This is a genomic window from Blastococcus sp. HT6-4 (assembly GCF_039679125.1).
GTDB lineage: Bacteria > Actinomycetota > Actinomycetes > Mycobacteriales > Geodermatophilaceae > Blastococcus > Blastococcus montanus.
In genome coordinates, this window is sequence record NZ_CP155551.1 from 1,758,792 (window position 1) to 1,872,748 (window position 113,957).

The 113,957-nt window shown below is 74.7% G+C and carries 105 protein-coding genes (2 of these 105 cut by a window edge); 68 read left to right on the forward strand and 37 right to left on the reverse strand.

Features of this window, described 5'->3' with window-relative positions:
* The 3 genes from ABDB74_RS08570 to ABDB74_RS08580 all read right to left on the reverse strand — a co-directional run.
* Window positions 1-201, reverse strand: partial view of a hypothetical protein gene (locus tag ABDB74_RS08570; protein WP_346623288.1) — the start only. 831 nt of this gene lie to the left of the window's left edge; 201 of the gene's 1,032 nt are visible here — the first part of the coding sequence; its start codon is at window positions 199-201; its stop codon lies off the left edge, out of view.
* Window positions 198-1,121 carry an ABC transporter ATP-binding protein gene (locus ABDB74_RS08575; protein ID WP_346623289.1) on the reverse strand — a complete coding sequence of 308 codons (924 nt, stop codon included), beginning with the start codon at window positions 1,119-1,121 and terminating at the stop codon, window positions 198-200. Before ABDB74_RS08575 ends, ABDB74_RS08570 begins: the two co-directional genes overlap by 4 nt.
* A gap of 152 nt (window positions 1,122-1,273) precedes the next feature.
* Window positions 1,274-1,831, reverse strand: a complete 558-nt coding sequence (locus ABDB74_RS08580) for a transcriptional regulator (RefSeq protein ID WP_346623291.1) — start codon at window positions 1,829-1,831, stop codon at window positions 1,274-1,276.
* 240 nt (window positions 1,832-2,071) lie between these two features.
* Here ABDB74_RS08580 and pyrR point away from each other — a divergent pair, with 240 nt between their 5' ends.
* From pyrR to ABDB74_RS08675, 19 genes are all read left to right on the forward strand, one after another.
* Entirely contained in the window at window positions 2,072-2,680 is a 609-nt protein-coding gene (gene pyrR / locus ABDB74_RS08585; protein ID WP_346623293.1) for a bifunctional pyr operon transcriptional regulator/uracil phosphoribosyltransferase PyrR, read from the forward strand.
* A complete protein-coding gene (locus tag ABDB74_RS08590) occupies window positions 2,677-3,597 on the forward strand; it encodes an aspartate carbamoyltransferase catalytic subunit (protein WP_346623295.1) in 921 nt (306 codons plus the stop codon). Before pyrR ends, ABDB74_RS08590 begins: the two co-directional genes overlap by 4 nt.
* Window positions 3,594-4,883, forward strand: a complete 1,290-nt coding sequence (locus ABDB74_RS08595; RefSeq protein ID WP_346623297.1) for a dihydroorotase — start codon at window positions 3,594-3,596, stop codon at window positions 4,881-4,883. Before ABDB74_RS08590 ends, ABDB74_RS08595 begins: the two co-directional genes overlap by 4 nt.
* Window positions 4,880-6,049 (forward strand): glutamine-hydrolyzing carbamoyl-phosphate synthase small subunit, encoded by a 1,170-nt coding sequence (gene carA, locus ABDB74_RS08600; RefSeq protein WP_346623299.1) that lies wholly within the window; start codon window positions 4,880-4,882, stop codon window positions 6,047-6,049. The genes ABDB74_RS08595 and carA overlap by 4 nt, the downstream gene beginning before the upstream one ends.
* Window positions 6,049-9,378 carry a carbamoyl-phosphate synthase large subunit gene (gene carB / locus ABDB74_RS08605; RefSeq protein ID WP_346623301.1) on the forward strand — a complete coding sequence of 1,110 codons (3,330 nt, stop codon included), beginning with the start codon at window positions 6,049-6,051 and terminating at the stop codon, window positions 9,376-9,378. Before carA ends, carB begins: the two co-directional genes overlap by 1 nt.
* Window positions 9,375-10,748 carry a dihydroorotate oxidase gene (locus ABDB74_RS08610; RefSeq protein ID WP_346623303.1) on the forward strand — a complete coding sequence of 458 codons (1,374 nt, stop codon included), beginning with the start codon at window positions 9,375-9,377 and terminating at the stop codon, window positions 10,746-10,748. Before carB ends, ABDB74_RS08610 begins: the two co-directional genes overlap by 4 nt.
* A complete protein-coding gene (gene pyrF / locus ABDB74_RS08615; RefSeq protein ID WP_346623305.1) occupies window positions 10,745-11,623 on the forward strand; it encodes an orotidine-5'-phosphate decarboxylase in 879 nt (292 codons plus the stop codon). Before ABDB74_RS08610 ends, pyrF begins: the two co-directional genes overlap by 4 nt.
* Before the next feature lie 91 nt (window positions 11,624-11,714).
* Window positions 11,715-12,878 carry an acyl-CoA dehydrogenase family protein gene (locus ABDB74_RS08620; protein WP_346623307.1) on the forward strand — a complete coding sequence of 388 codons (1,164 nt, stop codon included), beginning with the start codon at window positions 11,715-11,717 and terminating at the stop codon, window positions 12,876-12,878.
* Entirely contained in the window at window positions 12,875-14,971 is a 2,097-nt protein-coding gene (locus ABDB74_RS08625; RefSeq protein WP_346623308.1) for a GAF domain-containing SpoIIE family protein phosphatase, read from the forward strand. Before ABDB74_RS08620 ends, ABDB74_RS08625 begins: the two co-directional genes overlap by 4 nt.
* Window positions 14,972-15,306: 335 nt before the next feature.
* Complete coding sequence (mihF, locus tag ABDB74_RS08630) at window positions 15,307-15,663, forward strand: integration host factor, actinobacterial type (RefSeq protein ID WP_346623310.1); 357 nt, start codon at window positions 15,307-15,309, stop codon at window positions 15,661-15,663.
* Between the two features lie 42 nt (window positions 15,664-15,705).
* Window positions 15,706-16,305 (forward strand): guanylate kinase, encoded by a 600-nt coding sequence (gmk, locus tag ABDB74_RS08635; protein ID WP_346623312.1) that lies wholly within the window; start codon window positions 15,706-15,708, stop codon window positions 16,303-16,305.
* 58 nt (window positions 16,306-16,363) lie between these two features.
* On the forward strand, window positions 16,364-16,627 hold the full coding sequence (rpoZ, locus tag ABDB74_RS08640; protein WP_305999660.1) for a DNA-directed RNA polymerase subunit omega: 264 nt from the start codon (window positions 16,364-16,366) through the stop codon (window positions 16,625-16,627).
* A 99-nt stretch (window positions 16,628-16,726) separates the two neighbouring features.
* On the forward strand, window positions 16,727-17,953 hold the full coding sequence (gene coaBC / locus ABDB74_RS08645; protein WP_346623314.1) for a bifunctional phosphopantothenoylcysteine decarboxylase/phosphopantothenate--cysteine ligase CoaBC: 1,227 nt from the start codon (window positions 16,727-16,729) through the stop codon (window positions 17,951-17,953).
* Window positions 17,954-18,049: 96 nt separating this feature from the next.
* Window positions 18,050-19,246 carry a methionine adenosyltransferase gene (gene metK / locus ABDB74_RS08650; protein ID WP_346623316.1) on the forward strand — a complete coding sequence of 399 codons (1,197 nt, stop codon included), beginning with the start codon at window positions 18,050-18,052 and terminating at the stop codon, window positions 19,244-19,246.
* 83 nt (window positions 19,247-19,329) lie between these two features.
* On the forward strand, window positions 19,330-21,291 hold the full coding sequence (locus tag ABDB74_RS08655) for a primosomal protein N' (protein ID WP_346623318.1): 1,962 nt from the start codon (window positions 19,330-19,332) through the stop codon (window positions 21,289-21,291).
* Between the two features lie 65 nt (window positions 21,292-21,356).
* Window positions 21,357-21,890 carry a peptide deformylase gene (gene def / locus ABDB74_RS08660; RefSeq protein WP_346623320.1) on the forward strand — a complete coding sequence of 178 codons (534 nt, stop codon included), beginning with the start codon at window positions 21,357-21,359 and terminating at the stop codon, window positions 21,888-21,890.
* On the forward strand, window positions 21,839-22,819 hold the full coding sequence (fmt, locus tag ABDB74_RS08665; protein ID WP_346623321.1) for a methionyl-tRNA formyltransferase: 981 nt from the start codon (window positions 21,839-21,841) through the stop codon (window positions 22,817-22,819). The genes def and fmt overlap by 52 nt, the downstream gene beginning before the upstream one ends.
* Window positions 22,816-24,201: a transcription antitermination factor NusB gene (locus ABDB74_RS08670; RefSeq protein WP_346623323.1), complete on the forward strand. Its 1,386-nt coding sequence runs from the start codon at window positions 22,816-22,818 to the stop codon at window positions 24,199-24,201. Before fmt ends, ABDB74_RS08670 begins: the two co-directional genes overlap by 4 nt.
* A gap of 78 nt (window positions 24,202-24,279) precedes the next feature.
* Window positions 24,280-24,687 (forward strand): VOC family protein, encoded by a 408-nt coding sequence (locus tag ABDB74_RS08675; RefSeq protein ID WP_346623325.1) that lies wholly within the window; start codon window positions 24,280-24,282, stop codon window positions 24,685-24,687.
* A gap of 114 nt (window positions 24,688-24,801) precedes the next feature.
* Here the strand turns inward: ABDB74_RS08675 and ABDB74_RS08680 are convergent, their stop codons facing one another.
* The 3 genes from ABDB74_RS08680 to ABDB74_RS08690 all read right to left on the reverse strand — a co-directional run bounded on the left by ABDB74_RS08680 (window position 24,802) and on the right by ABDB74_RS08690 (window position 28,592).
* Window positions 24,802-26,211 (reverse strand): DUF222 domain-containing protein, encoded by a 1,410-nt coding sequence (locus tag ABDB74_RS08680; protein ID WP_346623326.1) that lies wholly within the window; start codon window positions 26,209-26,211, stop codon window positions 24,802-24,804.
* A 205-nt stretch (window positions 26,212-26,416) separates the two neighbouring features.
* Window positions 26,417-27,895, reverse strand: coding sequence for an aldehyde dehydrogenase family protein (locus tag ABDB74_RS08685; RefSeq protein WP_346623327.1), 1,479 nt, complete (start codon window positions 27,893-27,895; stop codon window positions 26,417-26,419).
* A 67-nt stretch (window positions 27,896-27,962) separates the two neighbouring features.
* Window positions 27,963-28,592 carry a universal stress protein gene (locus ABDB74_RS08690; protein ID WP_346623328.1) on the reverse strand — a complete coding sequence of 210 codons (630 nt, stop codon included), beginning with the start codon at window positions 28,590-28,592 and terminating at the stop codon, window positions 27,963-27,965.
* 106 nt (window positions 28,593-28,698) lie between these two features.
* Here ABDB74_RS08690 and rpe point away from each other — a divergent pair, with 106 nt between their 5' ends.
* From rpe to ABDB74_RS08730, 8 genes are read left to right on the forward strand one after another with little or no spacing between them, the layout of a single operon-like run.
* Window positions 28,699-29,370, forward strand: a complete 672-nt coding sequence (rpe, locus tag ABDB74_RS08695) for a ribulose-phosphate 3-epimerase (RefSeq protein WP_346623330.1) — start codon at window positions 28,699-28,701, stop codon at window positions 29,368-29,370.
* Window positions 29,367-30,443: a bifunctional diaminohydroxyphosphoribosylaminopyrimidine deaminase/5-amino-6-(5-phosphoribosylamino)uracil reductase RibD gene (gene ribD, locus ABDB74_RS08700; protein ID WP_346623332.1), complete on the forward strand. Its 1,077-nt coding sequence runs from the start codon at window positions 29,367-29,369 to the stop codon at window positions 30,441-30,443. Before rpe ends, ribD begins: the two co-directional genes overlap by 4 nt.
* Window position 30,444: 1 nt before the next feature.
* Window positions 30,445-31,068: a riboflavin synthase gene (locus tag ABDB74_RS08705; RefSeq protein ID WP_346623334.1), complete on the forward strand. Its 624-nt coding sequence runs from the start codon at window positions 30,445-30,447 to the stop codon at window positions 31,066-31,068.
* Entirely contained in the window at window positions 31,065-32,384 is a 1,320-nt protein-coding gene (locus ABDB74_RS08710) for a bifunctional 3,4-dihydroxy-2-butanone-4-phosphate synthase/GTP cyclohydrolase II (protein WP_346623336.1), read from the forward strand. Before ABDB74_RS08705 ends, ABDB74_RS08710 begins: the two co-directional genes overlap by 4 nt.
* Window positions 32,381-32,908, forward strand: a complete 528-nt coding sequence (gene ribH / locus ABDB74_RS08715) for a 6,7-dimethyl-8-ribityllumazine synthase (RefSeq protein ID WP_346623338.1) — start codon at window positions 32,381-32,383, stop codon at window positions 32,906-32,908. Before ABDB74_RS08710 ends, ribH begins: the two co-directional genes overlap by 4 nt.
* Complete coding sequence (locus tag ABDB74_RS08720) at window positions 32,905-33,168, forward strand: phosphoribosyl-ATP diphosphatase (protein WP_346623339.1); 264 nt, start codon at window positions 32,905-32,907, stop codon at window positions 33,166-33,168. Before ribH ends, ABDB74_RS08720 begins: the two co-directional genes overlap by 4 nt.
* Window positions 33,169-33,202: 34 nt before the next feature.
* Entirely contained in the window at window positions 33,203-34,069 is an 867-nt protein-coding gene (hisG, locus tag ABDB74_RS08725; protein WP_346623341.1) for an ATP phosphoribosyltransferase, read from the forward strand.
* Window positions 34,070-34,120: 51 nt separating this feature from the next.
* Window positions 34,121-34,606 (forward strand): SSI family serine proteinase inhibitor, encoded by a 486-nt coding sequence (locus ABDB74_RS08730; protein WP_346623342.1) that lies wholly within the window; start codon window positions 34,121-34,123, stop codon window positions 34,604-34,606.
* 33 nt (window positions 34,607-34,639) lie between these two features.
* Here ABDB74_RS08730 and ABDB74_RS08735 read toward each other — a convergent pair whose 3' ends face one another.
* Entirely contained in the window at window positions 34,640-35,647 is a 1,008-nt protein-coding gene (locus ABDB74_RS08735) for a DUF2877 domain-containing protein (protein ID WP_346623343.1), read from the reverse strand.
* Between the two features lie 393 nt (window positions 35,648-36,040).
* Between ABDB74_RS08735 and ABDB74_RS08740 the strand changes: the two genes are divergently transcribed.
* The 3 genes from ABDB74_RS08740 (at window position 36,041) to ABDB74_RS08750 (ending at window position 39,442) form a co-directional block, all read left to right on the forward strand.
* Window positions 36,041-37,855, forward strand: a complete 1,815-nt coding sequence (locus ABDB74_RS08740; protein ID WP_346623344.1) for a helix-turn-helix domain-containing protein — start codon at window positions 36,041-36,043, stop codon at window positions 37,853-37,855.
* Between the two features lie 4 nt (window positions 37,856-37,859).
* Window positions 37,860-38,597 (forward strand): DUF5995 family protein, encoded by a 738-nt coding sequence (locus ABDB74_RS08745; RefSeq protein WP_346623345.1) that lies wholly within the window; start codon window positions 37,860-37,862, stop codon window positions 38,595-38,597.
* A gap of 86 nt (window positions 38,598-38,683) precedes the next feature.
* The gene (locus ABDB74_RS08750) at window positions 38,684-39,442 is read left to right on the forward strand and encodes an SDR family NAD(P)-dependent oxidoreductase (protein ID WP_346623347.1); all 759 of its coding nucleotides are present in this window, start codon (window positions 38,684-38,686) and stop codon (window positions 39,440-39,442) included.
* Between the two features lie 19 nt (window positions 39,443-39,461).
* Here the strand turns inward: ABDB74_RS08750 and ABDB74_RS08755 are convergent, their stop codons facing one another.
* Window positions 39,462-41,012, reverse strand: coding sequence for a UDP-N-acetylglucosamine 1-carboxyvinyltransferase (locus ABDB74_RS08755; RefSeq protein WP_346623348.1), 1,551 nt, complete (start codon window positions 41,010-41,012; stop codon window positions 39,462-39,464).
* A 112-nt stretch (window positions 41,013-41,124) separates the two neighbouring features.
* On the opposite strand from ABDB74_RS08755, the gene ABDB74_RS08760 reads away from it, so the two are divergent.
* The 3 genes from ABDB74_RS08760 to ABDB74_RS08770 all read left to right on the forward strand — a co-directional run bounded on the left by ABDB74_RS08760 (window position 41,125) and on the right by ABDB74_RS08770 (window position 44,012).
* A complete protein-coding gene (locus tag ABDB74_RS08760; RefSeq protein WP_346623350.1) occupies window positions 41,125-41,871 on the forward strand; it encodes an NAD(P)H-binding protein in 747 nt (248 codons plus the stop codon).
* Window positions 41,872-41,975: 104 nt separating this feature from the next.
* On the forward strand, window positions 41,976-42,890 hold the full coding sequence (locus ABDB74_RS08765) for a DMT family transporter (protein ID WP_346623351.1): 915 nt from the start codon (window positions 41,976-41,978) through the stop codon (window positions 42,888-42,890).
* Between the two features lie 96 nt (window positions 42,891-42,986).
* Window positions 42,987-44,012 (forward strand): Acg family FMN-binding oxidoreductase, encoded by a 1,026-nt coding sequence (locus ABDB74_RS08770; protein ID WP_346623352.1) that lies wholly within the window; start codon window positions 42,987-42,989, stop codon window positions 44,010-44,012.
* 15 nt (window positions 44,013-44,027) lie between these two features.
* Here the strand turns inward: ABDB74_RS08770 and ABDB74_RS08775 are convergent, their stop codons facing one another.
* Window positions 44,028-44,801: a DUF998 domain-containing protein gene (locus tag ABDB74_RS08775; RefSeq protein WP_346623353.1), complete on the reverse strand. Its 774-nt coding sequence runs from the start codon at window positions 44,799-44,801 to the stop codon at window positions 44,028-44,030.
* 23 nt (window positions 44,802-44,824) lie between these two features.
* Between ABDB74_RS08775 and ABDB74_RS08780 the strand changes: the two genes are divergently transcribed.
* Window positions 44,825-45,298, forward strand: coding sequence for a DUF5313 family protein (locus ABDB74_RS08780; RefSeq protein ID WP_407062158.1), 474 nt, complete (start codon window positions 44,825-44,827; stop codon window positions 45,296-45,298).
* Between the two features lie 13 nt (window positions 45,299-45,311).
* Here ABDB74_RS08780 and ABDB74_RS08785 read toward each other — a convergent pair whose 3' ends face one another.
* Together ABDB74_RS08785 and ABDB74_RS08790 are read right to left on the reverse strand one after the other, a co-directional pair.
* Window positions 45,312-45,512 (reverse strand): hypothetical protein, encoded by a 201-nt coding sequence (locus ABDB74_RS08785; RefSeq protein WP_346623357.1) that lies wholly within the window; start codon window positions 45,510-45,512, stop codon window positions 45,312-45,314.
* Window positions 45,513-45,644: 132 nt separating this feature from the next.
* Complete coding sequence (locus ABDB74_RS08790) at window positions 45,645-45,932, reverse strand: hypothetical protein (RefSeq protein ID WP_346623358.1); 288 nt, start codon at window positions 45,930-45,932, stop codon at window positions 45,645-45,647.
* A gap of 375 nt (window positions 45,933-46,307) precedes the next feature.
* Between ABDB74_RS08790 and ABDB74_RS08795 the strand changes: the two genes are divergently transcribed.
* The gene (locus tag ABDB74_RS08795; protein WP_346623359.1) at window positions 46,308-50,576 is read left to right on the forward strand and encodes an ExeM/NucH family extracellular endonuclease; all 4,269 of its coding nucleotides are present in this window, start codon (window positions 46,308-46,310) and stop codon (window positions 50,574-50,576) included.
* Between the two features lie 75 nt (window positions 50,577-50,651).
* On the opposite strand, the gene malQ is transcribed toward ABDB74_RS08795, so the two are convergent.
* Window positions 50,652-52,484, reverse strand: coding sequence for a 4-alpha-glucanotransferase (gene malQ / locus ABDB74_RS08800; protein ID WP_346623361.1), 1,833 nt, complete (start codon window positions 52,482-52,484; stop codon window positions 50,652-50,654).
* A 37-nt stretch (window positions 52,485-52,521) separates the two neighbouring features.
* Window positions 52,522-55,008: an ATP-dependent helicase HrpB gene (gene hrpB / locus ABDB74_RS08805; RefSeq protein WP_346623362.1), complete on the reverse strand. Its 2,487-nt coding sequence runs from the start codon at window positions 55,006-55,008 to the stop codon at window positions 52,522-52,524.
* A 79-nt stretch (window positions 55,009-55,087) separates the two neighbouring features.
* Here hrpB and ABDB74_RS08810 point away from each other — a divergent pair, with 79 nt between their 5' ends.
* Window positions 55,088-55,495, forward strand: a complete 408-nt coding sequence (locus ABDB74_RS08810; protein ID WP_346623364.1) for a tautomerase family protein — start codon at window positions 55,088-55,090, stop codon at window positions 55,493-55,495.
* 75 nt (window positions 55,496-55,570) lie between these two features.
* Here the strand turns inward: ABDB74_RS08810 and ABDB74_RS08815 are convergent, their stop codons facing one another.
* On the reverse strand, window positions 55,571-56,746 hold the full coding sequence (locus ABDB74_RS08815; RefSeq protein WP_346623365.1) for a mandelate racemase/muconate lactonizing enzyme family protein: 1,176 nt from the start codon (window positions 56,744-56,746) through the stop codon (window positions 55,571-55,573).
* 199 nt (window positions 56,747-56,945) lie between these two features.
* On the opposite strand from ABDB74_RS08815, the gene ABDB74_RS08820 reads away from it, so the two are divergent.
* Together ABDB74_RS08820 and ABDB74_RS08825 are read left to right on the forward strand one after the other, a co-directional pair.
* Window positions 56,946-58,580 carry a sensor histidine kinase gene (locus ABDB74_RS08820; protein WP_346623367.1) on the forward strand — a complete coding sequence of 545 codons (1,635 nt, stop codon included), beginning with the start codon at window positions 56,946-56,948 and terminating at the stop codon, window positions 58,578-58,580.
* Window positions 58,577-59,245 carry a response regulator gene (locus ABDB74_RS08825; RefSeq protein WP_346623369.1) on the forward strand — a complete coding sequence of 223 codons (669 nt, stop codon included), beginning with the start codon at window positions 58,577-58,579 and terminating at the stop codon, window positions 59,243-59,245. The genes ABDB74_RS08820 and ABDB74_RS08825 overlap by 4 nt, the downstream gene beginning before the upstream one ends.
* Before the next feature lie 22 nt (window positions 59,246-59,267).
* On the opposite strand, the gene ABDB74_RS08830 is transcribed toward ABDB74_RS08825, so the two are convergent.
* A complete protein-coding gene (locus ABDB74_RS08830; protein ID WP_346623370.1) occupies window positions 59,268-60,494 on the reverse strand; it encodes an MFS transporter in 1,227 nt (408 codons plus the stop codon).
* Window positions 60,495-60,684: 190 nt separating this feature from the next.
* Here ABDB74_RS08830 and ABDB74_RS08835 point away from each other — a divergent pair, with 190 nt between their 5' ends.
* The 3 genes from ABDB74_RS08835 (at window position 60,685) to ABDB74_RS08845 (ending at window position 63,801) form a co-directional block, all read left to right on the forward strand.
* The gene (locus ABDB74_RS08835) at window positions 60,685-61,758 is read left to right on the forward strand and encodes a tripartite tricarboxylate transporter substrate-binding protein (protein ID WP_346623372.1); all 1,074 of its coding nucleotides are present in this window, start codon (window positions 60,685-60,687) and stop codon (window positions 61,756-61,758) included.
* Between the two features lie 74 nt (window positions 61,759-61,832).
* Window positions 61,833-62,288 (forward strand): tripartite tricarboxylate transporter TctB family protein, encoded by a 456-nt coding sequence (locus ABDB74_RS08840; protein ID WP_346623864.1) that lies wholly within the window; start codon window positions 61,833-61,835, stop codon window positions 62,286-62,288.
* A 7-nt stretch (window positions 62,289-62,295) separates the two neighbouring features.
* Window positions 62,296-63,801, forward strand: coding sequence for a tripartite tricarboxylate transporter permease (locus ABDB74_RS08845; protein ID WP_346623373.1), 1,506 nt, complete (start codon window positions 62,296-62,298; stop codon window positions 63,799-63,801).
* 19 nt (window positions 63,802-63,820) lie between these two features.
* Here ABDB74_RS08845 and ABDB74_RS08850 read toward each other — a convergent pair whose 3' ends face one another.
* Both ABDB74_RS08850 and ABDB74_RS08855 read right to left on the reverse strand, forming a co-directional pair.
* Window positions 63,821-64,738: an AEC family transporter gene (locus ABDB74_RS08850; protein WP_346623374.1), complete on the reverse strand. Its 918-nt coding sequence runs from the start codon at window positions 64,736-64,738 to the stop codon at window positions 63,821-63,823.
* Between the two features lie 65 nt (window positions 64,739-64,803).
* Complete coding sequence (locus ABDB74_RS08855) at window positions 64,804-65,580, reverse strand: sulfite exporter TauE/SafE family protein (protein ID WP_346623375.1); 777 nt, start codon at window positions 65,578-65,580, stop codon at window positions 64,804-64,806.
* 161 nt (window positions 65,581-65,741) lie between these two features.
* Between ABDB74_RS08855 and ABDB74_RS08860 the strand changes: the two genes are divergently transcribed.
* The 3 genes from ABDB74_RS08860 (at window position 65,742) to ABDB74_RS08870 (ending at window position 69,215) form a co-directional block, all read left to right on the forward strand.
* Window positions 65,742-66,785 (forward strand): TIGR03885 family FMN-dependent LLM class oxidoreductase, encoded by a 1,044-nt coding sequence (locus tag ABDB74_RS08860; RefSeq protein WP_346623376.1) that lies wholly within the window; start codon window positions 65,742-65,744, stop codon window positions 66,783-66,785.
* Window positions 66,782-68,449 (forward strand): alpha-amylase family protein, encoded by a 1,668-nt coding sequence (locus ABDB74_RS08865; RefSeq protein WP_346623378.1) that lies wholly within the window; start codon window positions 66,782-66,784, stop codon window positions 68,447-68,449. The genes ABDB74_RS08860 and ABDB74_RS08865 overlap by 4 nt, the downstream gene beginning before the upstream one ends.
* A gap of 178 nt (window positions 68,450-68,627) precedes the next feature.
* On the forward strand, window positions 68,628-69,215 hold the full coding sequence (locus ABDB74_RS08870) for a hypothetical protein (RefSeq protein ID WP_346623379.1): 588 nt from the start codon (window positions 68,628-68,630) through the stop codon (window positions 69,213-69,215).
* Between the two features lie 39 nt (window positions 69,216-69,254).
* On the opposite strand, the gene ABDB74_RS08875 is transcribed toward ABDB74_RS08870, so the two are convergent.
* The 5 genes from ABDB74_RS08875 to ABDB74_RS08895 all read right to left on the reverse strand — a co-directional run bounded on the left by ABDB74_RS08875 (window position 69,255) and on the right by ABDB74_RS08895 (window position 73,725).
* Window positions 69,255-70,028 carry a sulfite exporter TauE/SafE family protein gene (locus tag ABDB74_RS08875; RefSeq protein WP_346623380.1) on the reverse strand — a complete coding sequence of 258 codons (774 nt, stop codon included), beginning with the start codon at window positions 70,026-70,028 and terminating at the stop codon, window positions 69,255-69,257.
* Window positions 70,029-70,204: 176 nt separating this feature from the next.
* Window positions 70,205-70,594, reverse strand: coding sequence for a universal stress protein (locus tag ABDB74_RS08880; RefSeq protein WP_346623382.1), 390 nt, complete (start codon window positions 70,592-70,594; stop codon window positions 70,205-70,207).
* The gene (locus ABDB74_RS08885; protein WP_346623384.1) at window positions 70,591-72,108 is read right to left on the reverse strand and encodes a tripartite tricarboxylate transporter permease; all 1,518 of its coding nucleotides are present in this window, start codon (window positions 72,106-72,108) and stop codon (window positions 70,591-70,593) included. The genes ABDB74_RS08880 and ABDB74_RS08885 overlap by 4 nt, the downstream gene beginning before the upstream one ends.
* Window positions 72,109-72,118: 10 nt before the next feature.
* The gene (locus tag ABDB74_RS08890; RefSeq protein WP_346623386.1) at window positions 72,119-72,718 is read right to left on the reverse strand and encodes a tripartite tricarboxylate transporter TctB family protein; all 600 of its coding nucleotides are present in this window, start codon (window positions 72,716-72,718) and stop codon (window positions 72,119-72,121) included.
* Window positions 72,715-73,725, reverse strand: a complete 1,011-nt coding sequence (locus ABDB74_RS08895) for a tripartite tricarboxylate transporter substrate binding protein (RefSeq protein WP_346623387.1) — start codon at window positions 73,723-73,725, stop codon at window positions 72,715-72,717. The genes ABDB74_RS08890 and ABDB74_RS08895 overlap by 4 nt, the downstream gene beginning before the upstream one ends.
* A gap of 132 nt (window positions 73,726-73,857) precedes the next feature.
* Between ABDB74_RS08895 and ABDB74_RS08900 the strand changes: the two genes are divergently transcribed.
* From ABDB74_RS08900 to ABDB74_RS08940, 9 genes are all read left to right on the forward strand, one after another.
* A complete protein-coding gene (locus tag ABDB74_RS08900; protein WP_346623388.1) occupies window positions 73,858-74,751 on the forward strand; it encodes a LysR substrate-binding domain-containing protein in 894 nt (297 codons plus the stop codon).
* 147 nt (window positions 74,752-74,898) lie between these two features.
* Complete coding sequence (kdgD, locus tag ABDB74_RS08905; RefSeq protein ID WP_346623390.1) at window positions 74,899-75,813, forward strand: 5-dehydro-4-deoxyglucarate dehydratase; 915 nt, start codon at window positions 74,899-74,901, stop codon at window positions 75,811-75,813.
* Window positions 75,814-75,844: 31 nt separating this feature from the next.
* A complete protein-coding gene (locus tag ABDB74_RS08910; protein ID WP_346623391.1) occupies window positions 75,845-77,176 on the forward strand; it encodes an enolase C-terminal domain-like protein in 1,332 nt (443 codons plus the stop codon).
* Between the two features lie 22 nt (window positions 77,177-77,198).
* A complete protein-coding gene (locus tag ABDB74_RS08915) occupies window positions 77,199-78,365 on the forward strand; it encodes an L-talarate/galactarate dehydratase (protein WP_346623392.1) in 1,167 nt (388 codons plus the stop codon).
* 46 nt (window positions 78,366-78,411) lie between these two features.
* Window positions 78,412-79,926, forward strand: coding sequence for an aldehyde dehydrogenase (NADP(+)) (locus tag ABDB74_RS08920; protein ID WP_346623393.1), 1,515 nt, complete (start codon window positions 78,412-78,414; stop codon window positions 79,924-79,926).
* Entirely contained in the window at window positions 79,919-80,782 is an 864-nt protein-coding gene (locus tag ABDB74_RS08925) for a hypothetical protein (protein ID WP_346623395.1), read from the forward strand. Before ABDB74_RS08920 ends, ABDB74_RS08925 begins: the two co-directional genes overlap by 8 nt.
* Window positions 80,779-81,708, forward strand: coding sequence for an AEC family transporter (locus ABDB74_RS08930; RefSeq protein ID WP_346623397.1), 930 nt, complete (start codon window positions 80,779-80,781; stop codon window positions 81,706-81,708). Before ABDB74_RS08925 ends, ABDB74_RS08930 begins: the two co-directional genes overlap by 4 nt.
* The gene (gene mqo / locus ABDB74_RS08935) at window positions 81,705-83,216 is read left to right on the forward strand and encodes a malate dehydrogenase (quinone) (protein ID WP_346623398.1); all 1,512 of its coding nucleotides are present in this window, start codon (window positions 81,705-81,707) and stop codon (window positions 83,214-83,216) included. Before ABDB74_RS08930 ends, mqo begins: the two co-directional genes overlap by 4 nt.
* Entirely contained in the window at window positions 83,213-84,631 is a 1,419-nt protein-coding gene (locus ABDB74_RS08940) for an FAD-binding oxidoreductase (protein WP_346623399.1), read from the forward strand. The genes mqo and ABDB74_RS08940 overlap by 4 nt, the downstream gene beginning before the upstream one ends.
* 1 nt (window position 84,632) lies before the next feature.
* Here ABDB74_RS08940 and ABDB74_RS08945 read toward each other — a convergent pair whose 3' ends face one another.
* Window positions 84,633-87,179, reverse strand: a complete 2,547-nt coding sequence (locus ABDB74_RS08945) for a DUF3516 domain-containing protein (RefSeq protein WP_346623401.1) — start codon at window positions 87,177-87,179, stop codon at window positions 84,633-84,635.
* Window positions 87,180-87,346: 167 nt separating this feature from the next.
* Between ABDB74_RS08945 and ABDB74_RS08950 the strand changes: the two genes are divergently transcribed.
* Entirely contained in the window at window positions 87,347-87,496 is a 150-nt protein-coding gene (locus tag ABDB74_RS08950; RefSeq protein WP_346623403.1) for a hypothetical protein, read from the forward strand.
* Between the two features lie 101 nt (window positions 87,497-87,597).
* Complete coding sequence (locus ABDB74_RS08955) at window positions 87,598-88,455, forward strand: SDR family oxidoreductase (RefSeq protein WP_346623404.1); 858 nt, start codon at window positions 87,598-87,600, stop codon at window positions 88,453-88,455.
* Window positions 88,456-88,525: 70 nt separating this feature from the next.
* Here ABDB74_RS08955 and mmuM read toward each other — a convergent pair whose 3' ends face one another.
* Window positions 88,526-89,422 carry a homocysteine S-methyltransferase gene (gene mmuM / locus ABDB74_RS08960; protein ID WP_346623406.1) on the reverse strand — a complete coding sequence of 299 codons (897 nt, stop codon included), beginning with the start codon at window positions 89,420-89,422 and terminating at the stop codon, window positions 88,526-88,528.
* Between the two features lie 32 nt (window positions 89,423-89,454).
* Here mmuM and yidD point away from each other — a divergent pair, with 32 nt between their 5' ends.
* Together yidD and arfB are read left to right on the forward strand one after the other, a co-directional pair.
* Entirely contained in the window at window positions 89,455-89,964 is a 510-nt protein-coding gene (gene yidD / locus ABDB74_RS08965; protein WP_346623408.1) for a membrane protein insertion efficiency factor YidD, read from the forward strand.
* A gap of 34 nt (window positions 89,965-89,998) precedes the next feature.
* Window positions 89,999-90,439: an alternative ribosome rescue aminoacyl-tRNA hydrolase ArfB gene (arfB, locus tag ABDB74_RS08970; RefSeq protein WP_346623409.1), complete on the forward strand. Its 441-nt coding sequence runs from the start codon at window positions 89,999-90,001 to the stop codon at window positions 90,437-90,439.
* Between the two features lie 15 nt (window positions 90,440-90,454).
* Here arfB and ABDB74_RS08975 read toward each other — a convergent pair whose 3' ends face one another.
* The 5 genes from ABDB74_RS08975 to ABDB74_RS08995 form a co-directional block, all read right to left on the reverse strand.
* Window positions 90,455-90,739, reverse strand: a complete 285-nt coding sequence (locus ABDB74_RS08975; RefSeq protein ID WP_346623411.1) for a DUF1905 domain-containing protein — start codon at window positions 90,737-90,739, stop codon at window positions 90,455-90,457.
* Window positions 90,732-91,970, reverse strand: coding sequence for an RNA polymerase sigma factor (locus ABDB74_RS08980; RefSeq protein WP_346623412.1), 1,239 nt, complete (start codon window positions 91,968-91,970; stop codon window positions 90,732-90,734). Before ABDB74_RS08980 ends, ABDB74_RS08975 begins: the two co-directional genes overlap by 8 nt.
* A gap of 5 nt (window positions 91,971-91,975) precedes the next feature.
* Window positions 91,976-92,326, reverse strand: coding sequence for a YciI family protein (locus ABDB74_RS08985; protein ID WP_346623413.1), 351 nt, complete (start codon window positions 92,324-92,326; stop codon window positions 91,976-91,978).
* A 168-nt stretch (window positions 92,327-92,494) separates the two neighbouring features.
* Window positions 92,495-93,394 carry an alpha/beta hydrolase gene (locus ABDB74_RS08990; protein ID WP_346623414.1) on the reverse strand — a complete coding sequence of 300 codons (900 nt, stop codon included), beginning with the start codon at window positions 93,392-93,394 and terminating at the stop codon, window positions 92,495-92,497.
* Window positions 93,395-93,422: 28 nt separating this feature from the next.
* The gene (locus tag ABDB74_RS08995; protein WP_346623415.1) at window positions 93,423-94,082 is read right to left on the reverse strand and encodes an N-acetyltransferase; all 660 of its coding nucleotides are present in this window, start codon (window positions 94,080-94,082) and stop codon (window positions 93,423-93,425) included.
* A gap of 118 nt (window positions 94,083-94,200) precedes the next feature.
* Here ABDB74_RS08995 and ABDB74_RS09000 point away from each other — a divergent pair, with 118 nt between their 5' ends.
* Genes ABDB74_RS09000 through ABDB74_RS09010 form a run of 3 tightly spaced genes read left to right on the forward strand, consistent with a single transcriptional unit; the run spans window position 94,201 to window position 99,652 of the window.
* Window positions 94,201-96,801, forward strand: coding sequence for a molybdopterin oxidoreductase family protein (locus tag ABDB74_RS09000; RefSeq protein WP_346623417.1), 2,601 nt, complete (start codon window positions 94,201-94,203; stop codon window positions 96,799-96,801).
* The gene (gene nirB / locus ABDB74_RS09005) at window positions 96,801-99,329 is read left to right on the forward strand and encodes a nitrite reductase large subunit NirB (RefSeq protein ID WP_346623419.1); all 2,529 of its coding nucleotides are present in this window, start codon (window positions 96,801-96,803) and stop codon (window positions 99,327-99,329) included. Before ABDB74_RS09000 ends, nirB begins: the two co-directional genes overlap by 1 nt.
* The gene (locus tag ABDB74_RS09010; protein ID WP_346623421.1) at window positions 99,326-99,652 is read left to right on the forward strand and encodes a Rieske (2Fe-2S) protein; all 327 of its coding nucleotides are present in this window, start codon (window positions 99,326-99,328) and stop codon (window positions 99,650-99,652) included. The genes nirB and ABDB74_RS09010 overlap by 4 nt, the downstream gene beginning before the upstream one ends.
* On the opposite strand, the gene ABDB74_RS09015 is transcribed toward ABDB74_RS09010, so the two are convergent.
* Both ABDB74_RS09015 and ABDB74_RS09020 read right to left on the reverse strand, forming a co-directional pair.
* Entirely contained in the window at window positions 99,607-99,831 is a 225-nt protein-coding gene (locus tag ABDB74_RS09015; RefSeq protein WP_346623422.1) for a hypothetical protein, read from the reverse strand. The genes ABDB74_RS09010 and ABDB74_RS09015 overlap by 46 nt on opposite strands.
* Before the next feature lie 81 nt (window positions 99,832-99,912).
* Window positions 99,913-100,491, reverse strand: coding sequence for an XRE family transcriptional regulator (locus ABDB74_RS09020; protein WP_346623424.1), 579 nt, complete (start codon window positions 100,489-100,491; stop codon window positions 99,913-99,915).
* A gap of 67 nt (window positions 100,492-100,558) precedes the next feature.
* On the opposite strand from ABDB74_RS09020, the gene ABDB74_RS09025 reads away from it, so the two are divergent.
* Window positions 100,559-102,127, forward strand: a complete 1,569-nt coding sequence (locus tag ABDB74_RS09025; RefSeq protein ID WP_346623425.1) for a bifunctional NAD(P)/FAD-dependent oxidoreductase/class I SAM-dependent methyltransferase — start codon at window positions 100,559-100,561, stop codon at window positions 102,125-102,127.
* 189 nt (window positions 102,128-102,316) lie between these two features.
* On the opposite strand, the gene ABDB74_RS09030 is transcribed toward ABDB74_RS09025, so the two are convergent.
* Together ABDB74_RS09030 and ABDB74_RS09035 are read right to left on the reverse strand one after the other, a co-directional pair.
* Window positions 102,317-103,108 (reverse strand): hypothetical protein, encoded by a 792-nt coding sequence (locus ABDB74_RS09030; RefSeq protein ID WP_346623427.1) that lies wholly within the window; start codon window positions 103,106-103,108, stop codon window positions 102,317-102,319.
* Between the two features lie 127 nt (window positions 103,109-103,235).
* A complete protein-coding gene (locus tag ABDB74_RS09035) occupies window positions 103,236-104,678 on the reverse strand; it encodes an MFS transporter (protein WP_346623429.1) in 1,443 nt (480 codons plus the stop codon).
* A gap of 123 nt (window positions 104,679-104,801) precedes the next feature.
* On the opposite strand from ABDB74_RS09035, the gene ABDB74_RS09040 reads away from it, so the two are divergent.
* Window positions 104,802-105,374 (forward strand): GNAT family N-acetyltransferase, encoded by a 573-nt coding sequence (locus ABDB74_RS09040; protein WP_346623431.1) that lies wholly within the window; start codon window positions 104,802-104,804, stop codon window positions 105,372-105,374.
* 5 nt (window positions 105,375-105,379) lie between these two features.
* Here ABDB74_RS09040 and ABDB74_RS09045 read toward each other — a convergent pair whose 3' ends face one another.
* The 3 genes from ABDB74_RS09045 to ABDB74_RS09055 all read right to left on the reverse strand — a co-directional run bounded on the left by ABDB74_RS09045 (window position 105,380) and on the right by ABDB74_RS09055 (window position 108,181).
* Window positions 105,380-106,498 carry a uroporphyrinogen-III synthase gene (locus tag ABDB74_RS09045; RefSeq protein ID WP_346623433.1) on the reverse strand — a complete coding sequence of 373 codons (1,119 nt, stop codon included), beginning with the start codon at window positions 106,496-106,498 and terminating at the stop codon, window positions 105,380-105,382.
* A gap of 94 nt (window positions 106,499-106,592) precedes the next feature.
* Window positions 106,593-107,153, reverse strand: coding sequence for an ATP-binding protein (locus ABDB74_RS09050; RefSeq protein ID WP_346623434.1), 561 nt, complete (start codon window positions 107,151-107,153; stop codon window positions 106,593-106,595).
* Window positions 107,132-108,181, reverse strand: a complete 1,050-nt coding sequence (locus ABDB74_RS09055; RefSeq protein ID WP_346623436.1) for an MBL fold metallo-hydrolase — start codon at window positions 108,179-108,181, stop codon at window positions 107,132-107,134. The genes ABDB74_RS09050 and ABDB74_RS09055 overlap by 22 nt, the downstream gene beginning before the upstream one ends.
* Before the next feature lie 52 nt (window positions 108,182-108,233).
* On the opposite strand from ABDB74_RS09055, the gene ABDB74_RS09060 reads away from it, so the two are divergent.
* The 6 genes from ABDB74_RS09060 to ABDB74_RS09085 all read left to right on the forward strand — a co-directional run bounded on the left by ABDB74_RS09060 (window position 108,234) and on the right by ABDB74_RS09085 (window position 112,174).
* Window positions 108,234-108,725: a PH domain-containing protein gene (locus ABDB74_RS09060; protein ID WP_346623438.1), complete on the forward strand. Its 492-nt coding sequence runs from the start codon at window positions 108,234-108,236 to the stop codon at window positions 108,723-108,725.
* Between the two features lie 309 nt (window positions 108,726-109,034).
* A complete protein-coding gene (infC, locus tag ABDB74_RS09065; protein ID WP_346623439.1) occupies window positions 109,035-109,661 on the forward strand; it encodes a translation initiation factor IF-3 in 627 nt (208 codons plus the stop codon).
* 98 nt (window positions 109,662-109,759) lie between these two features.
* The gene (gene rpmI / locus ABDB74_RS09070) at window positions 109,760-109,954 is read left to right on the forward strand and encodes a 50S ribosomal protein L35 (RefSeq protein WP_137161133.1); all 195 of its coding nucleotides are present in this window, start codon (window positions 109,760-109,762) and stop codon (window positions 109,952-109,954) included.
* Between the two features lie 38 nt (window positions 109,955-109,992).
* Window positions 109,993-110,376 carry a 50S ribosomal protein L20 gene (gene rplT, locus ABDB74_RS09075; RefSeq protein ID WP_346623441.1) on the forward strand — a complete coding sequence of 128 codons (384 nt, stop codon included), beginning with the start codon at window positions 109,993-109,995 and terminating at the stop codon, window positions 110,374-110,376.
* A gap of 103 nt (window positions 110,377-110,479) precedes the next feature.
* Entirely contained in the window at window positions 110,480-111,274 is a 795-nt protein-coding gene (locus tag ABDB74_RS09080; RefSeq protein WP_346623443.1) for an RNA methyltransferase, read from the forward strand.
* A 240-nt stretch (window positions 111,275-111,514) separates the two neighbouring features.
* Window positions 111,515-112,174 (forward strand): TetR/AcrR family transcriptional regulator, encoded by a 660-nt coding sequence (locus ABDB74_RS09085; RefSeq protein WP_346623445.1) that lies wholly within the window; start codon window positions 111,515-111,517, stop codon window positions 112,172-112,174.
* An 18-nt stretch (window positions 112,175-112,192) separates the two neighbouring features.
* Here ABDB74_RS09085 and ABDB74_RS09090 read toward each other — a convergent pair whose 3' ends face one another.
* On the reverse strand, window positions 112,193-113,957 hold the 3' portion of the coding sequence (locus tag ABDB74_RS09090) for an EAL domain-containing protein (protein ID WP_346623447.1). Its footprint extends 488 nt past the window's final position; only the last 1,765 of its 2,253 coding nucleotides appear in the window; its start codon lies beyond the right edge, outside the window — the gene reads right to left on this strand; its stop codon occupies window positions 112,193-112,195.

The window sequence follows — 113,957 nt, forward strand, 5'->3', positions numbered from 1 at the left end:
GTAGTCGGCGTCGGTCGGCTCGCCGAAGTTGAGCAGCCCCAGGACGACGGCCGCCAGCCAGCCGAGCACGGCCAGGCCGAGCAGCACCTGGATGAACCGGCGGGCGGCGAAGCGGTGCACCTCGGCGCGGAACAGGCTCCCCGCCCGCCGGGCCGCCTCGGGCTCGGGCGTGGCCGTGGGCTGCTCGGCCAGCGCGCTCACGACTGCTCCCCGGTGATGGCGAGGAAGGCGCTCTCCAGGTCGGGGGTCACGCGGACCAGCTCCTCGAGGTAGTGACCGTGCTCGGCCAGCACCCGGGTGATCTCCCCGGTGGCGGGCGCGCCGTGGACCAGCACCTGGCCGTCGGGCGCCGGCGAGACGGAGAACCCGGCACCGGCCAGCACCGCCGCGGCGGCCGCCGGGTCGGGTACGGCCACGCGGACGTCGCCGGTGCCGGTCTGCGCCAGGACGGAGGACACCGGGCCCGAGGCGAGCCGGCGACCGCGGGCCAGGATCGTGACCGAGTCGCAGACCTGCTGGATCTCGGCCAGCAGGTGCGAGGAGACCAGCACCGTGGTGCGGCCGTCGGTGCCGAGCCGCCGGATGAGCTCGCGCACGTCACGGATGCCGGCCGGGTCGAGGCCGTTGCTGGGCTCGTCGAGGATGAGCAGGCGGGGGGACTTGAGCAGGGCGGCGGCGATGGCCAGGCGCTGCTTCATCCCCAGCGAGTAGCCCTTGAACCGGTCGTCGGCGCGGTCGCGCAGCTCCACGAGGTCCAGGCACTCCTCGACCCGGGCCCGGGGGACCCCGGCGGTCTCGGCCAGCAGCCGCAGGTTGCGGCGCCCGGAGAAGGTGGGGAAGAACAGCGGCGTCTCCACCAGCGCGCCGACGTCACCGATCACCCGGGGGAGCTCCGCGGGCACCGGCCGGTCCAGCAGCCGCATCCGGCCGGAACCCCCGTCGGTGCCGACCAGGCCCAGCAGCGCGCGGATCGACGTGGTCTTGCCCGAGCCGTTGGGCCCCAGGAGGCCGTGGACCCCGCCGGACTCCACGGTCATGCTCAGGTCGTCCAGGGCCTTGTGCGGCTGGCCCCCGCGTCCGCGGTAGGTCTTGGAGACCCCCACCATCTCCACCGCCGGCATCCGGACCTCCCTGGGTCCCGGGCGGAGTGCCCGGGTCGGCAGCACCCTGGCACATTCGCGCCGGCCTGGACAGCGTCAGCCGCGCGTGTCGAGACCGGCGCGGGCCGGAACCGACGAGGGGGCCCCGCCGGTTCGGCAGGGCCCCGTCGGGTTCAGCGCGGAGAGCGCCGGCGGTCGCCCCAGGCGGACTCGTCGACGTCCTCCTCGAGGTCGTCGTCGCCGTTGCTGACGATGCCGTCCATGCCGGGGGAGAGCACCCCCCACTCGATGAGCCGCGAGGTGAGCTCGTCGGGGCTCATGTCGTAGATGATCGCCAGCGACTTCAGGTCCTCGGCGCGGATGGAGAGGACCTTGCCGTTGTAGTCGTGCCGCTGGGCCTGGATGGTGGAGGCGTAGCGCGCCAGGGGGCCGGCCTCGTCGGCAGGCAGGGAGCCCAGCGACTCCAGGTTCAGCACGATCTTGTTCGTCGAGGTGACGGCGGAGCTCGGCCGCGGGTCGGGCAGCAGCTCGGACACCGGCACGCCGTAGAACACGGCCAGCTCGGAGAGACGCTGCACGGTGACCGCGCGGTCCCCGCGTTCGTAGGAGCCGACGACGACCGCCTTCCAGCGGCCGTGCGACTTGTCCTCCACTCCCTGCAGGGACAGGCCCTGCTGGTTGCGGATGGCGCGGAGCCGGGCGCCGAGGGCCCGCGAGTAGTCGGTGCTCATCGCTGTCTGCTCACTGTCCGTCGTCTCGGATCGGTGCTGGTCGTCACGCAGCGTACTTGTGAAGCGGGGATCACAACAGGCGGGTCGCCGCAGAATCGCAGGTGAGCGCGACGCCACCGCAACGCCACCGGACGTGGCTGCCGGGTGCCCCGCGGGTGACCGCCGGCGGTGCAGTACCGTCGTCGCCGGTCCTACCAACTCCTTTAACGACCCGTCCCGTGAGGCGGGGAAGGAGGCCTCATGGCCCGCACGTCCGAGCCTGCCCGGAGTCCGGTTCCCGGCAGCGCCCCCAGCACCCTGCTCGCCGCCGCCGACGTCGCCCGCGTCGTCGACCGCATGGCCCACCAGCTCATCGAGCGGGCGGCCACCGCCGATCCCGGCTCGGCCGACGGCGGCCTCCCCGACCTCGTGCTCGTCGGCATCCCGACCCGCGGCGCGCCGCTGGCCCGCCGGCTCGCCGCCCGCATCGAGGCGTTCACGGGTACCCGGGTGGACGTCGGCACCGCCGACATCACCCTCTACCGCGACGACCTCCGGCTGCGCGGCGTCCGCGCCCTCGAGCCGACCGTGCTGCCGGACGCCGGCATCGACGGCCGGCTCGTCGTCCTCGTCGACGACGTCCTCTTCTCGGGCCGCTCGGTCCGGGCGGCGCTGGACGCCCTGCGGGACCTCGGCCGCCCGCGGAGCGTGCAGCTGGCGGTCCTGGTCGACCGGGGCCACCGCGAGCTGCCGATCCGGGCGGACTTCGTCGGCAAGAACGTCCCCACCTCGCGCAGCCAGCAGGTCAAGGTCCACCTCGCGGAGATCGACGGTGTCGACGAGGTCGTCGTGCTGGACGGTGAGCCGTGAAGCGGCACCTGCTGGACGCCACCGACCTCGACCGGGCCGACGCGACGCTGGTGCTCGACACCGCGGCGCAGATCGAGCAGGCGCTGGCCGGCCGCGAGGTGAAGAAGCTCCCCACCCTGCGCGGCCGCACGGTGGTCAACCTCTTCTACGAGGACTCCACCCGCACCCGGATCTCCTTCGAGCTCGCCGCCAAGCGCCTGTCCGCCGACGTCATCAACTTCTCGGCCAAGGGCAGCAGCGTCTCCAAGGGCGAGAGCCTCAAGGACACCGCGCTGACGCTGGAGGCGATGGGCGCGGACGCGGTCGTCATCCGGCACGCCGCGTCCGGGGCGCCGCACCGGCTGGCGTCGTGGGTCAAGGGCAGCGTGGTCAACGCCGGCGACGGCACCCACGAGCACCCCACCCAGGCGCTGCTGGACGCCTACACGGTCCGGCAGCGGCTGGGCCGGCTCGAGGGCGTCCGGGTGACGATCGTCGGCGACGTGCTGCACAGCCGGGTCGCCCGGTCCAACGTCGGCCTGCTGCACACCCTCGGCGCGGAGGTCACGCTCGTCGCGCCGCCGACCCTGCTGCCGGTCGGCGTCGGCAGCTGGCCGGCCGAGGTGACCTACGACCTCGACGCGGTGCTGCCGAAGAGCGACGTGGTGATGATGCTGCGGGTGCAGGCCGAGCGGATGAACGCCTCGTTCTTCCCCAGCGCCCGGGAGTACAGCCGCCGCTACGGCCTCGACGGCCGGCGGATGGCGGCGCTGCCCGACGACGCCATCGTCATGCACCCGGGGCCGATGAACCGCGGCATGGAGATCGCGGCCGACGTCGCCGACTCCGTCCGCTCCACGATCGTCGAGCAGGTCGCCAACGGCGTCTCGACCCGCATGGCCGTCCTGTACCTGCTGCTCGGAGGGTCGCCAGCATGACGAACTACCTGGTCAAGGGCGCGAAGCCCTACGGCGGCGAGGCCGCCGACATCCTGATCAAGGACGGCCGGATCGCCGCGATCGGCGACTCGCTGCCCGTGACCGGCGCCGAGGTGATCGAGGCCGACGGCCTCATCGCCCTCCCCGGGCTGGTGGACCTGCACACCCACCTGCGCGAGCCCGGCCGCGAGGACGCCGAGACCGTGGAGACCGGCAGCCGCGCCGCGGCGCTCGGCGGGTTCACCGCGGTGCACGCCATGGCCAACACCGATCCGGTCGCCGACACCGCCGGCGTCGTCGAGCAGGTCTGGCGGCTGGGGCAGGAGGCCGGGTTGGTCGACGTCGTCCCGGTCGGGGCCGTCACCGTCGGGCTCGCGGGTGAGCGGCTGGCCGAGCTCGGGGCGATGGCCGACTCCGCCGCCCGCGTCCGGGTGTTCTCCGACGACGGGCACTGCGTGGCCGACCCCGCGCTCATGCGGCGGGCGCTGGAGTACGTCAAGGCCTTCGACGGCGTCGTCGCCCAGCACGCCGAGGAGCCGCGGCTCACCGTCGGCGCGCAGATGCACGAGGGCGACCGGTCGGCGCGGCTGGGTCTGACCGGCTGGCCGGCCGCCGCGGAGGAGGCGATCATCGCCCGCGACGTGCTGCTCGCCGAGCACGTCGGCGCCCGCCTGCACGTCTGCCACGTCTCGACGGCGGGGTCGGTGGAGATCCTGCGCTGGGCCAAGTCGCGCGGGGTCCGGGTGACCGCCGAGGTGACCCCGCACCACCTGCTGCTCACCGACGCGTGCGCCGAGAGCTACGACCCGGTGTTCAAGGTGAACCCGCCGCTGCGCACCGACGCCGACGTCGAGGCGCTACGGGCCGGGCTGGCCGACGGGACGATCGACGCCGTCGGCACCGACCACGCCCCCCACGCGGTGGAGGACAAGGAGAGCGAGTGGGCGCAGGCCCGGCCCGGCATGCTCGGGCTGGAGCAGGCGCTCTCGGTGGTCATCGAGACCATGGTCGAGCCCGGCCGCCTGGACTGGGCCGGCGTCGCCGACCGCATGTCGGTGCGTCCCGCGGCCATCGGCCGCCTCGGCGAGCACGGCCGGCCGATCACGGCCGGCGAGCCGGCCAACCTGGTGCTCGTCGACCCCACGGCCCGCGCCACGGTGGATCCCGCGGCGCTGGCCAGCCGCAGCCGCAACAGCCCCTATGCCGGCCGGGAGCTCCCCGGCCGGGTGGTCGCGACGTTCCTGCGGGGCGTCCCGACCGTTCTGGACGGAAAGGCACAGAAGTGAGTGAGGCACTGCTCGTCCTGGAGGACGGACGGACGTTCCGGGGCGAGGCCTACGGCGCGGTCGGGACGACGGTCGGCGAGGCGGTGTTCTCCACCGGGATGACCGGTTACCAGGAGACGCTGACCGACCCCAGCTACCACCGGCAGGTCGTCGTCATGACGGCCCCGCACATCGGCAACACCGGGGTCAACGACGAGGACGACGAGAGCCGGAAGATGTGGGTCGCCGGCTTCGTCGTCCGCGACCCCGCCCGCCGCCCGGCGAACTGGCGGGCCACCGGGACCCTCGACGACGAGCTCGTCGCGCAGGGGGTCGTCGGCATCAGCGGCATCGACACCCGCGCCCTGACCCGCCACCTGCGCGAGCGGGGGGCCATGCGGGCCGGGATCAGCAGCGAGATCACCGACCCCGGCCGGCTCCTCGCCCTGGTGCAGGAGTCCGAGACCATGACCGGGGCCGACCTGGCGCCGCAGGTGAGCACCGGCGAGGCCTACGTCGTCCCGGCGGTGGGGGAGAAGCGGTTCACCATCGCCGCGCTCGACCTGGGCATCAAGACCGCGACCCCGCGGCACCTGGCCGCCCTCGGCGTGGAGACACACGTGCTGCCGTCGACGGCGACCGCCGAGGAGCTGCTCGCGCACGGTCCCGACGGCGTCTTCCTCTCCAACGGCCCCGGCGACCCGGCCGCGGCCGACTACGCCGTCGAGGCGGTGCGCGGGGTGCTCGACGCCCGGCGGCCGCTGTTCGGCATCTGCTTCGGCAACCAGATCCTGGGGCGGGCCCTGGGCCTGGGCACCTACAAGCTCCGGTTCGGCCACCGCGGGCTGAACCAGCCGGTGCTCGACCGGGTCAGCGGCACCGTGCGGGTGACCAGCCACAACCACGGCTTCGCCGTCGACGCACCGCTGGACCGGCCCACGGACACGCCCTACGGGCAGGTCGAGGTCAGCCACGTCGGCCTCAACGACGACGTCGTCGAGGGGCTGCGCTGCCTGGAGGTGCCCGCGTTCAGCGTGCAGTTCCACCCGGAGTCGGCGGCCGGTCCGCACGACGCCGCGCCACTGTTCCAGCGCTTCGTCGACCTGATGGCCGAGGCCCGCACGCACGAGGTGCGCGCGGGTGGCCCCGCACCGGTCGTCGAGTCGAGCACCGGGGAGAAGAACTGATGCCCAAGCGCACCGATCTGAAGCACGTCCTGGTCATCGGCTCCGGGCCGATCCTCATCGGGCAGGCGGCGGAGTTCGACTACTCGGGCACGCAGGCCTGCCGGGTGCTCCGTGCCGAGGGGCTGCGGGTCAGCCTGGTCAACAGCAACCCGGCGACGATCATGACCGACCCCGAGGTCGCCGACGCCACCTACATCGAGCCGCTGACGCCGGAGTTCGTGGAGAAGGTCATCGCCAAGGAGCGCCCCGACGCGCTGCTGGCCACCCTCGGCGGCCAGACCGCGCTGAACATCGCGATCGGCCTGTACGAGAACGGGGTGCTGGAGAAGTACGGCGTCCAGCTGATCGGCGCCGACGTCGACGCGATCAACCGCGGCGAGGACCGGCAGCTCTTCAAGGACATCGTCCGGTCGATCGGCGCCGACGCCCCGCGCTCCACGGTGTGCGGGACCGTCGAGGAGGCCCTGGCCACCGCCGCCGACGTCGGCTACCCGGTGGTGATCCGGCCCAGCTTCACCATGGGCGGGCTCGGCTCGGGCATCGCCACCGACGAGCCGATGCTCCGCCGGATGGCCGCCCACGGGCTGGCCGACTCCCCGGTGCACACCGTCCTCATCGAGGAGTCGGTGCTCGGCTGGAAGGAGTACGAGCTGGAGCTGATGCGCGACCGCAGCGACAACGTGGTCGTCATCTGCTCGATCGAGAACATCGACGCGATGGGCGTGCACACCGGCGACTCGGTCACCGTCGCCCCGGCGATGACGCTGACCGACCGCGAGTACCAGCAGATGCGCGACGTCGGGATCGCCGTCCTGCGCGAGGTCGGCGTCGACACCGGTGGCTGCAACATCCAGTTCGCCGTGCACCCGGAGACCGGCCGGCTGGTGGTCATCGAGATGAACCCGCGGGTCTCCCGGTCGAGCGCGCTGGCGTCGAAGGCCACCGGGTTCCCGATCGCCAAGATCGCCGCCAAGCTCGCCATCGGCTACACGCTCGACGAGATCACCAACGACATCACCGGGGTCACCCCGGCGAGCTTCGAGCCGGCGCTGGACTACGTCGTCGTGAAGATCCCGCGGTTCGCCTTCGAGAAGTTCCCCGGCGCCGACCCGCGGCTGACCACGACGATGAAGAGCGTCGGCGAGGTCATGGCCATGGGCCGCAACTTCCCGGAGGCGCTGGGGAAGGCGATGCGGTCCACCGAGACCAAGGCCGCCGGCTTCTGGACGGGGGAGCCGGACCCGCGGTCGGCCGAGGAGCTGGTGGAGGCGCTGCGCACCCCCGTGGACGGGCGGCTGTACACCGCCGAGCAGGCGCTCGCCGCCGGCGCGACGGTCGAGGAGGTGGCGGCCGCGAGTGGTTTCGATCCGTGGTTCGTCGACCAGATCGACCTGGTGCGCGAGGTGGGGACCGCCGTCCGGGAGGCGCCGTCGCTCACCCCGGAGCTGCTCCGGCGGGCCAAGCGGCACGGCCTGAGCGACCGGCAGATCGCCGCGCTGCGGCCGGAGCTGGCCGGCGAGGACGGCGTCCGCGTGCTGCGCTGGCGGCTGGGCGTGCGGCCGGTCTACAAGACGGTCGACACCTGCGCCGCGGAGTTCGCCGCCCGCACCCCGTACCACTACTCGTCCTACGACGAGGAGACCGAGGTGCAGCCGCGCGAGAAGCCGGCGGTGCTGATCCTCGGCTCCGGGCCCAACCGGATCGGGCAGGGCATCGAGTTCGACTACTCCTGCGTGCACGCCGTCATGGCGTTGCAGGACGCCGGCTACGAGGCGGTGATGGTCAACTGCAACCCCGAGACCGTCTCCACCGACTACGACACCGCCGACCGGCTCTACTTCGAGCCGCTGACCTTCGAGGACGTCCTCGAGGTGGTCGAGGCCGAGCGCGCCGCCGGCCCGGTCGCCGGCGTCATCTGCACCCTCGGCGGCCAGACCCCGCTGGGCCTGGCCCAGCGGCTCAAGGACGCCGGGGTCCCGGTGCTGGGGACCTCGCCGGAGGCGATCGACGACGCCGAGCACCGCGGTGCGTTCTCCCGGGTGCTGGCCGACACCGGCCTGGTCGCCCCGAAGCACGGCACGGCGACGACGTTCACCGAGGCGCACGAGATCGCGGCGGGCATCGGCTACCCGGTGCTGGTCCGCCCGTCGTACGTCCTCGGCGGCCGCGGCATGGAGATCGTCTACGACGATGCCACGCTGGAGGCCTACATCGCCAAGGCCACCGACGTCAGCCCGGAGCACCCGGTGCTGGTCGACCGGTTCCTCGAGGACGCGGTCGAGATCGACGTCGACGCGCTCTACGACGGCACCGAGCTGTACCTGGGCGGCGTCATGGAGCACATCGAGGAGGCCGGCATCCACTCCGGCGACTCCGCCTGCGCCCTTCCGCCGATCACCCTGGGCTCGGCCGACCTGCGGGCCATCCGGGCCGCGACGGAGAAGCTGGCCGCCCGGATCGGCGTCCGCGGGCTGATGAACGTCCAGTACGCGATCAAGGACGACATCCTCTACGTCATCGAGGCCAACCCCCGGGCCAGCCGGACGGTGCCGTTCGTCTCGAAGGCCACCGCCGTCCAGCTGGCCAAGGCGGCGGCGCGGATCGCGGTCGGGGAGACCATCGCCGGGCTGCGATCCGCCGGGGTGCTGCCCGGGACCGGGGACGGCACCGACCTGCCCGAGCACGCCCCCATCGCGGTGAAGGAGGCCGTGCTGCCCTTCCACCGGTTCCGCACCGTCGAGGGCCACGGCGTGGACACCGTGCTCTCCCCGGAGATGAAGTCCACCGGCGAGGTGATGGGTCTCGACGCCGAGTTCGGCACCGCGTTCGCCAAGTCGCAGGCCGCCGCCTACGGCTCCCTGCCGACCGAGGGGACGGTCTTCGTCTCCCTGGCCAACCGGGACAAGCGCTCCGCGGTCTTCCCGATCAAGCGGCTCGCCGACCTGGGGTTCCGCCTGCTGGCCACCGCCGGCACCGCCCAGGTGCTGCGCCGCAACGGCGTCGCCGCGGAGGTGGTCGGCAAGTTCAGCGAGGGGCCGGACAACGTCGTCGAGCGGATCCTCGCCGGCGACGTCGACATGGTCGTGAACACGCCGTTCGGTGCGCCGGGCAACAGCGGGCCGCGGCTGGACGGCTACGAGATCCGCACCGCCGCGGTCTCCGCCGGGATCCCGTGCATCACGACCGTGCAGGGCCTGGGCGCCGCGGTGCAGGGCATCGAGGCGCTGCGCCAGGGCGGGATCGGCGTGCGGAGCCTGCAGGAGGTGCACGCAGCCCTGGCCGGGGGGACGCACGGCGGCCCGAGCACGTTCGCCGGGACGGGCGAGTGACCTCGGTGCCACCCGGCGCCGCGGGCCGGCTGCGGGACGACCTCGTCGCCCGCGGTCTGGTCGAGGGGCTGCCCGCGGCCTTCGCCGCGGGGGTCACGAGGTTCGGGCGGCCCCTGCGGGCGGAGCTGGATGCGCTGACCGGCGCGGCCGACGACCTGGCGGCCCGGCTGGCGACCGGCGCGGTCGGCGCCGGTGACCTGCCGCTGCTCACCCGCGTGCTGTTCTTCGCCGGGCACGCCGACGTCCTCGCCGGGGCCGGCCTGCCGGTGCCGGCGTACGACGTGCTGGGCGGCTTCCGGGAGAACCTGGCCCGCCCGCTCGGTCCCCGGCTCCCGGAGCGGCCCCGGGCGGGGAGCCGGCGCTGGCGGGTGCTCGGCCGGTCGGTGGGCTTCCCGATCGGGGTGCCGGCCTGCGTGCTCAACGGCAGCGAGGCATGGGTGCGGCACAACGTGGCCAACGGCTACAGCGTGCTCACCTACAAGACCGTCCGCGGTCGGGTGCACCCGCCCAACGAGCAGCCGAACTGGACGTTCGCCCCGCGGGCGACGGGCAGCCTGCCGCCGGGGGCGGCCGGCGACGTGGTCTCCGACCCGTGGGACTGGGTCGATCCCGGCTCTCCGGCGGTGAGCACGGTGAACTCCTTCGGCGTGCCCTCGCCGGCGCCGGAGGAGTGGATGGCCGACCTGGAGCGGTCGCTCGCCGCCGTCGGGGAGGACGCGCTGCTCCTGGTGAGCGTCATGGGGGAGGGGAACGGCACCGACCTGGTCGAGGACTTCGCCCGCACGGCGCGGCTGGCCGAGGAGGCCGGCGCGCCGGTCGTGGAGCTCAACCTCTCGTGCCCGAACACGCTGAGCGCCTCCGCGGCCGGCGTGAAGCCCCCGCTGTGCCTGGACCCGGACGCCACCGTGGCCGTGGTCGAGTCCGTCCGCCGCGCGCTGGACGACCGCACCGGGCTGGTCGCCAAGCTCTCCTGGCTCGACGAGCCGGCCCTGGCGGCGCTCGTGCCCCGGCTGGCCCCGCTGGTCGACGGGGTCGCCGGCATCAACACCCTGCAGAGCCGGGTCCGCCGCAGCGACGGGCAGCCCACCTTCCCCGGCCGGGAGCTGGCCGGGCTCTCCGGGATCGCGGTGCGCGACCCGGCGCTGGACTTCACCCGGCGGCTGGTGGCGCTGCGGGACGCCGGCGGCCGGCACTTCGACGTCCTGGCGATGGGCGGGGTCACCGACCCCGGCTCGTTCCAGGCACTGTTCGCCCTCGGCGCCGACGCGGTGCAGTCGGCCGCCGGGGCGTTCGCCGACCCGTTCCTCGCCCGGCGCTGCATCGCCGAGCTGGGGGAGATGCTGCCCCGGACCCTCGAGGAGGCCAGGTGACCGCGCCCTTCGGGCAGCGGCTGGCCGAGGCCGTCGCCGTGCGCGGCCCCCTCTGCGTGGGCATCGACCCGCACCCGCCGCTGCTGGCGTCCTGGGGGCTCGGTGACGACGCCGACGGGCTGGCGCGGTTCACCGACGCGGTCGTCGACGCGCTGGCCGGGTCGGTGGCCGTCCTCAAGCCGCAGATCGCCTTCTACGAGCGCCACGGCTCCCGCGGCCTCGCCGTGCTGGAGGACGGTGTGGCGCGGGCCCGGGCGGCGGGCGCGCTCGTGCTGCTGGACGCCAAGCGCGGGGACATCGGCTCGACCATGGACGCCTACGCCGACTACCTGCGGCCCGGCCACCCCCTCTCCGTGGACGCGATGACGGTGAGCCCCTACCTCGGGCCCGGCTCGCTGCAGCCGGCCGTCGACACCGCCCGGCAGCACGGCGGCGGGCTGTTCGTGCTGGCCCGGACCTCCAACCCCGACGCGGGCACCCTCCAGCACGCGCTGGCGGGGGAGCGGTCGACCGCGCAGGTCGTCGTCGACACCGTCCGTGGCTGGAACACCCCCGGCTGGGTGGTCGGGGACCCGCTCCCGGAGCTGGGATCGGTGCGGGACCTGGCCACCCGGTTCGGGCCGGCCACCGGATCGTTCGGCGTCGTGGTGGGCGCGACGCTGCGCGACCTGGACGTCGACCTGGCCGGCCTCGGCGGTCCCGTGCTGGCGCCCGGACTGGGTGCGCAGGGCGGGGCGGTGAGCGACCTGCGGCGGCTCTTCGGCGACGGGGTGGCCGTCGTCCCGACCGTCTCCCGGGACGTCCTCGGCGCCGGACCGGACCCGGCCGCCCTGCGGGCGGCCGCCGACCGCTGGGCCGAGGCCCTCTCGGCGTGAGCCGCGCCGATCGGGAGGAGGACCACGACCGGGTGACCACCGGCGGGCCGCATGGGAGATCCCCAGGGGTGCCGACCTATGCTCGGCGACCGTGACGGCGACCCCCACGAGCGTGGCCGAGGCGGTCGCCCGTGCCGACGAGGTCGCCCGTTCCGTCGCGCTGCCCCTGGTCGAGCGCACCGACTCCGGGATCTGGCCGGCCGAGGCGGTGCGTGCTCTCCAGGCCGCCGGGCTCGGCGGGCTGGCCGCACCCCGGGAGTTCGGTGGCGCCGGCCTGGGCCTGCGCGGGGTGGCCGCCGTCTGCGAAGCCCTCGGCCGGGTCTGCGCCTCCACCGCGCTCTGCTTCGGGATGCACTGCGTGGCGACCGCCGTGCTGGCCGCGCGGCCGAGCCCGCGGCAGCGCGCGGAGTTCCTCGACGCGATCGTGGCCGGCGAGCACCTCACCACCCTCGCCCTGTCCGAGCCGGGCACCGGCGCCCAGTTCTGGCTGCCGCAGACCCGCATGACGCGGGACGAGACCGGTCTGCTCGTCACGGGGCAGAAGTCCTTCGTCACCAACGGGTCGCAGGCCGACTCCTACGTGCTCAGCACCGTGGCCGCCGACCCCGACGCGCCGGCGGGGCAGTTCTCGTGCGTCCTCGTGCCCGCGGACGCCGAGGGGCTGACCTGGGGTGAGGAGTGGAGCGGCATCGGCATGCGCGGGAACTCCTCGCGCGGCCTGCGGCTCGACGACGTCCGGCTGGGCCCCGACCACCTCCTGGGCGACGAGGGCGACCAGATCTGGTACGTCTTCGAGGTCATCGCCCCGTCCTTCCTGATGGCCATGGCCGGCACCTACGTGGGCGTGGCGCAGGCGTCCCTGGACGAGGCGACGGCCCATCTCGGGCGGCGGGCGCACGCGCACACCGGCCGCCGGCTGGCCGCCGAGCCGCTCCTGCAGCACCGGCTGGGCGTGCTGTGGGCCCAGGTCGAGCGCACCCGCCGGCTGGTGCACTGGGCGGCCGAGGAGGCCGACGCCGGCGGACCGTCGGCTCTGCCCGGCCTGGCGTCGGCCAAGGCCGAGGTCGCCGGGTGCGCCGTCGAGGTCACCAACGCGGCGATGACCCTCGTCGGCGGCATCGGCTACCGCGACCGGTCACCGCTGGAGCGGCACCTGCGCGACGCGCGCGCGGCCGACGTCATGAGCCCCACCACCGACATCCTGCGCACCTGGACCGGCCGGGCCGCTCTGGGTCTGCCGCTGCTCGGCGAGTGACCGCGCCGGACCGGCCGGGGCGCTGCGTCCTCGTCGATCTCTCCGCCGCCGAGGCCGCGCTGCTGGAGGCGGTGCCGGGTCGCGACCGGATCTCCGCCGCGGAGCTGGACGCCCGGCTGACCACCCCGGCCGAGCCGGTCGACCTGGTCGTCCTCGGCTCCCTGACCGCCGCGCCGGTCGCCCTGGCGCAGCAGGTGCACCGGCTCCTGCCGGACGCGGCCGTCGTGGTGCTGACCGACGACGACGCCGAGATCCGCCGGCAGGCCTCCTACGCCCCGGGCGTGCCCCTGGACCTCCTCGTCGTCCCCGGCTCGGACCGGGGGCTGCTCGACGAGCTGGCCGGCCTGCGCCGGACCCGGGTCGACCGGCGGCGCCACGCGGCGGTGCTCGCTGCCGTGGCCCGGTCGGTCGCCGCGGTCGGGACGGCGCCCGCGGCGCCGGCGGCCATCGGCGCGCTGCTGGACCACGCGCCGATCGCCGTGCTCGTCGCCGGCCCGGCCGCGGAGCTGCTGGGCTGGAACCGCCGGGCGGAGGCCCTCCTCGACCTGCGGCAGGTCCGGGCCGGGCAGTCGGTGGACGACCTCCTCCCCGGTGTCGGAGCGCTCACGGCGCCGGTGCTGAGCGGCGACGGGGGCCGGCCCGACGCCGCGGTCACTCCTCTGCAGTTCCGCGTCGGGGGGCGGGCCGACGTCGAGGTGACGGCGGTGGGCAGCCAGACCGACGACGGCCGTCCGGTGGCGCTCCTCCTGCTCGCCGACGTGACCGCGCACCGGGAGGCCGAGCGGGAGCGCGACCGGCTGGCCGGCCAGGTGGAGCTGCTCGCACGGGTGTCCGAGTCGCTCATGCAGTCCCTGGATCTCGGCGAGTCGCTGTCCCGCCTCGCCGGCGCCCTGGTTCCCGCGCTGGCCGACTGGATCAGCGTGCAGGTGCGGGACGAACGCGACCAGCTCGCGGCCGTGACCGTCCGCCACCGCGACCCGCACCTCGCCGACGACGCCCGTGGGGTCGAGGACCTGGTGCGCCGGTACGGGGCCGGCAGCGAGCCGAGCCGGCGGGCGGCCGACGGGGAGGCGGTCCTGCTGCCCGCCGTCGACGAGGCCACGCTCACCGCCCAGGTACCCGACCCCGCGTTGCGCGCGCTGGTGACGCGGCTCGGGGTCGGCAGCGCGCTGGCGGTCCCCGTGGCGGGCCGGGGCGGGGTGCTGGGGGCCCTGCAACTGATCCGCGCGCCCGGCAGCGCGCCGTTCGGGCGGCGCGACCTGTCGCTGGCGACGGAGATCGGGCGCCGGGCGGGCATCGCGCTGGACAATGCCCGGCTCTACGCCGGGCAGCGGCACCTCGCGACCGAGCTGCAGCGCAGCCTGCTGACCGAGCCGCCCGTCCTCGACTTCGCCGACATCGCCGTCCGGTACGTGGCGGCCGCGAGCGAGGCCCAGGTCGGGGGCGACTGGTACGACGCCTTCCGACAGCGCGACGGCGACCTGACGGTCGTGATCGGCGACGTCGTCGGGCACGACACCCGGGCGGCGGCGGCGATGGGTCAGCTCCGCTCGCTGGTGCGCGGCATCGGCTTCACGACGGCGGGCACGCCGGGGGAGGTGCTCGCGGCGGTCGACGAGGCGATCGACGGGCTCGAGCTGACCACGATGGCGACCGCGGTGGTCGCGCAGCTGTCCCCCCGCGGCACCGACGGCGCGGACCTGCGCTGGGCCAACGCCGGCCACCCGCCGCCGGTCCTCCTGCAGCCCGACGGTCGGGCGCGGCTGCTCGACCACGCCACCGGGCGGGCCGACCTCCTGCTGGGCGTCCACCCCGGCAGCCCGAGGCGGACCGCGCGGGCGGTGGTCCCGCCCGGCGCGACCCTCCTCCTCTACACCGACGGGCTGATCGAGGGGCGGCAGCAGACGATCGACGACGGCATCGCGCTGCTGCTGGAGACGGTCGAGCGGCATGCCCGGGACGAGCCGGGCGCGCTCTGCGACGCCCTGCTCGCCCGCCTGGTGCCCGACGGCGGCGCGGACGACGTGGCCGTGGTCGCCGTCCGCCCGCGGGCCGGGGCGCCGGCGGGCGGCGCAGCCGGGCCCGGCGGATGACGACCGCGAGCGGGGCCGGCCCGCGTCTCGGCGTGTCGCGTCTGCGGCGTGTCGGACACGGCCGCCCCACCTGGGCAGCAAGGGCCGCAAGCGAAACGACTTCGTACGGAAACCCGCCCTGAACAGGACTGATCACGTTGGGTGACTGGCTGCGTGGAGTCCGTGCGGACGCCCTGTCGCGGCGTCCGCATCTTTTCTCGTGGGGCGTGCGTGACCTGCGGATTTGCCGGGCACATCCTGGACGGTGAGGCTCGGACACGAGGCGGATCCCGTCTCGACGAACCGAACGACCGCCGGTCGGATCGCGACCGGAGACGACACGATTGGGTTGCACCATGCCCCTGCCAGACTTGACCCCGGAACAGCGGGCGGCCGCCCTGGAGAAGGCGGCCGCCGCCCGCAAGGCGCGCGCTGAACTGCGCGAGCGACTCAAGAGCAAGGGCGCCACGGTCGGCGACGTCCTCAAGCAGGGCGAGACCGACGAAGTGATCGGCAAGATGCGCGTCTCCGCGGTGCTGGAGTCCCTGCCGGGAGTCGGCAAGGCGCGGGCTGCGAAGATCATGGAACGCCTGGAGATCTCCCCGACGCGCCGCGTGCGGGGTCTGGGCGCCAACCAGCGGCGGGCCCTGGAGTCCGAGTTCGGCGGCGACCGGGTCGACCCCGAGCAGGTTCCCGCCGACGGTTCCGTCTGAGGGGCCGTCGGCACCGCCGACGACCGTGGACGAGGACGACGAGTGGCAGCAGCGACACCGGCACGGCTGACCGTGCTCTCCGGGCCCTCCGGGGTCGGCAAGGGCACTGTGATCGCCGAGGTCCGGCGGCGGCATCCCGACGTGTGGGTGTCGGTGTCGGCCACCACTCGTCGTCCTCGCGCCGGTGAGGTCGACGGCGTCCACTACCACTTCGTCGACGACGCCGAGTTCGACCGGCTGATCGCCACCGAGGGGCTGCTGGAGTGGGCCGAGTACGCAGGGAACCGCTACGGCACCCCGGTCGCCCCCGTGCGCGAGCAGCTGGCCACCGGGCGGCCGGCGCTCCTGGAGATCGAGCTCCAGGGCGCCCGGCAGGTCCGGGCCCGTGCGCCGGAGGCCCAGCTGGTGTTCCTGGCGCCGCCGTCGTGGGCCGAGCTGGTCAGCCGACTGGCCGGCCGCGGGTCCGAGCCGGCCGCCGTCCAGGAGCGCCGGCTGGCCATCGCGCAGGCCGAGCTCGACTCCTCGGGGGAGTTCGACGTGGTGGTGGTCAACGACGACGTGGTCCGGGCCGCGGACGAGTTGGTAGGCTTGCTGACTGCGCCGTCACCCAGCCTCAGTCCGGGGGGCAGCGCCCACGAGTGAGCCCGCCGCCTGCCGGCCCGCCCACTCCCGCCGATCGATCGAGGAGACCCGCCCGCCCGTGTCCGGAGTCGCACCCGCCCCCGAGGGCATCACCAACCCGCCGATCGACGAGCTGCTCGAGCGCACGAGCAGCAAGTACGGCCTGGTGATCTTCGCCGCCAAGCGCGCGCGTCAGATCAACGCCTACTACAGCCAGCTCTCCGAGGGTCTCCTGGAGTACGTCGGCCCGCTGGTCGACACCGCCCCGCAGGAGAAGCCCCTGTCGATCGCGCTCCGCGAGATCAACGACGGCCTGCTCGCCCACACCGCCGGCGAGAACTGAGAGAGCGGCCCGTCCCCCCGCGACGGGCCACCCCAGAACTGATGACGACGCACCCGGCAGGCACTGCCGGGTGCGTCGTCGTATCGGGAGGATGACGTCATGAGCCGGATCGTCCTGGGCGTCAGCGGTGGCGTCGCCGCCTACAAGGCCGCGCTGCTGCTGCGCGCCCTGACCGAGGCCGGGCACGACGTCCGCGTCGTCCCCACCCCGGGGGCACTGCACTTCGTCGGCGCGGCCACGTTCGAGGCGCTGTCGGGCAACCCGGTGACCACCGACGTCTGGTCCGACGTCCCCGAGGTGGCGCACGTGCGGATCGGCCAGGAGGCCGACCTCGTCGTGGTCGCCCCCGCCACGGCCGACCTGCTCGCCCGGGCGGCCGCCGGCCGGGCCGACGACCTGCTGACCGCCACGCTGCTGACCGCGCACTGCCCGGTCGTCTTCGTGCCGGCGATGCACACCGAGATGTGGCTGCACCCGGCCACGCAGGACAACGTGGCCACGCTGCGCCGGCGCGGATCGGTCGTCCTGCCGCCCGCCGTGGGCCGGCTCACCGGGCCCGACTCCGGCCCCGGCCGGCTGCCCGAACCCGCCGACATCGCCGCGCTGGCCGCGGTCGTGCTCGCCGACGGGGCCGCCGCGCTGCCGCAGGACCTCACCGGCCGGCGCGTGGTCATCAGCGCCGGCGGTACCCGCGAACCCCTGGACCCGGTGCGCTACCTGGGCAACCGGTCCTCGGGCAAACAGGGCTGGGCCCTGGCGCGGATCGCCGCCGCCCGTGGTGCGGAGGTGGTCCTCGTCGCGGCGAACGTGGAGCTGCCGGCGCCCTTCGGGGTCCGCGTCGTGCCGGTCGGTACCGCCGAGGAGCTGCGCGCCGCCGTGATCGCGGAGTCGGCGGATGCCGACGTCGTGGTGATGGCCGCGGCGGTCGCCGACTTCCGGCCGGCCAGCCCCGCGCCCACCAAGCTGAAGAAGGGCGCGGCCAGCGAGCCGAGCGCCGTCGAGCTGGTGCGCACTCCCGACGTCCTCGCCGAGCTGGTCGCCAAGCGGCCGTCGGGGCAGCTGGTCGTCGGCTTCGCCGCCGAGACCGGCGACGCAGAGGGCGACGTGCTGGCCCACGCCCGCGCGAAGCTGGCGCGCAAGGGCTGCGACCTCCTGGTGGTCAACGACGTCTCCGCCGGTCAGGTGTTCGGCCGGCCCGACAACGCCGTCGTCGTGCTGGCTCCGGACGGTGCGTCCACCGAGGTGTCGCACGGCAGCAAGGACGCCGTCGCCGCCGGGATCTGGGCCGCCGTCGCGGCCCGGCTGAGCCCCCGCAGCGGGCACTGAGGGACGCCGTCGCTGCTGGCCCGGGGCCACGCCGGTAACGTGCCACCCGGTGCTCCGCACCGAACCGCCCACCGCCACCGTCTCAGGGAGTCCCGAGTGCCACGCCGCCTCTTCACGTCCGAGTCGGTGACCGAGGGCCACCCGGACAAGATCGCCGACCAGATCAGCGACGCGATCCTCGACGCGATGCTCACCGAGGACCCGCGCAGCCGGGTCGCGGTCGAGACCATGATCACGACCGGTCAGGTGCACATCGCCGGCGAGGTCACCACCGCCGGGTACGTCGACATCCCGGCGATCGTCCGCGAGACCGTGCTGGGCATCGGTTACGACTCCTCCCGCAAGGGCTTCGACGGCGCCTCCTGCGGCGTCAGCGTCTCGATCGGCGCGCAGTCGCCGGACATCGCCCAGGGCGTGGACACCGGGTACGAGGCCCGCACCTCCGGCTCCTCCGACGACGCCATCGAGCGGCAGGGCGCCGGCGACCAGGGGCTGATGTTCGGGTACGCCACCGACGAGACCCCCGAGCTGATGCCGCTGCCGATCGCCCTGGCCCACCGGCTGTCCCGGCGCCTGTCCGCGGTGCGCAAGGACGGCTCGGTGCCGTACCTGCGGCCCGACGGCAAGACCCAGGTCACCGTGGTCTACGAGGACGACCGGCCGGTCGCCGTCGACACGGTCGTCGTCTCCTCGCAGCACGCCGAGGACATCTCCATCGAGACGCTGCTGACGCCCGACATCGAAGAGCTCGTCGTCGAGCCGGAGCTCGCGGCGCTGGGCCTGCCCACCACCGGGCACCGGCTGCTGGTGAACCCGACGGGGAAGTTCGTGATCGGTGGCCCGATGGGCGACGCCGGCCTGACCGGCCGCAAGATCATCGTCGACACCTACGGCGGCATGGCCCGCCACGGCGGCGGGGCGTTCTCCGGCAAGGACCCGTCCAAGGTCGACCGCTCCGGCGCCTACGCGATGCGGTGGGTGGCCAAGAACGTCGTCGCCGCCGGGCTGGCCCGCCGCTGCGAGGTGCAGGTGGCCTACGCCATCGGCGCCGCCCACCCGGTCGGCCTGTTCGTCGACACGCACGGCACCGGCACCGTCGCCGACGACGTGCTGGAGAAGGCGATCGCCTCGGTGTTCGACCTGCGGCCCGGTGCGATCGTCCGCGACCTGGACCTGCTGCGGCCCATCTACCGGCCCACCGCCGCCTACGGGCACTTCGGCCGGCGCGACCTGGACCTCCCGTGGGAGCGGCTGGACCGCGTGGACGCCCTCCGCTCGGCCGTCGGGGTCTGACGGAGGACCCCGCCCACCGCGCCCCTCGCACGGCCGGGGCCGGGTGGGACAGCGCTGTCGGTACGGGCGGGGAGACTGGTCGGGTGCAGGTGGCCCGGGTCGTCGTCGATGTCCCGCTGGCCCACCTGGACCGGCCGTTCGACTACGCCGTCCCGGAGCGGTTCGCCGACACGGTTCAGGCCGGCTGCCGGGTGCGGGTGCGCTTCCGCGGCCGGCTGGTCGACGGCATCGTCTGGGAGCTGGGGGACACCACCGAGTTCGCGGGCACGCTGCAGCCGCTCTCGCACGTGCCGTCCGGGGAGCCGGTGCTCACCCCGCAGGTCGCGCGGCTGGTCCGCGCGGTCGCCGACCGGTACGCCGGCACGGCGAGCGACGTGCTGCGGCTGGCGCTGCCGCCGCGGCGGGCCGCCGCCGAGAAGCGGCCCACGCCCACCCCCGAGGAGCTACCCGGGCCGCCGGACCCGGCCGGCTTCGCCCGCTACCAGGCCGGTCCGGCGTTGCTCGGCGCGCTGGCCGAGGGGCGCCCGGCCCGGGCGGTCTGGACGGCGCTGCCGGGCGAGGACTGGCCCACCCGGCTGGTCGAGCTGTGCCGCGCGGCGCTCTCCGGCCGGCGGGGGGCGCTGGTGGTCGTCCCCGACGGCAGGGACCTCGACCGGCTCACCGCCGCGGCCGAGCGGTTGCTGCCCGCGCACTCCTTCACCGTGCTCCGCGCCGACGACTCGCCGGAGAAGCGCTACCGCCGGTTCCTGGCCGCCTCGCGGGGCGCCGCGCAGGTGGTGCTCGGCACGCGGGCCGCGATGTTCGCGCCGGTCCGGGACCTCGGGCTCGTGGTGGTCTGGGACGACGGCGACGACCTGCACTCCGACGAGCACGCGCCCTATCCGCACGCCCGCGACGTGCTCGTCCAGCGGGCGTGGCTGGATTCGTGCGCCGCGGTGGTCGCCGGCGCCTCCCGCACCGCCGAGGCCGCGCTGCTGGTCGAGTCCGGCTGGGCGCACGAGCTGGCCGCCGACCGGGCGGTGCTGCGCGCCGCGGCCCCGCGGGTGCAGGCGCTGGGCGACGACGTCGAGCTGGCCCGCGACCCCGCGGCCCGGACGGCCCGGCTGCCCTCGCTGGCCTACGAGGCGGCCCGCAAGGCGGTGGCCGCCGGCGCGCCGGTGCTCGTGCAGGTGCCCCGGCGCGGCTACGTGCCGTCGCTGTCCTGCGACCGCTGCCGGGCGCCGGCGCGCTGTCCGCACTGCGCCGGCCCACTGGGCATCTCGCCGCGACCGGGCTCGGGCGGCACCCGGATCCCGGCCTGCCGCTGGTGCGCCCGCCCGGCCGCCACCTTCGACTGCCCGCACTGCCACGGGACGAAGCTGCGCGCCGCCGTGGTGGGGGAGTCGCGCACAGCGGAGGAGCTCGCGCGTGCCTTCCCCGGCACCACCGTCCGCACCTCGGGCAGCACGTCCGGTGTGCTCGCCTCCGTGCCGGCGGGCCCCGCCCTGGTGGTGGCCACGCCGGGCGCCGAACCGGTCGCGGACGGGGGCTACGGCGCGGCGCTGCTGCTCGACTCGTGGGCGCTGCTGGGCCGGGCGGACCTCCGCGCGGGGGAGGAGACGCTGCGCCGGTGGGTCAACGCCGCGTCGCTGGTCCGCCCGGCGGCCGCCGGCGGCCTCGTGGTGGTGGCCGCCGACGCCGCTCACCCCGTCGTCCAGGCGCTGGTGCGCTGGGACCCGGCCTGGCTCGCCGAGCGCGAGCTGGCCGACCGGCGGGAGCTCGGGTTCCCGCCCGTCACCCGGATCGCGTCGCTCGCGGGGTCGCCGGCCGCGCTGGCCGAGTTCCTGGCGGCCGCCCGGCTGCCCGCCGACGCCGACCTCCTGGGCCCCGTCCCGGAGCGGCCCCGTCCCGGGCAGGAGGGGGAGCGGGAGCGGTACCTCGTGCGGGTCCCGCGCGCCGAGGGCGCCGCCCTGGCCTCCGCGCTGGCCGAGGTCCAGGGCGTCCGCAGCGCGAAGAAGGCGCCCGAGCACGTCCGCGTCCAGCTCGACCCGCTCGACCTGGTCTAGCGAGGCGCGGCCGTCCGCGCCGCGCTGGCGTCGGACGGCTCCGCGCCGCCACCTACGATCGTCGGGTGAGCGTCACCCCCATCCGGCTGTACGGCGACCCGGTGCTGCACCGGCCGGCCGCCCCGGTCGCCGACTTCGACGCGGAGCTCCGGCAGCTCGTCGCCGACCTGACCGACACCATGCAGGCCGCCGGGGGCGCGGGGCTCGCCGCGCCGCAGCTCGGCGTCGGCCTGCGGGTGTTCACCTGGTACGTGGACGGCGAGGTCGGCCACCTGGTGAACCCCGACGTCGCCGCCGTGGGCGAGGAGGTCCAGGACGGGCCGGAGGGCTGCCTGTCGATCCCCGACCTGCGCTACGACTGCCGGCGCCACCTGCACGTGGTCGCCTCCGGCTGGAACATGCACGGCGACCCGGTGCGGATCGAGGGCTCCGAGCTGCTGGCCCGCGCCATCCAGCACGAGACCGACCACCTCGACGGCGTCTTGTTCGTCGACCGGCTCGACGCCGCCGACCGCGCCGCCGCGCTGGCCGAGATCGAGGCCGCCGAGTGGGCCGGCTACGGCAGCTATCTGCCCGTCGTGAAGGTGAGCCCGCACTGAAGCTCCTGTTCGCCGGCACCCCGGCACCGGCCGTCCCGTCACTGGAGGCGCTGCTGGCCTCGGACCACGAGGTCGTCGCCGTCCTCACCCGGCCCGACGCCCGCTCCGGGCGCGGCCGGAAGGTGAGCCGCTCCCCGGTGGCCGAGCGCGCCGACGCGGCCGGGATCCCCGTCCTGCAGCCGCGCTCCCCGCGCGAGCCGGAGTTCCTGGGGCAGCTGGCCGACCTCGCCGTCGACTGCGCGCCGGTCGTCGCCTACGGCGCCCTCGTGCCGCAGGCCGCCCTCGACCTGCCGCGGCACGGGTGGATCAACCTGCACTTCTCCCTGCTGCCCGCCTGGCGGGGCGCGGCGCCGGTCCAGCACGCGATCATGGCCGGCGACGAGGTCACGGGGGCGTCGACCTTCCTGCTGGAGGCGGGCCTGGACACCGGTCCCGTGTACGGCACGCTGACCGAGGCCATCGGCCCGCGGGACACCGCCGGTGACCTGCTCGACCGGCTCGCGGTCAGCGGCGCCGGGCTGCTCGTCGCGACGCTGGACGGGATCGCCGCCGGTGCCCTGGAGCCCCGGCCGCAGCCGGGCGACGGGGTCAGCCTGGCCCCGAAGGTCGAGGCCGCCGACGCCCGGGTGGACTGGGCGCTGCCCGCCCACGTGGTCGACCGGCGGATCCGGGGCGTGACGCCGGCGCCCGGCGCGTGGACGACCTGGCGGGGGGAGCGCCTGCGGCTCGGCCCGGTGGAGCTCGTCGTGGACGGCCCCGCCCTCGAGCCCGGTGAGGTGCTCGTCACCTCGGGGGACGTCGTCGCGGGCACCGGCAACGGCGCCGTGCGGCTGGGCCAGGTGCAGCCCGCGGGCAAGCGGATGCTCCCGGCCGCCGACTGGGCCCGTGGCGCCCGCCCCGCCCCGGGGGAGCGGATGGGCGACGAGTGACCCGTCCCCCGCGCAAGGGAGCTCCCGGGCGGCGCCGGCACCCCGCGACCCGGCGGCCGGTGCTCGACGGCGCCCGGCTGACCGCCTACGACGTCCTGGATGCCGTCTCCTCCCGCGCGGCGTTCGCCAACCTGCTGCTGCCCCAGTTGCTGCGCGAGCGGCAGCTGGATCCGCGGGACGCCGGGTTCGCCACCCAGCTGGCCTACGGCACCCTGCGTGCCCAGGGCACCCTCGACGCGATCCTGACCGGGCTGGTCTCCCGTCCCCTGTCGGAGCTGGACCCGCGGGTGCTGGACCTGCTGCGCCTGGGGGCGTACCAGATCGTCGACCTCCGGGTGCCGTCGCACGCCGCCGTCGACACCACCGTCGACCTCACCCGCGCCATCGTGGGTACCGGGGCCTCCGGCCTGGTCAACGCGGTCCTGCGCAAGGTGGCCGCCGGGGGCGACCGGGCCGCCTGGCTCGACACCCTGGCGGCCGAGGGTGACGAGCGGCTGGCCCTGGCCACCGACCACCCCCGGTGGATCGTCGACGCGTGGCGGGACGCGCTGGACGACGACGGCGAGCTGGAGACGGCGCTCCTGGCCGACGACGCCGCGCCCGAGGTGCACCTGGTGGCCCGGCGGATGGACCGCACGGCGCTCGCCGAGGAGTCCGGTGGCGAGCCGGGACCGTGGTCGCCGCACGCGGTGCGCCTGGGCGGGGGAGACCCCGGCCGGCTGGCGTCGGTGCGCTCCGGTCGCGCGGCCGTGCAGGACGAGGGCAGCCAGCTGGCCGCGCTGCTGCTCACGCGGGCGCCGCTGGAGGGGCCGGAGACCGCGTGGCTGGACATGTGCGCCGGCCCCGGCGGCAAGGCCGGGCTGCTCGCCGTCCGCCGGCCCGACGGAGTGCGGCTGACGGCGGCCGACCGCGCGCCGCACCGGGCGGAGCTGGTCCGCCAGGCGCTGCGCGACGAGGACGACGTCGAGGTGCTGGCCGCCGACGGCACGCAGCCGCCGTGGGCGCCGGGCTCCTTCGACCGGGTGCTGCTGGATGCGCCGTGCACCGGGCTGGGTGCGCTGCGGCGCCGCCCGGAGGTGCGCTGGCGGCGGACCGCCGCCGACGTCGCCCCGCTGGCCGAGCTGCAGACCGATCTGCTGGACAGCGCACTGCGCGCGGTGCGGGTCGGGGGCGTGGTCGCCTACGTGACCTGCTCGCCGCACACCGACGAGACCGTCGCGGTGGCCGACGCGGCGGCGGGGCGGGACGACGTCGAGGTGCTGCCGGTGGCGCCGCTGTTCCCGGAGGTGCCGGGCATCGCGCGGGGCGAGTACGGGCAGCTGTGGCCGCATCGCCACGGCACCGACGCCATGTTCATGGCGCTGCTCCGCCGCACCCGCTGACCGCGTCGTGCGGTCGGCGGTAGCAGCCGCACCGCCGGGCCGGCTGTGGACGCCCGGGCACCGTGCCACCATCCGGGGATGGCGTCGTACGTGTCGCACACCAGCGTCGACTGCGCTGATGCCTACGCGCTGTCGCGCTGGTGGCAGGTCGTCCTCGACTACGTCGAGGACCCGGAAGACCCGAACGGGCCCGGCCGCGAGGAGTGCCTCATCAGGTCGCGCGACGGGCACCACCAGCTGCTCTTCATCGAGGTGCCCGATCCGAAGCGAGTCAAGAACCGGGTGCACGTGGACCTGCGTCCGCGCGAGGGCACGCGCGACGAGGAGCTCGCCCGCCTGTTGGCCCTCGGCGCGACGGCCGTCGACGACCGCCGCAACACCGACGGGACCGGCTGGGTGGTTCTCGCCGACCCCGAGGGCAACGAGTTCTGCATCCTGCGCAGCACCGCGGAAGTCGCCGCGTCGCGGGGGCGGGACGGCGCCTGAGCGCCGGTCAGAAGGGTGGTGGGTCGTCGGCCGGGTCGGGTGGTGGACCGGGTGGTTCGGTGAGGACGCGGTAGCCGGGTGGCCGGCTGGTGCGGGTGACGCCGGTGGGGGTGATCACGGTGAGTACGCCGTCGTCGTCGAGGGTGTGGGTCCAGCCGGGGGCGAAGGTCTTGAGCCGGTGGTGGCGGCGGCAGAGGCAGCACAGGTTGTGGCACGAGGTCTGGCCGCCGTGGGCGTGCGCGACGACGTGGTCGAGGTCGGCCCAGCCGGCCCGGACGGTGCAGCCGGGGTGCCGGCAGGTGCGGTCGCGGACCCGCAGGAACCGCTGCTGGGCGGGTGTGGGGCGGTAGCGGTCGACCGGGCCCGGCCGGGCCGGCAGGGGGCAGGCGCAGAGCGTGGCGGGGTGGTCGGGGCAGCCGCGGCGGGCCAGCCGCTCGAGTTCTGTGCGGCCGAGGACGGCCAGCAGCGCGCCGGCGGCGTCGGTGATCGCGAGGGGCCGACCGCGTCGAGCTGGGCGAGCAGTTCGCGCAGGTGGGCGGCGGTGATCGGCTCCCCGTCCACCTCCCCGACCGGCGCCGGCGCGTGGGTGAGGGCGGCGGGCAGCGGCGCGCCGGCGGCGAGGAAGCTGGCCGGGGTCAGCGCGGTCAGGGGTGCGACCACGGTGAGGTGCGCGGTCACCGGTGGCCGGGTGTCGTCCCAGGGGCGGAGCATCAGGTCGGCCGCCGCTCCGGCGCGGAGCATCCCGATCGGCCGGGTGTCGCCGGCCTCCTTGGCCGCGCGGGCGTGCCGGTCGGCGGCGTCCCGGCAGGCGCGGGCCTCGGGATGGGGCAGCAGAGCGCGGAACTCGCTCATCCCGTCCCCGACCGGACGCACCGTCACATCCGCCCCGCGCCGCCGCTGCTCCCGCCGCCGGTCGGCCGCCGCGGCGTCGCGCGCCAGCAGCTCGGCGCGCACGGCTTCCCGTAGCTTGCGCGCGCCCAGTTCGGCGGCGCGGGGCAGGACCGCGGTCTCCATGCCGGCGATCGCGGCCGGGTCGGTGTCGCGGCCGGTGGCGGCGACCTCCGCGGCCATGGCCCGCGCCCGCGCCCAGTCCAGCCGTCCCAGGCTGAGCTCCGCGTGCGTGGCCGGCAGCCGGGTGGTGAGGATCTCGGCGTGCTCGAGCTGGGTGACCGCCGCAGTGCGGCTGCAGTTCTGGATCAGCGCCAGTTCATCGGGCAGGAACTCGCTGACCCCCGGCGGCCCGACCTGCCCGGCCTGTTCCCCACCCGGTGACCGGCCGTCCGGCGCGGGACGGGCGGCCGCCAGGTCCATGACGAGCTCGGCGCGCAGCGCGGCCAGCTTCGCCTCGGCCACCACGATCTGCGCGAGCAACTCCGCGGTCTCCGCCGCGCTGCGGCGGGCCGGCAGCCACCCGCCGAGCGGTTCCTCCCGGTCGCAGAAGTCGGGATCGTCGATCTCCCACGGCGAGGGCGCCGTGTCCACCGACGTCACGGTCACCCCGACCGCGAACCCGACCACCGACATATCCGCAGGCTAAGCGGGGGGGGGTACGACAGTTCTCCGCGGCGCGACCCGGAAGCGGATCGGTTCATGACCCGGTGGGGAGCACGGCTGCCAGCACGCCGCGGACGTCGTCGCGCAGCACCGCGGTGACGGCGCAGGCCGGCGCGAGGATCCGATCGTGCGCGGCACGGCCGGACGGGCCGGGTGGCCGCCACCCGGCCTACCGTCAGAAGGGGAACTGCCGCCGGGTGTGCTGGACGCTGATCCAGTGGTCGGTGGTGAACTCCTCGATCGCCCACTCGCCGCCGAACCGGCCGAGCCCGGAGTCCTTCTCGCCACCGAACGCGGTGTTGTTCTCGTCGTTGAGCGGCGAGTCGTTGACGTGGGTCATGCCCGCCTCCACCTGCAGCGCGAAGTTCACCCCGCGCAGGGTGTCCCGGGTGAAGACGGCGCTGGACAGCCCGTACTCGGTGTCGTTGGCGATGCTCAGCGCCTCGGCCTCGTCCCGGGCCCGGATGATCGTCGCGACCGGGCCGAAGACCTCCTGCCGGGCGGTGGCGACGTCGTTCGTGCCCAGCAGCACGTGCGGCGGCAGCACCGAGCCGATCGGGCCGGTCGGGTCGCCGCCGAGCAGCTGCTGGGCGCCGTCGTCCCGCGCCTGGGCGACCTTCTCCTGGATGCCCTCGAGCTGCTTGGCGTTGATGATCGGGCCGATCACCGTGTCGGCCTCGGTGGGGTCGCCGGCCTTCAGCCCGCGCACCCGCTCCACGTAGCGGTCGACGAACTCGTCGTGCACCGCGGCGTCCACCACGATCCGGTTGGTGATCATGCACACCTGGCCCTGGTGGAAGAACTTCCCGAAGACGGCGGCGTCCACCGCGTACTCGAGGTCGGCGTCGTCGAGCACCACCAGCGGGCCGTTCCCGCCCAGCTCGAGCGAGAGCTTCTTCAGCCCGGCCTTCTCCGCGATGCCCTTGCCCACCGGCGTGGACCCGGTGAAGGACACGACCCGCGGGGTCGGGTGGCTGACGATCGCGTCGCCGATGTCGCGACCGGCGCCGATGACCACCGAGAGCAGGCCCGGCGGCAGGCCGGCCTCCTCGTAGACCTTGGCCAGCAGCAGGCCGCCGGTGACCGGGGTGTCACCGGCCGGCTTGAGGACGACGGCGTTGCCCAGCGCCAGCGCGGGAGCCACCGACCGGTTCGACAGGTGCATCGGCACGTTCCACGGGCTGATGACGGCCACGACGCCGACCGGGCGGCGGTAGACGCGGCTCTCCTTGCCCTCGATGTCGGCCGGGAGGATCCGGCCCTCCATCCGGTACGGGTAGGACGACGCCTCGTGGAAGTCGCGCAGCGTGATCGCGAACTCGAACTCGGCGGCCGGTGCGGCGGCGCCGCTCTCCTTGATGTGCCAGTCGACGATCTCGTCCTTCCGGGCCTCCATGATGCGGGCGGCCCGGCGCATCACGTCGGCGCGGTCGCTGGGCAGCCGGGCGGCCCACTCGCGCTGCGCCTCCTTGGCGGTCGCGTAGGCCTCGTCGAGATCGCCGGCGTCCGCGAGGGATATCTCGGTCAGCGTCGCGCCGGTGTAGGGGTCGGTGTCGGTGGCGGTCTTCCCGGCGTTGCCGGGGCGCCAGGTGCCGCCGATGGGCATCCGGTCGAAACCGTCGTACGGAGCGGGGGTCGAGGGGTCGGAAGCCATGGAGCGGGCCCTACCCGGTGGTCCGCAACGGACACCTGCCACCCGGGCCCCGGGACGGCCCGCCCGGTCATCTCCCGGCGACGGGCCCGGCGAGCAGCACGGGGGCGGGGGAGTGGCGGGTCACGTGCTCGGCGACGCTGCCGAGCATCCGGTGCGACAGGCCCCGGCCCCGCCGGCCCACGACGACGACGTCGGCGGACTCCTGCCGCGCCACCTCGAGCAGTGCGTGGCCCGGCCGGCCGCTGGCGATCTCCACCACCGGCGAGCTCCGGGGGAACCAGTCGGCGCGGTCGGCGAGCAGGCTCCGGCACCGGTCCCGCTCGGTGTCGTCGTGGAACTCCACCACGTCCGGGTCGATCGCCATGACCAGCACCACCCGGGTGCCTCCACCGCCGAACAGCCGGGCGGCGTCGCGCACGGACCGGTCGGACTCCTCCGACCCGTCGACGCCGACGACCACGGTGACCGTGCCGTCGGGACCGGCCGGCGTCGCGTCGGCCATCGGGGTCCGCTCGACCACGCGGTTCTGCTCCCGGCCGCGCTCCAGCGCGATCGGCACGAAGAGCGGGCCGAGCGCGGCCCCGATCAGGTACCACTTCCGGTCACGGTAGCCGCGGCGGCCGAGCCAGACCGCAGCTCCCAGGCCGATGGCCAGCCAGATGACGACGACCAGGGGTATCGAGACGTACAGCGGCACGACGGCTCCCTCCGGGGTTCCGGTGCGCGGTTGCGGCACCCACCTGGCCCGACGTCCGGCGATCGGGTCCGGTTCCCCGTCGGGCGCCCACCTAGACTCCGCGGACGTGTCCCGGGAACCGTTGATCGCGCCCAGCCTGCTGTCCGCGGACTTCGCCCGCCTCGCCGACGAGGTTGCCCGCGTCGCCGATGCCGACTGGCTGCACGTCGACGTCATGGACGCGCACTTCGTCCCGAACCTCACCCTCGGGCTCCCGGTCGTGCAGGCCATCCAGAAGGTCAGCCCGGTGCCGCTGGACTGCCACCTGATGATCGACCACCCGGAGCGCTGGGCGCCCGGGTACGCCGAGGCCGGCGCCCGCAACGTCACCGTGCACGCCGAGGCCTGCACCGATCCGCGCGCGGTCGCGCGGGACCTGAGGGCCGCCGGGGCGCTCGCCGGGCTGGCGATCAAGCCCGGGACGCCGCTGGAGGACTACCTCGCGGTGCTGACCGACTTCGACACGCTGCTGGTGATGAGCGTCGAGCCCGGGTTCGGCGGCCAGTCCTTCATCGCCGACGTGCTGCCCAAGGTGCGGCGCGCCCGCGAGCTGGTCGACGCCGGCGAGCTGACCCTGCTGGTCGAGATCGACGGCGGCATCAACGCCGACACCATCGAGCAGGCGGCGGAGGCCGGCGTCGACATGTTCGTCGCCGGATCCGCCGTCTACGGCGCCGACGACCCGGCGAAGGCGATCGCCGCGCTGCGCGCGCAGGCCGCCGCGGCGATGCCCGGGTGAGCGTCGGCCCGCTCGAACTGCGTGCCATGGCGCGCGCCCGGGCGCTGGGCGCGACGGCGCTGGGCACCACCAGCCCGAACCCGGCCGTCGGCGCCGTGGTGCTGGCCCCCGACGGCACCGTCGCGGGAGAGGGGGCGACCGCCCCGCCCGGCGGCCCGCACGCGGAGGTCGCCGCGCTCGCGCAGGCCGGGGAGCGGGCCCGGGGCGGCACCGCGGTGGTCACCCTCGAGCCGTGCGCGCACACCGGTCGCACCGGGCCCTGCGCCGACGCCCTCCTGGCGGCCGGGATCGCCCGGGTCGTCGTCGCCGTGCCCGAGCCGACCGAGCTGGCCGGCGGGGGAGCGGCGCGGCTCCGGGCCGCCGGCGTCGACGTCGTCCTGGGGTTCCAGCAGGAGGCCGCCGAGCGCGGCGCGCTCGCCGGCTGGCTCACCGGGGTCCGGGAGCACCGCCCGTACGTGATCTGGAAGGTCGCCGCCACGCTCGACGGGCGGGTCGCCGCCGCCGACGGCAGCAGTCGCTGGGTCACCGGGCCGGAGGCACGCGCGGAGGTGCACCGGCTGCGCGCCGGCTGCGACGCCGTCGTCGTCGGCTCGGGCACCGCGCTCACCGACGACCCGCAGCTGACCGTGCGGGACGCCGACGGCCGGGACGCTGCCCGGCAGCCCCTGCGGGTGGTCGTCGACCGCCGCGGCCGGCTGCCGGCCGGGGCCCGGGTGCTCGACGACGCGGCGCCCACGCTGGTGAGCCGGGCCACGGGCCCGGACGAGCTGCTGGCCGAGCTCTTCGCCCGCGACGTCCGCCGGCTGCTGCTCGAGGGCGGCCCCACGCTCGCCGCCGCCTTCCTGCGGGCGGGGCTGGTCGACGAGGCCGTCGTCCACCTGGCGCCGAAGCTGCTCGGGGCCGGCCCCTCCCTCGTCGGTGACCTGGGAATCACCGGGATCGGCGCGGCGCTGTCCTTCTCGCCGGCCGAACTCACCCCCCTGGGCGGGGACGTGCAGATCCGGCTGCACCCCACCCGGCACACTGGTGGGGGCACCCGCACCGGCGGGGACGGCCCGGACGGAGGGAGCTGAGGTGTTCACCGGCATCGTCGAAGAGGTGGGCACCCTGGCCGGACGGCAGGACCAGGGCGATTCCGCCGTCCTGAGCATCCGCGCCCGCACCGTCCTGCAGGACGTCTCGCTGGGCGACTCCATCGCGGTCAACGGCGTCTGCCTCACCGTCACCGGCGTGCGGCCCGACGCCGACGGCGGCGGTGTCTGGACCACCGACGTCATGGCCGAGACCCTGCGCCGCAGCAGCCTCGACTCGGTCACCGACGGAGCGCCGGTCAACCTCGAGCGCGCCGTCAGCCCGCACACCCGGCTCGGCGGGCACATGGTGCAGGGGCACGTCGACGGCGTCGGCCGGATCGCCTCCCGCACCCCGGCCGAGCACTGGGAGGTCGTGCGCATCGCCCTCCCGGCCGCGCTGGCCCACTACGTCGTCGAGAAGGGCTCCATCGCCGTCGACGGCGTCTCGCTGACCGTGAGCGCGGTCAGCGCCGTGGCCGACCCCGACCCCTGGTTCGAGGTCAGCCTCATCCCCACCACCCTCCGCGAGACCACGCTCGGCGCGCGCGCCACGGGGGACCCCATCAACCTGGAGGTCGACGTGATCGCCAAGTACGTGGAACGGCTGCTGGAGGCGCGTCGATGAGCGCGCCCGCCACCCGGCTGGACTCCATCGAGACCGCCCTCGCCGCGATCAAGAGCGGCAAGCCGGTCGTCGTCGTCGACGACGAGGACCGCGAGAACGAGGGCGACCTGATCTTCGCCGCCGAGCTCGCCACCCCGGAACTGGTCGCGTTCATGGTCCGGTACACCTCCGGCTACGTCTGCGTGGCCGTCACCGAGGCCGACGCCGACCGGCTGGACCTGCCGCCGATGCACCGGGTGAACCAGGACCGCCTGGGCACCGCCTACACCGTCACCGTGGACGCCCGAGAGGGCGTCACCACGGGCATCTCCGCGGCCGACCGCGCGCACACCATCCGCACGCTCGCCGCGGCGGACACCACGTCGGCCGACCTCGCCCGGCCCGGGCACGTCGTGCCGCTGCGGGCGCGCGACGGCGGCGTCCTGCGCCGGCCGGGCCACACCGAGGCCGCCGTCGACCTCGCGCTGCTGGCCGGGCTGCGCCCGTCGGGCGTGCTCTGCGAGATCGTGAGCGAGAAGGACCCGATCGGCATGGCCCGCAGCGAGGAGCTGCGGGTGTTCGCCGACGAGCACGACCTCTGCCTGATCTCCATCGCCGACCTGATCGCCTACCGCAAGCGGTTCGACAAGCTCGTGGAGCGGGTGGCGGAGGCGATCGTGCCGCTGGCCCCGGGCACCTTCACCGCCGTCGGGTACAGCAGCTCCTACGACGAGCGCGAGCACGTGGCCTTCGTCTACGGCGACATCGGTGACGGCGAGGACGTGCTGGTGCGCGTGCACTCCGAGTGCCTCACCGGCGACGTCTTCGGCTCGCTGCGCTGCGACTGCGGCCCCCAGCTGCAGGCCGCGCTGGCCGCCGTCGCCCAGGAGGGCCGCGGCGTCGTGCTCTACATCCGCGGGCACGAGGGCCGGGGGATCGGCCTGCTGCACAAGCTGCAGGCCTACCAGCTGCAGGACATGGGCGTCGACACCGTCGACGCCAACCTCGACCTCGGCCTGCCCGCCGACGCGCGCGACTACGGCACCGGTGCGCAGATCCTCGTCGACCTGGGCATCCACACCATGCGGCTGCTTACCAACAACCCGGCCAAGCGCGCCGGGCTGGAGGGCTACGGGCTGCGCGTGCTCGGCCGGGTGCCCCTGCCCAGCCACGTGACCGCGGAGAACCTGGGCTACCTGCGGACCAAGCGGGACCGCATGGGCCACCTGCTCGACATCATCGAGCCGGAGACCGAGTCGGGTCCGGCCGACGCACCGGGCGCGACCACGGTGCCGGGCACCGATGTGCCCCTCGGCCAGGACGAGCAGCCGGCATGAGCGGGGCGGGTGCGCCGCAGGTCGGCGCGGTGGACGCCGCCGGGCTGACACTGGGCATCGTCGCGACCACCTGGCACGCCGAGCTCACCGAGTCGCTGCTGGCCCGCGCCGTGGCGGCCGCGGAGGCCAGCGGCATCCCGGCGCCCACGGTCGTCCGCGCGCCGGGCGCGGTCGAGCTGCCCGTCGTCGCGCAGGCCCTGGCCGAGCGGCACGACGCGGTCGTCGCGCTCGGCGTCGTCGTCCGCGGTGGCACGCCGCACTTCGAGTACGTCTGCGACGCCGTGACGGCGGGGCTCACCCGGGTGTCGCTCGACGCCGGCAAGCCGGTCGGCAACGGCGTGCTCACCTGCGACACCGAGGAGCAGGCCCGCGACCGCGCCGGGCTCCCCGGATCGGCGGAGGACAAGGGCTGGGAGGCGGCGATCGCCGCCCTGGCCACCGCTCTCACGCTGCGCGAGATCCGGGGGACGCAGCGGCCGACCGGCTTCTCCGTGATCCCCGCCGGCCAGGAGGCCCGTCCGTGAAGACCTTCGACCAGCTGTTCGCCGAGCTCGCCGCCAAGGTGGCCGACGGCGATCCGGCCTCCGGCACCGTCACCGCCGTGCGCGACGGCGTCCACGCCGCTGGCAAGAAGGTCGTCGAGGAGGCCGCCGAGTCCTGGATGGCCGCCGAGCACGAGAGTGCCGACCGCACCGCGGAGGAGATCAGCCAGCTCCTCTACCGGGTGCAGGTGCTCATGCTGGCCCGGGGCCTGACGCTCGACGACGTCTACGCTCACCTCTGATCGTCCCGCCCCCCGAACCGAGGAGTCCCGCACCGTGCTGCGCATCGCCGTGCCCAACAAGGGCGTCCTGAGCGAGCCGGCGGCGGAGATGCTCGCCGAGAGCGGCTACCGCCAGCGCCGCAGCACCAAGGACCTCGCGGTCTTCGACCCGGAGAACGACACCGAGTTCTTCTACCTCCGGCCGCGGGACATCGCGGTGTACGTGGCCGCCGGCACGCTGGACGTCGGCATCACCGGTCGGGACATGCTCCTGGAGACCGCGCCGGCCGACGGCGAGGGGCCGGCCGCCGTCGAGGTCATGCCGCTGGGCTTCGGGCACTCGTCGTTCCGCTTCGCCAGCCCGGTGGAGTCGGGCATCGAGCGGGTCGACCAGCTGGCCGGCAAGCGCATCGCCACCGCCTACCCGGTGCTGCTGCAGCGCTTCCTGGACGACGCCGGCATCTCCGCGGGCGTGGTCAAGCTCGACGGCGCGGTGGAGACCGCCTGCCGGCTGGGCGTGGCCGACGCCGTCTGCGACGTCGTGGAGACCGGCACCACGCTGCGCGCCGCGGGGCTGCACATCATCGGCGACCCGGTGCTCAGCAGCGAGGCGGTGCTGGTCCGCCGGGAGGGCGCCGAGGAGATCCCGGCCGTCGCCCAGCTGCGCCGCCGGCTGCGCGGCGTCCTGGTGGCCCGGCAGTACGTGATGCTCGACTACGACTGCCCCAACGAGCTGCTGGAGAAGGCCACCGCGATGACCCCCGGCATCGAGGGCCCCACGGTCAGCCCGCTGCAGACCCCGGGGTGGTCGGCGGTGCGTGCGATGGTCTCCCGCACCGAGACCAACCGGGTGATGGACGAGCTCTGGGACCTGGGGGCCCGCGCCATCCTGGTCACGAGCATCCACGCCTCGCGGGTCTGATCGAGGGCCGCGGTGCGGCAACTTTCCCGGCGTCCCGTTCGTCGGACCGGTATGCGACGGTTGCTGCCCCTCGTCCTGCTGGCCCTGGTCGCCGCGCTCGGCGGGTGCGCGACGGGTGACGACGGCTGGCCGGCTCCGGGCGCGGTCGGCGGCTCCCCGACGACGCCGGCCGACGGCGGTGCGGGCTCCGGCGTCGCCCGGGCCGAGAACGACCTGCGGATCGAGGTGGACCTCGGCGACGGCTCCCCGCCGCAGACCTGGACGCTCACCTGCGACGGATCGGCCGAGGGGAGCCACCCGCAGGCGGAGGCCGCCTGCGAGCACCTGCGCGGGATGAGCGAACCGTTCGCGCCGGTGCCCGAGGACGCCGTGTGCACCCAGCAGTACGGCGGCCCGCAGACCGCGCGGATCACCGGGCAGTGGGCGGCCGAACCGGTGGACCTGGAACTGTCCCGCGAGAACGGCTGCACGATCGCCCAGTGGGACTCCCTCGGGCCGGTGCTCCCCGTGCCGGTGGGCATCCAGCCCCTGGCCTGACGGCGGAGCCCGGCAGGGGTCCGGGAGAGCGGCTCAGCGCGTCCGCGCGGTGCGGTCCACGAGGTCGATCGCCGTGCACAGCCCCAGTGCCATCGCCCGGCCGCTCGTGGCGCCGGTGGCCAGCAGCCGCTCGATCGCCGGTGCGAGCGGGCGTTCGCCGACCAGGCCGCGCAGCACCGCGGCGTACTCGCCGCTCACCCGGCCCGCGGCCGCGTGCCGGAGCAGGGCCCGGGACAGCTCGGTGGTGCGACCGGCGGCGAGGGAGCACACGCCCGCGGCGAACCGCTCCGCGGCGGGGTGCCCGAGCAGCACGAGCCCGGCCATCGTGCCGGCCATGACGTCGTCACCGGCCGGGGTGAGACCGGGGCCGAGGCCGACCAGCCGGGTGGCGGTGCGCAGCGCCGCCTCCAGATCGGCCCGGCGCACCGCCCCGCGCAGGGCCGCGAGCGGCCCCCCGGGACCGGTGGGCAGGCCGGGCAGGGTGAACGCGCTGTGCGGCATCCCCTCGCCGTAGAGCGTCGTGCGCAGCTGCCGGACGCCCTCGGGCAGCAGCGCGGGACGCCCACCGGGGAGGCGGGGGCGCGGGTCCCACCAGGCGGCCGCGCTGACCGCGAGGTCACCGACGACGATCCGCCCGCCGCCCACCTCGGCCGGTGCGCCGGGCGGCAACCCGACCAGCGGCCGGCCGTTGCTCGGACGGAAGAGGATGCATCCCAGCGGCAGCCGGGCGGCGTCGCTGGTCATGACACCGACGACGTCCCCGCCGCCGCGCTCACCGACCACCTGCACGTAGACGGCGGCGGGGCCGGAGAGCAGCACGCGGGCGGGGCGCACCGGGCCCCGCAGCAGATCGGCCACGCCGGTGCTGGCCGCGGCGGGGACGGCGGAGGCCGCCGTCGCGGGCCCGGCCGGGCGGGCCGCGGCGCGGACCGAGTCGCGGGGGAGCGGGATGGTCGACACGCCCGCGGGTGCTGCCCGGCCGCGCAGTGCTGCGCCGTCGCTCGGGCCGGTCCGGACTGTGGTGTCGTCGATCGCGCTCATGGTCGCCCTCCACCAGACGGGACGGCGGAGGCCGGGAGATCGGCGTTCCGCCGTGCGGTCCACCCCTCCCGCAGGGAGGGTGCACACGCTCCCGGGGGAGCGCCTACGATCCAGCGAGCGGGTGGCTCGAGGTCGAACCTATGCGGCGCGTCGCATGCCCTCTTATGGCGGATGTCGCCAAGAATGGCCTCCGGCGTCGAGGGACACCTGACAGCTTCCTGTGGTGTGGCACCCTGGATGAGGACTGAGAGGGGATGCCTCGTGACTCAGAGTGATGCACCGCTTCTGACCTCTACTTTCCGTAATGGAACCGCCCCGTTCCGTCGTAACTGGGCTGTCGACGAGTCGCCCCGGGACGAGCGCCGCGACGACCGGGGCAACTGGCAGCAGCGGATGGGGCTGACCGTCGAGGAGGCCCTCGGGCTGCCGGTCCTGGCCGGTGCCACGGTCACCGCCGGTGCCACAGGCCTGGGACGGGTCCTCCGCCACATGGTCGTCGACGACCCCGCCGAGCCGCTGGCCGCCGCGGGCCCGGACGTCCTCGTCGTGCTCGGTGCCCGGCTGCCGCCGGCCGACCCGGCCAGCTGCCGGGCCCTGGTCGACCGCCTCGACGCCGCGGGCACCGCCGCCCTGGCCTACCGGCGCTCCGACGGGCCGGCGCCGCTGCCCGCCGAGGTGCTCGCCGAGGCCGACCGCCGGGGGCTGCCCGTGCTGGCGCTGCCCCCCGGCGCCCGGCTCGACGAGATCGTCTCCGCGGTCCTGGGCGCCGTCGTCGCCAAGCAGGGCCAGGCGCTGGCGCTCTCCTCGCGCATGGACGACGAGTTCATCGGCGTGGCTCTCTCCGGCGGCGGGCTGGCCGAGGTCACCCAGCGCCTCGCGGTGATGCTCGAGGGCGCCGCCGTGCTCGGCCTGGGCCCCGACCGGGACGTGGTCACCAGCGCCGGCCCCGCCGACGACGTCGCGGAGATCAGCGACTGGCTCTGGCTGCTGGACGCGGCCGCCGACGACGCGCTGGCCGAGCTCGCGCCGTCGCGCCGGCTCTCCGGCGTCCGTGCCGACCAGACCGTCGTCACGCCGGCCGACGTGCTCGCCGACGCCGATCTCTCCCCGGCGGACGGCATCCTGCTCGTGCCCGGCCACCACGAGCTGCCCGGCGGGGTGGGGGAGTACGCGGTCGCCCCCATCATGGCCGGTGACCAGCGGCACGGGTGGCTGGTCGCGGTCCACCGCACGGGCGCCATGATGCTCGGCGCCGGCGGCGTGCTCGAGCGGGCCGCGGTCATCGCCGCGCTGTCGGTGATCCGGCTGCAGGCGGTCCACTCGGTGGAGCTCCGGTTCCAGGGCGACCTGGTCCGCCGGCTGGTCGGCGGCTCGGTCGGCCACACCCAGCGGACGCTGGCCTACACCCGTTCGTTCGGCTGGCGGCTCGACGGGCCGGTGGCGGTCCTGGTCACCGCCACCGAGACCGTCGCCGACGCCGCGGCCGACCCGACGAGGGCGCTGGACGTCCTCGACCGGCTCGCCGACGGCTGGCGGGCGGCGCTCGAGTCGGAGGTGGCGGGCGCCGCCGTCGCCGGCCTGGCCACCGAGATCGTCACGCTGCTGCCCCTCGACGGCCGGACACCGGAGGAGCTGTCGGCCCTCGTGTCGGCGGTGACGTCACGGGTCAACGGCCGGCTGCGCCGGGTGGGTCGCCTCCTCGGTACCGGGATCGGCCGTCCGGCGGACTCGCTGGCCGAGCTCGCCGAGGCGCACCGGCAGGCGCAGCGGGCGCTGGGCGTGGGGCAGGAGATCCACGGGCCCTCGGTGGTCACCCACTTCGACCAGCTCGGGGTCTTCCGGCTGCTGTCGCTGATCCCCGACAGCTCCGAGCTGCGTTCCTACGTCGACGAGGTGCTCGGCCCGCTGGCCGACGCGACCGACGCCGACTCCGCCGACCTGCGGGAGACGCTCCGGGTGCTGCTGGAGACGAACCTCAACGTCGCCGAGTCGGCCCGTCGGCTGCACTTCCACTACAACACCATGCGGTACCGCATCGGGAAGCTGGAGCGCCTCCTGGGGTCCTTCACCACCGACCCGACGTTGCGGCTGAACCTGCTGCTGGCCCTGCACGCCGCCCGCATGCGCGGCCTGGACCAGCCGCACCGGCCGCCGGCGGAGGGGGGGCTGGCGCTCCCGTCCGACGACGGGTTCGACGCGCTGGTCTGAGCCCGTGGCCGCGGACGTGGAGGCGCTCGTCGCGCGGATGGAGGACCTGGGCCGCACGCTCGCAGCCGGGCGCGACCCCGCCCGGCACTTCCTCGGCACCTACCTGCGCACCACTCGGGCGGTGGGCGTTGCCCTGGACGACGGGGTGTTCGAAGACGTCCCGTGGGTGACCGCGTGGGATGTGGACTTCGCCGGCCTGTACCTCGACGCGCTGGAGGCGCACCGGCGGGACCCGCGGTCGGCGCCCGCGCCGTGGCGGCTGGCCTTCGGGGCGGACCCGGCGCTGCCCCCGGAGGCGCACGTGCTGCTGGGGATGAACGCGCACATCAACTACGACCTGCCGCAGTCGCTGCTGCGGGCCATCCCGCCGGCGGACTTCCTCGATGCGGAGATCCTGGCCCGCCGGCACCGCGACCACGGGCGGATCGACGGCGTGCTGGCCGCGCGCGTGGCCGAGGAGGACCTCGCGCTCGAACGCTCCGGCGGCCGGCGCACCCGCCTGGACCGGGTGCTCGCACCGGTGAACCGCACCGCCAGCCGGCTCTTCCTGCGGGAGTCGCGGCGCACGGTGTGGCGGAACACCCGGGCGCTGCACGCCGCACGGCTGGACGGCGACGCCGCCTACGCCCACCGGCTGGCCGAACTGGAGCGAGCGAGCGCGGCCCGGGTCGGCGACCTGCTGCGGCCGGGGCCGGTGCTCGTCCGGCTCGCCGTCCACGGCTTCGGCGTCCCCCTTCGCTGACCCCTGCCCGCCCCGGGCGGCGGGTGGACCGGCGTGCGGGCAGGGTGAGGGGGTGCGCCGCACGGGGCGGCGCGGAGGAGGTCCGCATGACCCAGGCAGAACGTCCGCTCGCCGGCAAGGTGGCACTCGTGACCGGGGCGTCGTCGGGCATCGGGGAGGCGACGGCGATCGCCCTGGCCGAGGCCGGCGCGGCCGTCGCCGTCGGGGCCCGGCGCAAGGACCGGCTCGACGCCCTCACCGCCCGGATGCGGGACGGCGGGGCGACGGTGCTGCCGCTCGATCTCGACGTCACCGACGAGCGGGCGTGCGGCGACGCCGTGGCCCGCACCCGGCAGGAGCTGGGCGGCCTGGACGTCCTGGTCAACAACGCCGGCGTCATGCTGCTGGGCACGATCGCCGGTGCGGATCCCGAGGACTGGCGCCGGATGGTCCAGACCAACGTCATGGGCGTCATGTACATGACCCACGCCGCGATCGACGGCATGCTCGACCAGGGCTCCGGCGACGTCGTGAACATGTCGAGCGTGGCCGGCCGGACCGCGCGCAAGGGGGCCGGGGTCTACAACGCCAGCAAGTGGGCGGTGAACGCCTTCAGCGAGTCGCTGCGCCAGGAGGTGACCGGCCGGGGCGTGCGGATCTCGCTCGTCGAACCCGGAGCGGTCACCACCGAGCTGACCTCGCACATCACCCAGCCCGAGGCGAAGGCCGCCTCGGAGAGGATGCACGCGAGCATGCGGGCGCTGCACGCCGACGACATCGCCCGCGCCGTCGTCTACGTGGTCACCCAGCCGCCGCACGTGGCGGTCAACGAGGTCCTCGTCCGCCCCACGGACCAGGAGCGCTGACGGCCGGCGGGTCCTCCACTCAGTCGCGGAAGACCTCGATGTCGGCGCCCATCTCCACGAGCCGTTCGTAGAGCTGCTCGTAGCCGCGGGCGATGATGTCGACGTTGCGCAGCACCGAGGTCCCCTTGGCCGCCAGCATCGCGAGCAGGATGCACACGGCCGGCCGCAACGCCGGTGGGCACACCACCTCGGCGCTGGACCACCGGGTCGGGCCGCTGACCAGCACCCGGTGCGGGTCCAGCAGGCGCACGTCGGCCCCGAGCCGGGTGAGGTCGGAGAGGTGGATCGCCCGGTTGTCGTAGACCCAGTCGTGGATCAGCGTCGCCCCCTGGGCCTGGGCGGCGATCACGGCGAAGAAGGGAAGGTTGTCGATGTTGAGGCCGGGGAACGGCATCGGGTGGATCTTGTCGATCGGCGCCTTGAGGTCCGACGGGTGGATCGTGATGTCGGCCAGCCGGGTGTGGCCGTTGTCGGCCAGGTACTCCGGCGACAGCTCGTAGCGGAGCCCCATCTCGGCCAGCACCGCCAGCTCGACCTCGAGGAACTCCACCGGGGCGCGGGCCACGGTCAGCTCGGAGCAGGTGACGATCCCGGCGGTGAGCAGGCTCATCGCCTCGACCGGGTCCTCGCTGATCGTGTAGTCGACGTCGGCCTCCAGCACCGGGCGGCCGCGGACGACGAGGGTCGTCGTCCCGAGGCCCTCGACCTCGACGCCGAGCAGCTGCAGGTACAGGCAGAGGTCCTGCACCATGTAGTTGGAGCTGGCGTTGCGGATCGTCGTCGTGCCGTCGGCCCGTGCGGCGGCCAGCAGCGCGTTCTCGGTGACCGTGTCCCCCCGCTCGGTGAGCACGATCGTGCGGTGGGCGGCGGCGGGCCCCTCGACGGTGGCCTGGTACTCCCCGGCGTGCGCCTCGACCTCGAGGCCGAAGGGCCGCAGCGCGATCATGTGCGGCTGCACGGTCCGGGTGCCGAGGTCGCAGCCGCCGGCGTAGGGCAGCCGGAAGCTGCGGGCACGGTGCAGCAGCGGTCCCAGGAACATGATGATGCTGCGGGTGCGCCGCGCGGCGTCGGCGTCGATGCCACCGAGGTCCAGCTCGTCGGGGACGACGAGGGTGAGGTCGTGGCCGTGCTCGTCCCAGGTGGCCTCGACGCCGATGGAGCGCAGCACGTCGAGGATGCGTTCCACCTCCACGATCCGGGAGACGTTGCGCAGCGTGGTGCGGCCGCGGTTGAGCAGCGCGGCGCAGAGCAGGGCGACGGCGGCGTTCTTCGACGACTTCACCACGACCCGGCCGCGCAGCGGCCGCCCGCCGGTGACGCGCAGGTGCGCGGGGCCCGCGGGAGCCGGGCCGAGGCTGATCAGCTCGCTGTCCAGGGCCGCGGAGAGCCGGCCCAGGAACTCCAGCGTCAGGTTCTGGCTGCCCTGCTCGATGCGGGCGATCGCGCTCTGGCTGGTGCTGAGTCGCTCGGCGAGCTGCTGCTGGGTGAGCCCGCGGTGGCGGCGGGCGTCGCGGACGAGAGCTCCGATCCGGCGCATCGCATCATCGGTGGGCAGGTCGGTCAGCGTCACCGGGTCACGTTATCTCGCATGTGAGATGAAATCGGCAGGCGCACGGGTGGAGATCGGCCGGCCGGCGGGCGCCGGGCTGTCCGAGCCGGCCGCGGCGCGCCACACTGCCCCCGTGGACGTACTGGTCACCGGCGGGACGGGCCGGCTCGGACAGGACCTGGTGCCGCGGCTCCGCGAGGACGGACACCGGGTGCGGCAGATGTCGCGGCGGGGCACCGGCCCGGGGGGTGTCCGGGGCGACCTCGCCACCGGCCGCGACCTGGGCATCGCCCTGGCCGGCGCCGAGGTGGTGGTGCACGCCGCCAGCGATCCCCGCGGCGACCCGTGGGAGGTCGACGTCGCCGGTACCCGTCGCCTGGTGGAGGCGGTCGACCGCAGCCTCCTCCGCCACCTCGTGTACGTGTCGATCGTCGGCGTCGACCGGATCCCGCTGGGCTACTACCGGGCCAAGTACGCCGCGGAACAGGTGCTCCTGGCGTCCGGGCTGCCGGTGACCCTGGTCCGGGTGACCCAGTTCCACCACTTCGTCGACGGGTTGCTGGCAACGGCCCGCCGCGGGCCGCTGCTGCCGGTGCCGATGGGGTGGCGGGTCCGTCCCGTGGACGTGGCCGACGCCGCGGCGCACCTCGCCGGGCTGGCGACCGCCCCGGCGGCCGGCGCGGTGGTGGAGTTCGGCGGCCCCCAGGAGCACTCGGTGGCCGACCTGGCCCGGTCGTGGGCGGCCTTGCGGGCCCCGACGGCCCGGGTGGTCGCCACCCCGGTGCCGGGCCGCCTGGGCGCAGCGGTCCGGGACGGCGGCGCGCTCCCCGCCCGGGGTGGGCGTGGCGGCCGCACCTGGGAGGAGTACCTGCGCGGCTGAGGGAGCGCGGCTTTCCTGCCATGTGCCGGAGCGCGCCCGCCAGCTCCGGTACCGCGTCCGGAAAGCGCCGGAGAACGGTCGGTCCGCCGCCCTAGGGTCCGCTCGTGACCACCTCCGTCGTCGCCGTACCGGACGGCCGCACCCTGCTGGCCGTCGTCGTCACCGTGCTCGCGTGGGCGTCGGCCTTCGTGGGCATCCGCGCCGTGGGCCAGGACGTCTCGCCGGGGGCCCTGGCCCTCGGCCGGCTGCTCATCGGCGCGCTGGTGCTCGGCGCGCTCGTCGCCCGGCGGGGGTGGGTGCGGCCGACCGGTCGTGACTGGCGCCTGCTGGCCGTGTGCGGCGTCGGCTGGTTCGCCGTCTACAACGTGGCGCTCAACGCCGCCGAGCAGCACCTGGACGCGGGCACCACGGCGATGCTGGTCAACATCGGCCCCATCCTGATCGCGGTGTTCGCCGGGCTGTGGCTGGGCGAGGGGTTCCCGCGCTGGCTGGTCGTCGGCATGGCGGTCGCCTTCGGCGGGGTGCTGCTGATCGGGGCGGCCACCAGCGGCGCCGACGCCGACGTGGCCGGCGTGGCCCTGTGCGTCGTCGCCGCGCTGACGTACGCCGTCGGGGTGATCGCGCAGAAGCCGTTGCTGCGCCGGCTCCCGGGCCTGCAGGTCACCTTCGCCGCGTGCGTCATCGGCGCGCTCTGCTGCCTGCCGTGGGCCGGTGCGCTGGTCGCCGATCTGGAACGGGCCCCGACGAGCTCCGTCGCCGGACTGGTGTACCTCGGGGTCGTCCCGACCGCGCTGGCGTTCAGCACCTGGGCCTACGCCCTCTCCCGGATGGACGCCGGCCGGCTGGGCGTCACCACCTACCTGGTCCCGCCACTGGTCATCCTGCTGGGCTGGTGGCTGCTCGGGGAGGCCCCGCCGCCGCTGGCCCTCGTCGGCGGTGGCGTGTGCCTGGTGGGCGTCGCGCTGTCCCGCCGGCGCAGCCGCCGGCCGGTGGCGGCGGCCCCGGTGCCGGTGAGCTGAGCCGGCCCGCCCGGTGTGCAGGCGGCGGCGGTGATGGGGTAGGCACGGCACGGGGCGGCCGGTGGTGGCGGCCCGGGCAGACCCGTCGGGAGGTCCGTGGTGCAGGAGCAGGACTGGACGCAGGTGGTGGCGGCCGCCACGCGGGCGCCGTCGATCCACAACACCCAGCCGTGGCGGTTCGTGGCCGGCCCCGACCGGCTGGAGCTGCACCTCGATCCCGACCGCTCCCTGCCGGTGCTCGACCCGACCGGCCGCCAGCAGGTGATCAGCTGCGGCATCGCGGTGGAGTTCGCGGTCGTCGCGCTCGCCGCCCGGGGCCTGGCCACCGAGGTCGACCCGGTGCCGGACCCGGCCGACCCCGGTCATCTCGCCACCGTGCGGATCACCGGGTCCGTCGACGCCCCGGCGGACGACCGTGCGCTGGCCGCCGCGATCGAGCGGCGGCACACCGTCCGGGCGCCGTTCGAACCGCGCACGGTCCCCGACGACCTGGTGGAGCGGCTGCAGGCCGAGGCCGCGGGATACGGGGCATGGGTCAAGCCCATCGCGGGCGAGGACGAGGAGATCGCCACCGTGCTGCTCACCTCGCGGGCCGAGGAGATCGAGCAGGGCGACCCCGACTACCTCGCCGAGCTGGAGCGCTGGCTGCGCACCGACCCGGCGGCCGTGGACGGGGTGCCGACGGATGCGGTGCCCAGCGGCGATCCGCACGAGCGGGCGTCGAACTGGCTGGTCCGCGACTTCGTCGCCGGCCAGCGCGATCCGCACCGGTTCCGGGTCGCCGGCGACCCCGCCGCGCCGCCGCCGGAGGTGGAGCGGCCCGCCGTCGTCCTCATGGGGACGCACGGGGACGACCGGGTGGCCTGGGTGCTGGCGGGGCGTGCCGTGGGGCGGGTGCTGCTGCGGATCACCGCGGCGGGGCTGGCCGCCTCGCCGCTGACCCAGGCGCTGGACTGGCCGGCGACCCGCGTGCGCATGCGGGCGCAGCTTTCCCTCGTGGGGCATCCGCAGATGCTGCTCCGGCTGGGCTACCCGCGGCAGCCCGGGGAGGGGGAGCCGGCGCCGCCGGTCAGCGGCCGGCGGCCGGTGCAGGACGTGCTGAGCTTCGAGCCGACCGGCTGACCGGGCCGGGACGGCTCAGGAGCGCCGGCCGGCGGGGCCCCACGGGTCCTCCGGCTCCGCGTCGTCGGCGCTGCCGTTCCCGCGTGCGGCTGCCTCCAGCGCGGCGTCCCGCTCGCGGGCCAGCTCGGCGCGGCGGGCCCGGTCCCGGGCACGCTCGGCACGCATCGACGTCCCCTCGGGGGCCGCGTCGCCCCGCCGGGCGATCCACCACAGCGCGACCCCGGTGAGGGCCAGGCCGATCGGCAGCGGATAGGCCGCGGCCCGCTCCGTGCCGCCCTCGCCCAGGTAGCCGGTGACGCCGGCCAGGAAGAAGACCGTCGCCGCGGTCGCGAGCATGCCCAGCAGCACCACCGTCGTGCCCAGCGCCTCCGACCGGGGCCGTACAGCGTACGCCAGTGCCACGAGGCCGAGGCCACCTCCGAGCAGGTAGAGGACGGCGCCGACGGCGTGCAGGGTCGAGTTGGCGTCGGACGGGAACACGCCGACCAGTAGCACGCCCACCGCGGCGGCACCGAGCAGCGCCGGTACCGCGCGGCCCGCGCCGCCGTGCAGCATCGGGCGCAGCAGCAGGGCGCCACCCAGGATGAGGGCTCCCTGCACCACGAACGAGGCGTTCATGAGCTGCCGCGCCGCGGACTCCCCGGCGCCCAGGGCGCTGATCACGTCGTCCACCCGCGAGTACGGGCCGCCGTACCGGAGCTGCGCGATGGTCTCCACGACGAAGAACTGGAGGGTCAGCACCCAGGCGAGCGCACCCAGGCGGAGGCGGTGGGGAGTCACGGCTGCCATGGTCGCAGGCCTCCTGGGGCACCATGGGGAGCGTGCGGGGGGAGCAGGAGGGAGCCGGGAGCGCGGGAACCGACGGGCCGGTCCGTCGGCCGGGCCCGCTGCGCTGGCTCTGGTTCGCCCTCGGCGGGACGCTGCCGGCCCGCCACCACTCCTGGGTGCTGTTCGACGCGACCACGCGCACGTGGGCTCTCCGGCACCTCGCGCGGGCGGCCGTCCAGCTCGCCGTCCCCATCGCGGTCATCCTGCTGTTCCTGCCCGGCCCCTTCTGGATCCGCGGCATGGCCGCGCTGGGCGGCGTGCTGATCGGCCTGGTGTTCTCGCTGGCCTACATGCCCGAGACCGTGGAGCACCGCGCGGTGCGGGCCGGCTATCCGGCGGGCACGGCCGGGCGGCTGCGGCACCGGGCGGCCGAGGAGCGCGAAGCCACCGATTCGCAGCGGCGGCGGGCGGCGGCGGCCCGGCGCGCGGCGCGCTACCGGGCGCGGTCGGGCCGGTAGCGCGCCACCGCGGTCAGTCGGTGGCCGCGTGGAAGTCGGCTCCGGTGGGGTCCGCGTCGTCGGAGCCCACGGCCTGGCGCTCGTGCTCGGTGCGGTGCTCGAGCACCTCGTCGCTGGGGTGCGGGTCCTTGGCGTGCTGCGTGCGGTCGCGGGTCGGGTTCTCCTGCGGCTCCATGACGTCGTCGAGGGTGGGGCGGTCGTGGGATTCGGTCATCGTCGCGTCCTCCGGACGGATCGGGTGCGGTCGGAAAGAGCCATAGCCCGGGACCGGGCCCGGCTAACCGGGTGCGGCTGACCGGGTGCGGCTGACCGGGTGCGGCCGACCGGGTGCGGCCGACCGGACCGGTCACCTCGGCTCCAGGCCCGCCGCCGGGAGCCAGGCCTCGACCAGTGCCGGCCCGTGCGGCCCGGCGACGGTGTAGGCGACCCGCCCCTGCCAGGCGCCGGCCCGCTGGCGCCACTCGACGAGCAGACCGGGCCAGGTGCCGGGGGAGTCCGGCGGGTCGTGCACCCAGCAGTGCCGCCCCTCCCCGCCGGCACCTGCGGCCGGGTGCTCGCCGCGGGCCCGGTCCACCGACGCACCGGCGCCCGGCGCGGCCGCGCGACCGGGCCCGGTCACGTCCGCCGGAGCCACCCCGGACTCCGCTGCCCGCTCGCCCAGCGACCGCCCGCCGCGCCCCCGATTCATCCCGCCGGCCACCGGGACAGCATGGCACGGCCCGAACGTGTGTTCGACCGCGCCGCGGCATGGCGATCGCGAAGTGAACTCTGGGTGTCGTCAGCGTGTGATGTGCGTCATAGGATCCGCGGCGGGTGGCCCTCCCCGAGCACCTCGCTCCCGGTGTTGGCCACCGTGTCCTCACTAGGCGCAATTGCGGATAGACAGAGAGCGAGGCATGACATCGCCGCCGGTGCGGTGGGCGTGCGCATCGTCGACGCCGCGTCACCTGCCCGTCACCGAAGCGTCCTTAGCTGCCCGGCGTCCCACTTCTCCCCGGAAGGAACACGCGTGCCCGAACGTCCCGGCACCACGTCGCCCCGCACCACCGCTCGGGTGGTCGCGCGGCGTGCCGCCCTCGGCACCGCGGCTGCGTCCATCGCAGTCGTCGGCATGCCCGTCGTCGCCCTCGCGGCCCCGCCCACCACCCCCTTCATCTCCGAGATCCACTACGACAACGACGGCGCCGACAGCGGCGAGTTCATCGAGGTCGAACTGCCCCCCGCCGCCAGCTCCGCCGGCCTGGTGGTCGAGCTCTACAACGGCAAGGGCGGCGCCTCGTACGGCACCCTGCCGGTGCCGGAGGTGACGGCTCCCGCCGACGGCGCGGTCGCCGTGGTGGTCGACGCCCCGGATCTCCAGAACGGAGCACCGGACGGGCTCGCTCTCGTCGATGCCGCCGGGACGGTTCTCGAGTTTCTCTCCTACGAGGGCACGTTCACCGCGGTCGGTGGGTCCGCCGACGGCATGACCAGCACCGACATCGGCGTGGTGGAGAGCGGCTCGACGCCCGCCGGGCAGTCGCTGTCGCGCAGCTACGACGCCGGGGCCGACGCCCTGGTGTGGGCCGGACCGGCCGCAGCGACGCCGGGGGCGGTCAACGGTCCCGCCACCGGGGAGCCGGGGGAGCCCGGGGTGCCCGTCGGCTGCGAGACGGCGCCGACCCACGAGATCGGTGCCGTCCAGGGGGCAGGGGACGCCACCCCGCTCGCCGGCCAGCAGGTCAGCGTGCGAGGCGTCGTGGTGGGCGACCTGCCGGGCATGTCCGGGTTCTTCCTGCAGGACCCCGACGGTGACGGCGACGCCGCCACGTCGGACGGGATCTTCGTCTTCAGCCCCCTCGAGGTGGACCTCGGCGACACGGTGATCGCCGGCGGGACGGCCGAGGAGCGCTTCGGCCAGACCCAGATCGGCGCCGGCGCCGGCGCCGAGGTGTGCACCGACGGCACGGTCACCGACCTGCCCGCCGCCACCGTGCTGGACCTCCCCGCTGACGCCGCCGCACGCGAGCGGCTCGAGGGCATGCTGGTCGAGCCGGCCGACACCCTCACCGTCAGCGAGGTCTACGACCTCACGCGCTACGGCGACCTGACCCTCTCTGCGGGCGGTGTGCTCGTGCAGCCGACGGAGGTGGCCCGCCCCGGTCCCGCGGCCGAGGCGGTCGCGGCCGAGAACACGCTCCGCCGGATCGTCCTCGACGACGCCGTCAGCGGTCAGGTCACGCCGAGCACCGCGCCGTACCTGACGCCGGACCACCCGGTGCGGGTCGGCGACGAGCTCGACTTGACCGAGCCGCTGGTCCTGGGCTTCGGCTTCGACCAGTGGCGGCTCTTCCCGGCCGACGGCACGGCCGAGGGCGTCTTCGCGCCGCAGAACACCCGTCCGGCCGCCCCCGACGCGGTCGGCGGCGACATCCAGGTCGGCGCCTTCAACGTGCTGAACTACTTCCTCACCTTCGACCAGTCCATCGGCCGCGGTGCCGAGAGCCAGGCCGAGTTCGAGCTGCAGGCCGCCAAGATCGTCCCGGCCATCGACGCGCTGGACGCCGAGGTCGTGACGCTCATGGAGATCGAGGACACCGACTCCACCGGGTACACACCGGGCAACGCCGACACCGCGCTCGCGGACCTGGTCGCCCGGCTCAACACCTACGCCGGTGACGAGGACGCGTGGGCCTTCGTGCCCCTGCCGCGGGAGCTCTACGCGGTCGACCGGGACGTGATCCGCAACGCGGTCATCTACCGGCCGGCCGCCGTGGCGCCGGTCGGCGACCCGGTCGGCCTGGTCGACGAGGCCAACTTCGACAACGCCCGCGAGCCCCTCGCGCAGACCTTCGAGGCGGCCGGTGACACGTTCACCGTCGTCGCGAACCACCTGAAGTCCAAGAGCCCGGGCAGTCCGACCGGGGACAACGTGGACGCCGGCGACGGCCAGGGCGCGTGGAACGGTGACCGGGTGCGCCAGGCGCAGGCCCTGGCCGGCTTCGTCGAGGATCTCCGGGCGACCACCGGGGACGAGGACGTCCTCGTGCTCGGCGACCTCAACGCCTACAGCCAGGAGGACCCGATCCAGGTCCTCCGGGACGCCGGCCTGACCGACCTGGGCACGCAGTTCGACGAGGGTCGCTACAGCTACGTCTACGACGACATGTCCGGCTCGCTGGACCACGCGATGGCCACCCCCGAGCTCACGGCGAAGGTCACCGACGTCGCGCACTGGAACATCAACGCCGTCGAGTCCTACGCCTACCAGTACGGCGGCGACCCCGAGCTCTACGCGGCCGACCCGTACCGGTCCAGCGACCACGATCCGCTCGTCGTCGGCCTGGACCTGGCCGGGACGGGCACCGGCGACGGCACCACGGAGCTGCAGCTGCTCGCGATCAACGACTTCCACGGCCGGCTGGCCGACGCCGTCGCCCTCGCGGGCACGGTGGAGGAGCAGCGGGCCCGCGACGACGTCGACGCGACGCTGCTGCTGTCGGCGGGTGACAACATCGGCGCCTCGCCCTTCGTGTCCTCCGTCCAGCAGGACGCGCCGACGCTCGAGGTGCTCAACGAGATGGGCCTGCAGGCCTCGGCGGTGGGCAACCACGAGTTCGACCGCGGGTTCGCCGACCTGGTCGACCGCGTGGGGGTCGACGGCGAGAGCGGCCTGGCCGCCTTCGACTACCTGGGCGCCAACGTCTACCGGGACGGCGCCCCCGCGCTGCCGGAGTACGCGCTGCTCGACGCCGCCGGCGTGACGGTCGGGGTCATCGGCGTGGTCACCGAGGAGACCAGCTCGCTCGTCTCCCCGGCCGGGATCGAGGGCATCACCTTCGGCGACCCCGTCGAGGCCACCAACCGCGTGGTCGGCGAGCTCACCGACGGGGTCGGCGACGAGGCGGACGTGATCGTCCTGCTCGCCCACGAGGGCGCGCCGGGGAGCGACTCCCTGGAGGAGCAGCTCGCCCTCGACACCGCGTTCACCGCGATCGTCACCGGCGTGGACGCCGAGGTGGACGCCATCGTGACCGGCCACACGCACCAGAGCTACGCCTGGGCGGCGCCGGTCCCCGGTGAGGCCGACACCCGTCCGGTCATCCAGACCGGGTCCTACGCCGACGCGCTGGGCCGGATCGTGCTCACCTACGAGGAGGCCACCGACGAGGTGACCACCTTCACGGTGGAGAACATCGCGCCCACGGAGCGGCCGGCCGACGAGCTCGTCGCCGCGTACCCGCGCGTCGCCGAGGTCGCCGGGACCGTCGCGGCGGCGGAGGCCTACGCCGACGAGGTGGGCGGCCAGGTGATCGGTTCGGTGACGGACGACATCACGCGGGCGTTCACCGAGGCGGGGGCGGAGGACCGCGGGTCCTACTCGTCCCTCGGGGGTCTCGTCGCCGACACCTACGTGTACGGCTCCGAGCTCAGCCCGATCGAGCCGGCCGACCTCGGCCTGGTCAACCCCGGCGGCCTGCGGGCCGACCTGCTGTACGAGGAGGACGGGGAGATCACGCTGGCCGAGGCCAACGAGGTGACGCCGTTCGCCAACGACCTGGTCGTGGTCACCCTCACCGGCGCCCAGCTGGTGGAGGTGCTCGAGCAGCAGTGGCAGCCCGAGGGCAGCTCGCGGCCGTTCCTGGCGCTGGGCACGTCCGAGGAGCTGACGTGGTCCTACGACCCCGACGCGCCTGCGGGGGAGCGGATCATCGTCGACAGCATCCGGATCTCGGGTGAGCCGATCGACCTCGGTGCCACCTACCGGGTGGCCACCAACAGCTTCCTGGCCTCCGGCGGTGACAACTTCACGGTCTTCACCGAGGGAACCACGGAGCAGACGGGGCTGATCGACTTCGACGCCTTCCAGGCCTACCTGGAGGAGTTCTCGCCGCTGAGCCCGGAGGACTACACCGGCCGGGTCACCATCGGCGAGGCCGAGGAGCCGGCGCCGGACGCCGGGGTGACGGTGTCGCCGACGACGTTCGCCGCCCGTGACCGGATCACGGTCTCGGTCACCGGCTTCGCGCCGTCCGAGCGGGTCGAGCTGACCCTCGACGGCCGGCGGCTGAAGCCGATCCGGACCGACGCCGACGGCGCCGGCTCGGTGCAGCTGACGGTGCCCGGCCGGGTCGACGCGGGCCCGGCCGAGATCGTGGCCACCGGGACCGACTCCGGCCGCACCGCCACCGTGGGGGTGCAGATCACGGAGCCCGAGCGGCCGGGCAACGGCCAGGGCGGCTTCCTGGGCCGGCTCCTCGGCTGGCTGCAGTACATCTGGCAGCTGATCCGCGACTGACCCCGACACACGGCCGGAGGCCGGTCCCCACGTCGTGGGGGCCGGCCTCCGGTCCGTGCGGGGGTCGCCTGCCGGTCAGCGGTCGGTGCCGACGCCCTCGGCGAGCGTGTGCGCCACCGTCTGCAGCAGCGGGTGCGCGGGCAGGTCCTCGACCAGGACCGGCAGCGGCAGCGACCAGTTGGGGCGCTCGCCGGCCCCGGGCATGTTCGGGCGCCGCTGCTCGCCGACGGCGTCGTCCAGCGTGGCCGACAGCAGCAGCGACGGCGCCTGCGCCAGCAGCTCGTGCGCCCGCGCCACCGCCTGCTCGACGGTCGCGTCGTCGGACAGCCCGGGCAGGTGCGCCAGCAGCGAGTTCCGCCCGCGCTCCAGCTCCTCGTCGGTGCCGGTCCCGTGCTCCCGCTGCTCGTCGGCGTCGGCCTCGGTCCACAGCCCCGCGACCGTGGGCAGGTCGTGGGTGGTGATCGCGGCCATGGCCTCGGCCGGCCACTCCGCGGGGGCGTCCTCCTCGAACCAGAGCAGCCGGTAGGAGAGCACGCCGTGCTCGGCCATGGCCTCCCGCACGCCCTCCTCGACGGTGCCGAGGTCCTCACCCACCACGAGCGCCTGCGCGCGGTGGCTCTCCAGCGCGACGATGTCCAGCAGGTCCTCGGCCGGATAGCGGACGTAGGCGCCGTCGGCGGCGCTGCTGTCCGCCGGCACCCACCACAGCCGGAACAGGCCCATGACGTGGTCGATCCGCAGGCCGCCGGCGCCGGCCATCGTGGCGCGGATCGACTGGACGAACGGCTCGTAGTCGGCGTCGCGCAGCCGCCAGGGGATCAGCGGCGGGGCCCCCCAGTCCTGGCCGGCGGAGTTGAAGGCGTCCGGTGGCGCGCCGACGCTCACGCCGTCGGCCAGCACCTCCTGCCAGGCCCAGGCGTCGGCCCCGCCGCCGGCGAAACCGATCGGCAGGTCCTGGATGACGGTCATCCCCTCGGCGGCCGCCGTGAGCTGCAGGTCCAGCGCCCACTGCAGCCACGCGTGGAAGGCGACGACGGCACCGTGCTGCTCGGCGTAGGCGGCGACGGCGGGCGCGTCGGAGCGGCGCAGCTCCTCCGGCCAGGTGTGCCAGTCCGCGCCGTGCTCCTCGGTGATCGCCGCCCAGGTGGCCCAGGTCTGCAGCGTCGTGCCCTGCGCCTCGCGCCAGCGCACGAAGGCCTCGCCGCCGCCGTGGGCGAAGAAGATCCGCATGAGGACCTCCCGCTTGCGGGCCCACACGGCGTCCCGGTCGATCAACGGCCCCTCCGACAGCGCCCGCCCGGCGTCGGCCTCGAGGTCGACGGCGTCGGCGCCGGGCACCTCGTCGACCCGCAGGTACAGGGGGTTGCGGAACCGGCGGGTGGCCGGCAGGTACGGGCTGGCCTCCTGATCGGCGATGGGGGCGACGGCGTGCAGCGGGTTGACCAGCACGAAGCCGGCGCCCTGGTCGGCGGCCATGCGGCGGATGCTGCGCAGGTCGCCCAGGTCGCCGATGCCCCAGCTGTCGCGGCTGCGGGCCGCGTAGAGCTGCACCGCCCAGCCCCAGGCCCGGTCCTCGGGCAGCCAGCAGCGGCCGGGGGAGACGATCAGCCGGCGGCGCCGTCCCGCCGGCGACTGCAGCCAGTGGTAGCCCAGCGGGAAGTCGGCGGGCAGCTCGCCGTCGATGTGCCGGACCTCGCCGTCCTCGCAGACGACGTCGGCCTCGTCGACCTCCAGGGCGTCACCGGGACGGGCCACGATGGGCGCCCGCTCCTCGAGGTCGGCCGGTGGCTCACCGATCACCCCCCGCAGCTTCTCGATCGTCTCCCGGGCCACCTGGTGCTCCTCGTCGAGCGCGTCGAGCCAGCTCGCATCGATGCCCCACTCGTCGGTCGTCGGCTTCGTCGTCACCCCGCGATCCTCGCCGGGGCGGCGGCAGCCCGCAGTCTCAGTCCCGTGGTCGGGCCCGTGACGTCGCTCGCCTCGTGGCCGGTGCGGCCGCCGGGTCCTCCGGCCAGGGGTGCCGGGGATAGCGGCCGCGCAGCTCGCTGCGGACGGCGGGATAGCCGGTCACCCAGAAGCCGGCCAGGTCGGCCGTGGTCGCGACGACCCGCTGCGCGGGGGAGAGCAGCTGGAGCCGCAGCGGGCGGCCGGCGACCCGGGGTGCTTGTGCCCAGCCGAACACCTCCTGCACGCGGACGGAGAGGGTGGGGACGGCCGGATCGGTGTAGTCGACCCGGATGCGCGAGCCGGTGGGCACGGACACCTGGTCGGGCACGAGGGCGTCCAGGCTCCCCGCCACCTGCCAGGGCACCAGCCCCCGGAGCGCCGCCACGACGTCGAGACGGGTGAGGTCGGCGCGGCTGCGGGCACCCGAGACGTCGATCGCGGCGAGGAGGGCGTCGTCGTCGACGGCCGGCCACGGCTCGCCGAGCCCGGCGTGCGCGGCCGCCAGGCGGGCCCTGAGGCGGCGGGCCGCCGGTGTCCAGGCCAGCAGCCCGAGCCCCTCCAGCCGGAGCCCCTCGGCGACGGCGGCGCCCACCTCGGCCGGGTCCGGGTCGGGGAGCGGGCGCTCGGCCAGCACGATCGCGCCCAGCCGTTCCACCCGCGCGCCGCGGACGTCGCCGTCGCGCCAGGCCACCTCGTCGCCCTCGGCGTGCAGCGGCCCGCCGGCCTCCACGGCGGTGGCCTCGTCGATCGCGACCGCCGATCGCACGCGGGCGTCCCGACGTCCGGGCGAACGGTCGGCGACGGCGACCGCCAGCCACGGGGCACCGGTGAGGGCCGAGCCGGGCGCCAGCTCGGCGCCGGTGCCGGCGGCCATGAGGAAGGTGCCGGTGCTGCCCGGCCGGCGACGGGCGAGCCGCTCGGGATGGGCGAGGCCGACCACCAGCCCGGCCGCGGTGTCGTCGGGCAGCCGCGGTGCCCGGACGTCCTCGACCGCCCGCTCGAGGCGGGTGACCTCCTCCCGCCAGCGGCCGGCGGCGCCGCGGTCCGCCCCGGAGCGCAGGTCGCGCCAGGCCGCCGCCAGGTCGTCGCTGCGGAAGGAGAGGTCCGCCGACAGCAGGGCGACCACCTCGGCCGCCCGGCGACGGCCCACCAGCGGGGCGCCGTCCAGCAGCGCACGGGCCAGCCGCGGATGCACCCCGATCGCGCTCAGCGCTCGCCCCCGCGGGGTCACCCGGCCGTCGTCGTCCACCGCGCCGAGGGTGCGCAGCGTCTGCCCGGCGACGAGCAGGGCGGCCGGCGGGGGAGCGTCGAGCAGGCCGAGGCCCTGGCCGCCCGGCGCCCCCCAGCACGCCAGCTCCAGCGCGAAGGCGGTGAGGTCGGCGGTGACCACTTCCGGCTCCTCGTGCGCCGGGAGCCGGTCGTGCTCGGCGGCGGTCCAGCAGCGGTAGACCGCACCCGGCGCCTCGCGGCCGGCCCGGCCGGCGCGCTGGGTGACCGATGCCCGGGACGCCCGCACCGTGGCCAGCGAGCCCAGGCCGCGGGACAGGTCGGCCCGCGGCACGCGCGCGAGCCCGGCGTCGACGACGACGCGGACGCCGGGCACGGTCAGGCTGCTCTCCGCGAGCGCGGTGGCGAGGACGACCCGGCGGCGGGGCCCCTGCCGCAGCGCGGCGTCCTGCGCCGTGGCCGGCAGCCGGCCGTGCAGCGGCAGCACGTCGGCGTCCAGGCCGTGCAGCCGACCGGTCACCGCGCCGATCTCGGCGGCGCCGGGCAGGAAGACCAGGACGTCGCCGCTCCGCTCGGCGAGCGCCCGGCGGACGGTCGCGGCGACGTGGGCGAGCAGCCGCGGATCGACCCGCGGACCGTGCGGCGGCTCGACCGGGCCGGGCGGGGCCCAGACCACGTCGACGTCGTGCAGGGCCCCGCGCGCCTCGACGACCGGAGCCGGGCCGGCCTCCCCGCCCATGAGGGCGGCGAGCCGGTCGGCCTGGGCCGTCGCCGACATGGCGAGCAGGTGCAGGTCCGGGCGCAGCGCACCACGGACGTCGAGGCCGAAGGCGAGCGCCAGGTCGGTGTCCAGGTGCCGCTCGTGGCACTCGTCCAGGACCACCGCGTCCACGCCCGGCAGTTCCGGATCGGCCTGCAGGCGGCGGACGAGCAGGCCGGTGGTGACCACCTCGACCCGGGTGGCGGCGCTGCGCCGGCTGTCCCCGCGGACGCTGTAGCCCACCCGCCCGCCGACGGGCTCGCCCAGCAGCGCGGCCATCCGGCGGGCGGCGGCCCGGGCGGCCACGCGGCGCGGCTCGGCCACGACGACGCGCCCCGGGAGGGAACCGGCCAGTGCCAGCGGGACGAGCGTGGTCTTCCCGGTTCCGGGCGGGGCCACCAGCACGGCGCCCCCCCGGGCCGACAGCGCGTCGGCCACCGCGGGCAGCACGGAGCGGACCGGCAGATCGGTCCCGGGCGTCCCGGGCGGTGGCAGCACGGAACCCAGTCTGGCGGGCAGGGTGCGGCGCTCCGCCACCACTGTGCGGGCGTGCGTCGGCCCCCGGCAGGGAAAGGGGATGGGCGTGCCGTCGCTGCAGCTGGACCTCCCGCTCCGCATGGACCTCGACGCCAAGCGGTCTCTCGCCAGGGAGATCGGATCGGTCTACGCCGAGGTGATGGGGGTGTCGCTCGAGTTCATCACCGTCGCGATCCACGATCTGGGCCCCGGCGGGGTGTGGCGGTGTGGCGGGGACGGTCCCGAACCCGCGGGACTGGTGATGTGCGACGTCCGCGCCGGCCGGCCCGCCGCGACGCGAGAACTCCTCGCCCGCCGGATCGTCGACGTGTGCGTCCGGGTCTGCGGACTGGAGGAGCGCCGGCTGAAGGTGGAGTTCACGCAGCACTCCGGTGACGAGATGTACCACCCGCACCTGGGCGGCTTCGCCCCGGACTGGGCGCCCGACACGGGGGAGGGGACCGGCTGAGCCGACCGCGACGCCGGACGTGCCGGGCCGGGGACGACGGCCGCCCCGGACGGGCCAGGCACCGGGAACCGCCGGTCAGGCGAGGACGTCCCGGAGCACCGGGGCGAGCGACGCCTTCTGCTCGAGGCCGATGCCGGGTGCGTCCGGGAGCCGCACGTGGCCGTCCTCGATCGGGTACCCGTCGGCGAAACCACCGAAGGGCTCGAAGATGCCGGGGTAGGACTCGCAGCCGTGCAGGTGGAACGCCGAGGCGATGGACAAGTTGAACTGGTGGCCACCGTGCGGCACGCAGCGGTCGGGGCTCCAGCCGGAGTCGTACAGCATGGTCACGATCCGGCGGAACTCGGTCAGGCCGTAGCTGAGCGCCGGGTCCATCTGGAGGATGTCGCGGTCGGGTCGCAGCCCGCCGTAGCGGATGAGGTTGCGCGCCTCCTGGAACGACATCAGGTTCTCTCCCGTCGCCAGCGGCCCCGGGTAGCGCTCGGCCAGCGCACGCAGGTCCTCGAAGTCCAACGGGTCCCCGGCCTCCTCGTACCAGCGCAGCGGATGGGCGCTGAGCGCGTCGGCGTAGGCCAGCGCCCGCGCGAGGTCGAAGCGTCCGTTGGCGTCCACCGCGAGGTCGCAGCCGTCGGGCAGCACGTCCAGGACGGCCTCGATACGCCGCAGGTCCTCGGCCAGCGGGGCGCCGCCGATCTTCATCTTGACCGTGCGGTAACCCAGGTCCACGTAGGAGAGCATCTCGGCCTGCAGGGCCTCGATCCCGCGCCCCGGGTAGTAGTAGCCACCGGCGGCGTAGACCCAGACCTTCTCGGCAGGGGCCGCCGGCGTCCGCGGGTCACGGGCGCGCTCGCTGAGCAGCCGGTTCAGCGGAACGCCGGCCAGCTTGGCGGCGAGGTCCCAGGACGCCATGTCCAGCACGCCCATCGCGACCCCCCGGTCGCCGTGGCCGCCGGGCTTCTCGTCGCGCATCGCCGCGCGCCAGACGAGCTCCGGATCGATGTCCCCGTGCTCGCCGATCAGGCTCTCCGGCGCAGCCTCGAGCACCCGCGGGATGATCCGGTCGCGCAGCAGGCCGCCCTGCGCGTACCGCCCGTTGGAGTTGAAGCCGTAGCCGATCACCGGCTCCCCGTCGCGGGTCTCGTCGGTAACCAGCGCCAGGACGCTGACGGTCATCTTCGAGAAGTTGATGAACGCGTTGGACATGTCCGCCTCGATGGGGACGGTCGTCTCGCGGATGTCGACGATGCGCATGGACTCCGACCTCTCTGCCGCCATCGGTCGTCCGTGACGGGCCGGGCCGCGGTGCTCCGGCCCCCGCGGCCCGTGGCCGGGACGACGATGCCCACGATGCGCGCCGTCGTGCCGCCGAGGCAGGATTCGTTCATTTCGTAATCGGGGGGCTCCATGGCCTGCCGGCCCTCGCCGGTGTGATGCGGGGCACACTGACCGCGTGCGCAGCCCCGACCTCCCGCTGCGACGGCGTCCCAGGCCGACCAGCCTGGCGCGACAGCTGCTGCTGCTGCAGGGCCTGGTCGTCGCCGTCATCGTGCTCACGGCGACGGCCGCCGCATATGTGAACGCGCAACGGACGGCGCAGCACGACGCCGAGGTGCAGGCGACGGCGATCGTGGCCGCACTCGCCCACTCACCCCTGGTGGTCGACGAGGTGAGCGGCCCCCGGCCGACCGACGTGCTGCAGCCGTACGTGGAGGCCGTCCGCAGGGACACCGGCATGTCCTTCATCACCGTGTTCGCGCCGGACCGGACCCGCTACACCCATCCCGACCCGTCGGAGATCGGCCGCTCGTTCATCGGCACGATCGAGCCGGCGCTGGCGGGCCGGACCTTCACCGAGACGTACACGGGGACCCTGGGGCCGTCGGTGCGGGCGACCGGCCCCATCCTCGACCAGGACGGCGACGTCGTCGCGCTCGTCTCGGCGGGGATCACGCTCGATGCGATCGGGGCGGACCTCGCCCGGTCGCTGCCCGGCATCCTCGTGGCCGGGCTGGTCACCCTCGCCGTGGGGAGCGCGGGCAGCTGGCTGATCAGCCGGCGGCTGCGGCGGCAGACGCGCGGTCTGGGCGCGCCCGTTCTCGCCCGGATGCTCGACTACTACCAGGCCGTGCTGCACGCCGTGCGCGAAGGGCTGCTGGTCGTGGACGGGAATCGGCGGGTGCAGCTGGTCAACGACGAGGCGCGCCGCCTGCTGTCCCTCGACGCCGACCCGAACGGACGCCACGTCAGCGAGCTGCGCCTGTCCGAGGACCTCACGGAGATGCTGTGCGGGCAGCAGCAGACGGTCGACGAGGTGCACGTCAGCGGGGGGCGGGTGCTGGTGGTGAACCAGGTGCCGGCCCGCGCCTCGGGCAGCTCGGCCGGTGTCGTGGTGACGCTGCGCGACCACACCGAGCTGCAGGCGCTGACCGGTGAGCTGGACAGCGTGCGCGCGTTCGCCGAGTCCCTGCGGGCGCAGGCCCACGAGGCGGGCAACCGGCTGCACACCACGGTGTCCCTGATCGAACTGGGCCGGGAGCAGGATGCCGTGGAGTTCGCCACGGCCGAGCTGGCGTCGGCCCAGCGGCTGACCGACCGCGTGGTCGACGCCGTCGAGGAGCCGGTGCTCGCGGCGCTGCTGCTGGGCAAGTCGGCGACCGCGCACGAACGGGGGGTGCGGCTCGAGATCGACCCCGGCACCGCCGTCGCGGCGACGGGCATCCCCAGCGGCGAGCTGGTGACCATCGTCGGCAACCTGCTCGACAACGCCATCGACGCCGCGCTCGCCGGTGCCCCTCCGCGTGAGGTGCAGTTCGCCGCCTGGGTCGACCGCGATCGCCTCGAGATCCGCGTGGAGGACAGCGGGCCGGGGCTCACCGAGCAGCAGGTGCCCCGGGTGTTCGAGCGGGGCTGGACCACCAAGGACGCCGACGACCAGCCCTCGGCGGGCTCCGGACGGGGTCTCGGCCTGGCGCTCGTCGCCCAGGCGGTCCGCCGCAACGGCGGTTCGGTCACCGTGCGCCCGGGTCCCGGTGCGCAGTTCGCCGTGTCGTTGCCCGTCCGTACCGCCGTGGAGAGTGCACCGTGATCCGGGTCCTGGTGGTCGAGGACGAGCCGGTCGCCGCCGAGGCCCACCGCACCTACGTCGACCGCACGGCGGGTTTCGGCACTGCCGCGGTCGCCGGCACCGGGGCGCTCGCGTTGGACGCGCTGGCGCGCGTGCCGGTGGACCTGGTGCTGCTCGACATGAACCTCCCCGACACGCACGGCGTGGAGTTGTGCCGCCGGATCCGCGCCGCCCGCCTCGACGTGGACGTCCTCGCCGTGACCTCGGCCCGGGAGCTCACCACCGTGCGCGCCGCCGCGGCGCACGGCGTCGTCGGCTACCTGCTCAAGCCCTTCACCTATGCGGCCCTGCGGGACCGGCTGCTGGCCTACGCCGACTACCGGGACCGGCTGCCCGCGGACGGCGACGCCGCTGGCCAGGAGGACGTCGACCGGGCATTGGAGGGCCCACGGCCGCAGCGGCAGGCGTCCTTGCCGAAGGGCATGCACCCCCAGACCCTCGACGCGGTGGTGGCGGTGCTCCGCGCCGCCGACGGGCTGTCCGCCGCCGAGACCGCCGGCCGGACGGGTACGTCCCGGATCACGGCCCGCCGGTACCTGGAGTACCTGGCGGAGGCAGGGCTGGCCACCCGCACACCCCGCTACGGCGGCGCGGGCCGACCGGAGACGGAGTACCGCTGGCGGTGAGACGCGGCAGGCCCCGGCCGGATCAGCCGACCGGAGGGGGTGCGACCGGGAGGGGCGGTGTCCGCCGCAGCAGCAGCGCCAGGCCGATCGCGACGAGCAGAAGGCTGGCGACGTAGCCCACCACGGCCGGCCACTGCCCGCGTTCGTAGGCGAAGCCGCCGAGCCATCCGCCCACGCTGCTGCCGGCGTAGTAGGCCAGCAGGTAGAGCGCCGAGGCGTGCGCGCGTCCGACCCGGGCCCTGTTGCCGACCATGCCGCTGGCCGAGGTGTGGGCGGCGAAGAACCCGATCGTGAACAGGACGAGGCCGACCAGCACCGCGAGGAGTAGCGCGCTCAGCGTGAGCAGCGCCGCTGCCAGGGTCAGCAGCACGCCGGCGAGCAGGACGGCCCGCCGGCCGAACCGGTCGCCGAGCCGGCCGGCCGCCGGCGAACTGGTCGTGCCGGCGAGGTAGGTGAGGAAGACGAGCCCGACGAGGGTCGGTGACAGTCCGAAGGGGTCGTCGAGCAGGCGGAACCCGAGGAAGTTGTACACGGTGACGAACGCCGCCATCAGCACGAACCCGGTGAGGCACAGCAGCCGGATGCCGGGATCGCGCAGGTGCCGGCCCAGGTGCCCGCGGGGGGCCGCGGGGAGCGGAGCAGCGGGCCGGGCGACCGGCGGGGGCAGCAGCAGGTGGAACGCGACGGCGCAGACCAGGGCGAGCGCCCCGGTGGCGGCCAGGCCGGCCCGCCAGCCGCCGATGTCGGCGACCACGCTGCTCAGCACCCGCCCGGACAGTCCACCGACGGTGTTGCCGGCGATGTAGAGCCCCATCGCGACGCCGACGCCCGACGGCCGCACCTCCTCCGTCAGGTGCGCCATCGCGAGAGCGGGGAGCCCGGCGATCGCGACGCCCTGCGCCGCCCGCACCAGGAGCAGCACCTCGATCGACGGCGCGAGGGGGGCCGCGATCCCGAGCACCGCGGCGGTCACCAGCGCGACCGTCATCAGCCGGGTCCGGCCGACCCGGTCGGCGAGATAGCTCATCGGGAGGAGGGCCAGCGCGAGCGTGCCCGTGGCGACGGAGACGACCAGCGCCGCGCTCGACGGCGGGACGTGGAGGTCACCGGAGATGAGGGGCAGGAGAGCCTGCGGGGCGTACAGCAGGGCGAAGCAGCCCACCCCGGCGGCCCAGACGGCGGCGACGAGACGGCGATAACCGGAGGTTCCCCGCCCGTGCCCGACGGAGGGGGTGGCGGCCGCGGTCACCCCGACATGCTCTGCCGGGTGCGTCAGCCGGTCCACCGCAGCGGCCCGTCGGGGCGCCGCGCAGGGGTGCGTACCGGGGCCCTTCCGGCCTCCCGCGTGTACAGAATGGCCGAAATGTCGCCTACGTCACACCGGGGGTGCATGGTGTGCGCGACCGGAGCCGGTCCGCGACACCTGGAGGGGTTCACCCATGTCCCTGCATCACCTCAACGATGGCCTCACGCGCCCGCGCACGGCTCGACCCGGCGTCGGCCGGTTCTCGCGCCTGGCCGGCCTGGCCGCCGCCTCCCTGCTGCTGGCCGCGTGCGGCGGCGGGGGGGGCGGAGCCGGGGGCGAGGAGGACCCGGCGGCCGCGGAGGCCTTCCCGGAGGACGACATCACCTTCGTCGTGCCGTTCTCGGCCGGTGGGCCGACGGACACGGTGACCCGCCTGGTCGCCGAGCCGATCGCCGAGGAGCTGGGCGCGAACATCATCGTGCAGAACGTCGAGGGCGCCGGCGGCACCATCGCGGCCGGCCAGGTGGCCGCGGCCAACCCGGACGGCTACACGGTGCTGATGCACCACATCGGCATGTCCACCGCGCCGTCGCTCTACGCCGACCTGCCGTTCGACCCGCTCGAGGACTTCGAGCCGCTGGGCCTGGTCACGCAGGTCCCGATGACGATCGTGGCGCGCAGCGACTTCGAGCCCGAGACGATGGAGGAGCTGGTCGAGTACGTCCAGGCGAACGCCGGGGACATCACGCTGGCCAACGCCGGTATCGGTGCCGCGTCCCACCTGTGCGGGCTGCTCCTGCAGGATGCGCTCGGCGTGGAGCTCACCGAGGTGCCCTACGAGGGGACCGGCCCGGCCCTGACCGACCTCGTCGCCGGTGAGGTCGACCTCATGTGCGACCAGACCACCAACACGACCGGGCAGATCCAGGCCGGTCAGATCAAGGCCTACGCCGTGACCACCCCCGAGCGGGTCGAGACGCTCCCCGACCTGCCCACCACGGAGGAAGCCGGGCTCGAGGAGCTCCAGGTCGGTGTCTGGCACGGGTTCTACGCCCCGGCGGGGACGCCGGAGGGCGTCCAGGAGGAGCTCTCCACGGCCATCCTGGCGGCCCTGGAGGACGAGAACGTGGTCAGCCAGCTCGGTGAGCTGGGTGCCGCCCCGTTCAGCCAGGAGGAGGCCACGCCCGAGGCCCACCGCCAGCTCCTGGAGGAGCAGATCCAGCAGTGGCAGTCGATCATCGAGGAAGCCGGCGTCGCCCCCAACTGACCCACCGACGACGGTGGGGCGGCGCGGACGCCGCCCCACCGTCCTCCTCGATACGTGAGGTCCTGTCTGTGAACATGCACGGTGCGCGCAAGGATCTCCTTGCGGGTGCGGTATTCGTCGGCTTCGGGTTGGCGTTCGCCATCACCTCCAGCACCTACGAGGTCGGCAGCGCGCTCCGCATGGGGCCGGGCTACTTCCCCCTCGTCCTGGGCAGCCTGCTGGTCGTGCTCGGCATCGCCATCGCGGTCAAGGCGTTCGTCGCCGGCGAGGGCGACGACCTCGGACCGGTGCCGTGGAAGGCGGCCGTCCTCCTCGTGGCCGCGCTGCTCTTCTTCGGCTACACCGTGCGGGGGCTGGGGCTGATCCCGTCGATGCTCGTGACGGTCTTCCTGACGGCGATGGCCGGGCGCAATGCCCGCGTGATCCCCGCCGCTCTGGTCGCGGCGTCCCTCACGGCCCTGAGCATCCTGATCTTCGTGATCGCGCTGCAGCTGCGGCTGCCGTACGTCGGCCCCTGGCTGCAGGGCTGACCGGCCGATGGACATCCTGCAGAACCTCGGCCTCGGGTTCGAGACGGCGTTCACGCCGATCAACCTGCTCTTCGCGTTCATCGGGGTGGCGCTCGGCACCGCGGTGGGAGTGCTCCCGGGCATCGGCCCGACGGCGACCATTGCCATGCTGCTGCCGATCACCTTCGGCTTCGAGCCGGTCACCTCGCTGATCATGCTCGCCGGCATCTACTACGGCGCCCAGTACGGCGGCTCGACCACCGCCATCCTGATCAACCTGCCCGGTGAGTCATCGGCGGCGGTGACCGCGCTCGACGGGCACCAGATGGCCAAGCAGGGCCGGGCCGGGCCGGCGCTGGCCACGGCCGCGCTGGGTTCCTTCTTCGCAGGAACGGTGGGCACCCTCGCCCTGGCCCTGTTCGCGGTACCGATCTCCCAGGCCGCGCTGTTGTTCGGGGCGCCGGAGTACTTCTCGCTGGTGGTCCTGGGGCTCATCGCCTCGATCGCGCTGGCGCGCGGGTCGGTGCTCAAGGCGCTCGCGATGATCGTGCTCGGGCTGCTGCTCGGCACGGTGGGCCAGGACCTCGGCTCCGGCACCCCGCGGTTCACCTTCGGCTTTCGCGAGCTGTACCAGGGTCTCGACTTCGTGGCCCTGGCCGTCGGCCTGTTCGGTGTCGCGGAGATCCTCCGCAACCTCGAGGGGGACATCACCCGCAGCGTCATGGTCCAGAAGGTCAAGAACCTCTGGCTCACCAAGGACGACTTCCGCCGGATCCGGGGCCCGGTGCTGCGCGGCACGGGGCTCGGCACCGTGCTGGGCGTGCTCCCCGGCGCCGGCCACGTGCTCGCCTCGTTCGTCTCCTACTCGGTGGAGAAGCGGGTGTCCAAGCGCCCCCAGGAGTTCGGCACGGGCGCCATCGAGGGTGTCGCCGGCCCGGAGTCGGCGAACAACGCCGCCGCGCAGACCCAGTTCGTGCCGCTGCTGACCCTGGGGCTGCCCGTCAGCCCGATCATGGCGCTGCTGCTCGGCGCCTTCATCATCCAGGGCATCGTGCCGGGACCGAACGTCATCAACGACGAGCCCGAGCTGGTCTGGGGCCTCATCGCGTCGATGTGGATCGGCAACTTCTTCCTGGTGCTGCTGAACCTGCCGCTCATCGGGCTGTGGGTGAAGATGCTGACGATCCCCTACCGGTTCCTCTTCCCGGCGATCATCGCGTTCGCCTCGATCGGGACCTTCTCCATCAACCGAAATCCCTACGACGTCTACGCGATCGCGTTCTTCGGCATCCTGGGGTACATCCTCATCAAGCTGGGGAACGAGCCGGCGCCGCTGCTGCTGGGCTTCGTGCTTGGTCCGCTGCTGGAGACGTACCTGCGCCGGGCGCTGATCATCTCCGACGGTGACCCCACCGTCTTCGTCACCCGGCCGATCTCCCTGGTGCTGCTGCTCCTCGCCGCAGGCGCGTTCGCGATCGCCGTGCTGCCGACGGTCCGCCGCAAGCGCGACGTGGTGTTCGAGGAAGAGGACTGACCTGCCGCTGCGTCGTGGGTCAGGCGGCCAGCGCCAGCCAGAGCGGCAGGGTGAGGAGCGCGGCCGTCGTCGCCGCGGACACCTGTGCGGCCACGAACCCGCCGTTGCCGTTCATGCGTGCGGCCAGCACGTACGACGCCGTGGCCGGCGGGACGGCGGCGAAGGCGAGGACGACGAAGCGCTGCTCGCCGTCCACCCCGAGGAGTGCGCACAGCCCCAGCGCCACCGCCGGGACGGCGAGGAGCTTGACCGCCCCCAGGTAGCCGGCCATGAGCCGCTGGCCGCGCGGTAGACCGCCCAGGCGCAGGGCCGCGCCGACCGCGAGCAGCCCCAGCGGTACCGCGGCGGCGGCCAGCCGGGAGAGCGTCGCGTCGACCGGCGAGGGCAGCGCCAGCCCGAGGAGGTTGCCGCTCAGCCCGGCGACCGTGGCGATGATCAGCGGGTTGCGGGCGACGGCGAGCAGGACGCCGGGACCGCGTCCGCCGGCCGCGCCACCGGGTGCGCTGCGGGCCAGCGCCGTCACCGCCAGGACGTTCACCAGCGGGACGGTGACGCCGAGCAGGACGCCCATGAGCGCCAGGGCGGCCACGCCCAGGTGGTCGACCAGCGCCAGGGCGATGAAGGTGTTGAACCGGAACGCCGTCTGCCACCCCGAGGCCGCCGTCATGCGGTCGACGCCCGGCAGCCACCGGACCCCGGCTCCGAGGAGGGCGCCGGCGACCGTGGCACCCAGGGCGGCCAGGAGGACGCCGCCGCCACCGGCGGCGGCGAGGTCCGCCGACAGCGTGGTGCGGAAGAGCAGGACCGGGAAGAGGACGAAGTAGACCAGGCGCTCGAGGTCGACCCAGAACTCCGGTGACCGCCAGGCGAACCGGCGCAGCAGCAGGCCGATGAGGAGGAGGGCGAACTCCGGCAGGACCAGCGCAGCCGCGTTCACCGCCGGAGCCTAGCCAGCCGCGGTGGGCCGCCACCCCCGCGTGGGGGTGCCCGTCACCCACCCGGTCACCCGGTCATCAGCACCGCGATCGCGACCAGCCCGAGGGCGACGATCGCCGCGCGCAGCACCGCCGCGGGCAGCCGCCGGCCGTAGCGCGAGCTGACCGCCCCGCCGATGAGCGATCCCACCGACAGCAGCGCGGCGGCCCCCCAGTCGATGCGGTCGGGCGCGACGACCACGTAGGCGAGGGCGGCGACGGCGTTGACGGCCAGCGTCAGGACGTTCTTGAGCGCGTTCAGGCGCTGCAGCGGCTCGCGGAGGAGCAGCCCGAAGATGCCGATCTGCAGAACGCCCTGGCTCGCGGCGAAGTAGCCGCCGTAGCTGCCGGTGAAGTACGCGCCGACGAAGCAGGCGGCGAGCCGGCCACCCCGGACCGGCCGCGCGGTGCCGTCGTCCGGGTGGGCCGGGAGGTTGCGCTGTACCGCCGGCTGCAGGATCACCAGCACGACGGCGAGCCCGATGAGGACCGGCACGACCGTCTCGAACGCGGCGGCGGGCAGGGTCAGCAGCAGGAAGGCCCCGGTGAGCGCGCCGAGGACGGAGGCGGGCAGCAGCCGCAGGAGCAGCCGACGCTGGCCGCGCAGCTCGCGGCGGTAGCCGATCGAACCGCTGAGGTTCCCGGCGACCAGGCCGAGGGAGTTGCTGATGGTGGCCGGCACCGGTGGCAGCCCCACGGCCAGCAGGACCGGGAAGCTGACCAGGGTGCCCGAGCCCACGACGGCGTTGATGCCTCCGGCCGCGAAGCCGGCGGCGGCCACCGCGAGCATCTCCCAGCCGGTCATGTGGACATCGCACGGAAGCGTCGCATGCCGCCGATCGCGACGGCCGCTGCCGTCGTGCCCGTCGGCTCGCACGCGGCGACGGGTCCCCCCGGTCGGGGTCGGCCGGTCCACCCGGCCCGGCTGAGGTCGCCGGGGCGCCGGAACTCCGGTAGGCATCGGGCATGCCGGTGATCGGTTTCCACAACTCGCACGAGCAGGTGCACCCCGCGGCGCTGCTGGACGCCGTCCGGCACGCCGAGGAGGTGGGCTTCACCGCCGCCATGTGCTCGGACCACCTCACGCCCTGGAACCCGCGGCAGGGGGAGTCGGGGTTCGCCTGGTCGTGGCTGGGGGCCGCGATGGCCACCACGTCCCTGCCGTTCGGCGCGGTGAACGCGCCGGGCCAGCGCTACCACCCGGTGATCGTCGCCCAGGCGATCGCGACGCTGGGCGCGATGTTCCCGGGCCGGTTCTGGGTGGCGCTCGGCAGCGGCGAGGCGATGAACGAGCACGTCACCGGCGAGGTGTGGCCGCGCAAGGAGGTGCGCGACGCCCGGCTGCGGGAGTGCGTCGACGTGATCCGCCGGCTGCTGGCCGGCGAGGAGGTCAGCCACGACGGGCTGGTCACCGTCGACCGGGCGATGATCTACACGCTGCCCGCGCAGCAGCCGGCGCTGATCGGTCCCGCGGTCAGCGTCGCCACGGCGCGCAACAACGCCGACTGGGCCGACGGGCTGGTGACCATCAACCAGCCGCACGACAAGCTCCGCGAGATGATCGCGGCCTACCGGGACGCCGGCGGCCAGGGGACGCTGGCGCTGCAGGTGCACGTGTCGTGGGATCCGGACCCCGACCGGGCACTGGCGATCGCCCACGACCAGTGGCGCAGCAACGTCTTCCCGCCCCCGCTGTGCTGGGACCTCGACAGCCCGGAGGCGTTCGAGCAGGCCAGCGCGCACGTGATGCCGGAGGACATGACCGGGCCGGTCCGCATCTCCGCCGACCTCGGGCAGCACACCGCCTGGCTGCAGGAGTACGTGGACCTGGGCTTCGACGAGATCTACCTGCACCACGTCGGGAAGGAGCAGCGGCCCTTCCTCGACGCGTTCGGCGAGCACGTCCTGCCGCAGCTGGGGGTCACCGCCCCGCCGCCGGCGGTCGCCATCGATCCGCCGGGCCCGGCCGAGAACCGCCGTCCGAACCTCGACCCGGTGCCGGCGCCGTGAGGATTACCGACACCAGCGACCTGTGGTGGAAGAACGCCGTCGTCTACTGCCTGGACGTCGAGACCTACCTGGACTGGAACGACGACGGGATCGGCGACTTCGCCGGGCTCGCCCAGCGCATCGACCACCTCGCCGACCTCGGCGTCACCTGCCTGTGGCTGATGCCCTTCTACCCGACGGCCGAGCGCGACGACGGCTACGACATCACCGACTACTACGGCGTCGACCCGCGGCTGGGCACGCTGGGCGACCTGGTGGAGGTGGTCCGGACGGCGGACGACCGCGGCATCCGGGTCATCGCCGACCTGGTGGTCAACCACACCTCCATCCACCACCCCTGGTTCCGGTCGGCCCGGTCGAGCAAGGACTCGCCGTTCCGCGACTGGTACGTGTGGCGTGCCGACGAGCCGCCGGACACCTCGGACCAGGTGGTCTTCCCCGACCAGGAGGACAGCCTCTGGACCCGGACCGAGGAGACGGGGGAGTGGTACCTGCACCGCTTCTACAAGGAGCAGCCCGACCTGAACGTGGCCAACCCGAAGGTCCGCGACGAGGTCGCCAAGATCATGGGTTACTGGCTGCAGCTCGGGCTGTCGGGCTTCCGCGTCGACGCCGTCCCCTTCTTCCTGGAGACGCAGCCGGGTGACGACGGGCACTTCCCCGAGCCGCACGAGTACCTGCGCTCGCTGCGCTCCTTCCTCGGCCGCCGGGTCGGGGACGGCGTGCTGCTCGGCGAGGTGAACCTGCCGTTCGAGCAGCAGCTGGAGTTCTTCGGCGGCTCCGACGGGGACGAGCTGACCATGCTGTTCGACTTCGTCGGCATGCAGGCGCTCTACCTGTCGCTGGCGCGCGGGGACGCCGGCCCGGTCTCCACGGCGCTGACCGGCCGCCCGGAGGTGTCCTCCGACAGCCAGTGGGCGACCTTCGTCCGCAACCACGACGAGCTCACCCTGGACAAGCTCTCCGACGACGAGCGGGCCGAGGTGTTCGCCGCGTTCGGCCCGGAGGAGCGGATGCAGCTGTTCGGCCGGGGGTTGCGCCGCCGCCTGCCACCGATGCTCGACGGCGACCCGCGGCGGATCCGGATGGTCTACAGCCTGATGTTCTCGCTGCCCGGCACGCCGGTGCTCTTCTACGGCGAGGAGATCGGGATGGGGGAGGACCTCGACGCCAAGGGGCGGCTGGCCGTCCGCACCCCGATGCAGTGGACCAGCGGGCGCAACGGCGGGTTCTCCCTCGCCGAGCCCGACCAGCTGCCCGGCCCGGTGGTCGACGGCGGGTTCTCCCCGGAGTTCGTCAACGTCGCCGACCAGCGCCGCGACCCGGACTCGCTGCTGTCGTTCATGAAGCTGCTCGTCCGGCGCTACCGGGAGTCCCCGGAGCTCGGCTGGGGCACGTTCGAGGTGCTCGAGCAGCCGCACGCCGCGGTCCTCGCCCACCGCTGCGCCTGGGGCGACGCCGCGCTCGTCGCCGTGCACAACCTCGGCGCCGAACCGCGGTCGGTGCTCCTCCGGCTGCCCGACCTCGCCGGGGCCCGGCTCACCGACCTGCTGCAGGAGGGGACCACCGCGATCGAGGAGGACGGCACGGCGGAGGTGACGCTCGACGGGTACGGCTACCGCTGGCTGCGGGTGGTCCGGGAGGACAGCCGCCGGCTGCTGTGAGCGGAGCGACCCGGAAGGTGCTGTAGGCGTGGCGGTGGCTGCGCGCGCGTGCCCGACTACCGCTTGACCAGGGCTCCGGCATGTCGGGGCGGTGAGGGATGACCCACGTGCGCCGGGCGGGGTGTCCTGCGCCCATCGTGGTGCCGCAGTGCCTAGCGTGGCCGGTGAGGTGAGTGCGATGACCGAACGGAACCAGACCATGTCCCTGCCCAAGGCCGGTGCCGACGGCGCCGGTGCCGCCGGCGCCTCTGCTGCCGGTGCCTCCGCCGCCGGAGCCGCTCCGGGAGCCGCCGCTGTACCGCCGCTGCCGGAGGCGACGCCGGTGCCGGCGGACGGCGACGGCGCCGCGGCGGGCCCGCAGCAGGTGAACCCGCACGCGACCGCGCCGGTGAGCGTGCGCCCCGCCCCCCGCGGGCCGCGCCGGGGACCGCTGACCATCATGGGGCCGTGGGCGCCGGTGGCCGGCGGGGTGCTGGGTCTCCTGGTGGGCCTGATCGCGGTGCTCCTGCTCGCGGGATCGGCGGACACCTTCGAAAGCCGGCTGGCGCTGGTCTTCGGCGTCGTCGGCCTGGGTCTGCTCGGCGCCGCCGGCGTCCTGCTCGCCGACGAGGTGCGGATCGTGCGGCAGCGCTCGCGCGAGGTCACCGTGCGCCCGCAGTGGGTGGAGGCCACCGCCGGCCTCGTCAACGGCCTGACCCCGGCCCGGCTGCTGCTGGTGGTCAGCGCCTTCGTGCTGTTCCTGTCCGCCTACGTCGCCCGGGGCTGATCACCGGGCGACGGAGCGCGGCCCGGGGGCGACCCGGGGTCAGGAGTAGGCCTGGACGGCCAGGTAGGCGGCCAGGCCCAGCCCCGCGGCCGCGATGACCCGGCGCAGCGCGACCTGCGGTGCCCGGCGCACGACGCGAGGGCCCAGGAGCGATCCGCCGAGGAGGCCGGCGGCCAGCGGCAGGGCGGCCGACCAGGCGATCGAGGCGAAGAGCACGAAGCCCAGTGCGGCGACCGTGTTCGCCACGCCCAGGACCACGTTGCGCATGGCGTTGCTCCGGGGCAGCCCCTCCCCGGTGGTGAGCAGGAAGGTGGCGAGCATCAGCACCCCGGCCGCTGCGCCGAAGTAGCCGCCGTAGACCGAGATGGCGAAGACCGCCCCGGGGAGCCACCACTGGTCGCGGTGCGGGTGGGCGGCGTGCGCCAGGACACCCCGTACGGCGAGCTCCCGCGGTGGTGGCTGCACCAGGATGGCCACCGACGCCCCGCCGATGAGCCACGGCACGATGCGCTCGAAGGCGTCCGTCGGCGTGAGCAGCAGCAGCAGTGCCCCGGCGGCTCCACCCAGCACCGCGGCGGCCGCCAGCGGGACCAGGCGTCTGCCCTGGCCGGTGAGCTCGGGCCGCGAGGCGCTCACCGAGCCGACACCGGTCAGCACCAGCGCCGCGGTGTTCGTGACGTTCGCGGTGACCGGGGACAGGCCGGTCGCCAGCAGCGCGGGGTAGCTGATCAGGGACGCCAGCCCGGCGATGCTGCCGGTGAGGCCGGCACCCACGCCGGCCAGCACCAGCAGGGCGAACTCCCAGACGCTCACCGCGACACCGGTGCCGCGATCGCCACCACGGTCCCCGCGGTCGCGACGGCGGTCGTCTCGCAACCGGTCATGCGTCCATCACGACGAAGCCTGGCACGTCGCGTCCGGTCCGCGTCCGGGAGGTGACCCGACGATCCGGTCACGCCCTCGGGGCTGTCACGCCCCGACGGCGTCTCTCAGGGCTTGACCGCGAGAACCGGGCGGTCGGCGTCGAGGAGGATCCGCTGAGCGCTGCTGCCCATCAGCAGCTTGCCGACCGGCGAGCGTCTGCGCAGACCGATCACGATCACCGAGGCGTCGGTCTCGCGAGCCACGCGCAGGACCTCGTCGGCCACCTCGCCGTCGTGTGCGCCCTGCCGAATCTCGAGCGCGACGGCGGCCTGCTCGGCCCGGGCGGTCATGTCGCGGACGGTGTTCTCGTCGGCGACGTCCACGCTGACCGGGGCCCCGCTGCGCGGTGAGTTGAGCACCAGGACCCCTTCCCCGCGGCGCGAAGCCTCGGCGAGCCCGGCGGCGAACGCCGCCCGGCCCTCCGGGGTGGGGACGAATCCGACGAGGACGGTCATACGGGCTCCTTGACGGGACGGTCGGAGGTCTCCGCCCGTCGACGGGCGAGCAACCGGGACAACAGGGGTCCGAGGGCGACGAGGACGAAGAGGACGAGCAGGGTTCCGGAGATCGGGCGGGTGAGGAACCCGGTGGGGTCGCCCTCGAAGATGAGCAGCGAGCGGCGCAGGTTGCTCTCCAGGAGCGACCCGAGCACGAAGGCCAGCACGAGCGGCCCCGGATCGAAGCCCAGCTTCTTCATCAGGTAGCCGAGCACGCCGAACACGATGACGAGGCCGATGTCGAAGACGCTGTTGCGGACGGTGTAGACCCCGACCAGCGTGATCATCACGGTGATCGGTGCCAGGACGGTGGCGCGGACCCGCAGGATGCGGACGAACAGGCCCACCAGCGGGATGCTCATGATCAGCAGCAGGATGTTGCCGATGTACATGGAGTTGATGACGCCCCAGAACAGTTCCGGGTCCTCCTCGACCAGCCGCGGTCCGGGCGTCACGCCCTGGATCAGCAGGGCGCCGAAGATCACGGCCATCGTGGCGTTCGCCGGGATGCCCAGGGTCAGCAGCGGGATGAACGACGAGGTGGCCGCGGCGTTGTTGGCCGATTCGGGGCCGGCGACCCCCTCGATCGCGCCCTTGCCGAACCGCTCGGGGGTCTTGGACCGGCGCTTCTCCATCGAGTAGGCGGCCAGGGAGGACAGCGTCGCCCCACCGCCGGGGAGGATGCCGAGGAAGAAGCCGAGCACCGAGCCCCGGCCGATCGCGCCGGAGGACTGGCGCAGGTCCTTGCGGGAGGGCCACACGTTCGCGACGGTCGACGGCGCCTGCACCGCCCGGTGGCGCTCCTCCAGGTTGTAGAGGATCTCCCCGAGACCGAACAGGCCCATGGCGATCGGGACGAAGTCCAGGCCGTCGGCGAGGTTGAGGTTGTCGAATGTGAAGCGCTCCGCGCCGGTGAAGGCGTCCCGGCCGACCGTCGCCAGCAGCAGGCCGGCGGCGGCGGCGATCAGCGCCTTGACCCGGTCGCCGCTGCTGATCGTGGAGACGAGCAGGATGCCGAGCAGCGCCAGTGCGGTGTACTCGGGCGGGCCGAAGTCCAGGGCGAAGCTCGCCACCAGTGGGGCGACGAAGGACAGCGCCACGATCGACACGGTCCCGCCGATGAACGAGCCGATGGCGGCGATACCCAGCGCGGTCCCGGCCTTCCCCTGCCTGGCCATGGCATAGCCGTCGAAGACGGTCACCACGGTCGAGGCTTCACCGGGCAGCTTGAGCAGCACCGAGGTGATCGTCCCGCCGTACTGGGCGCCGTAGAAGATGCCGGCCAGCATGATGATGGACGTCACCGGCTCGAGGCCGATGGTGAGCGGCAGCAGGATGGCGATGGTCGCCGCCGGTCCGAGGCCGGGGAGGACGCCGATCAGCATGCCGACCAGGACGCCGATCAGGCAGTAGAGCAGGTTCGTGGGCTCGAGGACGACGAAGAAGCCGTTCAGCACTGGGGCCAGGTCCACCGGGAACTCCCTAGAACAGGTGCGGGATCGGGACCGAGAGGGCCACGACGAAGACCAGGTAGAAGGCGGCCACCACGCCGAGGGTGAGCCCGGCCGACAGGCGCCAGCTCTCCCGGCCCAGGAACCGCAGCCACACGAAGACGAGCACGGCGGCGGGGATCTCGAACCCGATGACGCCGATGACGGCGACGAAGCCCACCATCGTGGCCACCCCCGCCACCACGAGCCAGCTGGCGCGGGTGAACCTCTCCGCGTCGGCGGTCCGCCGGGCCAGGGGCAGCAGCCCGAGGCCGAGGGCGATCAGCACGACGCTGATGAGGAAGGGCCAGGTGCCACCGGCCGGGGTGGATGTGCTGCCGATACCGAGGCCGATCGAGCCGGCCATCGCCGCGATGCCGAAGGCCACGACGACGAGGGCGATGACCACGTTCGCCAGGGGACCGGCCGGGGGCGGGCGATCCTCGTCGGACATCTCGGCGGCGAGGTCGTCGGCGTCGGCGACCGTCGGGTCCTCGTGCAGCCGCTCGACGAGGCCCGCCGGGCCGGTCCCGGCGGCCGTCTGGCCGCCGGGACCGGTGGGGCGGTGCGCCCCGTCGGGAGCAGAGCTCACTGCGCTCCGCCGAGGTCGATGCCGTACTCGTCGACCAGGCTGCGGTAGCTCTCCAGGTTCTCCGTCCACCGCTGCTGCAGCTCTTCGCCGTCGATCTCGTTCGGCGTCAGCAGGTTGTTCTCGTTGAACTGCTGGTACTGTTCGGTCTCGAAAACGGCCTGGGTCGCCTCCTGCAGCTGGTCGACGATCTCCTCGGGCGTGCCCTCGGGGGCCACGAGCGCCCGCGACTGCTGCACCGGCACGTCGTAGCCGGCCTCGATCGCGGTCGGCGTGTCCGGCAGGTACTCCGGCCGCTCCTCGGCGAACGTCACCAGCGGGACGAGCTCGCCGGACTCGATCTGCTCGATCGCCTCGCCGAGCTGGATGGAGCCGACGTCGACCTGCCCGCCGAGCACGGCGGTCAGGGTGGGGGATCCGCCGTCGAAGGGGACGGCGGTCGCCTCCACGTCGAGCTGGTTGAACAGCAGCTCCGAGGACAGCTGGCTGCCCGTGCCGACGCCGGCGGTCCCGTAGGTGACCGTCCGGTCGGCGTTCGCCACGTCCTCGAGGGAGGTGAAGCCGGTGCTCGGGCTGGTGACCAGGACGTAGTCGTCGAGCGAGAGGCCCGTGATGACCTCGAAGTCGTTGATGTCCACGACCTCGTCCTCGGACACCGCCATCGGGGTGATGTAGGCGAGGCTGCCGTTGATGACCATCAGGGTCTGGCCGTCGGGTTCCGCGGAGAGGAACTGCTGGGCGGCCACCGCGCCGTTGGCCCCGGGCCGGTTCTCCACGCTGACCGGGACGCCGAGCTCGTCGGACAGCCCGTCGGCGACGGCGCGGCCGATGAGGTCGGTGCTGCCGCCGGGGTCGAAGCCGACCAGGATGGTGATCGGGCCATCGGGGAAGGACTCGGCGTCGGCGGACTCGCCGCCGCCGAGGTTGCCCCCGCAGGCGGTCAGGGCGAGGGCCGTGGCCACGCCGAGACCCGCCGCGGCTCCGCGGCGCACCCGGTGCATCTGGGTCATCTGTGTCTCCTCGTCGAGAGCCCGGTCGGAGGGTTCCGACGCTGTGAGGGCGGTCACTCGGTGCGGCGACTGTATGGGCGGTCTTCCATGCCTGTCCAAAACCGATGCTGCATTGATTGATACCTTGTCGGTATGGCGTTCACGCTGGAGCAACTCCGCGGTTTCGTGGCGGTCGCCGACGAGCTGCACTTCGGTCGCGCGGCCGCCCGGCTCAAGATGACCCAGCCGCCACTGAGCCGGCAGATCCAGAAGCTGGAGCGGGCAGTGGGTGCCCAGTTGCTGGAGCGGGACAACCGCCGGGTGACGCTCACGGCCGCCGGCGAGGTGTTCCAGACCGAGGCGCGCCGGTTGCTGGCGCTGGCCGACACGGCACCCGAACTGGCCCGCCGCGTGTCGTCGGGATCGAGCGGGATCGTGCGGATCGGTTTCACCGCCGCATCGACCTACGGCGTGCTGGGCGGGTTGCTCAACGACCTGGCGCGGGAGCTGCCCGACGTCGACATCGACCTGGCCGAGATGGTGACCCGCGAGCAGGTGGCCGGCCTGCTCGACGAGGAGATCGACCTGGGGCTGGCCCGTCCACCCTTCGACGCGGAGGCCTTCGGCTCCCGGCTCCTGCACCGGGAGTCGATGCTCGTCGCCGCGCCCACCGGGCACCGGCTGCTGGAGCTGGGGCGGCCGGTCACCGGGGCCGACCTCGGCGCGGAGCCGGTGGTCATGCACTCGCCCACCCGGGCCCGGTACTTCTACGACCTCGTGGTGGGCGTCGTGCCGGTCGCCTCGGAGAACGCCGTGCACGTCGTCAGCCAGGTGCTGACGATGCTCTGGCTCGTCGCCGCCGGCCGCGGGATCGCCTTCGTCCCCGCGTCGGCGGCGCGGCTCCCGATCGAGGGCGTCGGTTTCGTGCGGCTGGAGACGCCCGTCCCCGAGCCGGTGGAGCTGCACCTCCTCTGGGCCCGGCAGTCGAAGAACCCCGCGCTGCGCCGGGTGCTCGACGTCCTGGGGCGGCGCGCCGTCGCCGGCTGACGATCCGCGTCAATGCACTGTGAGCATCACGCGATGCGAAACAGCTCTTGGACATGCATCGCGGTTCCTTCCTACCGTGACGTCGACCACCGCCGCGTGCGCCGCTGAGCGCCGAGGGGCGGACCCGTCGGACCCGAGGAACCACCCGTGACGCTGCTGCCCCCGGACGCTCTCGCTGACCGGCTGAAGTCCGGCCTGCTCTCCTTCCCGGTGACCCACTTCGATGCCGACCTGCAGTTCGACGAGGTGCGGTACCGCGAGCACCTGGCCTGGCAGGCCGGCTTCGACGTGGCCGGCCTGTTCGCGGCCGGCGGCACCGGCGAGGGCTTCTCGCTGACCTCCGAGGAGATGGACCGCGTCGTCCGGGTGGCCGTCGACGAGGTCGCCGGCCGGGTCCCGGTCATCGCCCCGGCCACCGGTGGTACCGCGGTGTCGGTGGCCCAGGCCCGCGCGGCCCAGGCCGCGGGGGCGTCCGGCCTGCTGCTCTTCCCCCCGTACCTGACCGAGGCCAGCCAGCAGGGCCTGGTCGAGCACATCGGCGCAGTGTGCCGGGCCACCGACCTGGGCGTCATCGTCTACAGCCGGGCCAACGCGGTGCTCAGCGACACCACTGTCGCCGAGGTGGCCGAGCGCAACCCCAACCTGATCGGGCTCAAGGACGGCATCGGCGACATCGAGCAGATGACGCGCACCTACGCCCGCGTCGGTGACCGGCTGATCTACGTCGGCGGGCTGCCCACGGCCGAGACGTTCGCGCTGCCGCTCCTCGAGCTCGGCGTGACGACGTACTCCTCGGCGCTCTACAACTTCCTGCCCGAGTTCGCGCTGCGCTTCTACGCGGCCGTCCGGGCCCAGGACCGGACCGCCGTGTACGGCATGCTCAACGACTTCGTGCTCCCCTACATCGACATCCGGGACCGCACGAAGGGCTACGCGGTCTCGATCGTGAAGGCGGGGCTGACCGCGGTGGGCCGCGACGGCGGCCGGGTGCGCCCGCCGCTCACCGACCTCACCGAGGCGGAGCTCGCCGAGCTGACCGCCCTGGTGAACAAGGTCTCCTGACCCCGGCGCGCACACCCACCTGGAGGACGGCATGACCGGCCGGACGCCCACCGTGGCCACGATCGACGTGGTCCCCGTCGCGGGGCACGACAGCATGCTGCTGAACCTCAGCGGCGCGCACGGGCCCTTCTTCACCCGCAACATCGCGATCGTCACCGACTCCGAGGGCCGTACCGGTCTCGGGGAGGTGCCCGGTGGCGAGGCGATCCGCCGCACGATCGAGGACGCCGCGGCGATCCTGGTCGGGCAGCCGATCGCGGCCTACGGTCGCCTGCTCCGGGAGGTCGCGGCCGCCTTCGCCGACCGCGACGCCGGCGGCCGCGGCCTGCAGACGTTCGACCTCCGGACGACGATCCACGCGGTCACCGCGCTGGAGTCGGCGCTGCTCGACCTGTTGGGGCAGCACCTCGGCGTCCCCGTCGCCGAGCTGCTCGGTGACGGGCAGCAGCGCGACAGCGTCCCGATGCTCGGCTATCTCTTCTACGTCGGGGACCGGACGGCGACCGACCTGCCGTACCTGGCCGAGGCCGCCCCGGCCGACGACTGGGAGCGGCTGCGGCGGGAGGAGGCGATGACCCCCGAGGCGGTGGTCGCCCTGGCCGAGGCCGCGCAGGCCCGGTACGGGTTCTCCGACTTCAAGCTCAAGGGCGGCGTGCTCCCCGGTGTGCAGGAGGTCGCCGCCGTCCGCGCGCTGGCCGAGCGCTTCCCCGACGCCCGGATCACCCTCGACCCCAACGGCGGGTGGCTGCTCGCCGAGGCGATCGAGCTGTGCCGCGACCTCGGGGACGTCCTCGCCTACGCGGAGGACCCGGTCGGGCCCGAGGCCGGCTTCTCCGGCCGCGAGACCATGGCCGAGTTCCGCCGGGCGACCGGCCTGCCGACCGCGACCAACATGATCGCCACCGACTGGCGGCAGATGGCCCACGCCGTCCGGTCGAACGCCGTGGACATCCCGCTCGCCGACCCGCACTTCTGGACCATGCGCGGCTCGGTCCGCGTCGCCCAGCTGTGCTCGGACTTCGGCCTCACCTGGGGCTCGCACTCCAACAACCACTTCGACATCTCGCTGGCGATGTTCACCCAGGTCGGCGCGGCGGCCCCGGGCGACATCACGGCCCTGGACACGCACTGGATCTGGCAGGACGGGCAGCCGCTCACCCGGTCCCCGCTGCAGATCCGGGACGGCGCCATCGCCGTGCCGACCGCGCCCGGCCTCGGGGTGGAGCTCGACCGGGACGCGCTCGCCGCCGCGCACGAGCTCTACCGGGAGCACGGGCTGGGGGCGCGTGACGACGCCGTGGCCATGCAGTTCCTGGTCCCGGGCTGGACGTTCGACCCCAAGCGTCCGTGCCTCGTCCGCTGACCGCCCCCAGGCTGGAGAACCCATGACCGCCGCACAGCTCGCCCGCACGGACAGCCCGGCCGTCCTCGACCGCATCGCGTCGGTGACCCTGTCGTCGATCGTGCTCCCTCTGGCCGACCCGATCAGCGACGCCAAGGTCCTCACCGGCCGGCAGCGGGCGATGACCGAGGTGGTGTTCCTCTTCGCCGAGGTCCGCACCGAGAGCGGGCACGAGGGCATCGGGTTCGGCTACTCCAAGCGCGCCGGCGGCCCGGCGCAGTTCGCCCACGCGAAGGAGATCGCCGCCGACCTGATCGGTGAGGACCCGAGCGACATCGGCCGCTTGTGGACCAAGCTCGTCTGGGCGGGCGCATCGGTGGGCCGCAGCGGTGCGGCGACGCAGGCCATCGCGGCCATGGACATCGCCCTGTGGGACCTCAAGGCCAAGCGTGCCGGCCTGCCGCTGGCCAAGCTGCTCGGGGCGCACCGCGACGCGGTGCCCTGCTACAACACCTCGGGCGGCTTCCTGCACGAGTCGATCGAGCAGGTGCTCGAGAACGCGACGCGCACCATGGCCGAGGGCATCGGCGGCATCAAGATCAAGGTGGGGCAGCCCGACTGGGCCGAGGACCTGCGGCGGGTCCGCGCGGTCCGCGAGCACATCGGCGACCGCATGCCCCTCATGGTCGACGCCAACCAGCAGTGGGACCGGCCCACCGCCATGCGCGTGAGCCGCGCGCTGGAGGAGTTCGACCTGGTCTGGATCGAGGAGCCGCTCGACGCCTACGACGCCGAGGGGCACGCCCAGCTCGCCCGCTCGCTGGACACGGCGATCGCGACGGGCGAGATGCTGACCAGCGTCCCCGAGCACTACGAGCTGATCCGGCACGGCTCGGTCGACATCATCCAGCCGGACGCCCCGCGGATCGGCGGCATCACCCAGTTCCTCAAGCTCGCCGCCCTCGCCGAGCACAGCAACCTGCAGTTGGCGCCGCACTTCGCGATGGAGATCCACCTCCACCTCACGGCGGCCTATCCGCACGGCGCCTGGGTGGAGCACTTCGACTGGCTGTACCCCCTGTTCCACGAGCGGCTGGAGATCCGCGACGGCCGGATGCACCTGTCCGACCGGCCGGGCCTCGGCTTCTCGCTGACCGAGCAGGCCCGCGCGTGGACGGTGGACACCGTGACCGTCGACGCGCCGCGCTGATCACGATCGCCCCACCGACCACCACCCGTTTTCCAGGAGGACTCCCATGGACGTCGTCAGCATCGACCCGCGCACCGGCGAGGAGGTCGAGGTCGTCGCGCAGGAGACCACGACCGCGGAGGTGCAGCGGCTGTGCGCCGCGGCGCTGGCCGCCGCGCCGGCCCTCGACGACCTCGGCCGCGCCGGCCGGGCGGCCCTGCTCGGGTCCCTGGCCGACGCGCTGGAGGCCCGCCGGGGGGACGTGGTCGCGGTGGCCGACCGGGAGACCGCCCTCGGCGCGACCCGGCTGAACGGCGAGCTCACGCGCACCTGCTACCAGCTGCGCCTGTTCGCCGAGGTGCTGCAGGAGGGCAGCTATCTCGAGGCGGCCATCGACCACGCCGGCGACAGCCCGATGGGACCGCGCCCGGACCTGCGCCGCATGCTCGTGCCGATCGGCCCGGTCGCCGTCTTCGGGGCCAGCAACTTCCCGCTCGCCTTCTCGGTGCCCGGCGGCGACACCGCCTCCGCGCTGGCCGCGGGCTGTCCCGTCGTGGTGAAGGCGCACGGCTCGCATCCCGCGACCTCCCAGCTGGTGTTCGACGTCCTCGCCGAGGCCGCCGGCAAGGCCGGTGCGCCGGAGGGGACGCTCGGCATCGTGCACGGCCTGCAGGCGGGTGCGGACCTGGTCGCCCACCCGGCCATCCGCGCCGTCGGCTTCACCGGCTCCGTGAACGGCGGCCGGGCGCTGCTGGAGATCATCGAGCGCCGTCCCGACCCGGTTCCCTTCTTCGGCGAGCTGAGCAGCCTCAACCCCCTCGTCGTCACCCCGCGGGCGGCGGCCGAGCGCGGTGGGCAGCTCGGCCGCGAACTCGTCGGTTCCTTCACGCTCGGCGCCGGGCAGTTCTGCACCAAGCCCGGCCTGGCCTTCGTCCCCAGCGGCCCCGAGGGGGACACCGTCCTCGAGGCCATGGCCGCCGCCGTCCGCGAGACCGCCGCTCCGACGCTGCTCAACGAGGGCATCGCCGGCTCGTACGAGCGGATCTCCTCCTCGCTCGCCGACCTCCCCGGCGTCTCGACGGTCGCACACGGGGGCGAACCGCAGGGTCCGGGTTTCGGGGCGGCGCCGCTGCTGCTCACCACGGACGCCGCTGACCTCCCGCACGAGGTCACGGAGGAGTGCTTCGGCCCGGTGGCCGTGGTGGCCCGCTACGACGGGGAGAAGGCGTTGTTCGCGGCGCTCGGGACGATGCCGTCGTCCCTGACCGCGACGGTCCTGCGCGGCGAGGGCGAGACCGAGCTGCCGCTGGCGGTGTCGCAGGAGCTGCGGACCCGGGCCGGCCGGCTGGTGTACGACGCGTACCCCACCGGTGTGGCCGTCTCCTGGGCGCAGCACCACGGCGGCCCGTGGCCCTCGACCAACAGCCAGCACACCTCGGTGGGGACCACTGCCATCCGCCGGTTCCTGCGGCCGGTCACCTGGCAGGGAGCCCCGGCGGAGGTGCTGCCGGAGGAGCTGACCGAGGACTACCAGGGCATCCCGCGGCGGATCGACGGGAAGCTGCAGCTGCCCCGTGGCTGAGCGGGTTGCGCTGGTCGGCTCCGAACGGGGGCTCCGGGTCGATCCCGACCTGCCGTTGGCCGTGGCCGCGCTGGGGGACACCGGGTACGCGGCCGACCTCGTCCGCTGGGACGACGCCGACGTCGACTGGTCGGGCTTCGACCTCGTCGTCGTCCGTTCCTGCTGGGACTACGCCTGGCGACTCGAGGAGTTCCTCTCCTGGGCGCAGGCGGTCCCGCGGCTGCGCAACGCCGTCGAGCTGCTGCGCTGGAACACCGACAAGACCTACCTGCGCGATCTGGAGCGGGCGGGGCTCCCGGTGGTGCCGACGGTGTGGAGCCCGGTCCGCGCGGAGGACCTGCCGGAGGCGGGGGAGTGGGTGGTCAAGCCGTCGGTGTCGGCCGGTTCCCGCGACACCGCGCGGTGGTCGGAACCGGCGGCGGTGCTGGCGCACGTCGCGGAGCTGACCGGGGCGGGGCGGACCGCGATGGTGCAGCCGTACCTCGCCAGCGTCGACGACCGGGGCGAGACGGCGATGCTCTTCATCGGCGGCCGGTTCTCCCATGCCGTGCGCAAGGGCGCCCTGCTGAAGCCCGGCGAGGGAGTCCGGCAGGACCGGGACAGCCGCGGCGACCTCCGGCCGATGACGCCCACGGCCGGCCAGCGGTCGGTGGCGCAGTCGGTGTTCGACGCCATCGGCGACCTGGTGCCCGGCGCGGCGACGCCGCTCTACGCCCGGATCGACCTGGTCGCCGACGACGCCGGCAGGCCGGTGCTCCTGGAGCTGGAGCTGACCGAGCCGAGCCTGTTCCTGCCGCAGGCCCCGGAGGCCGCCGCGACCCTCGCGCGAGCGGTCGAGGCGGAACTCCGCCGGTGAGCGGGGTGCTGGGCGGCTTCGCGGCCCTGGCCGCGGTGATCGCCGTCGGCTGGGGGGTGGGCCGTTCCGGGATCCTCGGCGCGGACGCGCCCGGCATGCTTTCCCGGCTCTCCTTCTTCGTCGCCACGCCGGCGCTGCTGTTCCTCACCCTGGGCCGGTCCGACACGGCCACGGTCGCGTCGCTGGCGCTGATCGCCACTGCGGGCAGCGCGGTGGTGGCCGCCCTGCTGTACATCGGTCTGGCGCGGTGGCGGTGGCGGCTGCCGGCTGGGCAGCTCACCACCGGCGCGCTGTCGTCCTCCTACGTCAACGCCGGCAACCTCGGCATCCCGGTGGCCGTGTACATCGTGGGGAACGCCTCCTACGTGGCGCCCGTCCTGCTCTTCCAGGTGCTCGTCATGGCGCCGGTCGGGCTCGCCGTGCTCGCGGGCTCCCGTGCCGACCGGCAGCAGAGCCCGACCTGGCGGCAACTGGTCCTCGCCCCGCTGCGGACGCCGGTCGTGATCGGGTGCGCGCTCGGCCTGCTGCTGGCGGCCAGCGGGCTGGACCTGCCGCCGGTGCTCCTCGAGCCGGTCGAGCTCATCGCGGCCCTGGCGGTGCCCGCCGCGCTGCTGGCCTACGGGATGACCCTGCACGGTGCGCCCCGGCCGGCCGCCGGCGCGCTGGCGGGGCAGGTGTGGCTGGCCGTCGCGCTGAAGAACCTGGTGATGCCCGCCGTCGCCTACGCGCTGGGCCGCTGGGTCGCCGGCCTCGACGGCATCGCCCTGCTCGCGGTCACGGTGACCTCCGCGCTGCCCACGGCGCAGAACGTCTTCGTCTACGCCGCGACCTACGACCGCGGCACCCTGCTGGCCCGCGACGCGATCCTGCTCAGCACCGTGCTGTCGGTTCCCGTCCTCGTCGGCATCGCCGTGCTCCTGGCATGAGAGGAACCACCGTGGAGACCGAGGAGTTCGACGCCGTGCTCGTCGGCGGCGGCGTCATGAGCGCGACGCTCGCGACGCTGCTCGGCGAGCTGGAACCGGGCTGGCGGATCGCCGTCGTCGAGCGGCTGCCCGAGGCGGGGCTGGAGAGCTCGAGCGCCTGGAACAACGCCGGCACCGGCCACGCCGGGCTCTGCGAGTTCAACTACACGCCCCGCCGGGCCGACGGGTCGGTCGACGTCGCCCGCGCCGTGGAGATCGGCGAGCAGTTCGCCGCCTCCCTGGTCTTCTGGGCACACCTCGTCTCGAGCGGCCGGATCGGCCCGGCGCGGGACTTCGTCCGCCCGGTGCCGCACCTGGGCTTCGGCCGCGGGGAGGACGGCGTCGCGCACCTGCGGGCCCGGTGGGAGGCGCTGCGCGACCACCCGCTGTTCGCCGACTCGGAGTACAGCGACGACCGGGCGGTGCTCGCCGGCTGGCTGCCGCTGATGTTCGGCGACCGGCCCGACGACGGCCCCGTCGCCGTCACCCGCTCGGCGCAGGGCACCGACGTCGACTTCGGGGTGCTGACCCGGCAACTCCTCGCCGCGCTGCGGTCCCGCGGTGGCGTCGTCACGCTGGGGCACGAGGTGACCGCCCTGGAACGGACCGGTGGCGTCTGGTCGGTGGGCGTCCGGGAGGTGGCGACGCGGCAGCAGCGCCGGCTGCGCGCCCCGTGGGTCTTCGTCGGAGCGGGCGGTGCGACGCTGCCGCTGCTGCAGCGCGCCCGGGTCCCCGAGGTGCGCCGCTACGGCGCCTTCCCGATCAGCGGGCTGTTCCTGCGCACCGCGCGGCCGGACCTGGTGGCCGCTCACCGGGCCAAGGTCTACGGGCACGCCGCCCCGGGGGCGCCGACCATCTCCGTCCCGCACCTGGACCACCGCACCGTCGACGGCCGCGAGCACCTGCTCTTCGGCCCGTTCGCCGCCTTCTCCCCGCGCTTCCTCCGGGCGGGACGGCGCACCGACCTGCTGCGCTCGGTGCGGCCGGGCAACGTGCCCGTCCTCGCGGCATCGGCCCGGGACAACCGGTCGCTCATGGCCTACCTGGTGCGGCAGCTAGCCCAGACGCCCCGGGGCCGGCTCGACGCGCTGCGGGCGTTCGTCCCCTCGGCCGAGGCCGACGACTGGGAACTGGTCCCCGCGGGACAGCGGGTGCAGTTGCTGAAGATGTCCGGCGGCCGCGGCGCGATGGTCGGGTTCGGCACCGAGGTGGTCACCTCGGCCGGCGGATCGCTCGCCGCCCTGCTCGGGGCGTCACCCGGAGCCTCCACGGCGGCCGCGACGATGGTCGACGTGCTCGCGGTCGGCTTCCCCGGGCGCATGGCGCGGTGGGCTCCGCGGTTGGCGGAGATCGCCGCCGCCGGCCCGGAGCGACCCACCCCCGGCGAGCTGCTGGCGCGGGCCGCGGCGGCCCGCCGGGTGCTGGACCTGGACCCGGCCACCCCCGGCCGACGGGAGGACCCCGCATGACCGCCCCCGCGCTCGCCGGACGGCTTCGCGCGCTGGTGGGGGAGGCCGGCCTGGTCACCGATCCCGGGCAGCTGGCCGGTTACCTGAGCGACTGGCGCGGCGCGTACTCGGGCAGCGCCGCGGCCGTCGTCCGGCCGGGCAGCACCGAGGAGGTGGCCGCGGTCGTGCGCGCCTGCGCCGAGGAGGGCGTCGCCGTCGTCCCCCAGGGCGGCAACACCGGGCTGTGCGGGGGAGCGGTGCCCGACTCCTCCGGCCGGCAGGTGGTGGTCTCGCTGGACCGCATGCGGCGGGTGCGCGCCGTCGACCCGGTCGACCAGACGATCACGGTGGAGGCCGGCGTCGTGCTGCAGACGGTGCAGGAGGCGGCCGCCGCCGAGGGCTGCCTGTTCCCGCTCTCCCTCGGTTCGGAGGGCAGCTGCACGATCGGCGGCAACCTGTCGACCAACGCCGGCGGTACCGGGGTCCTCCGCTACGGCACCATGCGCGACCTCACGCTCGGGCTCGAGGTCGTCCTGCCGGACGGCCGGATCTGGAACGGCCTGCGCGGGCTGCGCAAGGACAACACCGGATACGACCTCAAGCAGCTGTTCATCGGAGCGGAGGGCACGCTCGGTCTGGTGACGGCGGCGGTGCTCAAGCTCTTCCCGGCCGTCCGCAGCCGGGCGACGGCGTGGGTGGCCGTGGGCTCGGTCCAGGCGGCCGTGGATCTGTTCGGGATCGTGCGCGGGCTCTGCGGCGACCGGCTGACCGGCTTCGAGGTCATGTCCCGCCAGAGCGTCGACTTCGTGCTGCGGCACGGACCGGGCGCGCGCGACCTCTTCGGGGCCGTCCACCCCTGGTACGTGCTCGTGGAGTTGAGCGACACGTTGCCCGGCGCCGGCCTGGACGGGTTACTCGAGTCCGCCCTCGGTGGGGCGTTCGAGCGGGAGGTGGCCGCCGACGCGGTCGTGGCGTCCGGTCCGGCGCAGACCGCCGCGCTCTGGGCGCTCCGCGAGGGCATCTCGGAGGCCCAGAACTTCGAGGGCCCGAGCCTGAAGCACGACGTGACGGTGCCGGTCAGCAGCATCCCGGCCTTCGTCGAGCGGACCGATCGGGCGCTGCGGGAAGCGGTGCCGGGCATTCGGATCGTCACCTACGGGCACGTCGGCGACGGGAACCTGCACTACAACCTGAGCAAGCCCGTGGACTCCGACGACGACGCCTTCCGGCGGCGGGCCGGCGAGCTCGCCCGCGTCGTCTACGACTCGACCAGCAGCTTCGACGGGAGCATCAGCGCCGAGCACGGGCTGGGCCAGTCCAAGCGCGACGTCATCGCCGACTACAAGGACGGCTTCGAGCTGGAGCTGATGCGGAGCATCAAGCAGCTCCTCGACCCTGCCGGCCTGATGAACCCGGGCAAGGTGCTGCCCGGCTGAATCAGTCCTTGCGGCCGGCGTCGACCAGGCGGATCACCGCGGCGCCCTCCTCGTCGGAGGCCTCGAGGTCGACCTCGACGTCGAAGCCCCAGTCGTGGTCGCCCTCGGGGTCGTCGACGATCTGCCGCACCCGCCAGACCCCGGGCTGCTTGTCCCAGACGAGCAGCGCCGGCCCGCGGGCGTCCGCGCCGGTGTTCACCTCGCCGTGCTCGGCGAAGTAGGCGTGCACCACCTCGCCCCAGCGGTCGGCGTCCCAGCCGGAGCCGGCGTCCAGCTCGCCCAGGTCGTACCAGCGGCGGCGGGCCCACAGCTCCACCCGGCGGAACAGCGCGTTGCGGACCATGGCGGTGAACGCCCGCTCGTTGCCGGTGAGCGGGCGCGGCCGGGCCGGGACGGCGACCTCGGCCACCGCGCCGTCCTCCGGGTTGGTGAGCTGCTCCCACTCGTCGAGCAGGCTCGAGTCGACCTGGCGCACCAGCTCTCCCAGCCACTCGACCAGGTCGGTGACCTCCTCGGTGCGCGCCGCGGCGGGCACCCCGGAGCGCAGCGCCTTGAACGCGTCGGAGAGGTAGCGCAGCACGGCCCCCTCGGCGCGGGTCAGCCCGTAGGTGTTGACGAACTCCCGGAAGGTGAACGCCCGCTCCCACATCTCCCGCACGACCGACTTCGGGGACAGCTGCCCGTCGGCCGCCCACGGGTTGCTCTGCCGGTAGACGTCGTAGGCGTGCCCGAGCAGCTCCTCCAGCGGCTTGGGGTAGCTCACCTCCTCGAGCAGCTCCATCCGCTCGTCGTACTCGATGCCCTCGGCCTTCATCTGGGCGACCGCCTCGCCCTTGGCCTTGTTCAGCTGGGCGGACAGGATCTGCCGCGGGTCGTCGAGGGTCGCCTCGATGACGCTGACGACGTCGAGCGCGTACGTGTCGGACTCCGGGTCGAGGAGGTCGATGGCCGCGAGCGCGAACGTCGACAGCGGCTGGTTGAGCGCGAAGTCCGGCGGCAGGTCGAGGGTGAGGTCGTAGCGGCGGCCGTCCGGCTCCGGCTCGGGCAGCCGCTCCAGGACGCCGGCCTGCAGCAGCGACCGCGCGATGCCGATGGCGTCGCGGATCAGCTTCAGCTGCTTGGCGCGCGGCTCGTGGTTCTCGGTGAGCAGCCGGCGCATGGCGAGGAAGGGATCGCCGGGCCGGTCGACGACGTCGAGGACCATCGCCGTCGTCACCCGCATGTGGCTGGTCAGCTTCTCCGGCTCGCCCTCGACCAGCCGGTTCATCGTCGCCTCGCTCCACGGCACCATGCCGTCGGGCACCTTCTTGCGCACCAGCTTGCGGCGCTTCTTCGGGTCGTCGGCGACCTTCGCGAACTGCTTGAGGTTCTCGACCTCGTGCTCGGGCGCCTGGACGACGACGGTGCCCGCGGTGTCGTAGCCCGCGCGACCGGCGCGGCCGGCGATCTGGTGGAACTCGCGGACCTGCAGCAGCCGGGTGCGGGTGCCGTCGTACTTGGACAGCGCCGAGAAGACGACGGTGCGGATCGGCACGTTGATGCCCACGCCCAGGGTGTCGGTGCCGCAGATGACCTTGAGCAGGCCGGCCTGGGCGAGCTGCTCCACCAGCCGCCGGTACTTGGGCAGCATGCCGGCGTGGTGGACGCCGATGCCGTGGCGCACCAGGCGGGACAGCGTCGTCCCGAACGCGGAGGAGAACCGGAAGCCGCCGATCATCTCGGCGATCGCGGCCTTCTCCTCCTTGCTGCACACGTTCACGCTCATCAGCGCCTGCGCCCGCTCCAGCGCGGAGGCCTGGGTGAAGTGCACGACGTAGACCGGCGCCTGCTGGGTGTCCAGCAGCTCCTGGATCGTCTCGTGCATCGGCGTCGTCGCGTAGTAGTGGTGCAGCGGCACCGGGCGGACGGCGTTGGCGACCAGCGCGGTCGGGCGGCCGGTGCGGCGGGTGAGGTCCTCGCGCAGCGACGTGACGTCGCCGAGCGTGGCGCTCATCAGCAGGAACTGGGCCTTCGGCAGCTCCAGCAGCGGCACCTGCCAGGCCCAGCCGCGGTCGGGGTCGCCGTAGAAGTGGAACTCGTCCATGACCACGAGACCGATGTCGGCGTCGGCCCCCTCGCGCAGCGCGATGTTGGCCAGCACCTCCGCGGTGCAGGCGATGATCGGCGCGTCCCGGTTGACCGCGGCGTCGCCGGTGAGCATGCCGACGTTGGCCGCGCCGAAGACCCCGCAGAGCGCGAAGAACTTCTCGCTGACCAGCGCCTTGATCGGGGCGGTGTAGTAGCTGCGCCGGCCGGCGGCCAGGGCCGCGTACTGCGCGCCGGTGGCGACCAGTGACTTGCCCGAGCCGGTCGGGGTCGCCAGGACGACGTTGGCGCCGCTGACCAGCTCGATCAGCGCCTCCTCCTGCGCCGGGTACAGCGTCGTGCCGCCGGCCTCGGCCCACGCGGCGAAGGCGGCGAACAGCTCGTCGGGGTCGCCGCCCGTGGCGCGCAGCGCGGTGAGGTCGGCGGGGTCGTCGAGCAGCGGAGGAGGGGCGGTGGCGGTCATCAGGAGCAACAGCGTGCCCGATGCCCCGGACGTTCCCGCGACCGCGCCTCTCCGGCGGCCCGCGCCCGGCGAAACGTAACGATCCGGTAACAGAGACTCGCGGGGGGTGTGACGTAGGTCGTTGTCGGAGAGGAAGGTGAACAACAGATGAACGGAAGGTGGCTGCCATGCGCGACAAGGTCGAGACCCGCGAGCAGGAGTGCCCGGAGTGCCGGTGGGTTCCCGTCGTGGACCGGCTCGGCAAGCGCCGCCTCGAGATGCGCTGGCAGCTGCCCGTCGCGCCGCCCGCCGAGACGAGCCTCTCCCGCGCGGCCTGACGATGTCCTCCGGCGGGTTCCTCCGGTCGCCGGCCGGGTAGCGCGCGGGTGAGCCCCGGGCCGCTCGGCCCGGTCCACCCCAGACGCCCCGGAGGAGCCCCATGTCGTCACCCCGCCCCGAGAGCCAGCCCGCCCAGCAGCAGACCCCGCCGGGCACCCTCGGCGAGATGGACCCCCGCCCCGACCACGGCGAGGAGAGCTACCAGGGCTCCGGGAAGCTCACCGGCAAGGTCGCGGTCATCACAGGCGGCGACAGCGGCATCGGCCGCGCCGTCGCGATCGCCTTCGCCCGGGAGGGCGCCGACGTCCTCATCAGCTACCTGAGCGAGCACGAGGACGCCCAGGACACCGCGCGGTACGTCGAGGAGGCCGGCCGGAAGTGCATCCTGGTGGCCGGGGACCTCTCCGACCGGGCGCACGCCAAGACGGTCATCCCCACGGCGATCGAGGAGTTCGGCCGGGTCGACGTCCTGGTCAACAACGCCGCCTTCCAGATGAGCCACGACTCGCTCGAGGAGATCTCCGACGAGGAGTGGGACCACACCGTCGCCACGAACCTCTCGGCCATGTTCACCCTCACCAAGGACGCCATCCCGCACATGCGGCCGGGCGCCTCGATCATCAACTCCTCGTCGGTGAACTCCGACAACCCGAGCCCGAACCTCATCGCCTACGCCATGACCAAGGCCGGCATCGCGAACTTCACCGCCAGCCTGGCGCAGATGTACGGCGAGAAGGGCATCCGGGCCAACAGCGTCGCGCCCGGCCCGATCTGGACACCGCTGATCCCCTCGACGATGCCCGAGGAGAAGGTGGAGAGCTTCGGCGGGAACACACCGCTGGGCCGGGCCGGCCAGCCGGCCGAGCTGGCGCCGGTCTACGTGCTGCTGGCCAGTGACGAGGGCTCCTACGTGTCCGGCGCGCGGGTCGCGGTCACCGGCGGCCGCCCCATCCTCTGACCGCGTCCTCCCTCGGCTCGGCGCGTCCTCCCTCACCGCCCGCGGTGGGGGAGGACGCTCGATGATCAGGTCAGCTGATCGTGGCGGCGAGGGCGGCGATGTCGGCCGGGCGGACGCGGCAGCACCCACCGATCAGCCGGGCGCCGGCGGCCACCCAGCCGGGGACGTCGCCGGGGGGCACCCCTGCCGAGCCCGTCCAGCGCCGGGCTCCGGCGTCCCATGCCTCGCCGCTGTTGGGATAGGCGACGACCGGCTTCCCGGCCGTGGCGGCCGCGGCGACCGTGGGGCCGATCGCCGCCGGGGCGGTGCAGTTCACCCCGACCGCGATCACCTCGTCGATGCCGGCCGCCATCCCGAAGACCTCGTCGACGCGTTCCCCGCGCCGGGTGCGCGCGACCCCGTCGTCGTCCACCACCGTGGTCAGCGAGAGCCAGATGGGCACGCCCAGCGACCGTGCCTCGGCGACGAGCGCCTCCACCTCGGCGGCCGCGGGCACGGTTTCGCAGGCCAGCACGTCGGCGCCCGCCTGCGCGAGCAGCTCCATGCGGGGCCGGTGGAAGGCGCGCAGCGCGGCGACGTCCGTCCCGGCCAGGTACGCACCCGTGTACTCGGAGCCGTCGGCCAGCATCGCGCCGTACGGGCCGACGGAACCGGCGACCCAGCCGCCGCCCTGCCCCTCGCGCGCCAGTCCCACCGACGACGCGATCAACCGCTGGGCCTCGGTCGCGTCCACGCCGGCGGCGGCGAAGCCCTCGGCCGTCGCCTGGTAGCTGGCCGTCGTCGCGACCTCGGCGCCCGCCGCGGCGAAGGCGGCGTGCGCCGCCACGATCGCCCCTGGATCGTCGCGCAGGAGCCGCGCCGACCACAGGGCCGAGGACACGTCGTGCCCGCGGGCCTCCAGCTCCGTGGACAGGCCGCCGTCCAGCACGACCGGTCCGGCGGCCAGGGCATCGGCGAGATCAGGCATGGGCACCATCCTCGCGCGGTACCTGCCTCCCCATGGTCTTCATCTGGAGCAGCGGCTGGGGTCCCCGGCGCCGTCGACCCCGTCGGGGGTACGGCGGCGGGTACCGCGGGCACTACGCGGGCCACTACGGCCGGGGCTACGGGGGCTACGGGCCCGGGTACGGCCGGCCGCGCGGGTACCGCCGGAACGACTCCTGCCTGCGCGACCTGCTGTTCCTCAACACCGGCTGCTGCCTGGCCAACGCCGTCGGCTGCGGGATGGACCTGCTGTACGTCGCCCCGCGGTCGCTGCCCGCGATCCGGGCCGGCCGGCAGGGGACCGGCGCGGCGGCCCGCCTCGTCGCCGCCGTCCGTTTCTACCAGCGCGAGATCAGCCCGAAGCGGCGCCCGTGCTGCTCGTTCACGCCCACCTGCTCGGCCTACGCCGTCGAGGCGCTGGAGGCCCACGGCGCCCGACGCGGTTCCTGGCTGACCGTGCGGCGGCTCCTGCGCTGCCGCCCGGGTGCCCGCGGCGGCGCCGACCCGGTACCGGCAGCCGCCTGACCCCCGGGGCCCCACCATCGGCGAGACTGTGGGGGTGCCTGCCGCCGACGACGCCTCCGGTGACCTCCCGGTCACCGGCTCCGTCGTCGTGCCCGCGGGCGTGCTGTCGTGGCGCTTCTCCCGGTCGTCGGGCCCCGGTGGGCAGGGCGTGAACACCGCCGACTCCCGCGTCGAGCTGTCGGTGTCGCCGCTGGACCTGCCTGGCCTCACCGACCCGCAGCGCGCCCGGCTGGCCGCCCGTCTGGGACCCCGGCTGGTCGACGGCGTCCTGACGATCGCCGCGAGCGAGCACCGCCAGCAGCTGCGCAACCGGCAGGCCGCCCGCGAGCGGCTGGCGGCGGTGCTCCGTGCCGCGCTCGCCCCGCCGGCTCCGGCCCGGCGGCGCACCAAGCCCACACGCGGCTCGAAGGAGCGGCGCATCGAGGCGAAGAAGCAGCGCGGTCAGCTGAAGAAGCAGCGCCGGAACTGGGAATAGCCGCAGCTGCGGCAGCTAGCCGAGCCGCTGCTGCAGGTGCACGGTGACCTCCTCGCCCGCGCGGCTCTTGCCGATGGCCGAGCAGATCGCCGCGCGCAGCGGCAGCCAGTGGGGGCCGGTGCCCGACGGCATGAGGGTGGCCGCGAAGGCGTGCCCGTCGGCGGTGCCGGTCACCTTCACGGCCCGGCGGGTGCCCAGCAGCTCGGCTGAGTCCGGCACGACCGGGTAGGTGGTGAAGGCGCCGTCCTTCTCGATGGGCGCGGTGAAGGTGAGCTCCAGGGCGGTGGGGTGCTCATGCACCCATCGACCGCCGTGGGTCCGACAACTCATCGGAGCGCCGCCGGAGGAACGCGCGCTCGGAGTCGTTGCCCGCCAGCGCCAGGGCCGCCCGGTAGGACTCGAGCGCCTCGGCGGTGCGGCCCAGCCGGCGCAGCAGGTCGGCGCGCACGGCGGGCAGCAGGTGGTGGCGGGGCAGGTCCAGCTCCTCGACGAGCGCCAGGCCGGCCGCCGGTCCGGCCACTTCGGCGACGGCGACGGCGCGGTGCAGGGCGACCACCGGGCTCGGGGCCAGCGCCATCAGCTGGTCGTAGAGCGCGACGACCTGCCGCCAATCGGTGGTGGCGGCCGTCGCCGCGTCGCCGTGGACGGCGGCGACGGCGGCCTGCAGCTGGTACGGACCGGGCCGGTCGCGCCGCAGGCACCGGCGCACCAGGCCCAGGCCCTCGGCGACCAGCGCCCGGTCCCAGCGCGTCCGGTCCTGGTCGGCGAGCAGCACGAGGTCGCCGTCGGCGGTGGTCCGCGCCGGCCGCCGGGCCTCGGTCAGCAGCATGAGCGCCAGCAGCCCGAGGACCTCCGGCTCGTCGGGCATCAGCTCGGCGAGCAGCCGACCGAGCCGGATCGCCTCGGCGCAGAGGTCCTCCCGCAGCAGGCGTTCCCCCGACGAGGCGGCGTAGCCCTCCGAGAACACCAGGTAGACGACGGCGAGCACGGCCGGCAGCCGGTCCGGGAGCTCGGCCTCCGCCGGCACCCGGTAGGGGATGCGGGCGGCCCGGATCTTGGCCTTCGCCCGGACCAGGCGCTGGGCCATCGTGGGCTCGGGCACCAGGAAGGCGGCGGCGATCTCCGCCGTGGTCAGCCCGCCGATCAGCCGGAGGGTCAGCGCCACCCGGGCCGGCACGGACAGCGCCGGGTGGCAGCAGGTGAAGACGAGCCGGAGCCGGTCGTCGCGCACGGGCCCCTGCTCGGGTGGGCTCGGGTCGCCGAGGAGCAGCGCGGCCTGGACGTGCCGGTCCGTGCGCGTGCTCTCCCGCCGCAGGCGGTCGATCGCCCGGTTGCGGGCGGTCGTGATGATCCAGCCGGCCGGGCTGAGCGGGACGCCGTCGGCCGGCCAGCGGGCGACGGCGGTGAGGAAGGCATCCTGGACCGCCTCCTCGGCGGCGTCGACGTCACCGAGGAGGCGGATCAGGACGGCGACCGCCCGGCCGTGGTGCTCGCGGAAGACCCGCTCGACCTCGGCGACGACGTCGTCCACGGGAGTCAGAAGCGCTGGGCGACGGGCCGGACCTCGACCGGCAGGCCGCCGAGGACGCGGGCGAGCCGGCCGGCCCACAGCAGTGCCTCGTCCAGGTCCTCGACCTCGATCACGTCGAACCCACCGATGAACTCCTTGCCCTCGGCGTACGGGCCGTCGGTGACGAGGACGTCGCCGTCCTCGGCGCGGACCACGGTCGATGCCTCCGGCTGCTGCAGCGCGGCGGCGAAGACCCACACCGCCGCTGCCTGCATCTCCTCGTTGAGCGCCGCGAGCTCCTTCATCACCGGCCCCAGCTCCTCCGGCGGGGGGACCTCGCCGACCGGCTGGACGATGTTGAGCAGGTACTGCGCCATGGCTGCCTCCTGGGGTGCGGCGCCGGCCTCGTGCCGGTCGCTCACCCCCTGTACGAACGAGGTGCGGCCGGATCGACACCCCCCGCGCGACTTTCCCAGCACGTCCACGGGCCGCGCCAGCACCTCGGTAGCGGCACCCGGGCGGAGCGGCCGCTACCGGGGTGCTCCTCAGCCGGCGAGGACGGCGGCCATCACCCGCCGGGCGCGCCGCCCCTCGGGCACCGGCAGCAGCGCGTGCACGTGGACCAGGCCCTCCTCTTCGTGGTGGTCGACCGGCACGCCGGCCGCGCGGGCGCGGTCCACCAGCAACCGGGTGTCCGGGCTGGTGATGTCCCGGGTGCCGCTGAAGACGGTCAGGGGACCCAGTCCGGCCAGCTCCCCGAACAGCGGGCTCACCAGCGGATCGGTCAGCGGGAGCTCGCCCCGCCAGAGCTCGATCGCCGCCCGGGTGCCGGGGCGGGCCAGCCAGGGGTCCTGCGGCTCCACCAGGTCGATCTCCGGGTTGGCCAGGGTCAGGTCCAGCGCCGGCGAGACAAGCACCGTCCGGCGCAACGGCGGCACGCCCCGGTCGCGGAGCTGCTGGGCGGCGGACAGCGCGATCTGACCGCCGGCCGAGTCGCCCATGGCGGTGACCCGCCCGGCGCCGTGCCGGTCGACCAGCGCGCCGATCAGGTCGGCGACGGGCGGCACCACGGTCGCCGCCGTGCCCACCGGCGCCAGGGGGTAGACGGGCACGGTGATCGCGGTGCCGCTGCGGGCGGCGAGCCGGGCGACCAGGCGCCAGTGCAGGGGGTGGATCTGGTTCACCCAGGCACCCCCGTGCACGTAGACGGCGGCACGGTCCGGCGTCCGGCCGCGGGGGAGGACGCGGTAGACCGGCCAGCCGGTCGCGTGGTGGACGTCCACCACGACCTCCACCGGGCCGAGTCCGCGCGGTGGCCCGTACGGCACCGGGCGCAGCAGGCGCTCCTGCACGCCCCGCAGCATCAGCTCAGGGCGCTCGAACTCCCGCCGGAAGCGGATGAGGCGCATCAGCGGCGGGAGGAGGCGGGCGGCAGGGCTGGGCACGGGGTCTCCGGGATCGGCAGGACGGCGGTCAGCTCAGGGAGAGCGGTTCGCGGACGAGGACCCACAGCGGCAGCTCGTCGTCGCTGGTGCGGGTGGTCTCGATGACCTGGAAGCCGAAGCCGCGGAAGAACCGCACGTTGGCCCAGCCGAACACCGCGGCGGCGGCGGGGGTCTTCTCCGTGTCGCAGCGCACCAGCACCGGCGCGAGCACGGCCGCGGCCAGCCCCTTCCGGCGGGCCGACGGGCGCACACCCAGGTGCCGCAGCCGCCAGTGCGGCCGGTCGGGCAGCGCCGCGTTCACCAGCGCCTCGGTCTCGGCCACCACCCGGGCGCGGTGGGCCGACAGGTAGGGCAACTCGCGGGCCAGGGTGGTCCGCACGTCGTCGGGCATGGGGCGGGTGCCGGGCGCGCCCGGGGGCGGCTCCCAGACGGCGACGGCGTCGCGGTCCTCGGTCACCCAGGCGGTGCCGGTGGACACCCCGCGGTGCGCCGCGTCGAGCTCGTGGAGGCGGGTGAGCCGCTGCATGCGGCCGTCGTCGGGCAGCGCCCAGCGGGTCCAGCGGGAGTCGGCCAGCGCGACGCTAAGGGTCGCCGCGATCCGCGGCACGTCGCGCTGCTCGGCGGGACGGACGTCGGGCCCGGGCTCGTCGGGGTCGTCGATCCGCCGGATGGTGGGGCCGTGGGTCACCGGAGGATTCGACCACGCGGGCACCGCACACCGACCCGGCGGCCGCCGTGAGGCCGACGGAACGCAGCGTTGACGTCGGGGTCGACGAGGGGAAACGACCGCATCCGAAGCTCGTGCCGTGTCCGCCACCGTGTCGCCCGCGTCCGCCGCCCCGGGCGTCCGTGCCTCCCGGACGACGAACACCCACTGCCCCTACTGCTCGCTGCAGTGCGGCATGGCCGTCACTGCCGGGGCCCGCCCGGCGACGCTCGTGCCGCTGGACTTCCCCACCAACCGGGGCGGGCTCTGCTCGAAGGGCTGGTCGTCGGCGGAGCTGCTCGACCACCCCGAGCGGCTGCTGCGCCCCCTGGTGCGCGCGGTCCCCGGTGACCGCACCAGCCCGCTGGTCGAGACCAGCTGGGACGACGCCCTGAACCGGGTCGTCGCCGCGATCGAGCGGACGCAGCGGACGCACGGCCGCGACGCCGTCGGCTGCTTCGGCGGCGGGTCGCTGACCAACGAGCAGGCTTACCAGTTCGGCAAGTTCGCCCGCGTCGCCCTGCGCACCAGCGCCATCGACTACAACGGCCGGTTCTGCATGTCCTCGGCGGCGGGCGCCGCGAACCGGGCGTTCGGCCTGGACCGGGGCCTGCCCTTCCCGCTGGCCGACATCGCCGAGGCCGACGTCGTGGTGCTCGTGGGCAGCAACCCCGCCGACACCATGCCGCCGGCCATGCAGTGGTTCGACGCCGGCCGCGAACGCGGCGCGCGGCACATCGTCGTCGACCCCCGGCGGACCGCCACCGCCCGCAACGCCGCCCTGCACCTGCAGCCGCTGCCCGGCACCGACCTGGCGCTGGCCAACGGTCTGCTGCACATCGCGCTGGTCGAGGGGCTGGTGGACGAGGAGTACGTCGCCGCGCGCACCACCGGCTTCGAGGCGGTGCGCGAGGGCGTCGCCGCGTACTGGCCCGACCGAGTCGAGCGGCTCACCGGCGTGCCGGTGGCCGACCAGCGACGGACCGTCTTCGCCCTCGCCCGGGCGGAGAAGGCGATGGTCCTCACCGCCCGCGGCGCCGAGCAGCACCGCAGCGGCACCGACACCGCCCAGGCGTGGATCAACCTGGCGCTGGCCCTCGGCCTGCCCGGCCGGCGGGGCAGCGGGTGGGGCACCGTCACCGGGCAGGGCAACGGGCAGGGCGGCCGCGAGCACGGCCAGAAGGCCGACCAGCTGCCCGGCTACCGGTCGCTGACCGACCCCGCCGCCCGCGCGCACGTGGCCGCCGTCTGGGGAGTCGACCCCGACGAGCTGCCGATGCCGGGGAAGAGCGCCTTCGAGCTGCTCGACGCGCTGGGCACCGACGGCGGCGTCCGCACCCTGCTGGTGCTCGCGTCGAACGTCGCCGTCTCCGCCCCCGACGCCCGGCGGGTGATCAGCCGGCTCGCCGACCTGGACTTCCTCGTCGTCAGCGACTTCTTCCTCTCCGAGACGGCCGAGCTCGCCGACGTCGTCCTGCCCAGCGCCATGTGGGCGGAGGAGGCCGGGACGATGACCAACCTCGAGGGCCGGGTGCTCCGCCGGCGGCAGGCGCTCGCGCCCCCCGAGGGCGTGCGCGACGACCTCCAGCTGCTCGCCGAGCTGGCCGCCCGCCTCGGTGCGGGGGACAGGTTCAGCGGCGACCCGGAGACGGTCTTCGAGGAGCTCCGCCGGGCCAGCGCCGGGGGCGTGGCCGACTACTCCGGCATCAGCTACCGGCGGATCGACGAGGAGCACGGCGTCTTCTGGCCCTGCCCCGGGGATGCGCACCCCGGCACCCCGCGGCTGTTCACCGAGCGGTTCGCGACCCCCGACGGGCGCGCCCGGTTCCTCCGCGTGGAGCACGTCGACGCCCACGATCGACCCGACGCCGACTACCCGTACGTGCTCACCACCGGCCGGGTCCTCGCCCAGTACCAGTCGGGCACCCAGACCCGCCGCTCGCGCAGCCTGCAGATGGTGGCGCCCACCCCGCGCGCCGAGCTGCACCCCGACCTGGCGCGCGCGCTGGGCATCGCCAACGACGACGTCGTCGAGCTGGTCACCCGCCGCGGCCGCGCCCGCTTCCACGCCGCCGTCACCGACACGATCCGGCCCGACGTCGTCTTCGTGCCCTTCCACTGGGGCGGCGGCTCCAGCGCCAACGCCCTCACCGACGCCGACGCGCTCGACCCCACCAGCCGGATGCCGGCCTTCAAGGTCTGCGCCGTCGCGGTCACCCGGATCGGCGAGCCCGACGAGCACATCCCGCCTCCTGCCGCCGCCACCCAGCCGCGGCCCCGGGAGCACACCGGCCCCGTACCACCCACGCCCCACCCGCCGTCCCGCACGACGACGACCCCGAGGAGTACCCCCGTGAAGAGCACACCCCGCTTCCTGCAGGGCGTCTTCCCGATCACCGGGGAGGGGCTGTCCAAGCCCGGCCCGGTCGATCCGGCGCTGCGCTGGACCGTGCCTCCCGGCCGGACGGCCCAGGCGCTCTACTTCCGCGGCGGGAACAGCACCGGCGAGCTGGTGTACGTGCTCCTGGTGCGGGACGGCGAGCCCGTGCGCTGGTTCCCGATCGGCGCCAAGGCCGACACCCACGTGCCGCTCCGGGTGGTCGAGGACCTCCTGGGCGGCTCGGTGGTGGAGCTCCACGCCGCGGCCCCCGAGGGCGTCACCGGCGAGATCGTCGTCGACCTGGGTCTGGTGGAGGTCTGATGACGGCGATCCTGGGCGGCCGGCTGACCGGCGCCACGACCCTGCACCTCGAGGACGAGCCGGACACCCGCGGCCGGCTGGTCGTCGTCGGCAACGGCATGGCCGGGGCCCGCTTCGTCGAGGAGGTGCTCGAGCGCGGCGGCGGCGAGCAGTTCCGCATCACCGTCTTCGGTGACGAGCCGCACGGCAACTACAACCGCATCATGCTCTCGCCGGTGCTGGCCGGGGAGTCGCACGAGGACGACATCGTCCTGAACTCGCACGACTGGTACGCCGACAACGGCGTCGACCTGCGGGCCGGCGTGCGGGTCGAGCGGATCGACACCGCCGCCAAGCAGGTGCACGCCGCCGACGGCAGCGTGACCGGTTACGACCACCTGGTGCTGGCCACCGGCAGCTACTCGTTCATCCCGCCGATGACCGGGGTCCGCACCGACGGCGGTGAGCTGCTGCCCGGCGTGTACGGCTTCCGGACCATCGACGAGACCCGCGCGATGCTCGCGGCGACCGGCCGGTGCACGCGCGCCGTCGTCATGGGCGGCGGGCTGCTCGGGCTGGAGGCGGCGCGGGCGCTGCAGGGCCACGGCCTGCAGGTCGACCTGGTGCACGCCATGCCCTGGCTGATGAACGCCCAGCTCGACGCCGAGGCCGGCGCGATCCTCAGGAAGAGCGTCGAATCTCTCGGCATCACCGTGCACCTCGACGTCCTGGCCACCGAGGTTCTCGGCACCGACCACGTGGAGGGCGTCGTCCTCAAGGACGGCCGGCGGCTGGACTGCGACCTGCTCGTCGTCGCCGCCGGGGTGCGCCCGCACAGCGACCTCGCCGTCCGCTCCGGGCTCGAGGTGCAGCGCGGGATCGTCGTCGACGACCAGCTGCGCACCGACGACCCCGACGTCTACGCCATCGGCGAGTGCGCCCAGCACCGCGGCGAGCTCTACGGACTGGTCGCCCCCGCGTGGGAGCACGCCAAGGTCCTGGCCGACGTCCTCACCGGCACCGACCCGGCGGCCGAGTACCACGGCAGCCGGACGGCGACGAAGCTCAAGGTCGCCGGCGTCGACGTGGCGGTCATGGGGGTCAGTACCCCCGAGCGCGACGACGACGAGTTCCTGGTGATCTCCGAGCCGAAGCGCGGGGTGCACCTGTCGGTGGTCATCCGCGACGACAAGCTGGTCGGCGCCACGCTGCTCGGGGACACCCGCAAGGTCGCCTTCCTCACCCAGGCCTTCGACCGCGGCGCCCCGCTGCCCGAGGAGCGCATCCGGCTGCTGGTCGACCTCTCCGACGGCGCGGCGGAGGTCGGCGTCGCCGAGATGCCCGCCGACAGCCAGGTCTGCAACTGCAACGGGGTGTCGAAGGGCGACATCTGCGGGGCGGTGTCCGGCGGCTGCTCGAACGTCGGCGAGGTCATGGACCGCACCCGCGCCGGCAAGGGCTGTGGCTCCTGCAAGTCGCTGGTGAAGCAGATCGTCGAGTGGGCCGCCGACGGCGACCTCACCGAGGACCCGGCGGCGTCCTGGTACGTGCCCGGCATCCCCATGCCGAAGCCGGAGCTGATGCGGGCCATCCGTGAGCACGACCTGCGCAGCGTGTCGGCGGTGTTCTCGACCCTCGCGCCCGACGGCAGGGACGACGCGAAGTCGAAGATGGGGCTGACCTCGCTGCTGAAGATGATCTGGGGGCACGACTTCGTCCCGGAGAAGGACGGCGAGTTCATCAACGACCGGGTGCACGCCAACATCCAGCGTGACGGCACCTTCTCCGTCGTCCCGCAGATGAAGGGCGGGGTGACCACGCCGGCGCAGCTGCGGAAGATCGCCGACGTCGCCGAGAGGTACGAGGTGCCGATGGTGAAGGTGACCGGCGGCCAGCGGATCGACCTGCTCGGCGTCCGCAAGGAGGACCTGCCGGCCATGTGGGCCGACCTCGGCATGCCGTCCGGGTACGCCTACGGCAAGAGCTTCCGCACGGTGAAGACCTGCGTCGGCAGCGACTTCTGCCGCTTCGGCCTCGGCGACTCCACCCAGCTCGGCATCGACCTGGAGACCCGGTTCCAGGGCATCGAGAGCCCGGCGAAGATGAAGCTCGCCGTCGTCGGCTGCCCCCGGAACTGCGCGGAGGCGTACGTGAAGGACGTCGGTGTCGTGGCCGTGGGCAACGGCAAGTGGGAGGTCTACGTCGGCGGGGCCGCCGGGGCGACCATCCGCAAGGGCGACCTGCTGGCCACCGTGGACTCCCCGGAGGCGGTGATCACCCTGGCCGGCCGGTTCATGCAGTACTACCGGGAGAACGCGAACTGGTTGGAGCGCACGTACGACTTCGTGCCCCGCATCGGGCTGGAGACGATCAAGGCGGTGCTGCTCGAGGACAGCGAGGGGATCGTCGCCGACCTGGACGCCGGCATGCAGCGGTCGATCGACGCCTACACCGATCCGTGGGGCCAGGACGCCGCGGAGCCGGCCACGCCCGGTCAGTTCCGCCCGTCGCTGCCGCTGGTCGCGCTGCCGAAGGTGCCGGTCCGATGAGCCTCACCGAGGAGCGGTCCACGACGGCGCACGTGGTGGGCAGCGTGGCGGAGGTCCCGCCGGGGGAGGGGCGCACCTTCGTGGTCGGCGGTGAGCAGGTGGCGGTGTTCCGGCTGCGCGACGGCTCGCTGCACGCCACCCAGGCGGCCTGTCCCCATGCCGGGGGCCCGCTCGCCGACGGGCAGACCGACGTCGACGTGCTGGTCTGCCCACTGCACCAGTACGCCTACCGGTGGGCCGACGGCGCCTCGACGTCCGGCGCCGCACCGATCCGCGTCTACCCCGTCCGGGAGGAGGACGGCGCGCTGGTGGTCGAGGTGTAGCGCGGGCCCCACACCGCCGGCTCCGCCGCGACCCGGGCGGACCAGCCGGCGGTCACCACGGTGACGACCACCCAGAACGGTGGCCACGGGGAGAGGTGGACGACGAGCATGGCAGCGGCCACCAGCGCTGCGCTGAAGCTCAGCTCCCGGCCCAGGCCCCAGGCCGCTGACCGCCACATCGCCCCATTCGACAGGTCCGCCCAGCCGGGGCGCAAGGCGGCGCGGACCCGCCGGTGCGGTGCGGGACCTGGACGGCCCCGCTAACGGCCGGCGGGGCGGGCGCGGACGTGCATCCGCTCGCCCTGCGGGCCGAAGAGGACGAGCGACTCGGCGGGCTCGGGGAACGGGTTGGAGAACGCGTGCGGCACCCGGGTGTCGAACTCGACGACCTCCCCGGTGCCGAGCACGAAGTCGCGGGCGCCGAGCAGCAGTCGCACCCGGCCCGAGAGGACGTAGAGCCACTCGTAGCCGTCGTGCACCTTCTGCTCGGTGTTCCCGACCTGCCACCGCGGCGGGAGCTCCATCTTGTAGGCCTGGGGCCCGCCGGTCTGGCGGGTGAGCGGCACCATGGTCATGCCGTCGCGCTCGATCGGGCGCGCGTGCACTCGCGGATCGGCCGGCGCCGGGGCGTCCACCAGGTCGTCGAGGGCCACGCCGTAGGTCCGGGCCAGCGGCAGCAGCAGCTCCAGCGTGGGGCGGCGCCCGCCCGACTCCAGCCGCGACAGGGTGCTGACGGAGATCCCCGTGGCGTCGGCGACCTCGGTGAGCGTGGCTCCGCGCTCGGTGCGGAGAGCACGGAGGCGCGGGCCCACGTTCAGCAGGACGTGGTCGTCGGTCATCTCGGATACCTTGCCATACCGGCAACCGTCGTTGCCATATGCGTCGCCCGCGGTGACAGTGGACGGCATGGACGAGCGATACGACGTGGTGGTCATCGGTGGCGGCGCGGCGGGGCTGAGCGGTGCGCTCACCCTGGCCCGCGCCCGGCGCAGCGTGCTGGTGGTGGACGCGGGGGAGCCCCGCAACGCACCGGCCGGGAACGTGCACGACTACCTGGGCCGGGAGGGCACCCCGCCGGCCGAGCTGTACGCCATCGGCCGGAGCGAGGTGGAGTCCTACGGCGGCACGGTCGTGCCCGGGCGGGGGATGTCGGTCCGCCGCGAGGACGACGGCTTCCGCCTGGCCCTGGACGGCGGCAGGGACGTGCACGCGCGGCGCGTACTGCTCGCGGCCGGCCTCACCGACGACCTGCCCGACGTCCCCGGCGTGGCCGAACGGTGGGGGAGCACGGTGCTGCACTGCCCGTACTGCCACGGCTGGGAGGTCCGCGACCGCGCCGTCGGCATCGTGAGCACCGGACCGCTGGGTGCCTACGCCGCCCTCCTGTGGCGGCAGTGGAGCGAGGACGTCGTCCTGTTCGTGCACACCGGCGCCGAGCCGGCCGAGGCCGACCTGGAGAAGCTGGCGGCCCGCGGTGTCCGGATCGTGCGCGGCGGAGTGGCCGGCCTCGAGGGCGGCGCCGACGTCCGCCTGGCCGACGGCGGGCTGGTGGCCCGGGACGCGGTGGTCGTGGCCCCGCGGTTCGTCGCCAACGGCGAGCTGCTCGCGGACCTCGGCGCAGTGCCGGTGCCGATGGAGATGCACGGCGCCGTCCTGGGCACCTACCTGCCCGCCGACCCGACCGGGCGCACCGACGTCCCGGGCGTGTGGGTGGCCGGGAACGCCGGTGACCTGAGCGCACAGGTGATCGTCGCGGCGGCGCAGGGCCTCAAGGCCGGAGCGATGATCAACGCGGACCTGATCGAGGAGGACACCGCACGCGCGGTGGCCGGGGCGCCGGAGCGTGGCGGCGTGAGCGCCGTGGACCGGGAGTCCTACGACGAGCTCTACCGCTCGGCTCCGGCGGTGTGGAGCGGCCGGCCGAACGGGCAGCTGGTCGTGGAGGCGGCCGAGCTGCCGCCCGGTAGCGCGCTGGACGCCGGCTCCGGCGAGGGCGGCGACGCCCTCTGGCTGGCCGAGCGCGGCTGGCGGGTCACCGCGGTCGACTTCTCGCCGGTCGCCCTGGAGCGCGGCGCCGCCCAGGCACGCGCCCGCGGGCTCGGCGACCGCGTCGATTGGCGGCACGAGGACCTGGACGTGTGGGCGCCGCCGGAGGGCCGCTTCGACCTGGTGACCGCCCACTACCTGCACTCGACCTGGACCGACCACGAGGCCCTGTTCCGCCGGCTGGCCGCCGCGGTCGCGCCGGGCGGGACCCTGCTGGTCGTCGGGCACCTGATGGGCGACCACCGGGGCCACGGGCAGCACCACGCGCACGAGCCCGGCGTGCTCCACACCGCCGAGGACGTCGCGGCGGTGCTCGACCCGCAGGAGTGGCGCGACGTCGTCACCGAGACCCGGGACCGCGATCCGGGGGCGGCGGAGCGGACGGGGAGTCCGGTGCCGGACACCGTGCTGGTCGCGCGGCGGAGCTGAGGAGCCCGTCGGCCGGGAGCGGTCCGCTGCTCCGCGCGAGCTCGGTCTCTGCTCAGATGCCGGTGTCTGCCCAGATGTCGGTCGCTGCCCACCGGGGCTGGGCAGAGACCGAAAGCGTCATCTGTCTCTGCCCACGTGGGGTGGGCAGAGACGGACCCGGCCGGAGGTATCCCGGGCGGTCGAGGGCGGTCAGGAGCGGGGTAGCCCCAGGTCGGCCAGGGCCGCGGCGACGGCGTCGTCCCGCAGGAGCTCGAGCACCAGCAGCCGGTGCACCAGCACCCCGCGGCGGGTGAGCCGCAGATCGGCCGGCCGCAGGCGGGGGAGCGCCGAGCCACCGGGGCGCGGCTGGGCGGGCGGAGGGTCGAGGAGGCCGGTGCGCTGCAGGTCGGCGATGTCCTCGCGGGCGCCCCAGGCCGTCCAGCCGCGCGGCTCGTCCTCCAGCGGGGTCATCGGCAGCGGGACGCGGTCGCGACGTCCGACGGCGGCCAGCAGCGCCAACTGCCGCCAGCGCAGCGCGCCCGCCAGCCGCAGGGCGCGGCCGACCAGCTCGGCGTCGATGTCGGGGGAGACGCCGACCTCGGCCAGCAGGTAGCCCAGGTGCCGCACCCGGCGCTCGTCGGTGGACCGGCGGGCGGCGGCCACGACCGCCTCGACGAGCTCGTCGGCCGCCGGCCGGCTGCCGGGCCGGGCGGTGAAGAAGCCGTCGGCGCGCACGGCCCGGCCGCTGCGGTGCAGGGTGGCGGCGTACTCGACGGCGAAGGCCAGGGCCGCGCCCGCCCGCACCCGCTCCCGCTCCACGGGGATGCCGGAGGCCTCCCCGGCCGCGGTGCGCAGGACGGCGGCGAACCGGTCGTCCACCTGCACCCGCGCGGTCGCCGGCTCGAACACCACCGCGGCGGCGGCGGAGCTCATCGATCCCGCCACCGGGGCGCCGGCCTCGATGAGCGCGCGCCCGGTGCTGGTCTCCTCGGCTGCGGTCACGCCGTGATCTTCGTCGGTCCGGCGGCCTGCCTGCACCCCGGGACGAGCGGCCTCACCCGCGAGGGCCACGGGCGCGCCGCCGGGGCCGGCTCCGAGGGGCCGGTCCCGGCGGCGTCCGGAGCGGCGGTCAGACGCCGGCCTGCTGCATCAGCGTGCCGCGACGGAGGTAGACGAACCAGGTCACCGCCACGCAGGCGATGTAGAAGCCGCAGAACGACAGCAGCGCCGTCTCCACCCCGCCGGTGGCCCCGTAGGACTCCGAGACGATCCGCGGGATGAACACCGCGCCCAGGGCGCCGACCGCGGAGATGATGCCCACGGCGGCGGCGGTGTCCCGCCGCGCCCGGTAGAGCACGGCCGCCGGGGCGTCGCCGGGGTGGCCCGCGGCGGCCTCCGCGCGGTAGATGATCGGGATCATCCGGTAGGTCGACCCGTTGGTCATGCCGACGACCGCGAACAGCACCAGGAAGCTGACGAGGAAGCCGACGAAGCTCCCGGCCCGGAGGAAGGCGATCGCGGTCCCGATCGCGAGGGCCTGGCCGACGAAGGTCACGACGGTCACCTTCGCCCCGCCGACGCGGTCGGCGAGCCATCCGCCGAACGGTCGGGACAGCGAGCCCACCAGCGGCCCGAGGAAGGCGTAGCGGTAGGTGTCGGCCGCGAACTCGTTGGCGAGCACCAGCGGGAAGGCGCCGGAGAACCCGATGAAGGAGCCGAAGGCGCCGATGTAGAGGAACGACATCACCCAGGTCTGCTTCCGGCGGGCGATCGCCGCCTGGTCCGCGACGTTCGCCTTCGCACCGGACAGGTTGTCCATGAAGAACCAGGCGCCCACGACCGCCAGCACGATGAACGGCACCCAGATGAGGGCCACGTTCTGCACGTACCGGGCGTCCCCGGCCTCCGTCGTCCCCGTGCTGCCGCCGACGAACGCGATCGCGCCCGCCGTGACCGCCAGCGGCCCGACGAGCTGGATGATCGCCACCCCGATGTTCCCGCCCGCGGCGTTGAGGCCGAGCGCGAAGCCCTTCTCCTTGTCCGGGTAGAAGAACGAGATGTTCGCCATCGACGAGGCGAAGTTCCCCCCGCCGAACCCGCAGGTGATCGCGGTCAGCACCCAGAACCAGTACGGCTGCCCGGTCGTCGCCGCGACGGTCAGCAGGGTCACCGGCACGAGGAGCAGCGCCGCGCTGACCACCGTCCAGTTCCGGCCGCCGAACACCGCGGGCATGAACGTGTAGGGCACCCGCATGATCGCGCCGACCAGGCCCGCGGTGGCCACGAGCCAGAACAGCTGGTCGCTGGTGAAGCCGTAGCCGATCGAGGCCAGGACGGCGGCGGCGATGCTGAACATCTGCCAGACGCTGAAGCCGATGTTCTCCGCCAGCACCGACCACCCCAGGTTCCGCCGGGCCACCGGCCGGCCCTGCGGCGAGGCCCAGAACGCGGCGTCCTCGGGGTTGTAGTCGTCGATCCAGCGCGAGCCGCGCGGCCGGCTCGGGGGAGGGGCGGTGCCGGTCGCGGGGGCCGCTCCGGTTCCGGTGGTGCGGACGGTCGGGCTCGAGGTCATGGCGCGACGCTAGGAACGGGTCGTTTCCCCGGCGCCGCACGCGCGTGACCGCTCGGGAACGGTCCTCTCACCGGTGGCGCCCGCCCGCTGTGAGTTGTCGGTGCGTGCTGCCACGATGCGCGCATGGCGATCGAGGTCCGCCCGGCGAGCAGGTTCGACGACGTCGCGACGATGGTCGGGCCCAAGCGGCCCGACGCGAACGTCTGCTGGTGCCTGAGCTACCGCATCCCGTCGAAGGAGAACCAGGCACTGCAGGGCCCGGCCCGCGGCGAGCGCGTGCGGGAACTGCTCCGCGAGGATCTGCCGCCCGGGGTCCTGGCCTACGACGGTGACGAGGTCGTGGGCTGGGCGGCGGTCCACCCGCGCGCGGACACGACGTTCGCCCGCAACCGGAAGATCCCGTGGATCGACGACCTGCCGGTCTGGTCGCTGTGGTGCATCCGGGTCCGCCCCGGTCACCGGGGGGCGGGCATCAGCCACCACCTGGTCCGGGGTGCCGTCGACCACGCCCGCGTGAACGAGGCGCCGGCGATCGAGGCGTACCCGGTGGACAACGGCGCCCGGAAGGTCGATCTCACGATGGCCTATGTCGGGACGCGGGCGCTCTTCGAGCGGGCCGGGTTCGCCAAGGCGGCCGACACCGACTCGGTGCTCAACGGTTTCCCGCGGGTGCTCATGCGGCTCGACCTGCGCTGACCGGTTCAGACCTTGAGGCGGTACCCGCGCTTGACCACGGTCTCCACCAGCGGCGTCCCGAGCGCAGCCCGCAGTCGGGTGACCGCCATCTCCACGGCGTGCCCGTCCCCGCCTCCCGGCAGGGAGGCCACGAGCTCGGCCCGGGCGACGACCCGGCCGGGCTGCCGGGCCAGCTCGCGGAGCACGGCCAGCGATCCGGGGGGCAGCTCCACCAGCCGGCCGTCGACCACGGCGGCATGGCCGCGCACCTGCAGCGAGTGCGGGCCGACCTGCAGCACCGGGTCGCGCTCGGGGAGCCGGGCGACGACCTCCCGCGCGAGCGCACCCAGGCGGGCGCGCCCGGGTTGGGAGGAGCGGATCCCGGCGGCGTCCAGCGGGGCGGCGGTGACCGGGCCGACGGCGACGGCGAGCACCCGGTCGCCGAACGCGGCCACCATCTCGTCCCGCTGGCCGAGCTCCCCGGCCACCTGCAGGAGGCTCGCGGCGGCCGGCGCGCTGGTGAAGGTCACCGCGTCGACCCCCCGGGCGACGATCGCGGCGACCAGCCGGCGCACCGGGGCGATGTCGTCGGGCAGCACCCAGCGGTAGACCGGGACGGTGAGCACCTCGGCCCCGCTCTCGCGGAGCCCCGACACCAGGTCGGGCAGCGGGTCGCCGTGCAGCTGGACGGCGATCCGCCGCCCGGCCAGTGGTCCCTCGGCCCCCGACAGCAGGTGCTCGAGGACCTCGGCCGACGATTCCGATGCAGGTGACCACGCGTCCACCAGGCCGCCGCCCCGGATCGCGCCCCGGGCCTTGGGGCCACGCGCGAGGACGCGGGAACCGGACAGGTGCTCGACCAGTGGCAGGTCCCAGGCGTCGGCGGCCTCGAGCCAGCCGCGGAAGCCGACCCCGGTGGTGGCGACCACCAGGTCGACCGGGGCGGCGAGCACCCGGCGCGTGGCGGCGACCAGCTCGGTGTCGTCGGACAGCGGCACGATGCGGATCGCCGGGGCGTGCACCACCCGGGCCCCGCGGCGGTCCAGGAGCGCGCCGAGCTCCTCCTTGCGGCGGGCGGCGGTCACCGCGACGGTGTATCCGGCCAGCGGCAGCTCGGCGTCCTGTTCCCGGACGGTGTCGGTCACGTGTCCCCCTCGCATGCGGTCGGTCCCCATCGTCGGGGTAGCGGGTTTCGCGCATGTGTCACGACCGGTCGTACCCGGCCCGGAGTGACCGGCCTCACGCCCCGCCGTCGACGACGACGTCGGCCCGCGCCCGCGTCCGGTCGGCGGCGAAGTGCGCGGCCTCCGTGCGTTGCCAGCGCCGCCACTCGCCGGCCAGGTGGGCGCCGTCGCGCGCCAGCCCGCGGGCCAGCCGCAGCGACGCGTCGGCCTCGACCCACACGCGCAGGGCGGCCCACGGGTCCACCGCGCGCGACGCGCTGCCGCACCCCTCCACGACCAGCACCCTCGGCACGGGCACCGGCGTGGGATCGGGGGAGAAGCGGCCCGCGACCCAGTCGTACCGGTGGTACGCGCCGGGCCGGCCCTCGGCCAGCGGCCGCAGGACGCCGGCGGACAGGCGGGACGCGGCGCCGGTGAGCGTCCAGCCGGCGTACACGTCGTCCATGTGGATGGTGGTCGTCCCCGGCAGGACGTCGGCCAGCCGGGCGGCGAGGGTGGTCTTGCCCGAGCCGGCCGGCCCGTCGATGCAGACCAGCCGCGTGCCGCCCAGGCGTGGCCCGGCGGCGCGCACCCGCTCGGCCAGCCCGGGCACGGTCACCGCGGGCGGAGCGTCCACGTCGGTACCGCCCCGCCGCTGCCGGCGATCAGGCCCCGGCCGGCGAGCAGCCGCAGGTGCGCGTCGGTCTCGGTGACCGCGAAGATCCGCATCCGCCGCTCGTACCGGTCCCACGGCCGCGACCAGGTCAGGTGCGCGGCCAGGTCCCACGCGGTCGAGCCGGGGTGCTGGCCGACGGCGGTCAGCAGCTCGGTCAGCCGCGCCTCGTGGTGCGCGGTCAGCGCGTCGGCGCGGTCGGCCAGGCCGCGGAACCGCCACTCGTGGCCCGGCAGCACCTCGGTGGCGTCCAGCCCGCGCACGCCGGCCAGCGAGTCGAGGTAGTCGCCCAGTGGATCCGCCGATCCGCCGCCCGTGGTGGAGACGTTGGGGCTGATGCGGGGCAGCACGTGGTCGCCGGAGAAGAACAGGCCGGTGCGCTCCTCGGCGAAGCAGAGGTGCCCGGGGGTGTGCCCCGGGGTGTGCACCGCGCGCAGCGACCACCCCGGGAACGCGGCTCGGTCGCCGTGCTCCAGCAGCCGGTCGGGCACGGCCATGCGCATGAAGCCGGAGAGGTACTCCGCCCCGCCGACGTCGGACGCCGCGTCCGCCCGCGGTGCACCCAGCCCGACCAGGAACTCCACCTCGGCGGCGACGGCGTCCACGGCCGCGGTGCGGGTCAGCCGGGCGACGGCGGAGGCGTCGGCCGGGTGCATCGCCACCCACGCGCCGCTGGCCTCGCGCACCCGCGCGGCCAGGCCGAGGTGGTCGAAGTGCAGGTGGGTGACGACGACGCCGCGGACGTCACCGATGCCGGCGCCGAGCGACGTCAGCCCATCGGTGAGCGCGTCCCAGCCGGCGTCGCTCTCCCAGCCGGTGTCGACCAGGCCGAGCCCGCCGCCGTCGAGGGCCAGGGCGTAGACGTTGACGTATCGCAGCGGGTTGTCCGGGATCGGCACGGGGATCGACCACAGGTCGGGGCGCAGCCGCTCCACCGGCGGCAGGGTGCGGGACCGCCACGCCGCGTGCTGGTCGGTGCCGGTGATCTCCACGTCCCGGCACTCTGCCAGCCGCGGCCGGGCGGGGGGCTGGGAGCATGGGGGCGTGAGCGCCCCCTCGCCCCCCGTCCGCACCGTCTCCGCCGTCCCCCGCCGGATGCGGCAGATGCTCGCCGTCGGCGCGGCCGTGGTGGTGGCGGTGGCGGTCGTGGTCGCCCTCAGCCTGCCCTCGACCCCGAACACGGTCGTGAACTACGGCCTCGCCGACCAGATCGCCATCGGGGCGCTCGGGCTGCTGCTCGGCGCCGGGGTGCTGCTCCTCGGCCGGTCGCGCGTGGACGCCGACGCCGCCGGCGTCCACGTCCGCAACTTCGTCGTCCACCACGCCGTGCCCTGGACGGCGGTGCGCGCGGTCCGGTTCGAGCGGTCGTCGGCGTGGGCGTCGCTGCTGCTCGAGAACGGCGACGAGATCTCCATGCACGGCCTGCAGGCGCTGGACAAGGAGCAGGCGGTGCAGGCCGTGGAGGGGATGCGTGCCCTGCACGCGGCGGCGCGGGCGAACGACCCGGTCCGGCCGCCGCTGCTCTACGACGACTGAGCGCCCTGTCTCCTCCGCCCCCGCGGGCTCGCGGGGGTGGGAATGCCCATGGCGTCGACGACGCTGTAACATGGGCGTGCCTCCCCGCTACATCGAGGCGCGCGAACCACCAGCGGCCCCGCCCCGGGCCGCTGATCCAAGAGGAGCCCGCTCCCACCTGACGCCGTCCAGGCGCTCAGGTCCCCGGATCGCGAGAGCCGGCCACCGGTCGGAGCTCGCGTAGTGCACGCACCCTCACGGGTCGTGCGCCACCGGCGAGTGGGCCCCGTGAGCAGATGCTCACGGGGCCTTCTGTCCGTCGGCGCCCGGGTGGGCCAGCGACTCCTCCCATGCAGCAGCAGAGGAGAGGCCATCACCGAGCCCCGCATCAACGACCGTATCCGCGTTCCCGAGGTCCGCCTGGTCGGTCCCGAGGGCGAGCAGGTCGGCATCGTGTCGATCGGCGAGGCGCTGCGCCTGGCGCAGGACTCCGAGCTCGACCTGGTCGAGGTCGCCCCCATGGCGCGGCCGCCGGTCGCCAAGCTCATGGACTACGGGAAGTTCAAGTACGAGTCCGCGCAGAAGGCCCGCGAGGCCCGGCGCAACCAGGCGCTCACCGTCATCAAGGAGATGCGGCTGCGCCTGAAGATCGACCCGCACGACTACGAGACCAAGAAGGGCCACGTCGAGCGCTTCCTCAAGGGCGGCGACAAGGTCAAGATCACCGTGATGTTCCGCGGTCGCGAGCAGTCGCGCCCGGAGATGGGTTACCGCCTCCTGCAGCGGCTGGCTGCCGACGTCGCCGAGCTCGGCGTCGTCGAGTCCAACCCGAAGCAGGACGGACGGAACATGGTCATGGTGATCGCCCCGCACCGGAACCAGGCCGCAACCGACGCCGTGCGCCGCACGGCGAAGGCGGAGAAGCAGGCGGCCGACGAGCAGGCCTCGCAGGCCTGACCGGTCGCACCGAGACCGCACCACCGAAGACGGCCGGTGCCGTGCGGCAGCCCCGTGCTGCCGCCGGCACCGACATCACCACGAACAGGACGAGGGACATGCCGAAGCAGAAGACCCACAAGGGCACGGCCAAGCGCGTGCGCGTGACGGGTTCCGGAAAGCTCGTGCGGGAGCACACCAACAACCAGCACAAGTTCGAGGTGAAGTCGTCCTCGCGCAAGCGGCGGGTGAGCGGCATCGGCGTGCTGTCCCCGGCCGACGCCCCGCGCATGAAGAAGCTGCTCGGTCGCTGAGACCGCCCACCCCGTAACGAGAAGACAGGAGCTCTCACGTGGCACGCGTGAAGCGGGCGGTCAACGCCCAGAAGAAGCGTCGGAGCACCCTCGAGGCCGCCAGCGGCTACCGGGGTCAGCGGTCCCGGCTGTACCGCAAGGCCAAGGAGCAGATCCTCCACTCCGCGACCTACAACTACCGCGACCGCAAGGCGCGCAAGGGTGACTTCCGCAAGCTGTGGATCACCCGGATCAACGCCGCGGCCCGCCTCAACGACATGACCTACAACCGGTTCATGCAGGGGCTCAAGCTCGCGGGCATCGAGCTGGACCGTCGGGTCCTGGCCGAGCTCGCGGTGAACGAGCCGGCTGCCTTCGCCGCCCTGGTGGAGACCTCGCGCGCCGCGGTCGCCGCCGCGCCGGCCGGCGAGGCCGCCGCCTGACCAGGCGGCAGTGACATCCCGACGCCGTCGGTGACCGGCCCCACGGGGCCGGCGCCGGCGGCGTCGGTGTCTGTGCAGTCCCGTGCTGGGAAGTGGAGGAGACGTGCCCGAGCTGCTGACCGAGCGCTCGGCCCGGGTCGTGGCGGCGCGCAAGCTCACCCGCCGGGCCGGCCGCGATGCCGCCGGTCTGTTCCTCGCCGAGGGACGCCAGGCCGTGGTGGAGGCGCTGGCCCGTCCCGACGGTGTCCGCGAGGTCTTCGCGACCGAGGCGGCGGCGGCCGTGCACTCCGACCTGCTGGCCCGGACCCCGGTGCCGGTGCGGATGGCCACCGAGAAGGCGGCCGCCGGGCTGTCGGAGACGGTGACGCCGCAGGGCCTGGTCGCGGTCTGCGAGCTGCGCGACGTCCACGCCGAGGCGCTGACGACGGCGCCGCCGCGGCTGGCCGTCGCCCTGGCCGAGCTGGCCGACCCGGGCAACGCGGGCACCGTGCTGCGGACGGCGGACGCCTGCGGAGCGGGGGCGGTGGTGTTCGGCGCCGGCTCGGCCGACCCGTACGGCGGCAAGGCCGTGCGCTCGAGCGCCGGGAGCCTGTTCCACGTCGACGTCGTCCGCGGCGCGGACCTCCACGAGCTGCTGCCCGCGCTGCGGGCGACCGGCGTCACGGTGCTCGCCGCCGACGGCGGGGGAGCGGCCGAGCTGCCCGCCCTGGTCGCCGGCGGCCGGCTCACCGGGCCGGTGCTGTGGCTGTTCGGCAACGAGGCGCGGGGCGTGCCGCCGTCCCTGGCCGCCCTGGCCGACGCGCGGGTGCGCATCCCGATGCGCGGCCGCGCGGAGAGCCTCAACCTCGCCGCGGCCGCGGCCATCTGCCTGTACACCACCCAGCTCGCCCAGGGCTGAGCTGCGCCGCGGGCGAGAAGTCCCGGCCTGCCGTCCTCCGGGCCTGCCGGGATCCGGGCCGCCCCGTCGCTCTGCCCGGGATCGCAGGTCCGGCACGTGGTGGCGCACGTGACGATGCGGACGGGAGGATGTCGCCCGTCGTCGGACGTCCAGGACGTCGACACGGCGGTCACGGAGGTAGCGGGAACGGTGGACGACAGGCAACGGCCGGCCGATGCGCCAGGTGCGCCGGCCGGCACGATGACGCAGGGCGTTGCGGGGCCCGGGACGCTCGCGCCGCCGCGGACCGACGGACGCCGCTCCCGGTGGGCCGAGCACCGCCGGGCGCGGCGCGAGGAGCTCGTGGGAGCGGCCGTCGACGCGGTGCGGCTGGCCGGTCCCGACTTCGCCGTCGACGACGTCGCGCGCAGCGCCGGTGTCTCCAAGACGGTGATCTACCGGTACTTCAGCGACAAGGACGAGCTCGTCGACGCCGTCCTCGCGCGTATCTCCCAGGGGGTCCTGCTGCCCCGGCTGCTCGGGGGGCTGGCCGTCGACCACCGCGACGAGCGGGAGCGCCTCCGCGCGGTCATCGCGGCGTTCGTCTCGCTGATCGAGGACGAGCCGGCGCTCTACCGGTTCGCCTACGCGCAGGCCGGACGGGCCGGCCGCGCCGACCTCGTGGCCGCCACGGAGCACGCGGTCGCCACCGCGCTGGGCGCGCTGCTGGCCCAGCGGCTGGCCGACGCCGGCCGCCCCCGGGAGGCCGCGATGACCTGGGCCTACGGGGTGGTGGGGATGGTGCAGCTCGCCGCGCACTGGTGGTCGGCCGCCCGCACGGTGTCCGCCGCCGATCTGGTCGACCAGCTGACCGCGCTGGCCGACGGCGGCCTCGGCACGTTGCTCCCACCCCGGAGCTGACCGGGCGGGGCCCCGGTGTCAGCGCGAGGAGGCGGGCAGCCAGCCGGCCGCCCGGCCGACCGCGGCGAGGAGCCCCGCCACGTCGCCGGCGTCGACGGGGAAGCAGCCCGCGCCCGCGCGCGCCGTGACGACCAGGGGCACGCCGCCGATCACCACCGGCCCGCGGACGGCCGCCTCGAGCTCGGCGCGGATCCGGTCCGCCTCGCGCACGGCGGTGCCGGCCGCGAGGCCCGGGAGCACGACGACGAAGGAGTCCCGGGCCCAGCACGCCAGCAGGTCGCCGCGCCGGAGCCGTCCCCGCAGCCGCTGCGCCGCGACGGCCAGCAGCTCCTCGGCCGCCTTCGGCCCGTGCTCGTCCTCGACCTCGACCTCGGCCAGCCCCTGGAGCGCGACGATGACCAGGGCCACGGCGTCGCCGGTGGCGCGGGCGTTCCAGACCTCGATCTCCGCCTGCTCCAGCAGGTGCTGGCGGGAGGCCAGCCCGGCGAGCGGATCGGGCACCGACAGCTCCTCGATGCGGGCCAGGTAGGCGCGGGACCGGTCGCGCTCCTGCTCCAGCTCGCGCTGCGCCGTCACCCGCTCGGTGACGTCGACCTGCACACCGATGTACTGCACGACCTCGCCGGTCCCGTCGGTGACCGGCGCCAGGTGCAGCTCGTTCCACCAGGGCGTGCGCTCCGGCCCGCGGTGGTTGAGCAGCACCTCGCGGCACTCCCTACCCGCGGCGACGGCCGCCCGGATCCGGGACTGCGCCGCGGCGTCGGTGTCCGGGCCCTGAAGGAACCGGCAGTTGCGGCCCAGCAGCTCGGCACGGGGCAGGCCGACCAGCCGCTCGAACGCCGGGTTGACGTACACCAGCGGCTGATCGGGCAGCCGCACGTCGACCAGGCAGACCCCGCTCGGGGTGGCCTCGAGCGCGCGCCGGACGAGGGCGCTGTCGTCGAGCAGTTCGCCGGCCTGCGTGGCCGCCGCAACCACCTCGGCGGTCACCGGCACGGCGGGCGGCACGAGCGGCGCCCCGGCGCGCGGGGTCACCCGGCCCAGGAGGCAACGGGCCGCGCGGACCGCCGTGTCGCGGTCGTAGGTCAGCGCGTACTCGAACTGCCGCTCCATGTCCGGGCCGGTGCTGCCGAGGTCGCGGGCGAGCAGCGCGACGCTGAAGTGCGGCGCGAGCACCACGACGTCCCACTCGCCGCGGACGGGGTCGCCCGGGGCCAGGTCGGCCCCCCGCAGTCCCGGCAGCGGCTCGGCCGGCAGGCCCTCGCCGAGCGCGCACACGAAGCCGGTGCGCTCGACGAGGTCCCGGTACCGCTGGGCGGTCGAGGGGGTGAAGTGGCGGGCCTCCTGGAACGTCCCGGTGACGACGCAGGTCTCGCCGAGGCGCAGCGCCTCCCGCTCCAGCTGCTTGCTGAGCTCGATGAGCAGCCCCTTCGGTGCACGGCGCGGCGCCGTCCCGGGGGGCAGACAGGCGAACGGTGAGCCGGCGTCGGTGCCGCCGGGATGCTCGGCCGGGGGCGGCAGGGCACCCACCGGCCGCGAGGAGTCCGGGGTCGGCGTGGGCCGCCCGAACAGCCACCCCTGGCCGACGCTGGCGCCCAGCGCCCGGGCCATGGCCAGGTGCGCGTGGTCCTCGATCCCCTCGGCGAGGATCACGGCCCCGGTGGCCTGGGCGTAGGCGTTGACCGCGTTCATGATCTGCGCGATCGCCGGGCCGGGGCGCTCCTGCACGAGCCGGAGGTCCAGCTTGACGACGTCCGGGCGCAGCAGCGGCATGAAGGCCAGC

Excerpts from the sequence above, each read along its gene's own strand:
- ABDB74_RS08575 (WP_346623289.1), bottom strand. The coding sequence starts at position 1,121 with ATGCCGGCGGTGGAGATGGTGGGGGTCTCCAAGACCTACCGCGGACGC.
- ABDB74_RS08580 (WP_346623291.1), bottom strand. The coding sequence starts at position 1,831 with ATGAGCACCGACTACTCGCGGGCCCTCGGCGCCCGGCTCCGCGCCATC.
- pyrR (WP_346623293.1), top strand. The coding sequence starts at position 2,072 with ATGGCCCGCACGTCCGAGCCTGCCCGGAGTCCGGTTCCCGGCAGCGCC.
- ABDB74_RS08595 (WP_346623297.1), top strand. The coding sequence starts at position 3,594 with ATGACGAACTACCTGGTCAAGGGCGCGAAGCCCTACGGCGGCGAGGCC.
- carB (WP_346623301.1), top strand. The coding sequence starts at position 6,049 with ATGCCCAAGCGCACCGATCTGAAGCACGTCCTGGTCATCGGCTCCGGG.
- mihF (WP_346623310.1), top strand. The coding sequence starts at position 15,307 with ATGCCCCTGCCAGACTTGACCCCGGAACAGCGGGCGGCCGCCCTGGAG.
- coaBC (WP_346623314.1), top strand. The coding sequence starts at position 16,727 with ATGAGCCGGATCGTCCTGGGCGTCAGCGGTGGCGTCGCCGCCTACAAG.
- ABDB74_RS08675 (WP_346623325.1), top strand. The coding sequence starts at position 24,280 with ATGGCGTCGTACGTGTCGCACACCAGCGTCGACTGCGCTGATGCCTAC.
- ABDB74_RS08680 (WP_346623326.1), bottom strand. The coding sequence starts at position 26,211 with ATGTCGGTGGTCGGGTTCGCGGTCGGGGTGACCGTGACGTCGGTGGAC.
- ABDB74_RS08685 (WP_346623327.1), bottom strand. The coding sequence starts at position 27,895 with ATGGCTTCCGACCCCTCGACCCCCGCTCCGTACGACGGTTTCGACCGG.
- ABDB74_RS08710 (WP_346623336.1), top strand. The coding sequence starts at position 31,065 with ATGAGCGCGCCCGCCACCCGGCTGGACTCCATCGAGACCGCCCTCGCC.
- ribH (WP_346623338.1), top strand. The coding sequence starts at position 32,381 with ATGAGCGGGGCGGGTGCGCCGCAGGTCGGCGCGGTGGACGCCGCCGGG.
- ABDB74_RS08730 (WP_346623342.1), top strand. The coding sequence starts at position 34,121 with ATGCGACGGTTGCTGCCCCTCGTCCTGCTGGCCCTGGTCGCCGCGCTC.
- ABDB74_RS08735 (WP_346623343.1), bottom strand. The coding sequence starts at position 35,647 with ATGAGCGCGATCGACGACACCACAGTCCGGACCGGCCCGAGCGACGGC.
- ABDB74_RS08740 (WP_346623344.1), top strand. The coding sequence starts at position 36,041 with ATGGGGCTGACCGTCGAGGAGGCCCTCGGGCTGCCGGTCCTGGCCGGT.
- ABDB74_RS08750 (WP_346623347.1), top strand. The coding sequence starts at position 38,684 with ATGACCCAGGCAGAACGTCCGCTCGCCGGCAAGGTGGCACTCGTGACC.
- ABDB74_RS08775 (WP_346623353.1), bottom strand. The coding sequence starts at position 44,801 with ATGGCAGCCGTGACTCCCCACCGCCTCCGCCTGGGTGCGCTCGCCTGG.
- ABDB74_RS08780 (WP_407062158.1), top strand. The coding sequence starts at position 44,825 with ATGGGGAGCGTGCGGGGGGAGCAGGAGGGAGCCGGGAGCGCGGGAACC.
- ABDB74_RS08785 (WP_346623357.1), bottom strand. The coding sequence starts at position 45,512 with ATGACCGAATCCCACGACCGCCCCACCCTCGACGACGTCATGGAGCCG.
- ABDB74_RS08810 (WP_346623364.1), top strand. The coding sequence starts at position 55,088 with ATGGGCGTGCCGTCGCTGCAGCTGGACCTCCCGCTCCGCATGGACCTC.
- ABDB74_RS08815 (WP_346623365.1), bottom strand. The coding sequence starts at position 56,746 with ATGCGCATCGTCGACATCCGCGAGACGACCGTCCCCATCGAGGCGGAC.
- ABDB74_RS08835 (WP_346623372.1), top strand. The coding sequence starts at position 60,685 with ATGTCCCTGCATCACCTCAACGATGGCCTCACGCGCCCGCGCACGGCT.
- ABDB74_RS08840 (WP_346623864.1), top strand. The coding sequence starts at position 61,833 with ATGCACGGTGCGCGCAAGGATCTCCTTGCGGGTGCGGTATTCGTCGGC.
- ABDB74_RS08845 (WP_346623373.1), top strand. The coding sequence starts at position 62,296 with ATGGACATCCTGCAGAACCTCGGCCTCGGGTTCGAGACGGCGTTCACG.
- ABDB74_RS08855 (WP_346623375.1), bottom strand. The coding sequence starts at position 65,580 with ATGACCGGCTGGGAGATGCTCGCGGTGGCCGCCGCCGGCTTCGCGGCC.
- ABDB74_RS08860 (WP_346623376.1), top strand. The coding sequence starts at position 65,742 with ATGCCGGTGATCGGTTTCCACAACTCGCACGAGCAGGTGCACCCCGCG.
- ABDB74_RS08870 (WP_346623379.1), top strand. The coding sequence starts at position 68,628 with ATGACCGAACGGAACCAGACCATGTCCCTGCCCAAGGCCGGTGCCGAC.
- ABDB74_RS08880 (WP_346623382.1), bottom strand. The coding sequence starts at position 70,594 with ATGACCGTCCTCGTCGGATTCGTCCCCACCCCGGAGGGCCGGGCGGCG.
- ABDB74_RS08895 (WP_346623387.1), bottom strand. The coding sequence starts at position 73,725 with ATGACCCAGATGCACCGGGTGCGCCGCGGAGCCGCGGCGGGTCTCGGC.
- ABDB74_RS08900 (WP_346623388.1), top strand. The coding sequence starts at position 73,858 with ATGGCGTTCACGCTGGAGCAACTCCGCGGTTTCGTGGCGGTCGCCGAC.
- ABDB74_RS08910 (WP_346623391.1), top strand. The coding sequence starts at position 75,845 with ATGACCGGCCGGACGCCCACCGTGGCCACGATCGACGTGGTCCCCGTC.
- ABDB74_RS08915 (WP_346623392.1), top strand. The coding sequence starts at position 77,199 with ATGACCGCCGCACAGCTCGCCCGCACGGACAGCCCGGCCGTCCTCGAC.
- ABDB74_RS08920 (WP_346623393.1), top strand. The coding sequence starts at position 78,412 with ATGGACGTCGTCAGCATCGACCCGCGCACCGGCGAGGAGGTCGAGGTC.
- mqo (WP_346623398.1), top strand. The coding sequence starts at position 81,705 with ATGAGAGGAACCACCGTGGAGACCGAGGAGTTCGACGCCGTGCTCGTC.
- ABDB74_RS08940 (WP_346623399.1), top strand. The coding sequence starts at position 83,213 with ATGACCGCCCCCGCGCTCGCCGGACGGCTTCGCGCGCTGGTGGGGGAG.
- ABDB74_RS08945 (WP_346623401.1), bottom strand. The coding sequence starts at position 87,179 with ATGACCGCCACCGCCCCTCCTCCGCTGCTCGACGACCCCGCCGACCTC.
- ABDB74_RS08950 (WP_346623403.1), top strand. The coding sequence starts at position 87,347 with ATGCGCGACAAGGTCGAGACCCGCGAGCAGGAGTGCCCGGAGTGCCGG.
- ABDB74_RS08955 (WP_346623404.1), top strand. The coding sequence starts at position 87,598 with ATGTCGTCACCCCGCCCCGAGAGCCAGCCCGCCCAGCAGCAGACCCCG.
- mmuM (WP_346623406.1), bottom strand. The coding sequence starts at position 89,422 with ATGCCTGATCTCGCCGATGCCCTGGCCGCCGGACCGGTCGTGCTGGAC.
- yidD (WP_346623408.1), top strand. The coding sequence starts at position 89,455 with ATGGTCTTCATCTGGAGCAGCGGCTGGGGTCCCCGGCGCCGTCGACCC.
- ABDB74_RS08985 (WP_346623413.1), bottom strand. The coding sequence starts at position 92,326 with ATGGCGCAGTACCTGCTCAACATCGTCCAGCCGGTCGGCGAGGTCCCC.
- nirB (WP_346623419.1), top strand. The coding sequence starts at position 96,801 with ATGACGGCGATCCTGGGCGGCCGGCTGACCGGCGCCACGACCCTGCAC.
- ABDB74_RS09010 (WP_346623421.1), top strand. The coding sequence starts at position 99,326 with ATGAGCCTCACCGAGGAGCGGTCCACGACGGCGCACGTGGTGGGCAGC.
- ABDB74_RS09015 (WP_346623422.1), bottom strand. The coding sequence starts at position 99,831 with ATGTGGCGGTCAGCGGCCTGGGGCCTGGGCCGGGAGCTGAGCTTCAGC.
- ABDB74_RS09020 (WP_346623424.1), bottom strand. The coding sequence starts at position 100,491 with ATGACCGACGACCACGTCCTGCTGAACGTGGGCCCGCGCCTCCGTGCT.
- ABDB74_RS09025 (WP_346623425.1), top strand. The coding sequence starts at position 100,559 with ATGGACGAGCGATACGACGTGGTGGTCATCGGTGGCGGCGCGGCGGGG.
- ABDB74_RS09035 (WP_346623429.1), bottom strand. The coding sequence starts at position 104,678 with ATGACCTCGAGCCCGACCGTCCGCACCACCGGAACCGGAGCGGCCCCC.
- ABDB74_RS09040 (WP_346623431.1), top strand. The coding sequence starts at position 104,802 with ATGGCGATCGAGGTCCGCCCGGCGAGCAGGTTCGACGACGTCGCGACG.
- rpmI (WP_137161133.1), top strand. The coding sequence starts at position 109,760 with ATGCCGAAGCAGAAGACCCACAAGGGCACGGCCAAGCGCGTGCGCGTG.
- ABDB74_RS09085 (WP_346623445.1), top strand. The coding sequence starts at position 111,515 with ATGACGCAGGGCGTTGCGGGGCCCGGGACGCTCGCGCCGCCGCGGACC.